106 protein-coding genes, 2 tRNA genes, 1 other RNA gene and 1 pseudogene (2 of these 110 cut by a window edge) are annotated in these 111635 nt (G+C 64.3%); 63 read left to right on the forward strand and 47 right to left on the reverse strand.

All coding sequences use genetic code 11. The features are described 5' to 3' along the window. The 4 genes from P9220_RS07580 to P9220_RS07595 all read left to right on the forward strand — a co-directional run. Nucleotides 1–393 carry the 3' portion of an NAD(+) synthase gene (locus P9220_RS07580; RefSeq protein WP_404980356.1) on the forward strand. 1695 nt of this gene lie to the left of the window's left edge, so the window shows 393 of its 2088 coding nt (coding positions 1696–2088); the start codon falls outside the window, past its left edge; the stop codon is at nucleotides 391–393. A 125-nt stretch (nucleotides 394–518) separates the two neighbouring features. Then, nucleotides 519–857, forward strand: a complete 339-nt coding sequence (glnK, locus tag P9220_RS07585) for a P-II family nitrogen regulator (RefSeq protein WP_008342452.1) — start codon at nucleotides 519–521, stop codon at nucleotides 855–857. Between the two features lie 183 nt (nucleotides 858–1040). Further along, complete coding sequence (locus tag P9220_RS07590) at nucleotides 1041–2798, forward strand: cation:proton antiporter (protein WP_309764289.1); 1758 nt, start codon at nucleotides 1041–1043, stop codon at nucleotides 2796–2798. 116 nt (nucleotides 2799–2914) lie between these two features. Further along, entirely contained in the window at nucleotides 2915–4360 is a 1446-nt protein-coding gene (locus tag P9220_RS07595; RefSeq protein ID WP_309764290.1) for a type 1 glutamine amidotransferase, read from the forward strand. A gap of 83 nt (nucleotides 4361–4443) precedes the next feature. On the opposite strand, the gene P9220_RS07600 is transcribed toward P9220_RS07595, so the two are convergent. Both P9220_RS07600 and P9220_RS07605 read right to left on the reverse strand, forming a co-directional pair. Beyond that, nucleotides 4444–5136 (reverse strand): DUF2968 domain-containing protein, encoded by a 693-nt coding sequence (locus P9220_RS07600; RefSeq protein ID WP_309764291.1) that lies wholly within the window; start codon nucleotides 5134–5136, stop codon nucleotides 4444–4446. Between the two features lie 51 nt (nucleotides 5137–5187). Next, nucleotides 5188–6309 carry a hypothetical protein gene (locus P9220_RS07605; protein ID WP_309764292.1) on the reverse strand — a complete coding sequence of 374 codons (1122 nt, stop codon included), beginning with the start codon at nucleotides 6307–6309 and terminating at the stop codon, nucleotides 5188–5190. A 521-nt stretch (nucleotides 6310–6830) separates the two neighbouring features. Here P9220_RS07605 and P9220_RS07610 point away from each other — a divergent pair. Further along, complete coding sequence (locus tag P9220_RS07610; protein WP_309764293.1) at nucleotides 6831–8126, forward strand: MFS transporter; 1296 nt, start codon at nucleotides 6831–6833, stop codon at nucleotides 8124–8126. Nucleotides 8127–8198: 72 nt separating this feature from the next. Here P9220_RS07610 and P9220_RS07615 read toward each other — a convergent pair whose 3' ends face one another. Next, a complete protein-coding gene (locus P9220_RS07615) occupies nucleotides 8199–10049 on the reverse strand; it encodes a tetratricopeptide repeat protein (protein WP_309764294.1) in 1851 nt (616 codons plus the stop codon). A gap of 126 nt (nucleotides 10050–10175) precedes the next feature. On the opposite strand from P9220_RS07615, the gene P9220_RS07620 reads away from it, so the two are divergent. The 3 genes from P9220_RS07620 to P9220_RS07630 all read left to right on the forward strand — a co-directional run bounded on the left by P9220_RS07620 (nucleotide 10176) and on the right by P9220_RS07630 (nucleotide 13429). Further along, the gene (locus P9220_RS07620; RefSeq protein ID WP_309764295.1) at nucleotides 10176–10520 is read left to right on the forward strand and encodes a metalloregulator ArsR/SmtB family transcription factor; all 345 of its coding nucleotides are present in this window, start codon (nucleotides 10176–10178) and stop codon (nucleotides 10518–10520) included. Nucleotides 10521–10535: 15 nt separating this feature from the next. Continuing rightward, complete coding sequence (locus P9220_RS07625) at nucleotides 10536–11525, forward strand: cation diffusion facilitator family transporter (protein ID WP_309764296.1); 990 nt, start codon at nucleotides 10536–10538, stop codon at nucleotides 11523–11525. 170 nt (nucleotides 11526–11695) lie between these two features. Next, nucleotides 11696–13429, forward strand: coding sequence for an FAD-dependent monooxygenase (locus P9220_RS07630; RefSeq protein WP_309764297.1), 1734 nt, complete (start codon nucleotides 11696–11698; stop codon nucleotides 13427–13429). 28 nt (nucleotides 13430–13457) lie between these two features. Here the strand turns inward: P9220_RS07630 and P9220_RS07635 are convergent, their stop codons facing one another. From P9220_RS07635 to P9220_RS07650, 4 genes are read right to left on the reverse strand one after another with little or no spacing between them, the layout of a single operon-like run. Next, nucleotides 13458–13703, reverse strand: a complete 246-nt coding sequence (locus P9220_RS07635; RefSeq protein WP_309764298.1) for a formate dehydrogenase subunit delta — start codon at nucleotides 13701–13703, stop codon at nucleotides 13458–13460. A 3-nt stretch (nucleotides 13704–13706) separates the two neighbouring features. Continuing rightward, nucleotides 13707–16634 (reverse strand): formate dehydrogenase subunit alpha, encoded by a 2928-nt coding sequence (gene fdhF, locus P9220_RS07640; RefSeq protein WP_309764299.1) that lies wholly within the window; start codon nucleotides 16632–16634, stop codon nucleotides 13707–13709. 10 nt (nucleotides 16635–16644) lie between these two features. Then, nucleotides 16645–18201 (reverse strand): NADH-ubiquinone oxidoreductase-F iron-sulfur binding region domain-containing protein, encoded by a 1557-nt coding sequence (locus tag P9220_RS07645; RefSeq protein ID WP_309764300.1) that lies wholly within the window; start codon nucleotides 18199–18201, stop codon nucleotides 16645–16647. Then, a complete protein-coding gene (locus P9220_RS07650) occupies nucleotides 18198–18680 on the reverse strand; it encodes an NAD(P)H-dependent oxidoreductase subunit E (RefSeq protein WP_309764301.1) in 483 nt (160 codons plus the stop codon). Before P9220_RS07650 ends, P9220_RS07645 begins: the two co-directional genes overlap by 4 nt. A 126-nt stretch (nucleotides 18681–18806) precedes the next feature. On the opposite strand from P9220_RS07650, the gene P9220_RS07655 reads away from it, so the two are divergent. From P9220_RS07655 to P9220_RS07665, 3 genes are all read left to right on the forward strand, one after another. Beyond that, nucleotides 18807–19877, forward strand: a complete 1071-nt coding sequence (locus tag P9220_RS07655; protein ID WP_309765419.1) for a substrate-binding domain-containing protein — start codon at nucleotides 18807–18809, stop codon at nucleotides 19875–19877. A gap of 126 nt (nucleotides 19878–20003) precedes the next feature. Beyond that, the gene (locus tag P9220_RS07660; RefSeq protein WP_309764302.1) at nucleotides 20004–20273 is read left to right on the forward strand and encodes a hypothetical protein; all 270 of its coding nucleotides are present in this window, start codon (nucleotides 20004–20006) and stop codon (nucleotides 20271–20273) included. Between the two features lie 410 nt (nucleotides 20274–20683). Next, on the forward strand, nucleotides 20684–21760 hold the full coding sequence (locus P9220_RS07665) for a glycosyltransferase family 4 protein (protein ID WP_309764303.1): 1077 nt from the start codon (nucleotides 20684–20686) through the stop codon (nucleotides 21758–21760). A 52-nt stretch (nucleotides 21761–21812) separates the two neighbouring features. Here the strand turns inward: P9220_RS07665 and P9220_RS07670 are convergent, their stop codons facing one another. The 5 genes from P9220_RS07670 to ompA all read right to left on the reverse strand — a co-directional run bounded on the left by P9220_RS07670 (nucleotide 21813) and on the right by ompA (nucleotide 27451). Beyond that, a complete protein-coding gene (locus P9220_RS07670) occupies nucleotides 21813–24218 on the reverse strand; it encodes an FG-GAP-like repeat-containing protein (protein WP_309764304.1) in 2406 nt (801 codons plus the stop codon). Nucleotides 24219–24699: 481 nt separating this feature from the next. Then, nucleotides 24700–25057, reverse strand: a transfer-messenger RNA (tmRNA) gene (ssrA, locus tag P9220_RS07675). 77 nt (nucleotides 25058–25134) lie between these two features. Further along, a complete protein-coding gene (gene gph / locus P9220_RS07680; protein ID WP_309764305.1) occupies nucleotides 25135–25899 on the reverse strand; it encodes a phosphoglycolate phosphatase in 765 nt (254 codons plus the stop codon). Between the two features lie 4 nt (nucleotides 25900–25903). After that, the gene (gene ubiG / locus P9220_RS07685; RefSeq protein ID WP_309764306.1) at nucleotides 25904–26602 is read right to left on the reverse strand and encodes a bifunctional 2-polyprenyl-6-hydroxyphenol methylase/3-demethylubiquinol 3-O-methyltransferase UbiG; all 699 of its coding nucleotides are present in this window, start codon (nucleotides 26600–26602) and stop codon (nucleotides 25904–25906) included. A 183-nt stretch (nucleotides 26603–26785) separates the two neighbouring features. Then, on the reverse strand, nucleotides 26786–27451 hold the full coding sequence (ompA, locus tag P9220_RS07690; protein WP_309764307.1) for an outer membrane protein OmpA: 666 nt from the start codon (nucleotides 27449–27451) through the stop codon (nucleotides 26786–26788). 654 nt (nucleotides 27452–28105) lie between these two features. Between ompA and gyrA the strand changes: the two genes are divergently transcribed. The 16 genes and pseudogenes from gyrA (at nucleotide 28106) to cysM (ending at nucleotide 46108) form a co-directional block, all read left to right on the forward strand. Further along, on the forward strand, nucleotides 28106–30763 hold the full coding sequence (gene gyrA, locus P9220_RS07695; protein WP_309764308.1) for a DNA gyrase subunit A: 2658 nt from the start codon (nucleotides 28106–28108) through the stop codon (nucleotides 30761–30763). Nucleotides 30764–30944: 181 nt separating this feature from the next. Beyond that, the gene (locus P9220_RS07700; protein ID WP_309765420.1) at nucleotides 30945–31556 is read left to right on the forward strand and encodes a DUF2059 domain-containing protein; all 612 of its coding nucleotides are present in this window, start codon (nucleotides 30945–30947) and stop codon (nucleotides 31554–31556) included. Nucleotides 31557–31764: 208 nt separating this feature from the next. Next, nucleotides 31765–32847 carry a 3-phosphoserine/phosphohydroxythreonine transaminase gene (gene serC / locus P9220_RS07705; protein ID WP_309764309.1) on the forward strand — a complete coding sequence of 361 codons (1083 nt, stop codon included), beginning with the start codon at nucleotides 31765–31767 and terminating at the stop codon, nucleotides 32845–32847. Nucleotides 32848–32873: 26 nt separating this feature from the next. Continuing rightward, the gene (pheA, locus tag P9220_RS07710; RefSeq protein WP_309764310.1) at nucleotides 32874–33956 is read left to right on the forward strand and encodes a prephenate dehydratase; all 1083 of its coding nucleotides are present in this window, start codon (nucleotides 32874–32876) and stop codon (nucleotides 33954–33956) included. A 62-nt stretch (nucleotides 33957–34018) separates the two neighbouring features. Continuing rightward, nucleotides 34019–34945, forward strand: a complete 927-nt coding sequence (locus P9220_RS07715; protein ID WP_309764311.1) for a prephenate dehydrogenase/arogenate dehydrogenase family protein — start codon at nucleotides 34019–34021, stop codon at nucleotides 34943–34945. Between the two features lie 9 nt (nucleotides 34946–34954). Then, nucleotides 34955–36259: a 3-phosphoshikimate 1-carboxyvinyltransferase gene (gene aroA, locus P9220_RS07720; protein ID WP_309764312.1), complete on the forward strand. Its 1305-nt coding sequence runs from the start codon at nucleotides 34955–34957 to the stop codon at nucleotides 36257–36259. A 55-nt stretch (nucleotides 36260–36314) separates the two neighbouring features. After that, nucleotides 36315–36998, forward strand: coding sequence for a (d)CMP kinase (gene cmk, locus P9220_RS07725; RefSeq protein WP_309764313.1), 684 nt, complete (start codon nucleotides 36315–36317; stop codon nucleotides 36996–36998). A 155-nt stretch (nucleotides 36999–37153) separates the two neighbouring features. After that, the gene (gene rpsA, locus P9220_RS07730; RefSeq protein ID WP_309764314.1) at nucleotides 37154–38887 is read left to right on the forward strand and encodes a 30S ribosomal protein S1; all 1734 of its coding nucleotides are present in this window, start codon (nucleotides 37154–37156) and stop codon (nucleotides 38885–38887) included. A gap of 22 nt (nucleotides 38888–38909) precedes the next feature. Next, nucleotides 38910–39239 (forward strand): integration host factor subunit beta, encoded by a 330-nt coding sequence (locus P9220_RS07735; protein WP_035959682.1) that lies wholly within the window; start codon nucleotides 38910–38912, stop codon nucleotides 39237–39239. A 317-nt stretch (nucleotides 39240–39556) separates the two neighbouring features. Then, on the forward strand, nucleotides 39557–39850 hold the full coding sequence (locus P9220_RS07740) for a LapA family protein (RefSeq protein ID WP_309764315.1): 294 nt from the start codon (nucleotides 39557–39559) through the stop codon (nucleotides 39848–39850). Between the two features lie 55 nt (nucleotides 39851–39905). After that, nucleotides 39906–41082, forward strand: a pseudogene (lapB, locus tag P9220_RS07745) (lipopolysaccharide assembly protein LapB). A 71-nt stretch (nucleotides 41083–41153) separates the two neighbouring features. Further along, a complete protein-coding gene (locus P9220_RS07750) occupies nucleotides 41154–42557 on the forward strand; it encodes a UDP-glucose/GDP-mannose dehydrogenase family protein (protein WP_309764316.1) in 1404 nt (467 codons plus the stop codon). Further along, nucleotides 42523–43500 (forward strand): D-glycero-beta-D-manno-heptose-7-phosphate kinase, encoded by a 978-nt coding sequence (gene rfaE1, locus P9220_RS07755; RefSeq protein WP_309764317.1) that lies wholly within the window; start codon nucleotides 42523–42525, stop codon nucleotides 43498–43500. Before P9220_RS07750 ends, rfaE1 begins: the two co-directional genes overlap by 35 nt. A gap of 20 nt (nucleotides 43501–43520) precedes the next feature. Then, nucleotides 43521–44513 carry an ADP-glyceromanno-heptose 6-epimerase gene (gene rfaD, locus P9220_RS07760; protein WP_309764318.1) on the forward strand — a complete coding sequence of 331 codons (993 nt, stop codon included), beginning with the start codon at nucleotides 43521–43523 and terminating at the stop codon, nucleotides 44511–44513. 73 nt (nucleotides 44514–44586) lie between these two features. Beyond that, nucleotides 44587–44955: a helix-hairpin-helix domain-containing protein gene (locus P9220_RS07765; RefSeq protein ID WP_309764319.1), complete on the forward strand. Its 369-nt coding sequence runs from the start codon at nucleotides 44587–44589 to the stop codon at nucleotides 44953–44955. Between the two features lie 250 nt (nucleotides 44956–45205). Further along, entirely contained in the window at nucleotides 45206–46108 is a 903-nt protein-coding gene (gene cysM / locus P9220_RS07770; RefSeq protein WP_309764320.1) for a cysteine synthase CysM, read from the forward strand. Nucleotides 46109–46146: 38 nt separating this feature from the next. On the opposite strand, the gene mltB is transcribed toward cysM, so the two are convergent. After that, on the reverse strand, nucleotides 46147–47301 hold the full coding sequence (mltB, locus tag P9220_RS07775) for a lytic murein transglycosylase B (RefSeq protein WP_309764321.1): 1155 nt from the start codon (nucleotides 47299–47301) through the stop codon (nucleotides 46147–46149). Nucleotides 47302–47607: 306 nt separating this feature from the next. Between mltB and P9220_RS07780 the strand changes: the two genes are divergently transcribed. Beyond that, nucleotides 47608–48531: a histone deacetylase family protein gene (locus tag P9220_RS07780; RefSeq protein ID WP_309764322.1), complete on the forward strand. Its 924-nt coding sequence runs from the start codon at nucleotides 47608–47610 to the stop codon at nucleotides 48529–48531. Here the strand turns inward: P9220_RS07780 and P9220_RS07785 are convergent. Next, the gene (locus P9220_RS07785; protein ID WP_309764323.1) at nucleotides 48528–49409 is read right to left on the reverse strand and encodes an alpha/beta hydrolase; all 882 of its coding nucleotides are present in this window, start codon (nucleotides 49407–49409) and stop codon (nucleotides 48528–48530) included. The two genes, P9220_RS07780 and P9220_RS07785, sit on opposite strands and share 4 nt — an antisense overlap. A 174-nt stretch (nucleotides 49410–49583) precedes the next feature. On the opposite strand from P9220_RS07785, the gene P9220_RS07790 reads away from it, so the two are divergent. The 6 genes from P9220_RS07790 to P9220_RS07815 all read left to right on the forward strand — a co-directional run bounded on the left by P9220_RS07790 (nucleotide 49584) and on the right by P9220_RS07815 (nucleotide 55855). After that, a complete protein-coding gene (locus tag P9220_RS07790) occupies nucleotides 49584–50618 on the forward strand; it encodes a methionine ABC transporter ATP-binding protein (RefSeq protein ID WP_309764324.1) in 1035 nt (344 codons plus the stop codon). Next, a complete protein-coding gene (locus tag P9220_RS07795) occupies nucleotides 50608–51261 on the forward strand; it encodes a methionine ABC transporter permease (protein ID WP_035959668.1) in 654 nt (217 codons plus the stop codon). The genes P9220_RS07790 and P9220_RS07795 overlap by 11 nt, the downstream gene beginning before the upstream one ends. Before the next feature lie 25 nt (nucleotides 51262–51286). Continuing rightward, nucleotides 51287–52081 carry a MetQ/NlpA family ABC transporter substrate-binding protein gene (locus P9220_RS07800; RefSeq protein ID WP_309764325.1) on the forward strand — a complete coding sequence of 265 codons (795 nt, stop codon included), beginning with the start codon at nucleotides 51287–51289 and terminating at the stop codon, nucleotides 52079–52081. 195 nt (nucleotides 52082–52276) lie between these two features. Then, the gene (locus tag P9220_RS07805; protein WP_309764326.1) at nucleotides 52277–53026 is read left to right on the forward strand and encodes an electron transfer flavoprotein subunit beta/FixA family protein; all 750 of its coding nucleotides are present in this window, start codon (nucleotides 52277–52279) and stop codon (nucleotides 53024–53026) included. Continuing rightward, nucleotides 53026–53961 carry an FAD-binding protein gene (locus P9220_RS07810; RefSeq protein ID WP_309764327.1) on the forward strand — a complete coding sequence of 312 codons (936 nt, stop codon included), beginning with the start codon at nucleotides 53026–53028 and terminating at the stop codon, nucleotides 53959–53961. Before P9220_RS07805 ends, P9220_RS07810 begins: the two co-directional genes overlap by 1 nt. Before the next feature lie 103 nt (nucleotides 53962–54064). Continuing rightward, on the forward strand, nucleotides 54065–55855 hold the full coding sequence (locus P9220_RS07815; protein ID WP_309764328.1) for an acyl-CoA dehydrogenase: 1791 nt from the start codon (nucleotides 54065–54067) through the stop codon (nucleotides 55853–55855). 42 nt (nucleotides 55856–55897) lie between these two features. Here the strand turns inward: P9220_RS07815 and P9220_RS07820 are convergent, their stop codons facing one another. Next, complete coding sequence (locus tag P9220_RS07820; protein ID WP_309764329.1) at nucleotides 55898–57190, reverse strand: D-amino acid dehydrogenase; 1293 nt, start codon at nucleotides 57188–57190, stop codon at nucleotides 55898–55900. A gap of 140 nt (nucleotides 57191–57330) precedes the next feature. Between P9220_RS07820 and P9220_RS07825 the strand changes: the two genes are divergently transcribed. Together P9220_RS07825 and P9220_RS07830 are read left to right on the forward strand one after the other, a co-directional pair. After that, nucleotides 57331–57819: an Lrp/AsnC ligand binding domain-containing protein gene (locus P9220_RS07825; protein ID WP_035959661.1), complete on the forward strand. Its 489-nt coding sequence runs from the start codon at nucleotides 57331–57333 to the stop codon at nucleotides 57817–57819. Nucleotides 57820–57891: 72 nt separating this feature from the next. Then, the gene (locus P9220_RS07830; RefSeq protein WP_309764330.1) at nucleotides 57892–59016 is read left to right on the forward strand and encodes a PA0069 family radical SAM protein; all 1125 of its coding nucleotides are present in this window, start codon (nucleotides 57892–57894) and stop codon (nucleotides 59014–59016) included. Nucleotides 59017–59033: 17 nt separating this feature from the next. On the opposite strand, the gene P9220_RS07835 is transcribed toward P9220_RS07830, so the two are convergent. Further along, nucleotides 59034–59525 (reverse strand): NINE protein, encoded by a 492-nt coding sequence (locus P9220_RS07835; RefSeq protein ID WP_309764331.1) that lies wholly within the window; start codon nucleotides 59523–59525, stop codon nucleotides 59034–59036. A gap of 245 nt (nucleotides 59526–59770) precedes the next feature. Here P9220_RS07835 and rpsP point away from each other — a divergent pair, with 245 nt between their 5' ends. From rpsP to P9220_RS07865, 6 genes are all read left to right on the forward strand, one after another. Then, on the forward strand, nucleotides 59771–60025 hold the full coding sequence (gene rpsP / locus P9220_RS07840) for a 30S ribosomal protein S16 (protein ID WP_035959657.1): 255 nt from the start codon (nucleotides 59771–59773) through the stop codon (nucleotides 60023–60025). Nucleotides 60026–60129: 104 nt separating this feature from the next. After that, nucleotides 60130–60861, forward strand: a complete 732-nt coding sequence (gene rimM / locus P9220_RS07845) for a ribosome maturation factor RimM (RefSeq protein ID WP_309764332.1) — start codon at nucleotides 60130–60132, stop codon at nucleotides 60859–60861. Nucleotides 60862–60903: 42 nt separating this feature from the next. Continuing rightward, the gene (trmD, locus tag P9220_RS07850) at nucleotides 60904–61674 is read left to right on the forward strand and encodes a tRNA (guanosine(37)-N1)-methyltransferase TrmD (protein WP_309764333.1); all 771 of its coding nucleotides are present in this window, start codon (nucleotides 60904–60906) and stop codon (nucleotides 61672–61674) included. A 130-nt stretch (nucleotides 61675–61804) separates the two neighbouring features. Then, a complete protein-coding gene (gene rplS / locus P9220_RS07855; protein ID WP_035959654.1) occupies nucleotides 61805–62194 on the forward strand; it encodes a 50S ribosomal protein L19 in 390 nt (129 codons plus the stop codon). 155 nt (nucleotides 62195–62349) lie between these two features. Beyond that, on the forward strand, nucleotides 62350–63003 hold the full coding sequence (locus P9220_RS07860) for a CoA pyrophosphatase (RefSeq protein ID WP_309765421.1): 654 nt from the start codon (nucleotides 62350–62352) through the stop codon (nucleotides 63001–63003). Between the two features lie 126 nt (nucleotides 63004–63129). Further along, nucleotides 63130–64068, forward strand: a complete 939-nt coding sequence (locus tag P9220_RS07865) for a CobD/CbiB family protein (protein WP_309764334.1) — start codon at nucleotides 63130–63132, stop codon at nucleotides 64066–64068. 5 nt (nucleotides 64069–64073) lie between these two features. Here the strand turns inward: P9220_RS07865 and P9220_RS07870 are convergent, their stop codons facing one another. From P9220_RS07870 to P9220_RS07880, 3 genes are read right to left on the reverse strand one after another with little or no spacing between them, the layout of a single operon-like run. Next, complete coding sequence (locus tag P9220_RS07870; RefSeq protein ID WP_309764335.1) at nucleotides 64074–64397, reverse strand: DUF2007 domain-containing protein; 324 nt, start codon at nucleotides 64395–64397, stop codon at nucleotides 64074–64076. Next, a complete protein-coding gene (gene rsgA, locus P9220_RS07875) occupies nucleotides 64394–65329 on the reverse strand; it encodes a ribosome small subunit-dependent GTPase A (RefSeq protein ID WP_309764336.1) in 936 nt (311 codons plus the stop codon). Before rsgA ends, P9220_RS07870 begins: the two co-directional genes overlap by 4 nt. Beyond that, complete coding sequence (locus P9220_RS07880; protein WP_309764337.1) at nucleotides 65326–66594, reverse strand: M48 family metallopeptidase; 1269 nt, start codon at nucleotides 66592–66594, stop codon at nucleotides 65326–65328. The genes rsgA and P9220_RS07880 overlap by 4 nt, the downstream gene beginning before the upstream one ends. Before the next feature lie 129 nt (nucleotides 66595–66723). Here P9220_RS07880 and orn point away from each other — a divergent pair, with 129 nt between their 5' ends. Further along, nucleotides 66724–67329, forward strand: a complete 606-nt coding sequence (gene orn / locus P9220_RS07885) for an oligoribonuclease (RefSeq protein ID WP_309764338.1) — start codon at nucleotides 66724–66726, stop codon at nucleotides 67327–67329. On the opposite strand, the gene mog is transcribed toward orn, so the two are convergent. Both mog and yjgA read right to left on the reverse strand, forming a co-directional pair. Next, nucleotides 67326–67946: a molybdopterin adenylyltransferase gene (gene mog / locus P9220_RS07890; RefSeq protein WP_309764339.1), complete on the reverse strand. Its 621-nt coding sequence runs from the start codon at nucleotides 67944–67946 to the stop codon at nucleotides 67326–67328. The two genes, orn and mog, sit on opposite strands and share 4 nt — an antisense overlap. Continuing rightward, complete coding sequence (gene yjgA, locus P9220_RS07895; protein ID WP_309764340.1) at nucleotides 67930–68535, reverse strand: ribosome biogenesis factor YjgA; 606 nt, start codon at nucleotides 68533–68535, stop codon at nucleotides 67930–67932. The genes mog and yjgA overlap by 17 nt, the downstream gene beginning before the upstream one ends. Before the next feature lie 204 nt (nucleotides 68536–68739). Here yjgA and pmbA point away from each other — a divergent pair, with 204 nt between their 5' ends. Further along, the gene (pmbA, locus tag P9220_RS07900) at nucleotides 68740–70110 is read left to right on the forward strand and encodes a metalloprotease PmbA (protein ID WP_309764341.1); all 1371 of its coding nucleotides are present in this window, start codon (nucleotides 68740–68742) and stop codon (nucleotides 70108–70110) included. Nucleotides 70111–70165: 55 nt separating this feature from the next. Here pmbA and P9220_RS07905 read toward each other — a convergent pair whose 3' ends face one another. Continuing rightward, the gene (locus P9220_RS07905; protein ID WP_309764342.1) at nucleotides 70166–70663 is read right to left on the reverse strand and encodes a dihydrofolate reductase; all 498 of its coding nucleotides are present in this window, start codon (nucleotides 70661–70663) and stop codon (nucleotides 70166–70168) included. A gap of 315 nt (nucleotides 70664–70978) precedes the next feature. Continuing rightward, the gene (locus tag P9220_RS07910) at nucleotides 70979–71278 is read right to left on the reverse strand and encodes a hypothetical protein (protein ID WP_309764344.1); all 300 of its coding nucleotides are present in this window, start codon (nucleotides 71276–71278) and stop codon (nucleotides 70979–70981) included. A gap of 312 nt (nucleotides 71279–71590) precedes the next feature. Here P9220_RS07910 and P9220_RS07915 point away from each other — a divergent pair, with 312 nt between their 5' ends. Both P9220_RS07915 and P9220_RS07920 read left to right on the forward strand, forming a co-directional pair. Then, entirely contained in the window at nucleotides 71591–72970 is a 1380-nt protein-coding gene (locus P9220_RS07915; RefSeq protein WP_309764345.1) for a sigma-54 dependent transcriptional regulator, read from the forward strand. A 135-nt stretch (nucleotides 72971–73105) separates the two neighbouring features. Further along, nucleotides 73106–74077: a thymidylate synthase gene (locus P9220_RS07920; RefSeq protein ID WP_309764346.1), complete on the forward strand. Its 972-nt coding sequence runs from the start codon at nucleotides 73106–73108 to the stop codon at nucleotides 74075–74077. 26 nt (nucleotides 74078–74103) lie between these two features. Here the strand turns inward: P9220_RS07920 and P9220_RS07925 are convergent, their stop codons facing one another. Then, nucleotides 74104–74832 (reverse strand): helix-turn-helix transcriptional regulator, encoded by a 729-nt coding sequence (locus P9220_RS07925; protein ID WP_309764347.1) that lies wholly within the window; start codon nucleotides 74830–74832, stop codon nucleotides 74104–74106. Nucleotides 74833–74969: 137 nt separating this feature from the next. Here P9220_RS07925 and P9220_RS07930 point away from each other — a divergent pair, with 137 nt between their 5' ends. Then, nucleotides 74970–75116, forward strand: a complete 147-nt coding sequence (locus tag P9220_RS07930; protein ID WP_309764348.1) for a hypothetical protein — start codon at nucleotides 74970–74972, stop codon at nucleotides 75114–75116. Nucleotides 75117–75160: 44 nt separating this feature from the next. Continuing rightward, nucleotides 75161–75694 carry an acyl-CoA thioesterase gene (locus P9220_RS07935; protein ID WP_309764349.1) on the forward strand — a complete coding sequence of 178 codons (534 nt, stop codon included), beginning with the start codon at nucleotides 75161–75163 and terminating at the stop codon, nucleotides 75692–75694. Between the two features lie 26 nt (nucleotides 75695–75720). Here P9220_RS07935 and fumC read toward each other — a convergent pair whose 3' ends face one another. From fumC to P9220_RS07965, 6 genes are all read right to left on the reverse strand, one after another. After that, nucleotides 75721–77127: a class II fumarate hydratase gene (gene fumC / locus P9220_RS07940; protein WP_309764350.1), complete on the reverse strand. Its 1407-nt coding sequence runs from the start codon at nucleotides 77125–77127 to the stop codon at nucleotides 75721–75723. Between the two features lie 25 nt (nucleotides 77128–77152). Beyond that, complete coding sequence (locus tag P9220_RS07945; protein ID WP_309765422.1) at nucleotides 77153–78727, reverse strand: phospholipase D family protein; 1575 nt, start codon at nucleotides 78725–78727, stop codon at nucleotides 77153–77155. Between the two features lie 360 nt (nucleotides 78728–79087). After that, nucleotides 79088–79417 (reverse strand): hypothetical protein, encoded by a 330-nt coding sequence (locus P9220_RS07950; RefSeq protein WP_309764351.1) that lies wholly within the window; start codon nucleotides 79415–79417, stop codon nucleotides 79088–79090. 116 nt (nucleotides 79418–79533) lie between these two features. Further along, complete coding sequence (locus P9220_RS07955) at nucleotides 79534–79716, reverse strand: hypothetical protein (protein WP_309764352.1); 183 nt, start codon at nucleotides 79714–79716, stop codon at nucleotides 79534–79536. A gap of 257 nt (nucleotides 79717–79973) precedes the next feature. Beyond that, entirely contained in the window at nucleotides 79974–81413 is a 1440-nt protein-coding gene (locus P9220_RS07960; protein WP_309764353.1) for an MATE family efflux transporter, read from the reverse strand. A 188-nt stretch (nucleotides 81414–81601) separates the two neighbouring features. Beyond that, nucleotides 81602–81823: an RNA-binding S4 domain-containing protein gene (locus P9220_RS07965; RefSeq protein ID WP_309764354.1), complete on the reverse strand. Its 222-nt coding sequence runs from the start codon at nucleotides 81821–81823 to the stop codon at nucleotides 81602–81604. Between the two features lie 302 nt (nucleotides 81824–82125). On the opposite strand from P9220_RS07965, the gene P9220_RS07970 reads away from it, so the two are divergent. The 3 genes from P9220_RS07970 (at nucleotide 82126) to P9220_RS07980 (ending at nucleotide 85138) form a co-directional block, all read left to right on the forward strand. Continuing rightward, nucleotides 82126–82536, forward strand: a complete 411-nt coding sequence (locus P9220_RS07970; RefSeq protein ID WP_309764355.1) for a hypothetical protein — start codon at nucleotides 82126–82128, stop codon at nucleotides 82534–82536. Between the two features lie 70 nt (nucleotides 82537–82606). Beyond that, nucleotides 82607–82864 (forward strand): hypothetical protein, encoded by a 258-nt coding sequence (locus P9220_RS07975; protein WP_309764356.1) that lies wholly within the window; start codon nucleotides 82607–82609, stop codon nucleotides 82862–82864. 147 nt (nucleotides 82865–83011) lie between these two features. Beyond that, nucleotides 83012–85138 (forward strand): ATP-dependent helicase, encoded by a 2127-nt coding sequence (locus P9220_RS07980; protein WP_309765423.1) that lies wholly within the window; start codon nucleotides 83012–83014, stop codon nucleotides 85136–85138. 12 nt (nucleotides 85139–85150) lie between these two features. Here the strand turns inward: P9220_RS07980 and P9220_RS07985 are convergent, their stop codons facing one another. From P9220_RS07985 to P9220_RS08010, 6 genes are all read right to left on the reverse strand, one after another. Next, on the reverse strand, nucleotides 85151–85915 hold the full coding sequence (locus P9220_RS07985; RefSeq protein WP_309764357.1) for a DUF4088 family protein: 765 nt from the start codon (nucleotides 85913–85915) through the stop codon (nucleotides 85151–85153). Between the two features lie 162 nt (nucleotides 85916–86077). Beyond that, nucleotides 86078–86401 carry an AzlD domain-containing protein gene (locus P9220_RS07990; RefSeq protein ID WP_309764358.1) on the reverse strand — a complete coding sequence of 108 codons (324 nt, stop codon included), beginning with the start codon at nucleotides 86399–86401 and terminating at the stop codon, nucleotides 86078–86080. Continuing rightward, nucleotides 86398–87069, reverse strand: coding sequence for an AzlC family ABC transporter permease (locus P9220_RS07995; RefSeq protein ID WP_309765424.1), 672 nt, complete (start codon nucleotides 87067–87069; stop codon nucleotides 86398–86400). Before P9220_RS07995 ends, P9220_RS07990 begins: the two co-directional genes overlap by 4 nt. A 183-nt stretch (nucleotides 87070–87252) precedes the next feature. Beyond that, complete coding sequence (locus P9220_RS08000) at nucleotides 87253–87561, reverse strand: hypothetical protein (protein WP_309764360.1); 309 nt, start codon at nucleotides 87559–87561, stop codon at nucleotides 87253–87255. Between the two features lie 72 nt (nucleotides 87562–87633). Then, a complete protein-coding gene (locus tag P9220_RS08005; protein WP_309764361.1) occupies nucleotides 87634–88113 on the reverse strand; it encodes a CreA family protein in 480 nt (159 codons plus the stop codon). 278 nt (nucleotides 88114–88391) lie between these two features. Beyond that, the gene (locus P9220_RS08010) at nucleotides 88392–89162 is read right to left on the reverse strand and encodes an FCD domain-containing protein (RefSeq protein ID WP_309764362.1); all 771 of its coding nucleotides are present in this window, start codon (nucleotides 89160–89162) and stop codon (nucleotides 88392–88394) included. Nucleotides 89163–89285: 123 nt separating this feature from the next. Between P9220_RS08010 and P9220_RS08015 the strand changes: the two genes are divergently transcribed. The 3 genes from P9220_RS08015 to P9220_RS08025 are packed head-to-tail and all read left to right on the forward strand — an operon-like array spanning nucleotide 89286 to nucleotide 91995. Further along, nucleotides 89286–90029, forward strand: a complete 744-nt coding sequence (locus tag P9220_RS08015; RefSeq protein WP_309764363.1) for a (Fe-S)-binding protein — start codon at nucleotides 89286–89288, stop codon at nucleotides 90027–90029. Beyond that, nucleotides 90026–91417: a lactate utilization protein B gene (locus P9220_RS08020; RefSeq protein WP_309764364.1), complete on the forward strand. Its 1392-nt coding sequence runs from the start codon at nucleotides 90026–90028 to the stop codon at nucleotides 91415–91417. Before P9220_RS08015 ends, P9220_RS08020 begins: the two co-directional genes overlap by 4 nt. After that, a complete protein-coding gene (locus P9220_RS08025; protein ID WP_309764365.1) occupies nucleotides 91414–91995 on the forward strand; it encodes an LUD domain-containing protein in 582 nt (193 codons plus the stop codon). Before P9220_RS08020 ends, P9220_RS08025 begins: the two co-directional genes overlap by 4 nt. 248 nt (nucleotides 91996–92243) lie before the next feature. Here P9220_RS08025 and P9220_RS08030 read toward each other — a convergent pair. The 3 genes from P9220_RS08030 to fdxA form a co-directional block, all read right to left on the reverse strand. Then, nucleotides 92244–92319: transfer RNA gene (locus tag P9220_RS08030), tRNA-Asn, on the reverse strand. Nucleotides 92320–92392: 73 nt separating this feature from the next. Continuing rightward, nucleotides 92393–92468 (reverse strand) — tRNA-Asn (locus P9220_RS08035). A 137-nt stretch (nucleotides 92469–92605) separates the two neighbouring features. After that, the gene (fdxA, locus tag P9220_RS08040; protein ID WP_035959621.1) at nucleotides 92606–92929 is read right to left on the reverse strand and encodes a ferredoxin FdxA; all 324 of its coding nucleotides are present in this window, start codon (nucleotides 92927–92929) and stop codon (nucleotides 92606–92608) included. Between the two features lie 253 nt (nucleotides 92930–93182). Between fdxA and pncB the strand changes: the two genes are divergently transcribed. The 5 genes from pncB (at nucleotide 93183) to P9220_RS08065 (ending at nucleotide 99026) form a co-directional block, all read left to right on the forward strand. Next, nucleotides 93183–94373 (forward strand): nicotinate phosphoribosyltransferase, encoded by a 1191-nt coding sequence (gene pncB / locus P9220_RS08045; RefSeq protein WP_309764366.1) that lies wholly within the window; start codon nucleotides 93183–93185, stop codon nucleotides 94371–94373. Between the two features lie 122 nt (nucleotides 94374–94495). Continuing rightward, on the forward strand, nucleotides 94496–95167 hold the full coding sequence (locus tag P9220_RS08050) for a lactate utilization protein C (protein ID WP_309764367.1): 672 nt from the start codon (nucleotides 94496–94498) through the stop codon (nucleotides 95165–95167). Nucleotides 95168–95172: 5 nt separating this feature from the next. Then, complete coding sequence (locus tag P9220_RS08055; protein WP_309764368.1) at nucleotides 95173–96582, forward strand: sodium:proton antiporter; 1410 nt, start codon at nucleotides 95173–95175, stop codon at nucleotides 96580–96582. A gap of 9 nt (nucleotides 96583–96591) precedes the next feature. Next, nucleotides 96592–97572 (forward strand): D-glycerate dehydrogenase, encoded by a 981-nt coding sequence (locus tag P9220_RS08060; protein ID WP_309764369.1) that lies wholly within the window; start codon nucleotides 96592–96594, stop codon nucleotides 97570–97572. Then, a complete protein-coding gene (locus tag P9220_RS08065; RefSeq protein ID WP_309764370.1) occupies nucleotides 97569–99026 on the forward strand; it encodes a DNA recombination protein RmuC in 1458 nt (485 codons plus the stop codon). The genes P9220_RS08060 and P9220_RS08065 overlap by 4 nt, the downstream gene beginning before the upstream one ends. Before the next feature lie 7 nt (nucleotides 99027–99033). On the opposite strand, the gene P9220_RS08070 is transcribed toward P9220_RS08065, so the two are convergent. The 6 genes from P9220_RS08070 to P9220_RS08095 form a co-directional block, all read right to left on the reverse strand. Then, nucleotides 99034–99522, reverse strand: a complete 489-nt coding sequence (locus P9220_RS08070) for a GNAT family N-acetyltransferase (RefSeq protein ID WP_309764371.1) — start codon at nucleotides 99520–99522, stop codon at nucleotides 99034–99036. Beyond that, the gene (locus P9220_RS08075; protein WP_035959615.1) at nucleotides 99519–99794 is read right to left on the reverse strand and encodes a hypothetical protein; all 276 of its coding nucleotides are present in this window, start codon (nucleotides 99792–99794) and stop codon (nucleotides 99519–99521) included. The genes P9220_RS08070 and P9220_RS08075 overlap by 4 nt, the downstream gene beginning before the upstream one ends. A gap of 68 nt (nucleotides 99795–99862) precedes the next feature. Continuing rightward, the gene (gene glp / locus P9220_RS08080; protein ID WP_309764373.1) at nucleotides 99863–101167 is read right to left on the reverse strand and encodes a gephyrin-like molybdotransferase Glp; all 1305 of its coding nucleotides are present in this window, start codon (nucleotides 101165–101167) and stop codon (nucleotides 99863–99865) included. A 92-nt stretch (nucleotides 101168–101259) separates the two neighbouring features. Next, nucleotides 101260–101814: a molybdenum cofactor guanylyltransferase MobA gene (gene mobA, locus P9220_RS08085; RefSeq protein WP_309765425.1), complete on the reverse strand. Its 555-nt coding sequence runs from the start codon at nucleotides 101812–101814 to the stop codon at nucleotides 101260–101262. A gap of 81 nt (nucleotides 101815–101895) precedes the next feature. Beyond that, a complete protein-coding gene (gene moaA / locus P9220_RS08090; protein ID WP_309764374.1) occupies nucleotides 101896–103002 on the reverse strand; it encodes a GTP 3',8-cyclase MoaA in 1107 nt (368 codons plus the stop codon). Nucleotides 103003–103197: 195 nt separating this feature from the next. Then, nucleotides 103198–106620, reverse strand: a complete 3423-nt coding sequence (locus P9220_RS08095) for an Rne/Rng family ribonuclease (protein ID WP_309764375.1) — start codon at nucleotides 106618–106620, stop codon at nucleotides 103198–103200. 895 nt (nucleotides 106621–107515) lie between these two features. Between P9220_RS08095 and P9220_RS08100 the strand changes: the two genes are divergently transcribed. From P9220_RS08100 to P9220_RS08115, 4 genes are read left to right on the forward strand one after another with little or no spacing between them, the layout of a single operon-like run. Beyond that, on the forward strand, nucleotides 107516–108511 hold the full coding sequence (locus P9220_RS08100; RefSeq protein WP_309764376.1) for an RluA family pseudouridine synthase: 996 nt from the start codon (nucleotides 107516–107518) through the stop codon (nucleotides 108509–108511). Beyond that, entirely contained in the window at nucleotides 108512–109171 is a 660-nt protein-coding gene (locus P9220_RS08105) for an HAD-IA family hydrolase (RefSeq protein ID WP_309764377.1), read from the forward strand. Then, nucleotides 109168–109563, forward strand: coding sequence for a Rieske 2Fe-2S domain-containing protein (locus P9220_RS08110; protein ID WP_309764378.1), 396 nt, complete (start codon nucleotides 109168–109170; stop codon nucleotides 109561–109563). Before P9220_RS08105 ends, P9220_RS08110 begins: the two co-directional genes overlap by 4 nt. Before the next feature lie 54 nt (nucleotides 109564–109617). Further along, complete coding sequence (locus tag P9220_RS08115) at nucleotides 109618–110586, forward strand: S49 family peptidase (RefSeq protein ID WP_309764379.1); 969 nt, start codon at nucleotides 109618–109620, stop codon at nucleotides 110584–110586. A 3-nt stretch (nucleotides 110587–110589) separates the two neighbouring features. Here the strand turns inward: P9220_RS08115 and P9220_RS08120 are convergent, their stop codons facing one another. Both P9220_RS08120 and P9220_RS08125 read right to left on the reverse strand, forming a co-directional pair. Beyond that, nucleotides 110590–111309 (reverse strand): SAM-dependent methyltransferase, encoded by a 720-nt coding sequence (locus P9220_RS08120; RefSeq protein WP_309764380.1) that lies wholly within the window; start codon nucleotides 111307–111309, stop codon nucleotides 110590–110592. Next, nucleotides 111306–111635: the 3' portion of a Maf-like protein gene (locus P9220_RS08125; protein WP_309764381.1), read on the reverse strand. Its footprint extends 306 nt past the window's final position; 330 of the gene's 636 nt are visible here — the last part of the coding sequence; the start codon falls outside the window, past its right edge; it ends in the stop codon at nucleotides 111306–111308. The genes P9220_RS08120 and P9220_RS08125 overlap by 4 nt, the downstream gene beginning before the upstream one ends.

Raw genomic sequence — 111635 nt, forward strand, 5'->3', positions numbered from 1 at the left:
GCAAGCGGGGCGCTGGAGCAGAAGACGGAAAGCGTCATCGGGCCGTACGAGCTGCAGGACTTCAATCTCTACTACACGATCCGCTTCGGCTTCGCGCCATCGAAGGTCGCGTTCCTCGCGCACGCCGCCTGGCGCGACCGCGAGGCGGGCGACTGGCCCGAAGACCCGAACGTCGTGCGCAATCAATACGGGCTTGCCGACATCCGCAAGAACCTGCGCATCTTCCTCGACCGGTTCTTTCGCACGAGCCAGTTCAAGCGTTCGTGCATCCCGAATGCACCGAAAGTGGGATCGGGCGGTTCGCTGTCGCCGCGCGGCGACTGGCGCGCGCCGAGCGATTCGCAGGCCACCGTCTGGCTCAGGGACCTGGAGCGGATTCCCGAGACCGACTGACGTTCATCCTCATCTTCGTGTTCGAGGAATCGCAGGGCCTTGCAAAACCCGACTAGAATCGAAAGCATCCGTCACGCGAGTGACGACCACTTCTCTGAACTCTTGACTCCGAAGCGAGGCACGCCATGAAACGCATCACCGCCATCATCAAACCGTTCAAGCTCGACGAAGTTCGCGAAGCGCTCGCCGAAGTCGGTCTGACGGGGCTCACGGTCACGGAAGTGAAGGGCTTCGGCCGCCAGAAAGGGCATACCGAGCTCTATCGTGGTGCGGAGTACGTGGTCGACTTCCTGCCGAAGGTGAAGATCGAAGTGGTCGTGGCGAACGATCAGACCGACCAGGTCATCGATGCGATCATCGGCGCCGCGCGCACCGGCAAGATCGGCGACGGCAAGATTTTCGTCGCGGATGTCGAGCGCGTCATCCGCATCCGCACCGGCGAGGAAAACGAAGCGGCAGTCTGAGCGCCGCGCGTTTCTCTCCGCCGCATTCGAAGACAAGCCCGCTCGCCCGAGCGGGCTTGTTTCTTTCTGCGCCCGCATCGCGTGCACCCGCTCGATGCGCGGCGCTTCTCCGATTCCTCGAAGCCGCGATCATCGCCGTGCGGTAACATCGGCTCAAATAATACTTTTGTAAGGAATCACTCGATGCACCACGCGATCGGCTTCATTCAGGATCTCGCTGTCATCATGGCCATCGCGGGCGTCGTGACGGTGCTGTTTCATCGCTTGCGGCAACCGGTCGTGCTGGGCTATATCGTGGCGGGCGTCATCATCGGCCCCTATACGCCGCCGTTTCAACTCATCAACGACGAAGCGACCATCCAGACGCTCGGTGAAATCGGCGTCGTCTTTCTGATGTTCTCGCTCGGGCTCGAATTCAGTCTGCGCAAGCTGTTTCGCGTCGGCGCGACGGCGTTCGTCGCGGCGCTCTCGGAAATCGTGCTGATGATCTGGATCGGCTTCGAGATCGGCCGATGGTTCGGCTGGAACGCGATGGACTCGCTCTTTCTCGGCGCGATGCTCGCCATCTCGTCGACCACGATCATCGTGAAGGCGCTCTCCGAACTCGGCATGAAGCGCGAGAGCTTCGCGCAACTCGTGTTCGGCATCCTGATCGTCGAAGACATCCTCGCCATCGCGATGCTCGTGCTGCTGTCGGGCATCGCGCAGACGGGTTCGGTGAGCGCAGGCGTCGCGGTCGTGACGCTCGGCAAGCTGCTGCTTTTCATGACGGTATCGCTCGTCGTCGGCATTCTGACGGTGCCGCGCGCGCTCAATTACGTGGCGGGCGCGAAGAGCGACGAAATGCTGCTCGTCACCGTGCTCGGCTTCTGCTTCGGGTTCTGCCTGCTCGTCGTGAAGCTCGATTATTCGATCGCGCTCGGTGCGTTTCTGATCGGCGCGATCATGGCGGAATCGAAGCATCTCGCGCGCATCGAACACTTGATCGCGCCGGTGCGCGACATGTTCTCCGCGATCTTCTTCGTGACCATCGGCCTGCTGCTGAATCCGACGGTGCTCGTCGATTACGCATGGCCGATCGCCGTCATCACGATCGCGGTGGTGCTCGGCAAGATCGTGTCGTGCGGGCTCGGCACGTTTCTCGCGGGCAAGGACGGACGCACGTCGATGCGCGTCGGCATGAGCGTCGCGCAGATCGGCGAGTTCTCGTTCATCATCGCGTCGCTCGGGCTGTCGCTGAAGGTGACGAGCAGTTTTCTGTATCCGATTGCGGTCGCCGTGTCCGCGCTGACCACGCTGTTCACGCCGTATCTGATCCGCGCCGCCGATCCGCTGACGCTGCGCCTCGCCCGCGCGATGCCCGCGCCGCTCGCGCATACGTTCGGGCTCTATTCGCAATGGCTCTCGAGCCTGACGCCGGCAACCGGCGGCGCGACGCTCTTCTCGATGACGCGGCGCATCGTGCTGCAGATCGCGGTCAATCTCGCGCTCGTCGCCGCGATCTTTCTCGGGGCGTCGTATTCGGCGCCGTTCGCATCGCAATACTTGTCCCGCTGGCTGGATACCGACAATGCGCAGCGCGTCGTGCTGTGGGGCGCCGCGCTCGTCGTCGCGCTGCCGTTTCTGGTGGCGGTGTATCGCAAGCTGGAGTCGCTCGCGCTGCTGCTCGCCGAAGTCAGCGTGCAGCCGGCGAAAGCGGGGCGCTTCACGAGCGCCATCCGCACGGCGATTTCCGGCCTGATTCCGATCGTAGCCATGTTCGGCGTCTTCCTGCTCGTCGCGGCGCTGTCGGGCGGCATTCTCCCGCCGTTCGGCCTGATGATCGGCGTGCTGCTGTGCGCGGCGCTGCTGCTGACGGTGCTGTGGCGCTGGTGCGTGAAAATCCACGCGACGATGCAGATCGCATTGTGCGAGACGCTCGAGGAGACGCGGGATCACTGAGCGGCGGGGTTCGTCGCAGATGTGAGCAAATGTGTGCTGGTTTGCGTCGTCACGTTCGATGGGCGGATAATCGACTTCTCTTTTCTATCGTGGCGCCGCGCGCGCCTGAAATCGGGATGAGCGAAAACAAAACGTCCAACGACTCAGGCAACACCGCAAACAACCCAGGCAGCGCGACCGGTGCGACGCATGTTGCACAGGACGCCGCCAGCCGCGCGGCCGAAGCCCGGCGCGGCGGCGCGGATGCATCCGCGGCCGGCGGCTCGCGCGAAAGCGCATCGCCTGCGGCTTCGGCTTCGGCTTCGGCCAGCGCGACGCAGCGGGCATCGACGGATTCGCCTGTCAGCGCATCGACCGTCGAACCCGTCGAACCCGTCGATAGCGCCGCCGCGCGCCGCGAGGACGCGCGGCAATCGGCCCGCGAAGCCCGCGCCAATGCGGCAAGCGCGACGGCCGCGCAAGAGGCCGCCGTGCGCGCCAGGAACCCGGCGCGCGTCGAACCGGTCGACGCAAAAGCAAGCCTCGCGCACAACCTCGAAGCCGCCACGGAGGCCGAAGCCTCGGCGGCGGCGGAAGTGGAAACGCCAGTCAACGCCCAGGTTCTGCCGCCCGACTTCGGCGGCGCGCCGGATTTCAGCAAGCTCAATGCGCCGCAGCACGTGGCCGACGCGCCAACCGCGCCCCCCGCCTATCTCAAGACTTCCGATTCGGCGTGGTCCGTGTTCGGGCGCATCATCGCGGCGCGTGCGCGGCAAATCTTCGACCGGGCGGGGCAGCGCATCACGCAGCGCACGCTGCGCATCGGCGTGTCGGCGCGCATCTTTCATCCGGAGCCTGGCGCGCGCGGATTGCGCGGCAAGACGCTGCAGTATCTGGAAGAGTCGATCGCGCACTGGGTCATGTCGCGCGATGTGCTCGTGTTCATGATCCCGACGGTCGGTCATCAGGGGATGCTGCATCCGAGCAACATCCGTCTGCGCGATTACGCGAAGCATCTCGACGGCCTGCTGCTGCAGGGCGGCGCGGACGTGTCGCCGCAGTCCTACGAGGAGGCGACGACGCGCCCCGAATGGCCCGGCGACCGCGTGCGCGACATGTACGAGCTGGAACTGCTGCACGAGTTCGTCGAGTCGGGCAAGCCGGTGCTCGGCGTGTGCCGGGGCTGTCAGCTCATCAACGTGGCGTTCGGCGGCACGCTCTATGGCGATATCGCCACCGATGTGCCGACGGCGGCCCTGCACGTCAGCGAGCGTTACGACCAGCATCGCCATTCGATCCGCTTCCCCGACGGCTCCTCGCTCGTCAACATGTTCCCGCATCAGCGCGAGGCGGTCGTCAATTCGATTCACCATCAGGCGGTGAAGACGCTCGGGCGCGATCTGAACATCGAGGCGGTGTCGTCGTCGGACGGGATCATCGAGGCGGTGCGGTATCGCAAGGCGCCGTTCGTGGTCGGCGTGCAATGGCACCCGGAGTTTCATCGCGCGGGCGGCGAGGAATTGCTCGATTGCACGCCCTTGCTCGATACGTTCCTGCGCGTCGCGCGGGAGACGCGGTTCTAGCCGCGCTCAACCGATCACGTGCAAACGACAAGGCCCGCTTCTCAGCGGGCCTTGTGTTTTCTGCGGTCTACATCACGTGACGCTCAGCGCGATGGCACCACTGTCACCGACGTCAGTCCGGCTTCCGTTGCACGCTGAAGCTGATCGACCTGCTGCTGCAGCGCGCGCAGCTTGCGTTCCGCTTCGAGCTTGTCGCCTTGCAGCGAGGCGGACTCCGCCTGCAGCTTCTGTTGACGTTCCGAGACCTGGCTGTCCTGCTGCTGCGCGAGCGCGAGGTCGGCGGACAGACGGCTCGCCCGGTTCGACAACACCGCGATCACCCGCTCCAGCAGCGCGGTTTGCGCCTGCAGCCGCGTGCGGCGGATTTCACCGTCCGCGAGTTCGAAGGTCTTGCGGGCGAACTGCGAGTAGACCGATTCGGCGCGCGCTTCGTCCTGTGTCTTGACGACACGCCACAAGCGCGTCTCCTGCTGCAGCGCGACGTAGTAGAGCATCTCCTGCGGCAGGAAATAGAGCTTCGCGCCGTAGCTGGCGTTGCGAGTCGCGCGCAGTTCGGTCACGCGCCCGCCCTGGATCATGTCCTGCAGTTCCGCGAGATTGCCGGAGACGTTCCCGGCGCCATCGGCCTGCAGATTGGACAAGTCTTCCGGGGATGGCGCCACCGGTGCGGCCTGCTCGGTCTTCGCGGCGGGGGCGGCCAGAACATGCGTGAATGCAGTGACGAACGACAGCGCGACGGCGAGCGTCGCGATACGGAAAAGACGTGAGTGCTTCATGTTGGCGTCGTGCCGATAAGGTTCAGCGGGCGTCGAAGGTAAGCCACGGCGTTAGTTCGCGCGGGCATCCGCGTTTTGCCTGGAAGACGGAGCGTTGCTGTCGAGCGCCGGGTTGTGCTGGAGGATCGCGTACAGCGCTTCGACGTTCAGCGCGGCGGCTGGCTGCGCGACTCGTTGCGAATGAGCGCGCCGTCCCGACGCATGTTTGGAGGCCGCGTTGGCGATGACGGCGTAGTTCCCGCCGGCGGTGTTTCTGCGCGCGCCCCGGGCGACGGCTGCATGCGCGCGCTTACCCGGCTTGGATGCGGCGCCGCGTGCTTGCGCCTGCGCGGAAGGCATCGACGACGCTGCGCGAGCATCGCGAGAAGCGCTACCGCTGATGCGCGAGCTGGTGCTGGCGTGGATCGTCGTTGCGCGAAGGGGATGGTCGCGTGACTCACGCTGGCTCACGGTTTCGTCGGCCGTGCTTTCCGATAGCTGTACGACGCTTCCGGTGGTTGCACTGCCCTCGACCTGCGTGTGCACGATGGCGACGGCCCGGCTCGCTTCGCCCTGCGATGCCTGTGTGCGCGGGCTAGCGGCGGCGCTCGCCGACACGACCCATTGCGATACCGCCATCGGCTGCGGGGCACCGGCCCCATTGACTGCATCGGCTGTCGCGACGGTGGCGGGTTCATCGCCCGCTGAGTACTGCTCGAGACCGAACAACAGGCATACGATGAGCGCCGCGCAGGCAAGCGCAATAGCGCCCCTGACCGGCTTTCCGAGGGACGCGTAGCGGCGGGCCGCGGCTTCGGCGGCTGCGGCGGCTGCGCTGGTGGCTGCGCTGGCGGCGAGCGGAACCGGCGCCGGCTGCGGCGACTCGTGCGCGGCGGGCGTCGCGGCGGTCCCGGCCGCCTGCTTCAGCGGCGCCACCTTTTGCTGAATACGGCCCTCGGTGAGCACGCCCCAGGTGTTGGCAGCCCGATACGGCGCGTTGTTGTCGCGGAGGCTGGGGGCGTCGACGTAATCCGTATGAAGCAGGGCTGCCGCGATAGCGAATTCGCAATTCGAGTGAAGCGGGCGCGAGCGCCAGGGCGACCATTCGCGACCGAACATCCGTGCCGGACCCGCGAGTGCGCGAAGCGCCGGCAGACGCAGCTTGCCTTCGATATCGATCAGGGGTTCGGTCATGAGGATTCCAGATGCATGGGTCGAGGCGCGAGACCGGAGCCGCGCCCAAAGCCCCGTTGCGGATCGCAGCCCGCGGCTTACGCAAAATGCCCGGCGTGCCGGGGCGTCGCGCGCTAAGCCAAAGTTGAGCCGCGATGATACGGAACGCCCGAACGCACTGCGACCGGATTTTTTCTGAAAGAAAGATTTTTATAGGATCACTGATTGACGAAACGCGAACGCTGTGGTGATCGCGGTATCTACGCCCCGCGCGGCACGCTTTCGGCCCGGCATATCCGATGCAATTAACATAGAAAGCCCTCGTACGCTAAACGACAGGCGGAAGTAGGCGAATCTTAATGTCGGTTGATCGAATTTAGCTGACGTTGCGTGCAAGGAGACGCCCCTAGGCGGTAAGATTTCTTAAGCGCGCGATAAAACGCGATGTAAAGGGGTAAACCCCCATAAAGCGGCGCCGGTTCCGTGCGTCCTTTTGGCTCGCACCGCAGCCGGCGCTATCAGCCCAGCTTCGAGAAAGTCCCATGTCCACGACCCACATAGCACCCGCCAACGAATCCAAGGCCAAGACGGTATTTCGCGTCGTCAGCGGAAATTTTCTTGAGATGTACGACTTCATGGTCTATGGCTATTACGCTTCGGCGATCGCCAAGACCTATTTCCCGAGCGGCAACGAGTTCGCCTCGCTGATGCTCGCGCTGTCCGTGTTCGGCGCGGGCTTTCTGATGCGGCCCGTCGGCGCAATCGTGCTCGGCGCATACATCGACCATCATGGCCGGCGCAAGGGCCTCATTCTCACGCTCGGGCTGATGGCGGTCGGCACTGCGCTCGTCGCGCTCGTGCCGGGGTACGCGAGCATCGGTGCGCTCGCGCCGATCATCGTGCTGTCGGGACGGCTGCTGCAAGGCTTCTCGGCCGGCGTGGAACTGGGCGGCGTGTCGGTGTACCTGTCGGAGATCGCGACGCGCGGCAACAAGGGCTTCTATTGCTCGTGGCAGTCGGGCAGCCAGCAGGTGGCCGTCGTGTTCGCGGCGCTCATCGGCGTGATGATGAATCGCCTGCTGCCGCCCGAGCAGATGACCGCCTGGGGCTGGCGCGTGCCGTTCCTGATCGGCTGCCTGATCGTGCCGTTCCTGTTCGTCGTCCGCCGCTCGCTGCGCGAAACGGACGAGTTCCTGGCAAGGAAGCATCGCCCGGCGATGGGGGAGATCGCGCGCTCGATCGCGCAAAACTGGGGCGTCGTGCTTGCCGGCATGGGCATGGTCATCATGACGACGGTCTCGTTCTACATGATCACCGCCTACACGCCGACCTTCGGCAAGGAAGTGCTGAAGCTGAGCGCAATCGACGCGCTCGTCGTCACCGTCTGCGTCGGCATCTCCAATCTGGTCTGGCTGCCGCTGATGGGCGCCGTGTCGGACCGCGTCGGGCGCCGTCCGGTGCTCCTGTTCTTCACGATCCTGACCATTCTCACGTCGTATCCGGCGGTGCAGTGGCTCGTGGCGGAGCCGTCGTTCGGGCGTCTGCTGATGGTCGAGCTCTGGCTCTCGTTCCTGTACGGCAGCTATAACGGCGCGATGGTCGTGGCGCTGACGGAAGTCATGCCGGTCGACGTCCGCACGACCGGTTTCTCGATGGCCTATAGCCTTGCGACGACCATCGGCGGCTTCACGCCCGCCATCTCCACCTTTCTGATTCACGAGACCGGCAACAAGGCTGCGCCGGGCCTGTGGATGGGACTCGCCGCGATCTGCGGATTGATTGCGACACTGGTGCTGTATCGTTCGCCGGAAGCGCGGAATCAGTACAAGACCGCCTGATCCGGATGCGGCTGCTGATATGCAAAGCCCCTCGCGCCGAATCCGCGCGAGGGGCTTTTTCGTATTCGGCGTTCAGTCGCGCAAGCCTGCAGCGACTTCGGCGACGACGCTGTCCCAGTCGCCCGGCGCGCGCTGCCGCACGAGTCGCGCGCTCGGATACCAGGCGGTTCTGTCGCCGTCGATGCCCCAGCGCCAGTCCGCCGCGAAGGGCAGCATCACCCAGACCCGTTTGTTGAGCGCACCGGCGAGATGCGCGACGGACGTATCGACGGATACGACCGCATCGAGCCGATCGACGATCGCGCCGGTATCCGCGAAGTTCTCGAGCCGCCCTTCGAGCCGATGAATGGCGTGCGCGCGCGGATGCGCGAGCAGCGCCGCGCGTTCCTCCTCGGTAACGAAGGGCTGCAGCACGATCCAGTCGATGCCCTCGATCACGAATAGCGGCGCGAGCGCGTGGAGCGGCGCGGAGCGCGTCTCGCCCGGCTGCAGCCGTCCTGACCATGTGATGCCGATCTTGCGCTTCTGCTGACCGCCGAGCGATCCGCGCCACTTCCGGCGATAGTCGGCCGGCACGACGATATACGGCGCGCGCGCGGGGATCGCCTCCAGCGATGTCATGCCGAGCGCAAGCGGCAGGCTCAACAGCGGGCAGAAGGCATCGGCGCTGGTCGCCGGTTCATCGGTACGGCTCAACAGTTCGATGCGAGCCGCGCGCGCCGCCGGCGCGAGCAGCGGCACGAGCGCCGGCTGCACTTCCAGCACGAGCTTGCCGACGCGCTTCGCCGCATAAGCCGCGAAGCGCATGAATTGCAGCGTATCGCCGAAACCTTGCTCCGCGCGCACGCGCAGCGTGCGGCCGGGCAGCGGCTCGCCCGTCCAGCGCGGCAGCGGCGGCGCGGGTTCGCTGCCGGGCGTCTGCAGACGCCACTCGTAGGCGGGCAGGCCGCGCTCGTAATCGCCCGTGGCGAGCAGCGCGAGACCGCGGTTCAGGTGCGCGGCCGGCATCCGCGGATCGAGGCGCAGGGCTTCATCGAATGCGCGGATGGCGGCGGCGGGGGCGGAGAGCGCGAGGTGCGAATTGCCGAGACACAGCCACGCGATGCCGTACTTCGGATCGAGCCCGACCGCCCGTTCGTACGACAGCACCGCCTCTTCATGGCGATTCAGCCTCGCAAGCGCGTGACCGAGACCGAAGTGTCCCGGCGCGAAACGCGGCTGCAGGCTGATTACCTTCTGGAAGCGGGGCAGTGCTTCGTCGGAATGTGCGCGGGCATCGAGCAGATTGCCCAGATTGAAGTGCGCGGCGACGTAGTCCGGCTCGGCGTCGATGGCGGCGCGGAAATGCGCGATCGCGCCCACCGGATCGCCGAGCGCGTTGAGCGCCATGCCGAGATTGTTGTGCGCGCCCGCGTGACGCGGCCGCAGCGCGAGCGCGCGGCGAAAGGCGCGGGCGGCCTCATCGAAGCGGGAAAGCGCCGAGAGCGCGTTGCCGAAGTTGTTCCACGCGGCGGCATCGTTCGGCTGTGCGCGCAGGGCTTTTTCGAAGGCGTCGGCGGCGTCCTCGTGACGGCCTATGGCCGTGTAGGCGTTGCCGAGGTTGTACTGGGCGAGCGCGAAGCCGGGCGCGAGCGTGAGCGCGTTGCGAAAACGTTCGATTGCGTCGTCGATACGGCCGAGCGCCTTCAGCGCGTTGCCGAGGTTCAGTTGGAGGGCCGCGTCGGTGGGACGCAAGTCGACGGCGCGACCGACGAGCGCGGCCGCTTCCTCGTGCTGTCCCTGCTGATGGCGCAGCACGCCGAGATAATGCAGCGCTTCGACGTGGAAGGGTTCGGCGGCGAGCGCGGCCTGATAGTCGCGTTCCGCATCGGTCAGGCGGCCGTCACGATGGGCCGCGAAGCCGCGGGCAAATACGGTGTCCATGACGGAGGAGTGTCGCAAACCACGCATTTTCCCATATCGGGAAGCATCTCTTCCGAATCACGGGTTGACACGTTGTCCCGATGATACTTAACATGTGAACACCTATTCATATGTTGATGATATCCAGTGGCGTCCCTTCTTTCCGATTCCGCGACTTCCGATGATCGCGTGGTGCCGCTCGCGGACCTCTTCCGTTTGCTTGGCGACCCGACGCGGCTGCGCATCGTGCTGGCCTGTGTCGAGCGTCGGCGCGCGGTGGGGGCGATTGCGGAATCACTGGGTTTGTCGGCGTCGCTCGTGAGCCATCACTTGCGCCTGTTGCGCGCGGCGCGGATCGTACGGGCGGAGCGGCAGGGCAAGCAGGTCTTCTACGTCGCGGCGGACCGCCATATCAGTTCGATGCTGGGCGAGTTGCTGGAGCATGTAGCCGAGCCGCAGCCCGACTCCGCCGATATCGACTCTAACGACTGAAACAAGAGCAGGCAGATGAGCACGCATTCGCATCACGATCATTCCCACGCGCACGATCATGCCGATCACGCCGATCACGCCGGGCACGCCCATGACCATGGCGCCGGTGGGCATCACCATCATCATCATGCGCCGCAGGCGGGGCAGGGGCGCACGTTCGCGATTGCAGTCGGACTCAATGTACTGATCGTGATCGTGCAGGCCGTTTATGGCGTGATCGCGCATTCGACTGCCTTGCTCGCGGATGCAGGCCACAATCTTTCCGATGTCCTCGGTCTTCTGCTTGCGTGGGGCGCGGTGTGGCTCGGCGCGCGGCGGCCGAGTGCGCGTTATACGTTCGGGCTCGGGAGTTCGTCGATACTCGCGTCGCTTGCGAATGCTGCGCTGCTGCTTTTTGCGTGCGGTGCGATCGTGCTTGAAGCGGTGCAGCGTCTTTTGAATCCGGCGCCGGTTGCGGGGCTGGATGTGTTCATCGTTGCGATGCTGGGTCTCCTCGGCAATGGATTTTCGGCGTGGCTTTTCATGCGGGGAAGCAAGGAGGATCTCAACGTACGCGGTGCATTCCTTCACATGGCCGCCGATGCGGCGATTTCCGCGGCCGTCGCGGTGAGTGGGCTTGTCATTCTGTACACGGGATGGAACTGGATCGATCCGGCGATGAGCATCGTCGTGGTAGCCGTCATTCTTTACGGCACCTGGGGGCTGGGGCGCGATGCCATGCGGCTCGCGATGGCGGCCGTGCCGCCGGGGGTTGATACTGAGCGTATTCAGCGCTATTTAACTGCGTTGCCTGGAGTGCGCGGTGTGCATGATCTTCATGTCTGGGCGCTTTCTACTACTGAGAATGCTCTCACCGTGCATCTGGTTATGCCGCAAGGGCATCCGGGGGATGCGTTCCTGCAAAACGTCGTTGCCACGCTTCGGCGGGAATATGCTATGCATCATGCTACTTTGCAGGTGGATTTTGGGGATGCCTTCACTGGGTGTGTTTTGGATCGGAGGTGATTTTTTGCTTCGCTATTCGGTGAACTTGTATTCGCGTCGGTTTATTAGTGCACCCCGGGGAGGGGCACACTAATAGACCGACACGACAAGAAAACACCAAACAACCAAAGCCGCACTCATAAAAGCCAGCGTACACTAACCCCAACCGCAGGGTCGCGGAGGAACCCAGCATGTACGCCTACAAGCTGAACCCCAACGACAAACTCGACGTCGCCCCGGTGTTGATCGTGGGCGCCGGCCCGACAGGCCTGTCGGCAGCAATGAGCCTGACCCGCTCCCACATCCCCGTTCGCATCATCGACAAGGCGCGCCAGCCTTCGCCATACTCCCGCGCCATCGGCATCCAGGCCCGCACGCTCGAACTCTTCGAACAGCATCGCATCGTCGACCGGTTTCTCGAACTCGGGCACCGCGCCCGCGTCGCAAACCTGTACTCCAACGGCCAACGCCTCGCACGGCTCGACTTCGATCCGCTGCAAACACGCTATCCCTATCTGCTCTTCCTGCCGCAATCGGAGACCGAACGCCTGCTCGCCGAGCATCTGCACGAGGCAAGCGTGAACATCGAACGCGGCATCGAACTCGTCGACTTCACGCAAGGCTCCGCCGGCATACAGGCAACGCTGCGCCACCCCAACGGCCGCGAGGAGACGCTGCGGCCCTCGTACATGATCGCCGCCGACGGCGCACACAGCGCCGTGCGGCACAGGCTCGACATCGGCTTCGATGGCAAGACCTTCGACCAGACGTTCCTGCTCGCCGACCTGCAAGCCGATTCCGACTGGCCCGACGACGAATTCCACATCTTTGCATCCGGCGAAGGGCTCACCGCGCTCTTTCCGATGGGCAATGGCCGCGCCCGCCTCATCGCGGACCTGCCCGCCGCCGGCGTCGCAACCCGAGCCGATGAACTGAAGCCCGGCCCGTCACTCGACGAATGCCGGGCCCTCGTCGAGCGGCGTGTGCATCATCGGGTGATGCTGTCGGATCTCACGTGGTCATCGACGTTTCACGTCAACAGCCGCATGGTCGACCGCCTGCGCGTCGAACGCATCTTTCTCGCGGGCGATGCCGCGCATGTTCACAGCCCCGCCGGCGCGCAAGGCATGAACACCGGCATCCAGGAAGCGCTCAACCTGGGCTGGAAAATCGCACGCACGCTCGGCGGCGGCGCGTCGGAGCGTCTGCTCGATACCTATCACGCGGAGCGGCATCCGATCGAACGCGACGTTCTGCGCCAGACCAGCATCCTAACGCAGATGGCCGAAGCCGGACACGGCCCGATGAAGCTGATGCGCGATCACGTGATGCCCGCGCTCGCGGCCATCGGCCCGTTGCGCGACGCGATGCGGCGCACCGTCAGCGAGCTGTCGATCAACTATCGCAAGAGCCCGCTCACGCTGGAACGTCTGCTCGATGGCGGCCCGCGCGCCGGCGAACGCGCGCCGGATGCGCGCGTGCATGTCGTCGACGGACCGCTCGGCCGGCTGCCCGGCGTCGGCTGCCTCTACGACCTGCACGATCCCGGCTGCTTCTCGCTGTTCCTGCTCGTGAATCCGACCGGTGAAGACGACATCGCGCTCGCGCCTGCCACCATCACCGTGGCCCACGCCGTGCGCGATCCCGATCTCGACGGCCTGGTGCAGTCGATCGAAGCCATCCTGCCGAACGCAGTACGCATCTGGCGCATCACCGATACGAGCGGCGACGACGCACATTCGCTCACCGACAACTACGGCCGCACGCGTCCCGCGTTCTATCTCGTGCGTCCGGACGGCTATGTCGCCGCACGCGGGCGCGCGCCATCGGATGTGCAGGCGCTGCTGCGTCACTGCGAAACATGGTTCGGCCAGGAGCGCCCGAGCCCTCCGCAACGCAGCGTGGGCGAGTACCCCGAAGACTGAAGCGACTGAGGCGACTGAGGCGTCTCGCTCAGGCCGTGGCTACCTTCGGTTGCAGATCGGCTCTATGCAGGGTCAGCGCCTCGCGCAGGATCGGCTCCATCGTTGCGCTTGCGCGTTCGTCATCGAGCGCCGCCAGAATGGCGAGCCGCATGCGCGGCTCCCAGAAGCGGCGGATGTGATCGGCGACGCTATCGACGGCTTCCGGGCGATCCGGCATCGAATCGAAAAACTGTCCGATGCGGTTCGCCATCTCGATCAGGTTATCGACGTCCATAGGTCACTTCCCCGAAGTAGTCGCGACGTCGCGCATGTTGAGCAGTTCGAGCTGCTGCGTGTTGAAGCGCGAGTAGTCCTTCTGCCATTGCGACGGCTGTTCCACCGGCATGACCTGCACCGCCGTGACCTTGTACTCGGGGCAATTGGTGGCCCAGTCCGACGAGTCCGTCGTGATGACGTTCGCCCCCGACTCCGGGAAATGGAACGTCGTATAAACGACGCCCGGCTGCATGCGCTCGGTGATCTTCGCGCGCAACACGGTCTGCCCCGCACGCGATTCGATGCCGACCCAGTCGCCCGTCCGGATGCCGCGCTCTTCCGCGTCGTGCGGATGAATCTCCAGCCGGTCCTCTTCGTGCCAGCGCGAGTTCTCCGTGCGGCGAGTCTGCGCGCCGACGTTGTATTGCGACAGGATGCGCCCCGTCGTCAGCAGGAGCGGATACTTGCGCGTGACCTTTTCCGGCGTCGCGACGAACTTCGTGATGACGAAGCGTCCCTTGCCGCGCACGAATTCGTCGATGTGCATCGTCGGCGTGCCGTCGGGCGCTTTCTCGTTGCACGGCCACTGGATGCTGCCGAGCTCGTCGAGCTTCTCGAACGAGACGCCGTGGAAAGTCGGCGTGAGACGCGCGATCTCGTCCATGATCTCCGACGGATGCGCGTAGTTCATCTCGTAGCCGAGCGCGCGCGAGAGCCTGATCGTCACTTCCCAATCGGCGTAGCCCGCAAGCGGCGGCATGACCTTGCGCACGCGCGAGATGCGGCGCTCGGCGTTCGTGAACGTGCCGTCCTTCTCGAGGAACGTCGAACCGGGCAACAGAACGTGCGCGTACTTCGCCGTCTCGTTGAGGAAGATGTCCTGCACGACGATGCATTCCATCGCCGACAGCGCGCCCGCCACATGCTGCGTGTTCGGGTCCGACTGAACGATGTCCTCGCCCTGGCAATAAAGGCCCATGAAGGTGCCGTGCGTGGCGGCATCGAACATGTTGGGGATGCGCAGGCCCGGCTCCGGCTGCAGCTTCACGTCCCATGCTTCTTCGAAGAGGGCGCGCGTCGCGGCATCGCCGATATGACGATACCCCGGCAACTCATGCGGGAACGAGCCCATGTCGCACGAGCCCTGCACGTTGTTCTGGCCGCGCAGCGGATTCACGCCGACGCCTTCGCGGCCGACGTTGGCCGTCGCCATCGCGAGGTTCGCGATGCCCATCACCATCGTCGAGCCTTGCGCGTGTTCGGTGACGCCGAGGCCGTAATAGATCGCGGAGTTGCCGCCCTTCGCATAGATGCGCGCGGCCTCGCGGACCTTTTGCGCGGGCACGCCGGTGACCGCTTCCATCGCTTCGGGCGAGTTGTCCGCTTGCGAGACGAAATCGCGCCATTGCTGGAACGCGCGCGGCTCGCACCGGTCGGCGACGAACTGCTCGTCGACGAGTCCCTCGGTCACGATCACATGCGCGAGCGCATTGACCATCGCGACGTTCGTTCCCGGCCGCAGCGCGAGATGATGCGATGCCTTCACGTGCGGGGTATCGACGATATCGATGCGGCGCGGATCGATCACGATCAGCGTCGCGCCTTCGCGCACGCGGCGCTTCAGGCGCGATGCGAAGACCGGATGGCCGTCGGTCGGATTCGCGCCGATCACGACGATGACATCCGCCTTCTCGACCGACGCGAACGTCTGCGTGCCCGCCGATTCGCCGAGCGTGGCCTTGAGGCCGTAGCCGGTCGGCGAATGGCAGACGCGCGCGCACGTGTCCACGTTGTTGTTGCCGAACGCGGCGCGCACGAGCTTCTGCACGAGATACGTTTCCTCGTTCGTGCAGCGCGACGAGGTGATGCCGCCGATCGAATCGCGTCCGTACTTGTCCTGGATGCGGCGGAATTCGCTCGCCGCATAGTCGATGGCTTCATCCCATGACACTTCGCGCCACGGATCGGTGATCTTCGCGCGGATCATCGGCTTCGTGATGCGGTCCTTGTGCGTCGCATAACCCCACGCGAAGCGGCCCTTCACGCAGGCGTGTCCTTCGTTCGCCTGACCGTTCTTGTTCGGCACCATGCGCACGACGGTGTTGCCCTTCATCTCCGCTTTCAGCGAGCAGCCAACGCCGCAGTACGCGCACGTCGTCACGACCGAATGCTCCGGCTGGCCGAGCATGATGACGCTCTTTTCCTGCAGCGTCGCGGTCGGGCAGGCGGCCACGCACGCGCCGCACGATACGCATTCCGATTCCATGAACGGCACGCTTTCGCTCGCGGCCACACGCGACTCGAAGCCGCGCCCGGTGATGGTCAGCGCGAACGTGCCCTGCGTTTCCTCGCACGCGCGCACGCAGCGATTGCAGACGATGCACTTCGACGGGTCGTAAGTGAAGTACGGATTCGACTCGTCCTTCTTGTCCTTGAGATGGTTCGCGCCTTCATAACCGTAACGCACTTCACGCAGGCCGACGACGCCCGCCATGTCCTGCAGTTCGCAGTCGCCGTTGGCGGGGCAGGTGAGGCAGTCGAGCGGGTGATCGGAGATATAAAGCTCCATCACGTTGCGGCGTAGCGATTGCAGCTTGTCGGTTTGCGTGCGGACCTTCATGCCCGCCTCGACGGGCGCCGTGCACGATGCCGGATAGCCGCGCTTGCCCTCGATCTCGACGAGGCACAGACGGCACGAGCCCCACGGCTCGAGCGAATCGGTGGCGCAGAGTTTCGGCACGTTGACGCCGGCCTCGATCGCCGCGCGCATCACGGAGGTGCCCGCCGGCACCGTCACGCTCTGGCCGTCGATTTCGACCGTCACGTCGATATCCGCGTGACGCAGGGGCGTACCGTAGTCGGTATCGTCGAAGGGATCGCGGCGCTGCACGGAAGCCGCGCTCTTGCACGCGCAATTGCCGGAGCCGCAGCCGTTGATGGTGTTGGACATAGCGTTATCCTCAGGCAGCTTTTTGCGCCGGCGTACGCGGCAGGCCAAAGTCTTCGGGGAAATGATCGAGCGCGGAGAGCACCGGGAACGGCGTCATGCCGCCCATCGCGCAGAGGGAGCCTGCGACCATCGTGTCGCACAGTTCGCGCAGCAGCGTGATCTGCTTCACCGACGTATCGCCCTCGCGAATCTTCGCGATGACTTCTTCGCCGCGCGTGGAACCGATGCGGCAGGGCGTGCACTTGCCGCACGATTCGATCGCGCAGAAGTGCATCGCGTATTGCGCGAGATCGGCGAGATTCGACGTGTCGTCGTGAATTACGAGACCGCCGTGGCCGACCACCGCGCCGACCTTCGCATAGGCTTCGTAGTCGAGCGGAATGTCCCACTGGCTTTCGGGCAGATATGTGCCGAGCGGCCCGCCGACCTGCACCGCGCGCGCGGGACGGCCGCTCGCCGTGCCGCCGCCGTAGTCATGGATGAGTTCGCGCAAGCTGACGCCGAACGCGAGCTCGACGAGCCCGCCTTGCTTCACGTTGCCCGCGAGCTGGAAAGGCAGCGTGCCGCGCGAGCGGCCCATGCCGTAATCGCGATAGAAGGCCGCGCCCTTCGCGAAGATGACCGGCACCGTTGCGAGCGTGATGACGTTGTTGATGACCGTCGGCTTTCCATACAGGCCGACGAGCGCGGGCACCGGCGGCTTCGCGCGCACGATGCCGCGCTTGCCCTCGAGCGATTCGAGCAGCGCCGTTTCCTCGCCGCATACGTACGAGCCCGCGCCCTTCGCCACGTACAGATCGAACGCGTGCGACGTGCCGAGCACGCTCGCGCCGAGCCATCCGGCATCGCGCGCGCGGTCGATCGCGCGATTGAGCGTCGCGATCGAATGCGGATACTCGCTGCGCACGTAGATATAGCCCTTGGTCGCGCCGGTCGCCACGCCCGCGATGATCATGCCTTCGATGAGCATGTACGGATCGCTTTCCATCACGAGGCGGTCGGAGAACGTGCCGGAGTCGCCTTCGTCCGCGTTGCAGACGATGTACTTCTGATCGGCCAGCGCCGCGCGCACGGTCTTCCACTTGATGCCCGCCGGAAACGCCGCGCCGCCGCGCCCGCGCAAGCCGGAGTCCATGAGCGCTCCGCAGACGGCGTCGCCGTTCATGTCGAGCACGTTGCGCAGGCCTTGCAGACCGCCGAGCGCGGTGTAGTCGTCGATCGAAAGCGGGTCCGTGATGCCGATGCGCGCGAACGTCAGGCGCTGCTGGTTCTTCAGATACGGAATCTCGTCGACGATGCCGACGTTCTTCGCGTGCGCCTTGCCTTCGTGAAAGCCGGCATCGAAGAGGGCGGCGATTTCGTCTTCCTCGACGTTCGCGTAACCGATGCGTCCCTGCTCCGTTTCCACTTCGACGAGCGGTTCGAGATAGAGCAGCCCGCGCGATCCGTTGCGCACCAGTTGCACGTCGATGCCGCGCGTTTGCGCTTCTCCTGCGATGGCCTGCGCGATGCGATCGGCGCCGAGCGCGAGCGCGGACGAATCGCAGGGGACATAGATGCGCGTCATGCCGTCACCTCGCTTTTCTCTTTGGCCGCGGCGAACAGGCGGTCGAACTTCTGCGGCGTCACCTTGGCGTGAATCTCGCCATTGATGGTCATCGATGGCGACAGCGCGCACTGGCCGAGGCAATAGACCGATTCGAGTTCGGTGTCTTCGGCGTGGCCGCTATCGAAGCGGCACCCCGTATGGCCTTCGATGTGATCCTTCAGCGCCTCGGTGCCCATGCTGCGGCATGCCTCCGCGCGGCACAGCTGCACGGTGACGCGTGCAGGCGGTTCGGAGCGAAAGTGATGATAGTAGGTGATCGTGCCGTGCACTTCCGCGCGCGACAGCGACAAGGCCCGCGCGAGCGGCTCGACGGTTTCGGGCGGCACGAAGCCCGTTTCGTCCTGGATGGCGTGCAGGATGATCATCAGGGTCGCGCCTTGCACGGCATGGCGACGCACGAGTTCCTCTGCGGCGACGGCGGATAGCGGTTGTCTCATGGGGCTCCTCCACGCTCGGCATATGTTTTATCGATGCATATTTCAATCATATAATCAGGGGTGCCGAGCCTGTGAAAGAACAATAGGCGTCGTGATATATCTTGGCAATAGGAAGGGGCAGTGCATATGGTCGACATCGAATGCCGCGCCGAACTCATCCTGCGGGACGTCGATGGCCGGGAAACCAGTCTCAGCGCGGTTGTGCCGCTTTTGCAGCTCGTCGCGCAGACGGGCAGCATCGCCAACGCGGCGAGCGCTAGGGGTTTGTCCTATCGTCATGCGTGGGGTCTTTTGCGCGAAATCGAGGCGCGTCTGGGCGGCGCGCTCATTACGAAGTCGCGCGGACGCGGGTCGGTGCTGTCGGAACTGGGCGAATCGGTCCTGCGCGCGCAGCGCATGTGCGGCGACCGGCTCGAAGCGCCGTTGCAGGCCGTCGCCAACGATGTCGCCAACGAACTGAACCGGCGGCTCGCGGGCGAAGTATCGGAAGTGCGGATTCATGCGTCGCATGGTTATGCGGTCGCGACGCTGGTGCGCGCGCTCGGCGAGCGGCGCGTGCCGGTGGACATCAAGTACCGCGAAAGCGCGGAAGCGGTCCGGGCGCTCGCGCGCAGCGAGTGCGAGCTGGCCGGCTTTCATCTGCCGATCGGCGAATTCCGCTCGATCTGCGCCGATATTTACCGGCCGTATCTGGACAGCAAGAAGCATCAATTGATTCGGCTCACGCGGCGCACGCAGGGCCTCTTTCTCGCGAAGGGCAATCCGAAGGGCGTGGCCGGCCTGCGCGATCTCGCGCGCGACGACGTGCGCTTCGTGAACCGCCAGCCGGGCTCCGGCACGCGCATGCTGCTCGATCTGGCGCTGCGTGGAGTCGGCGTCGATCCGGACCAGATCAACGGTTACGCATCGACGGAGCTCACGCATTCGGCGATCGCCGCATTCGTCGCGAGCGGCATGGCGGATCTCGGCTTCGGCGTGCAGCCGGCGGCGCAGCACTTCGGGCTCGATTTCATCCCGATCATCGACGAGGATTACTTCTTCGCGTGCGAGCGCGCGCGGCTCGATGAGGCGCGGCTCTCGACCGTGCTCGGCGTGCTGCGCAGCGAGGCGTTCAACCGCAGCGTCGCGCATCTCGAAGGCTACGATCCCGAGCGATGCGGCACGCTCGTCGATATCGACGAGGGCTTGCGCGGCTGAGGCCGAAACGAACCGTAAGAGGAACACGGACGGCGAAGCGGGCCTGCGGCGGCGAATTGGGTTAACCTAACGGTTTGCTGTCGGGTTCCACCTTGTTCAGACGCGCGTTGCCGCGCGAATACCGCCATGAAATTCTCGTTGCTCGCTTCACTGTCGGCGTCGCTCGTCGCCGGCGCAATCTATCTCGCGCCTGTCGCTTTTGCGCAGAATTCGCCGGGTCTTCCCGGCGGCGTGCTGCAAGACCAGTTCCGCATCAACGAGCATCCGCAGATGCCGTTCGCCGCGTCCGCGCCGTCGGACAAATATCAGCAGGGCACGTCCGCGATGCGCCGCCGCGCCGATAACGGCGACCCCAACGGCTGCAATCTGAAGTGCCCGAAAGACGGCACCAACTGAAGCCCGAACCAGAGCCTGAATGAATCGCGGCGCGTGCAATGCGCGCCGTCGCCGGCTTAGATTTCTTCCTCACGCTTTCTTCCGCTCTCTCCCTTTCCGTATGGCCGTCCGCACGCAGCGTGTGCGCGTCGCCTCATTGCGCGCGCAATGGTTCAGTCGCGGACCGAAAAGCACTACGTGATGGCGGGTGCGGGGCACGGCCCGGGAAGTACCTTAAACCGGGCGTGTCACCGAGGCTTTTTCCGGTGCGCGCGGTCGTTCATTTCAAAGTCGAAAAATCACAAAGACACGAGTGCGCTGGCTGCCCGAAAGACGCGGATATCGCGCGCGGGCGAGGCACGGGGACGCGATGCCTTGGGCAGGCCGCGCGGCTTCGAGCGCACTTCGGACCATCCGAGGGACTGCACACCATGCGAATTCTGCAGGTCATACTGGCGCCCCGCCTGTCGGGGGCGGAGGTTCTTGCAAAGGGCGTCGCGATCGGGCATCAGCGCGACGGACACGATGTCTCCATCGCCTCGCTGATGCCGGAGCACGACGACTTCGCGCACATCAGCGCGGAGCTTCGCGCGCACGGCGTGTCGTGCATCTTCCCGGACAAGACGCCGGGGAAGCTCGGCCGCCTGCTGTTTCTTCATCGCGCGATCCGCACGTTTCGACCCGACATCATCTTCGCGCACGCGACGATTCCCGCGCTTTACGTGCGCGCCTTGCCGACGCGCGTGCCGATCGTCTGGGTCATGCACTCCGGCGCGAACGACTTTGCCAACGCCGCGCTGATGCGTGCGGAACGGCTGCTGTCGAATCGCGCGAAGGCGGTGATCGGCGTGTCGCAGAAGAATATCGACGAATACGTGAAGGAGATCGGGCTGCATCCGTCGATGATCGTCGTGCCCAACGGCGTCGACGTATCCCGCTTCGCCGACGATGCCGGCCCGCGCGTGCCCGTCGCGTACAAGCAGATCGTGCAGGTGGGCCGGTACATTCCCGAGAAGAACCAGTTGCAGACGGTCGAAGCGTTTGCCCGCGTCGCGCGCGCCGATCCGGATGCGCGGCTTTTGCTGTGCGGCGTGATCGAAAACCTCGAGTATCACGCGGCCGTCGTTGAACGGGTCGCGCAACTGGGGCTGAAGGACCGCGTGAGCATCGACGGGCCGCAGACGAACGTCGCGCAGATCCTGCGTGCATCGGCTGTGTTCGCGATGCCTTCGAGCTTCGAGGCGCACAGCATCGGCTTTCTCGAAGCGCTCGCGTCGGGGATTCCGGTGGTGGGCAACGAAATCGCGTCGTTCGCGTTCGCGGGCGGCTTCCCCGGCGTGCAATTGCTCGATACGGGCGATGCGGATTCATACGGCCGCGCGCTGCTTCATGCGCTGACGCAGCCACGCGCCAAGCGCCCGCTGCATGGACTGACGTTGCAGAGCACGGCCGATCGCTATCTCGCGATTGCGCGCGATGTGCTGAACATGCGGGTCGGACTGAGCTGAGCAGCGCAAGACGAAGTACCGAAACGCCGCCCTGACCGGGCGGCGTTTTCTTTTAGCGGCGCCAGTAAGCGAGCGTCTTCGTCCAGAGCGATTCCGAGAACAAGCCCGGCAGATCGCCCCAGATTTGCACCGGCCCGAGATGAAAGGACGTGTCGATGTCGTAGCCCGACAGGCTCGGCGCGCCGCCCGTGTAATAGAACTCCTTGAGCAGCGCGTTCGCGCGCCGGAACAGCATCAGCGTGGCGTGATTGTCGTGCTCGTTGCGGCGGATCAGCGCGGGCATCGAATCGGCGTAGGAGGTGTCGCGCAGCGTCGCCGTCTTTTGCGCTGGCCCGAACGAGCGGCCGCCCTTGATCGTGAAGACGCGCGTGCCGGACGCATCGCCGCGCGGTTCGAGCACGGCGAGATCGTCGATGCCGTCGCCGTCGATATCGCCCGCCGCGACCTTCACCGATGCCGCCCGGAACTGCGGATACACGTTCGTGCGATAGCTCGCGGCGAACGCGCTTCCGGTGCTCGCAAGCTGCGAGAGCGCGAGCGCGCCGTTGACGTTCTCCATCGCGATGAGGCCCGCTTTCGGCGAGCCGGCCACGCGCGCCGGGAGGAAGCGCGCGCCAGCGTTCAGCTCGCGCGCTTCGAGCCACAGCGCCGGGTCGTTGCCCGGACGACCGGCTGCATCGAGCATCCACAAATCGAGGCCCGTGTCCTTGCGCTTCTGCGCGATGACGACATCGGCGCGGCCGTCGCCGTTGAAATCGCCCGCGATGTATTGCTGCGCGGTATCCGGCGTCCATGCGGCGCTCGTCTGCCGCCACAGGCGCGGCGTTTCGAAATGAGTGCCCGCGCTTCGCAGCAGCCAGAACGCGGTGCCGCCGTTGCGGGGCGTGACGGCCATCAGATCGGCGCGGCCGTCGCCGTCGAAATCGGCGAGCAGGAAGCGGGCGCTGTCGAAGCACAGGGTATCGGCCTGACAGGTGGGCGCGGTCGCTTTGGGATCGAACGGCACCGCGTTCAAGTACCAGGGCGCGGCCTGATCGATGCGCGACATCTCCGCCACCCAGACGTTGAAGCCGGGGCCGTCCTTGCGGCGCTGGATGTAGACCGTGCTATCGCGGCCCGCGCCCCGCACGTCGCCATAGAGCGCGCCTTCGAGACGCGTATCCGTCCACACGGTCTGCGGCGAGGGCGACCAGCGATATTCGGCGGTCAGCAATGAGCATCGGCCTGCGGTGACGGCGCCGTTCTTTTCGCCGAGGCAATGGTTGAGCGGCGTGTAGACAAAGCCGAAGTCCCACGGCGTCCATCGTTGCGATGCGTTTCTTGTGTCGCACGCTTCTTCGACGAGGCCCGAATCGCGCTCCGCGATGCACGCCCGCGTCGATGCGTTGACGAGCAGCGCATCGTTCTTTTCGCCGGGCGTCGCGGGCAACTGCTTCCAGAACCAGTTCTGCGATGCATCGCCCGAACATGCGCCGAGGCGCGGTGCATTGCCCGAGCCGCCGGACGCGAGGCATCGGCTGGAGTATTCGTTGACGAGCTGGAACGGGCGCAACTGGAAGTCGGGGCCTGCGTCGTTGGTGCGGGCGGCGCTCCAGTAGCGGCGCGCGACCCAGTTGCCGTCCCACATGTATTCGCCGAAGACGTGGCCGGCGTCGTCGCCGTCGACGGCGAAGTAGCTGCCGACGACATCGCGCTTGCGCAGCGTCTCGGCGGCGTCGAGGTTCTTCGGCAAGCCGCCGGTCGGGTAGGTCACGTGGTAGCCGATCGGCAGGCTGCGCCTGAGGCCCTGGGCCGCCACCCGCGTCATGCGCGCGGCGTAGATGTGATCCGGATGCTCCATGAACGCGACGGTGTCGGGATTCAGCGTGTAGATCTCGGTGGCGTCGGCGAGGATCGCGCGCAGGGTCGCGGTCAGCGAAGCGCGGTCGTAGGTCGTCGGCGCGCTGCCGTCCGCGTTCATCGGATAGGTGGTGAGCGTCTGGCCGCGATCCCACAACAGGCCGAGCGGAACCTTGCCGCCGCGCACGCCGCCGCCGGGCAGACGCAATTCGAGCAGCCGGACGCGTGGTTGCTGCGCCAGCACCAGTTCATGCACGGGCTTGCCGGCGAACGTGACCGTCGACTCCCGCCATTCGTCGGGGACGCCGGCCATGCGTGCATAGGCTAGCTTGGTGCCTTTTTCGCGGAGGAGCACGTAGTCGAACTTTGCACCGTTCGCGCCGCCCACGATGTGGACCGTCGTGATGCACCAGCCGGCGTCGAGCTTGTCGCTGATGCCTGGGTTGACGAAGAGGAGGTCGTCGTCGAGATGCGCGACCACGGTGATGAGCGTGCCGGCGTGGCAGTCCGGCGATGCGTTTGCGGCGTAGACCGGCTTCGGCGCGAAGAGCGTGATGAAGGCGCAAATCAACGACAGGCACGCCATTTCCTGCCAGGTGGTCCTTCTGCCTCTGCGCATGCTTTCCCCGTGTTTGCGCGACCGCGCGATCTTGTTCGAACGATAAAGCAGAAGATTGCCGCGCGCGGGTCGATCGGGTCGGTGCCCGAGCGAACATGGTTGACGGATGCGCAGGCGGCGTGATCCGTCGGCCGTGCAGCAGATGAGAAATGCGCGCGCAACGTCGGAGCGCGGGGGATTCTCAATGCGTTGGAAAGCAGTGATGAAGCGATTGCGGTAGCTTTGACCGGTATCGAACGTCGGAATCCTGAGTCCCAGCGTTATTAGGAGCGGTCCGATTCGATTGGTGCGGCGACGCCTCTATTCTCTCGGCCGTAGTTCACGTCGTCTCTGCCGTGACTATGTCTCTCAAGGATGTTTGCCCCGCCTCGTGCGGGGCTTTTTTTCGTCCCGCCGCAAAGCGAAGGATCGCGTTGCAGTTCAGCGCGGCCCCAAGAAAAAACCCGCGACGCTTGCGCGATCGCGGGTTCTCGAAAGGGGGTGGTGGAGGCGGCGGGAATCGAACCCGCGTCCAGAAGCGCTCTACGACCAGTTCTACATACTTAGTTCTGTCTTTTGATTTAACCGCAACGACGCGGACGAACACGCTGCGTTACGGCGATTCACTAGATTTTCGACCTTGGCGTCGTGACGCCACCAAGGCTTAACTGACGTATATGACCTCTCGCGGTATTGCTACCCTAGCCCGTCAGTGAACTAGTGAGAGGACGGCGGCCCTTAGGCTGCCAGTGCGAACGTATCGTCGTTTGCAGTTACGATTTTCCCATTGATTAACGAGGTGACGGGTCCTCGGTATGCCCTGACCGCTTCACAACCCCTGTCGAAACCAGGTCGCCCCCAAAGCGGAACTTGCATTATCCCACGAAAAGCCATATGAGGCGAACGTGCTCGCTTTCAAGTGGCCGCAGCGCCTTCTTTACGCGATGTCGCGCAACAGGTGCTGCAACTCCTCCGGCGTATCGACGACATAGTTCGCGTGCCACCGACGCGGCGGGATATCGTCGCCGCAATAGCCGTAGGCGGCCGCTACCGTGATCATTCCTGCCGCGAAACCTGCCTGGACATCGCGCAAGTCATCGCCCACATAGACGATGCGCTCCGGCGCGACATCGAGCAACTCGGCCGCGTGCAGCAGCGGCGCAGGATGCGGCTTCGAATGCGGCGTCGTGTCGCCGCATACGAGGCAGGCCGCGCGCGTATCGAGACCGAGCAGCGCGACGAGCGGCGCAGCGAGCCGCGTCACCTTGTTCGTGACAATGCCCCAGCGCACCCCGCGCGCATCGAGCTGATCCAGCAGCGCGGCGATGCCCGGAAACAGCGTCGTTTCGATGCATAGGTCGGCTTCGTAGTTCGCGAGAAACTCTTCGCGCATCGACGGAAACTCGTGATGCTCGGGACCGATCTCGAACGCGCCGCCGAGCAGCCCGCGCGCGCCCGCAGATGCGTACGGCCGCAGCATCTCGAGCGGCCGCATTTCGAGCCCCCGGTCGTGGCGCATTTTATTGACCGCCGCGACAAGGTCGGGCGCGGTGTCGGCGATCGTACCGTCGAGGTCGAACAGCACCGCCTGGCAAAGCCCGAGCGAATCGCCATCGGCGGCGCGCTGGGGCAGGGGAGTCGGATCGTCGGGGAGGGGCTTCGTCTGCACGATGCCGGTGTCGTCCTGGTCTTCTTGATTCATCGCGTCACGCTTCCCGGCGGCAAGCCATCATGTAGTTGATGCTCGTGTCGTTGGACAGGCCAAAGTGCCTGGAAATGGGCCGGTAGGTGATGCCCTTGATGTCGACGGGCAAAAGCGAAGCCGCGCGCGCGTACGACGCCAGTTCCGATGGCTTGATGAACCGCGCGTAGTCGTGCGTGCCGCGCGGCAGCATCCGCGCGATGTATTCGGCGCCGACCACCGCGAACAGATACGCCTTCGCGTTGCGATTCAGCGTGGAAAAAAACACCCAGCCGCCCGGCTTCACCAGCGCCGCGCACGCCGCGACGGTGCCCGCGGGATTCGGTACGTGCTCCAGCATTTCCATGCAGGTCACGACGTCATACGACGCCGGCTCACGCGCCGCGAGCGCTTCTGCGGAGATTTCCTCGTAGGCCACTTCGACGCCGCTTTCGAGACTATGCAGATCGGCGACGCCCAATGCATTCGACGACAGATCGATGCCCTTTACCGTCGCGCCGCGCGTGGCCATCGATTCGGACAGGATGCCGCCTCCGCAACCGATGTCCAGGACACGCTTGCCCATGAGGTGCGCGTGATCGTCGATCCACGCGAGCCGCACCGGGTTGAGTTCGTGCAGCGGTTTGAACTCGGCGTTCGGGTCCCACCAGCGATGCGCCAGCTCGCTGAATTTTTGTAGTTCGTGGGGATCGACATTGGTCATGAGAGAAGGCCCTTGCTAGGTCGTGAATCAGTTAGACCGAGTATATAGGCGGTCATTGAGGCGGGCAAAAGGCGCAACGGGCAATGCGTCCGGCATTCGGCAAGAAAATGCGCGATTTCCCGCGATCCGGGCATAAAAAAACCCCCGCCGAGGCGGGGGTTCGATCTGCGGCAATCCGACAGCTTACTGCTGCGGCTGACGCGTCGTGCCGACAACTTCGACTTCCACGCGACGATCCGGTGCGAGGCAGGCGATGAGTTGCTTGCGATTCTTCTGGTTGCACGAACCCTTCGTGACCGGGTCGCGCTTGCCCTTGCCTTCCGTGTAGATACGGTTGGCTTCGATGCCCTTGCTGACGAGGTAAGCCTTCACAGCTTGCGCACGGCGCAGCGACAGACGATCGTTGTACTTGTCCGAACCGATGCGGTCAGTGTAGCCGGTAGCGACCACGACTTCCAGGTTCAGCGCGCCGATCTTCGATGCGAGATCGTCCAGCGCGGTCTTGCCAGCCGGCTTCAGAACTGCCTTGTCGAAGTCGAACAGGGCGTCAGCTTGGTAGGTGACCTTCTGGGTCGTGATTTGCGGAGCCGGAGCCGGCGTCGGAGCGACTGCCGGAGCCGGTGCTTGCGCGACCAGTGCGCCGTCGCACTTGGCGTTAGCCGTTGCCGGCGTCCAGAACGCATCGCGCCAGCACAGTTCGTTCGTGCCGTTCATCCACACATACTCGCCCGTGCCGTTCACCCAGTTGTCATTCACGGCTTGTCGCGAGGCCGGCACCGACTGTGCCGAGGCCGATGCAGCCATAACTGCGGTAGCTGCAATGAACGCGAGCTTTGAAAGTTTATTCATATTTCTCCTCTCGAAATTGAGATTACCGCAGGTTTACTGCGAGCCTGTAGACGAAGACAAGTCATACATTGCTCGAAGTATAACATTCCCCGCGGAGCCAAACGCTGTGTGTAGACTTCGAGCAGTGTCTAACTTTGTGCGTTGGCATTTTGCCATATCGTTCCCTTGCAACGATAAAAATATCCCCGCACCCAGCCCGCTCGCAACCTTATGTGGTGCCTCCGCAACAAGAAAGGGACAGGAGGCGCCAGCCGTCGGACAAGGCGCTCCACGCGCGCATTTGTCATGCCCGAACCGCACCTTTCCGCACCCATTGCCGCGGCTGATTCTGCAGGCAGAAACAGTTGAGGCGGCATGATAGCCCGGCAGCGTGACGAAATGACGGAAAACGTTCCCCGGTTTTTGTAAGTAATTGGTACGAAGAGGGCGAGGCCCGCACCGCGAATGCGGGCGCGCGGGGCAACTGTATGTATACGCGACGCGGCAGGCGCAAATATGCCGCATGGTAGAATCTCCTGATGCGCTGCGTTCGCGGCGCCGCAGCGTACGTCGGCTGCGCGCCTGCCCGGCGTGCGCCGCGCGGCCGGCGGATGGATGTCGCGAGTTCGACGAACGCGCTGCCGTGTCGCTGCTGCACAGTTGAAGACACGGATAATGGATCAATTCGCCAAAGAGACTCTGCCAATCTCCCTCGAGGAGGAAATGCGCCGTTCGTATCTCGATTACGCGATGAGCGTAATCGTCGGGCGCGCGCTTCCCGATGTCCGCGATGGCCTGAAGCCGGTGCATCGCCGGGCGCTGTACTCGATGCACGAACTGAACAACGACTGGAATCGCCCGTACAAGAAGTCGGCGCGTATCGTCGGGGACGTGATCGGTAAGTACCATCCGCACGGAGACGCGTCGGTCTACGAGACGATCGTTCGCATGGCGCAGCCGTTCTCGCTGCGCTACATGCTGGTGGACGGCCAGGGCAACTTCGGTTCGGTCGACGGCGACAACGCCGCGGCCATGCGTTACACCGAAATCCGCATGGCGAAGATCGGCCACGAACTGCTGGCTGACATCGACAAGGAAACGGTCGACTTCGGCCCCAACTACGACGGCAGCGAGAACGAGCCGCTCGTTCTCCCGGCGCGCATTCCCAATCTGCTGATCAACGGCTCGGCCGGTATCGCGGTCGGCATGGCGACCAACATTCCGCCGCACAACCTGCGCGAAATCGTCGATGCCTGCCTGCACTTGCTGAACACGCCGGACGCGACGGTCGACGAACTGATCGAGATCGTCCCGGCGCCGGACTTCCCGACGGCGGGCATCATCTACGGCGTCGCGGGCGTGCGCGACGGCTATCGCACGGGGCGCGGGCGCGTCGTCATGCGGGCGGCCACGCATTTCGAAGAGATCGATCGCGGGCAGCGCATGGCGATCATCGTCGACGAGATTCCGTATCAGGTGAACAAGCGCACGCTGCTCGAGCGCATCGCCGAACTCGTCAACGAGAAGAAGATCGAGGGCATCTCCGACATTCGCGACGAGTCCGACAAGAGCGGCATGCGCGTCGTGATCGAGCTGAAGCGCGGGGAAGTGCCCGAAGTCGTGCTGAACAACCTGTACAAGCAGACGCAGCTTCAAGACACATTCGGCATGAACCTGGTCGCGCTCGTCGACGGCCAGCCGAAGCTGCTGAATCTAAAGGAAATGCTGGAGTGCTTCCTGTCGCACCGGCGGGAAGTGCTGACGCGGCGCACGGTGTTCGAACTGCGCAAGGCGCGCGACCGCGGGCACGTGCTCGAAGGTCTGGCCGTCGCGCTTGCGAACATCGACGAATTCATCGCGATCATCAAGGCGGCGCCGACGCCGCCTATCGCGAAGCAGGAACTGATGAACCGTCCGTGGGACTCGTCGCTCGTGCGCGAGATGCTCACGCGCGCGGAAACCGAGGCTTCGGGCGGGCGTATCGCGTATCGGCCGGAAGGGCTCAATCCTGCGTACGGTCTGCAGGAGGATGGCCTCTACAAACTGTCCGACGTTCAGGCGCAGGAAATCCTGCAGATGCGTCTGCAACGCCTGACCGGGCTCGAACAGGACAAGATCGTCGGCGAATATCGCGACGTGATGGCGCAGATCGCCGACCTGCTCGACATCCTCGCGCGGCCCGAGCGCATCCGTCAGATGATCGTCGACGAACTCGGCCAGGTGCGCACGGAATTCGGCGACGAGCGCCGCTCGCGTATCGAAATGAACGCGACCGAGCTCAACACCGAAGACCTGATCACGCCGCAGGAAATGGTCGTGACCATGTCGCACGCGGGCTATGTGAAGTCGCAGCCGCTTTCCGAGTACCGCGCGCAGAAGCGCGGCGGCCGCGGCAAGCAGGCCACGCAGATGAAGGAAGACGACCTGATCGACACGCTGTTCATCGCGAACACGCACGATCACATGCTGTGCTTCTCCAACCGTGGCCGCGTCTACTGGATCAAGGTCTACGAAGTGCCGCAGGGCTCGCGCAACTCGCGCGGCCGGCCGATCGTCAACATGTTCCCGCTGCAGGACGGCGAGAAGATCAACGTCGTGCTGCCGATCAAGGAATTCTCGGCGGACAAGTACGTGTTCATGGCGACCTCCCTCGGCACCGTCAAGAAGACGCCGCTCGAAGCGTTCAGCCGTCCGCTGAAGAAGGGCATCATCGCGGTCGACCTGGACGAAGGCGATTACCTCGTCGGCGCAGCGATCACCGACGGCGCGCATGACGTCATGCTGTTCTCGGATGCCGGCAAGGCCGTGCGTTTCGACGAAAACGATGTGCGCGCAATGGGCCGCGGCGCGCGCGGCGTGCGCGGCATGCAACTGGAAGACGGGCAGCAGGTCATCGCGCTGCTGGTCGCGGGCGGTGAAACGCAGTCGGTGCTGACCGCGACGGAAAACGGCTTCGGCAAGCGCACGCCGATCCATGAGTACACGCGTCACGGCCGCGGCACGAAGGGCATGATCGCCATCCAGACTTCCGAGCGTAACGGCAAGGTCGTCGCGGCGACGCTCGTCGAACCGGAAAGCGAGATCATGCTGATCACCACGGCGGGCGTGCTCATCCGCACGCGCGTTTCCGAGATACGCGAAATGGGCCGCGCAACCCAAGGTGTTACACTCATCAGCCTTGACGAAGGGACGAAGTTGTCGGGACTGCAGCATATCGCCGAGGCCGAGGCTGAAGCCGAACTCGACGAAGCCGATGCAGCCGCGAACGGCTCCGCGCCCACGCCGGGCGACGCGGAAAACGGAGAAGGCGGCGAAAGTGGTGAGAGCGCCTGATATTTTTTGTGTCGCCGGTTTCTCGCTATCGCTTTTGAAAGCCTGGATTAGTTAAGCTGCGCGACGTGAGCTTCATGCCGGCGCTGCGCTTCGTTTCTTTCAGAAGCCAGCGTTGAGCGCACACCGGGTGTGCAAAGCTCGTCGCCGGTGCTGAACTGGATATTTTTAACAGGGAGTAATGATGCAAGGACGTTTCAAGCAGTGGATGTTGCTGGCCGCTTTCGTGCCGACTTTCGCGATGGCTCAGTCGCTTCAGAACCAGGCGCCGAACCAGGCGGCGGCGCCGGCTGCCGCAGCAGCACCGGTTGATCCGGCCAAGCAAGCCGCGATCAAGGAACTGCTCGACGCAATCGACGCGCAGAAGCTCGTCGGCGCGATCGGCAACAGCGCGCAAATGCAAGCCAAGCAACTGGTTCCGGCAATCCTGTCGGACGCACTGTCGGAGAACAAGTCGCTGAACGACAAGCAGAAGCAAGCTGCCGTTCCGACGCTGCAGAAGAATGCTGTGCCGAAGCTGGTTGACTCGGCAGGTCAGGTTTTCGCAACGGACAGCTTCCGTCAGGACGCCATGAAAGCTCAGTACGACGCGTACGCGAAGTACTACTCGACCGAAGAGATCAAGGACCTGACGAACTTCTACAAGAGCACGACTGGCCGCAAGTTCATCCAGGTCCAGGACCAGGTTGGCCGCGACGTGGTCAACGGTCTGATGCAGAAGTACATGCCGCAAGCGATCAAGGCGACGCGTACGCAAGCCGATTCCGAAGTGGCGAGCGTCAAGGCCGCCAAGTAAGCATGGGCGCGCAGTTCGGGTAGATTCGCCGGCGGGGCACACCGCCCCGCGCGTTGGCGGGTTTTCAGGACAATGCGATAATGGCTGTTTGCGCGAAAGCGCAAGCAGCCATTTCTTTTTAGGCGCGACGAAAGAGGCCACGTCCCAACGGACACTGTCTCTTCGCCGGTCCGTATTCTCGGCAGCGCCTGCCATTCGGGACCCTCAGATGCGCGTGTTCAATTTCTCCGCCGGCCCGGCCGCGATGCCAGAAGAAGTGCTGAAGCAAGCCGCCGACGAAATGCTCGACTGGCAAGGCAGCGGCATGAGCGTGATGGAAATGAGTCACCGTGGCGCCGAATTCATGTCGATTCACGAGGCGGCGCTGACGGATCTGCGTGAATTGCTGAACGTACCGGCATCGCATCGCATTCTGTTCTTGCAAGGCGGCGGCATTGGAGAAAACGCCATCGTGCCGATGAACATGCTCGGCACGAAGAAGACTGCGGACTTCGTCGTGACCGGTTCGTGGTCGACGAAATCGCTCAAGGAAGCGCACAAATACTGCACGCCGCACGTGGCCGCCACCGGCAAGACGGAGCAAGGATTCACACGCGTGCCGCGCATCGACGAATGGAAGCTGTCGGACGATCCCGCCTACGTTCATCTCTGCACGAACGAAACCATCGATGGCGTGGAAGCGTTCGACATTCCCGATCTCGGCGATATTCCGCTCGTCGCGGATGCGTCGTCGCATATTCTCTCGCGCCCGATGGATGTCGCGAAATACGGCGTGCTGTTCGGCGGCGCGCAGAAGAACATCGGCATGGCAGGTGTCACGGTGGTGATCGTGCGTGAAGACCTGCTGGACCGCGCACTCGCCATTTGCCCGTCGGCTTTCGAATGGAAGACGGTCGCCGAGAACAACTCGATGTACAACACGCCGCCCACGTACGCCATCTACATTGCGGGGCTCGTCTTCAAGTGGCTGAAAAAGCAGGGCGGCCTGCAGGCGATCGAAGCGCGCAACGTCGAGAAGGCGAAGCTCCTTTACGACACCATCGATTCCAGCGATTTCTACATCAACAAGGTGGAGCGGCAGAACCGTTCGCGCATGAACGTGCCGTTCTTCCTCGCCGATGAATCGCGCAACACCGATTTCCTGGCCGGCGCAAAAGCGCGCGGCCTTCTGCAACTGAAGGGCCACAAGTCCGTCGGCGGCATGCGGGCATCGATCTACAACGCGGTGCCGGTCGAGGGCGTACGGGCTCTCGTCGAATACATGAAGGAATTCGAGCGCGAATGCGCTTAACCCGCATCCGGACATCAAAGCACCGCATGGACGACGACCTCAATACGAAACTCAAGCCACTGCGCGAGCGCATCGACGCGCTCGATGCGCAACTCATCGCCTTGCTGAACCAGCGCGCTTCCGTGGCGCTCGAAGTCGGCGAGGTGAAGAAGCATTTCAACGCGCCCGTCTTTCGTCCGGAGCGCGAGATGCAGGTCATTGCGCGCCTTCAGGAGATGAGCGACGGGCCGCTCGCCGCCGCGCACATCAGCGCGATCTGGCGCGAGATCATGGCCGCGAGCCGCGCGCTCGAACAGACGATTCGCGCCGCGTTCCTCGGGCCGGTCGGCACCTATAGCGAACAGGCGATGTTCGAATACTTCGGCCATTCGATCGAGGGGCTCGCGTGTCCGTCGATCGACGAAGTGTTCCGTTCCGTCGAAGCAGGCGCGGCCCAGTATGGCGTGGTGCCGGTCGAAAATTCGGCGGAAGGCGCGGTGTCGCGCACGCTCGACCTGCTGCTGCAAACGCAATTGCTGATCGGCGGCGAACTCGCGCTGCCGATCCATCACAACCTGCTGACGGCGTCCGGCACGCTCGACGGCGTAACGCGCGTCTGCGCGCATCCGCAGGCGATCGCGCAGTGCCAGCGCTGGCTGTCGACGAACGCGCCGCGTCTCGAGCGGCAAGCCGTGTCGAGCAATGCCGAAGCAGCGCGCATCGCGGTCAGCGATCCGACTGTCGCGGCCATCGCGGGCGATCGTGCCGCCACGCATTACGGGCTCAGCGTCGTCTCGCCGATGATTCAGGACGATCCGCACAATCGCACGCGCTTCGTGATCATCGGCAAGCAGCCGACCGATTCGAGCGGGCACGATCAGACTTCACTCATCGTCTCGGTGGCGAACGAGCCCGGCGCGGTGTTCAAGCTGCTCGAGCCGCTCGCGAAGCACGGCGTTTCCATGACGCGCTTCGAGTCGCGGCCCGCGCGCATCGGCACGTGGGAGTATTACTTCTATATCGATGTCGAAGGCCATCGCGACGATACCGCTGTGGCCGCCGCGCTCGATGAACTCGGACGCAAGGCTGCGTTCCTGAAGATTCTCGGGTCCTATCCGCGCGCCCGGTAGAATCCGCGCTTTCAGCCGTCCGATTGTCCCGCGTCCTCGCGACGCGTTTTCTCCGGTGCTCCGTGACCGCGTTCACTTTCAACAAACTGGTTATCTTCGGTGTCGGCCTGATCGGCGGGTCGCTGGCGCGCGCCCTGCGCGAACGCGCGGGGCTTCGCGGGCGCGTCGTCGGCGTCGGGCGTTCGGCGCAGTCGGTGGCGCGCGCGCTCGAACTCGGCGTGATCGATGAAGCCGCCGCGTGCGACGATGACGCCGCGCTCGCCCGCGCCCTCGAAGGCGCGGACGTCGTTCTGCTGGCCGCGCCGGTCGCGCAGACGGAGCCGCTGCTCGCACGCATTGCGCCGTTTCTCGACGGGCGGACCGTCGTGACCGACGCCGGCAGCACTAAGAGCGATGTCGTCGCCGCGGCGCGCTCGGCGCTCGGCGCGCGCATCGCGCAATTCGTGCCGGGACATCCGATCGCCGGGCGCGAATCGAGCGGCGTCGACGCCGCGCTGTCCGAGCTTTACGTCGATCGCAACGTGGTGCTGTGTCCGCTCGAAGAGAACGCGCCGGAAGCCGTCGAACGGATCGTGGCGATGTGGCGGGCAACCGGGGCCGCCGTGCATCGGATGAGCGAGGCGCAGCACGATCGCGTGTTTGCGTCGGTGAGCCATCTGCCGCACGTGCTGTCATTTGCGCTCGTCGAGCAGATTCTCGAAGCGCCCGACGCGCAGTTGAAATTCTCGTTCGCGGCGGGCGGTTTCCGCGACTTCACGCGCATCGCAGCGTCCAGCCCGGAAATGTGGCGCGACGTCTGCATCGCGAACCGGACCGCGCTGCTCGCCGAACTTGACGCCTACACCGATGTGCTCGCGCGGTTTCGGGCGGCCATCGACGCATCGGACGGCGCTGCGCTCGAAGCGGCGTTTGCGCGCTCGCGCGTCGCGCGCCAGGAATGGCAGGAACGCGGCGGCATCAGGATTCCCGGCGATAACGCCGCGAAATAAGGACACACCATGGAACATCTCGATCTCGGACCTTTCGCTCGCGCGTCCGGCACGGTGCGGCTGCCCGGCTCGAAGAGCATCTCGAACCGCGTGCTGCTGCTCGCGGCGCTGTCGGCGGGCGAAACCGCCATCACCAATCTGCTCGATTCCGACGATACGCGCGTGATGCTTGCCGCGCTGGAAGCGCTCGGCGTCGGGCTGAAGCGCGATGGCGAACGCGTCATCGTGACCGGGACCGGCGGCGCGTTTCCGACGAAATCGGCAGAACTGTTTCTCGGCAACGCTGGCACGGCGGTGCGCCCGCTCACGGCGGCGCTGGCGGTCAACGGCGGGGAATATCGCGTGCATGGCGTGCCGCGCATGCACGAGCGGCCGATCGGCGATCTCGTCGACGGCTTGCGTCAGATCGGGGCGTCGATCGACTACGAGCAGAACGACGGCTTCCCGCCCCTCCGGATTCACGCATCGAAGATCGCCGTCGACAAGCCGATCCGCGTGCGCGGGGACGTGTCGAGCCAGTTTCTCACCGCACTCCTGATGAGCCTGCCCGTGATCGAAGGCGGCAGCGGCCCGGTCACCATCGAAGTGGAAGGCGAGCTGATCTCGAAGCCGTACATCGACATCACGATCCGGCTGATGGAACGCTTCGGCGTGGCGGTCGAACGCGACGGCTGGGCGCGCTTCACCGTCCCGGCGGGCGCGGCTTACCGGTCGCCGGGCGCGATCATGGTCGAAGGCGATGCGTCGTCGGCGTCGTATTTTCTCGCGGCGGGCGCGATCGGCCACGGGCCGGTGCGCGTCGAAGGCGTCGGACGGTCGAGCATCCAGGGCGACGTGGGCTTCGCGGATGCGCTCAATCGCATGGGCGCGAACGTGATGATGGGCGACGACTGGATCGAAGTGCGCGGCGTCGAATCGGAAGACGGCAAGCTCGCCCCCATCGACATGGACTTCAATCTGATTCCCGACGCCGCGATGACCATCGCGGTGGCTGCGCTGTTCGCGAGCGGCACCACGACGCTGCGCAACATCGCGAGCTGGCGCGTGAAGGAAACGGACCGCATCGCCGCGATGGCGACGGAACTGCGCAAGGTCGGTGCGACGGTGGAAGAGGGCGCGGATTACCTCGTCGTCACGCCGCCCGCGCGGCTCAACGGCAACGCGGCGATCGACACTTACGACGATCACCGCATGGCGATGTGCTTCTCGCTGGTCAGCCTGGGCGGCGTGCCGGTGCGCATCAACGATCCGAAGTGCGTCAACAAGACGTTCCCCGACTATTTCGACCGTTTCGCGACGCTCACCCGGACGTGAGCCGCGCAATGCCTTCGATTCACACCGTAACGACCGGCCGTAACGGCCACACGCAATGAAACCGACTCGCCCATTCGACCCCATTCCAGTTATCACCATCGACGGGCCGACGGCGTCGGGCAAAGGGACCGTCGCGGCGCTCGTCGCGGCCACGCTCGGCTTCCACCTGCTCGACAGCGGCGCGCTCTACCGGCTCGCGGCGCTGGCGAGCATCCGCTATGACATCGATCAGGGCGACGCCGGCGCGCTTGCGACACTTGTCGACGACCTGCATATCACGTTCCGGGAGGGCTTGGCGCAGCTCGACGGCGTCGACGTTTCGACTGAAATCCGGGCGGAAGAGGTCGGCAATCGAGCTTCTTCGATTGCGGTTCACCCGGCGGTGCGGCAGGCGCTCGTCGCGCGCCAGCGGGCGTTTCGGAAGCGCCCGGGCCTCGTCGCCGACGGCCGCGACATGGGCACCGTCATCTTCCCCGACGGCACGCTTAAGGTCTTTCTTACCGCGAGCGTCGAGGCGCGCGCGGCGAGGCGCTATAAGCAATTGATGCAAAAAGGCTTTTCTGCTAATATGGATGACTTGCTGCGCGATTTGCGCGAACGCGACGCCCGGGACACCAACCGTGCGGCCGCGCCGCTCAAGCCCGCAGCGGACGCGAAGACGCTGGACACGTCGAGTCTTTCCATCGACCAGGCGGTCGAGCAGATCATCGGCTGGTACGGCGAAATTCGCGTTCAGTAAGGAAAGTCGTGAAAGCAGTAATCCGGCGTCGCCGGAAGTTTGGTGCTCCGTCAGAAGCGGAGCGTGTGTTAAACCCCTTAACCCCGTGCGGCTTCGCGCACTTACCGGTCCAGCGTCCGGCTTTCCCGGGCCATTGAGGCCACCGCGCCAAGGCTGTGCAAACATCGATTTTTATGTCCGACCTGCAAACCTCCACCCCGAATACCGAATCTTTCGCGGCTCTGTTCGAAGAGTCGCTGACCAAGCAGGACATGCGCGCCGGCGAAGTGATCTCCGCCGAAGTCGTGCGTGTCGACCACAACTTCGTGGTCGTGAATGCTGGTCTCAAGTCCGAAGCCTATATTCCGCTCGAAGAATTCCTGAACGACGCGGGTGAAGTGGAAGTGCAGGCGGGCGACTTCGTTTCCGTCGCGATCGACGCGCTGGAAAACGGCTATGGCGACACCATCCTGTCGCGCGACAAGGCGAAGCGCCTCGCTTCGTGGCTGTCGCTGGAAAAGGCGCTGGACAACAACGAACTCGTCACCGGCACCATCACCGGCAAGGTGAAGGGCGGCATGACCGTGATGGTCAACGGCATCCGCGCGTTCCTGCCGGGTTCGCTCGTCGACACGCGTCCCGTCAAGGACACGACGCCGTACGAAGGCAAGACGCTCGAATTCCGCGTGATCAAGCTGGACCGCAAGCGTAACAACGTCGTGCTGTCGCGCCGCGCTGTCATCGAGGCAACGCAAGGCGAAGAGCGCGCCAAGCTGCTCGAGACGCTGAAGGAAGGCGCGATCGTCGAAGGCGTGGTCAAGAACATCACCGACTACGGCGCGTTCGTGGACCTCGGCGGCATCGACGGCCTGCTGCACATCACCGACATCGCATGGCGTCGCGTGCGTCACCCGTCGGAAGTGCTGTCGGTCGGCCAGGAAGTCACGGCCAAGATCCTCAAGTTCGACCAAGAGAAGAACCGCGTTTCGCTCGGCATCAAGCAACTGGGCGACGATCCGTGGGAAGGCATCTCGCGCCGTTACCCGTCGGGCACGCGCCTGTTCGGCAAGGTTACGAACATCACCGACTACGGCGCATTCGTCGAAGTGGAATCGGGCATCGAAGGCCTCGTCCACGTGTCGGAAATGGACTGGACCAACAAGAACGTTGCGCCGTCGAAGGTCGTGCAACTCGGTGACGAAGTCGAAGTCATGGTTCTCGAAATCGACGAAGACCGCCGCCGTATCTCCCTCGGCATGAAGCAGTGCAAGCCGAATCCGTGGGATGACTTCAGCCGCAACTTCAAGAAGGGCGACAAGATCAGCGGCGCCATCAAGTCGATCACCGACTTCGGCGTGTTCATCGGTCTGCCTGGCGGTATCGACGGTCTGGTTCACCTGTCGGACCTGTCGTGGTCGGAAACCGGCGAAGAAGCCGTCCGCAAGTACAAGAAGGGCGACGAAGTCGAAGCCGTGGTTCTGGGCATCGACGTCGAGAAGGAGCGCATTTCGCTCGGCATCAAGCAGCTCGAAGGCGATCCGTTCAGCAACTTCGTCGCGATCAACGACAAGGGCGCGATTGTCGACGGCGTCGTGAAGTCGGTCGATCCGAAGGGTGCGGTCGTTACGCTGTCCGGCGAAATCGAAGGCTATCTCCGCGCTTCGGAAATCGCACAGGACCGCGTGGAAGATGCGCGCAACGTGCTGAAGGAAGGCGACAAGGTCAACGCGATGATCATCAACATCGATCGCAAGTCGCGCGGCATCAACCTGTCGATCAAGGCGAAGGATTCGGCGGAGCAGCAGGAAGCCATGCGCGGTCTGCAAGCTTCGGATTCGAACGCCGCCGCGACCGGCACGACCAACCTCGGCGCGCTGCTCAAGGCCAAGCTCGACGGCCAGAACAGCTAAGCCTTAAAGGCATTGCTGCAGTATGACCAAAAGTGAATTGGTCGCCCAGTTGGCGCTGCGATTTCCGCAACTTGTCCTCAAGGACGCGGATTTCGCAGTGAAGACGATGCTCGATGCGATGTCGGAGGCGCTTGCCAACGGTCACCGCATCGAGATTCGCGGCTTCGGCAGCTTCGGGCTCAACCGCCGTCCGTCGCGCGTCGGGCGCAATCCGAAGTCGGGTGAAAAAGTGCTGGTGCCGGAGAAATTCGTGCCGCACTTCAAGCCGGGCAAGGAGTTGCGCGAACGCGTCGATGGCCGCGCCGGTGAGCCGCTGAAGGCGTCGAATGACGACGATGCGGACGATCTCTGATCGGCGCGCATCGGTGCCGACGGCTCCCGCGCATGCGGACAGGCCGATCGTCGTGACGTCCGGCCATGAGGCAATCGACCAGAAAGCACCCCTCGGGGTGCTTTTTTTACGTCTGCAAACCGCCGTGGAGGTCTGCAGCGCCGTCCGGACGTTCGCTAGCGCACACAGACTCTTACATTCCTACTAAAGCCTTACCCGTGCTTCGGTGTCCCCGGCCAGATGCATCCATTACAATACCGGTCACTTTGACTCGGGTAATCACGTAGGCCGACCGGACGGGAAGGCTGCGGGATGCAACCGCTCTTGCGAGACCCCACATGAAATTCATCGTCTGGCTGATCCGCGTTCTGGTCTTCGTGCTGCTGCTCGTGCTGGCGCTCGCCAATACCCAGACGGCGACGCTGAATTTCCTTGCGGGCTACGCCTGGGATGCGCCGCTGATCCTCATCGGTCTCGCGTTCTTCATCGTAGGCTTGCTGGCAGGGCTCGTTTCGGCCGTCCCGGCGATGCTGCGCGTGCGCATGGAAAACGGGCGTCTGAAGCGCGAGTTGCGCGTCGCGCGCGAAACGCCGGTCGTCAAGGAGCAACCGCCGATGCCGCCCCTCATATGAGCGCATTCCCGCCACGCAAACAGCAGACACCTAACCGACTCAACCACACATTCGCATGGATCTAGACTTCTGGTGGCTGCTCGTCATTCCCGTGGCCTTCGCGCTCGGATGGATGGCGTCGCGCTACGACCTGAAAACGCTGCTGTCGGAGAATGCGAATCTGCCGCGCTCCTATTTCCGCGGCCTGAACTTCCTGCTCAACGAGCAGCACGACAAGGCGATCGACGCGTTTGTGGAAGTCGCGAAGCTGGACCCCGAAACCATCGAATTGCACTTCGCGCTCGGCAATCTGTTTCGCCGGCGCGGGGAAACGGACCGCGCAATCCGCGTGCATCAGAATCTGTTGAGCCGCGCCGATCTTCCCGTCGCCGAGCGCGACCACGCGCTGTATGAACTGGGTCAAGATTTTTCTGAAAGCGGGTCTGCTCGATCGCGCCGAGGAAACGTTCCGCTCGCTGGATGCGGGCGAATACTCGCTCGGCGCACAGCGCGCGCTGCTGACCATTTACGAGATCGAGAAAGACTGGCCGAAGTCGATCGCGACGGCGGAACGCATCGAGAAGATGGGCGCGCCGTCGCTGCATATGGAGATCGCGCATTTTCACTGCGAGCTCGCGCAGGAAGCGTTGCAGCGCAAGAATCTCGACGATGCCCGCGCCGAGCTGAAACTCGCGCTGGCATCGAATCCGGACAACGTGCGCGCGACCATCCTCGCGGGCGATGTCGAAGCCGCCGCCGGCAATATCGAAGCCGCGATTGCCGGATGGAAGCGCGTCGAAGCGCAGAACGAGGCGTATCTGCCGCTCGTCGCCGAAAAGCTGATGAAGGCGTACGCCGCGCTCGGGCGCAAGGACGAAGGCGTCGAGCTGCTGACCGATTACGCGAGCCGCTATCCGTCGAACGATCTGCTCGATGTCGCCTATAAGCATGTCCAGGAACTGCGCGGCCTGGAAGCGGCACACGCACTCGCACGCAGGCAGATGCAAAGCGCGCCGAATCTTGCCGGCATGACGCGGCTGCTCGAAGCGCAGGAAGCGACCGCCGAGGAGCCGCGCCGCGGCGAACTGGAACTCATGCGCACGCTCGTCAAACAGCGCACCAAGAATCTGCCGCGGTACACGTGTCAAACATGTGGATTCCGCGCCCGTCTTTTTTATTGGCAATGCCCCGGATGCAGCGGCTGGGAAACTTACGCGCCGCGACGCGTCGAACCCATCACGAGCTCGGCCTGAGTTGCAGCATGGCGGGCGTGTTCATCTGGAACGCCCGTGACGGCCGGCACCATTGAAACCAACGGAGAGCTATGAAAGTTACCATCGTGGGTACGGGTTATGTCGGTCTGGTGACCGGCGCATGTCTCGCTGAAATTGGCAATGACGTATTTTGCGTCGATGTCGATCCGCGCAAGATCGATATCCTGAACAGTGGCGGCGTGCCGATTCACGAGCCCGGCCTGCAGGAAATGCTCAAGCGCTGCCGCGCGGCAGGGCGCATCCAGTTCTCCACCGATGTGAAGGCAAGCGTCGAGCACGGCGACATCCAGTTCATCGCGGTCGGCACGCCGCCCGACGAAGACGGCTCGGCGGACCTGCAGTACGTGCTGGCGGCGGCGCGCAACATCGGTCGCTACTCGAACGGCTTCAAGGTGATCGTCGATAAATCGACGGTGCCGGTCGGCACGGCGCTGCAAGTCAAGCGCGTCATCGACGAAGAGCTGAAGTCGCGCGGGCTCGAAGGCGCGGACAAGCACGGCTTCTCGGTCGTGTCGAACCCGGAGTTCCTGAAAGAAGGTGCGGCGGTGGACGATTTCATGCGTCCGGACCGCATCGTGATCGGCATCGACGACGACCAGGCGGGAAACCGCGCGCGCGAAATGATGAAGCGCCTCTACGCGCCGTTCAACCGCAATCACGAACGCACGCTTTATATGGACGTGCGCTCCGCCGAGTTCACGAAATACGCAGCCAACGCGATGCTCGCGACGCGCATTTCGTTCATGAACGACCTCTCGAATCTCGCGGATGCCGTCGACGCCGATATCGAATCGGTGCGGCGCGGCATTGGCTCGGACCCGCGCATCGGTTATCACTTCCTGTATGCGGGCTGCGGTTATGGCGGCTCGTGCTTCCCGAAGGACGTGCAGGCGCTCGTGCAGACCGCGCGGGAAAACGGGCATCGGCTGCAGATTCTCGAAGCGGTGGAGGCAGTCAACGACGCGCAGAAGGAAGTGCTCGTCAACAAGATCGTCCGGCGCATGGGCGAAGATCTGCGCGGCCGCACGTTCGCCGTGTGGGGACTCGCGTTCAAGCCGAATACCGACGACATGCGCGAGGCGTCGAGCCGTCGCCTGATTGCGTCGCTGCTCGAACGCGGCGCGACCGTGCGCGCGTATGATCCGGTAGCGATGCAGGAAGCGCAGCGCGTGTTCGCACTCGATCTCGCCGATCGCAAGAGCGACATGGACCGGCTGCACTTCGTGAATACGCAGCAGGAAGCGTTGACGGGCGCGGACGCGCTCGTCATCGTGACGGAATGGAAGGAATTCAAGAGCCCCGACTTCGGGCACTTGAAGAGCGAGCTGAAGATGCCGGTGATCTTCGATGGCCGCAATCTGTATGAACCGGAAACGATGGCTGAATTAGGCATCGATTATTTTGCAATAGGACGTCCCCATGTCGAACTCGACGGCAATGGAAGCCGGCAGTAATCCGGCGAATATCCCTGTAGTGCCGCGCGCCCGCATTTCTGCGGCGCGCGTGCTGGTGGTCGGCGATGTCATGCTCGACCGGTACTGGTTCGGCGATGTGAACCGCATCTCGCCGGAAGCGCCCGTGCCGGTCGTGCATGTGCAGAAGAAGGAAGACCGCCTGGGCGGCGCGGCGAACGTCGCGCGCAACGCGGCGGCGCTCGGCGCGCAGGCGGGCCTGCTTTGCGTCGTCGGGCATGACGAACCGGGCGAGCGCATCGTCGAATTGCTCGGTGAAAGCCGGGTGACGGGGCATCTCGCCCGCGATGCCGAACTGCTCACGACCATCAAGCTACGCGTGTTGTCGCGCCAGCAGCAACTGCTGCGCGTCGATTTCGAGAACACGCCGAATCACGAAGTGCTGCGTGCATGCCTGGAACGCTTCACGGAACTGCTGCCGCAGCACGACGTCATTCTGATGTCCGATTACGCCAAGGGCGGCCTCACACACGTCACGCAGATGATCAGCGACGCGCGGGCCGCCGGCAAACCCGTGCTCGTCGATCCTAAGGGCGACGACTGGGAACGCTATCGCGGCGCGACGCTCATTACGCCGAATCGCGCGGAGTTGCGCGAGGTGATCGGCCAGTGGAAGTCGGAAGACGACCTGCACGAGCGGGTGACGAAGCTGCGCGCCGATCTGGACCTGAGTGCGCTGTTGCTCACGCGTTCGGAAGAGGGCATGACGCTCTTCACCGCGAACGAAACGTTGCACAATTCGGCCGAAGCGCGCGAAGTGTATGATGTATCGGGCGCGGGCGACACCGTCATTGCAACCGTTGCAACGATGCTCGGCGCGGGCGTGCCCCTCGTCGATTCCATCGTCTATGCGAATCGCGCCGCGGGCATCGTCGTGGGCAAGCTCGGCACGGCGACCGTCGAATACAACGAACTCTTCGCCTGACCCAACCTGACTACTTCGCCATGACCTTCATCGTTACCGGGGCGGCCGGCTTCATCGGCAGCAATATCGTCAAGGCGCTCAACGAGCGCGGCGAGAACCGCGTGATCGCGGTGGACAATCTCACGCGCGCGGATAAATTCAAGAATCTGGTCGACTGCGAAATCGACGATTACCTCGATAAAACCGAGTTCGTCGAGCGCTTTCGCCGTGGCGATTTCGGCCGGGTGCGTGCGGTGTTTCATGAAGGCGCCTGTTCGGACACGATGGAAACCGACGGCCGCTACATGATGGACAACAACTTCCGCTATAGCCGGGACGTGATGGACATCTGTCTCGAGCAGGGCGCGCAGTTTCTGTATGCGTCGTCGGCGGCGACGTATGGCGGTTCGAGCCGCTTCGTCGAAGATCGCGAAGTCGAGAAGCCGCTCAACGTCTACGGCTATTCGAAGTTCCTGTTCGATCAGATCGTGCGCCAGGTCTTGCCAAAGGCGGGCAGTCAGATCGTCGGCTTCCGGTACTTCAACGTGTACGGCCCGCGTGAGACGCACAAAGGCCGCATGGCGTCGGTCGCGTTCCACAACTTCAATCAGTTCCGCTCCGAAGGCAAGGTGAAACTCTTCGGCGAGTACAACGGCTATGCGGCGGGCGAGCAGACCCGCGATTTCGTGTCCGTCGAAGACGTGGTGAAGGTCAATCTGCACTTCCTCGATCATCCGGAGAAGTCGGGCATTTTTAATCTCGGCACAGGGCGCGCGCAGCCGTTCAACGACATCGCATCGACGGTCGTGAATTCGCTGCGAGCGATGAACGGCGAAGCGCCGCTGTCGCTCGCCGAACTCGTGCAGCGCGGGCTTATCGAGTACATCCCGTTCCCCGACGCGCTGCGCGGCAAGTACCAATGCTTCACGCAAGCCGACCAGACGCGCCTGCGCGAAGCCGGCTACGACGCGCCGTTCCTGACCGTTCAGGAAGGCGTCGATCGCTACGTGCGTTGGCTATTCGGCCAGCTATAAACGCGTTCGCAGTCTCTCTACACTGGGTCTCGCGGTCGGCACTGTTCGCCGGCCGGTTCTTCTGGAGACCAGTATGTTCAAGCAAGCACTTTCTACCATCGTCGCGTTCGCGCTGACGCTTTCCATCGGTTCGGCGTTCGCGGCGGTCGATGTCAACACCGCCAACACCGATGCGCTGCGCGGCATCAAGGGCATCGGCCCGGCGAAGGCGAAAGCGATTCTCGATGAACGGCAGGCGCACGGCCCGTTCAAGGACGCGGCCGACCTCAGCGCGCGCGTGAAGGGCATGGGCGGCAAGACGGTGCAGCGTCTGGAGGCGGAGGGCCTGAGCATCGGCAACGCGCCGAAGACCGCTGCCGCAAGCGCGGGCGGCGCCAATCACGTCAGCGCGACGCCGGTGGCGTCGTCGGCGGGTTCGAAGCCTGTCGTCGTGAAGAAGTAAGCAGCGCGGCGTCCCGGCGGAGCCTCGCCGCCGGTGCGCTCCATTGATCACGCTCCTTCAGCCTTCGGATGTTTTGGGCTCCCCGCGGTCTGCCTCGCCGCGGGTTTTTGCCTGTGCGCGAGGAAGCCATTGGCCTATGAGGGGCGCGACGCATCTGAAAGAGCGGTGGGCTACAATCGATTCATTCCCACATCACAATCCCCGGACGCGGTCCCTGCGTTCGCCGCGGGATTCGACATCCGGTCCGTTTATGGCTTACATGACTATCGAAGACACGATCGGCAACACGCCGCTCGTGCAACTCGTCCGCGTCGTGGACGATGAAATCCGCAGCCGCAACAACGTCGTGCTGGGCAAGCTCGAGGGCAACAACCCGGCGGGGTCGGTGAAAGACCGGCCAGCCTTGTCGATGATCAGGAAAGCTGAAGAGCGCGGCCGCATCAGGCCGGGCGATACGCTGATCGAAGCGACGAGCGGCAACACGGGCATCGCGCTCGCGATGGCCGCCGCCTTGCGCGGCTACAAGATGGTGCTGATCATGCCGGAAGATCTGTCGATCGAACGCCGTCAAAGCATGGGCGCGTACGGCGCGCAGATCATTCTGACGCCGGTGACGGGCGGCATGGAATACGCCCGCGATCTCGCCGACCAGATGCAGCGCGACGGCAAGGGCATCATTCTCGACCAGTTCGCGAATCCCGATAATCCGCTCGCGCACTACGAGACCACCGGTCCCGAACTCTGGCAGCAGACCGAAGGCCGCATCACGCATTTCGTCTCGTCGATGGGCACGACGGGCACGATCATGGGCGTGTCGAAGTATCTGAAAGAGAAGAACGAGAAAATCGAGATTGTCGGGGCGCAGCCGGAGGAAGGATCGCGCATTCCGGGCATCCGCAAGTGGCCGGAAGCGTACATGCCGAAGATCTTCGATCGCGCGCGCGTGGACCGCACCGAAAGCGTGAGCCAGGCCGCGTCGGAAGCGATGGCACGCCGGCTCGCATCGGTCGAAGGCATCTTCGCCGGCATCTCGTCGGGCGGCGCGTGCGAAGTAGCGCTGCGCGTGGCGCGTCAGGTCGAGAACTCGACCATCGTGTTCGTCGTGTGCGACCGTGGTGATCGTTATTTGTCGACGGGCGTTTTCCCGGCCTGACCGATGACGCGCGGACGAACCGCGCGTCGCATCTGCGCTTACTGGCCGGCGCTCGTCGCCGCCATGCGCGCCTTGACCGCCTCGCCGAGCTGATACACCGCGAGCGCATAGAAGAAGCTGCGGTTATAGCGCGTGAGCACATAAAAGTTCTTGAGGCCGAGCGTGTACTCGGTTGCGCGGCCGGGCGTCGGCAGATCGACGACCGTCAGCGGCGTCGCCGCTTCTGCCGCGACATTCAACCCCGGCTCGGCCATCAGCATGCCGGCCTTGGTCAACTGCGCGAGCGACCAGTGAGGCTCCGCCTGCCCGTCGGCGGCGGCCTGCGCGATGCCCTGACTGCCTTCGTCGCCCGCAATGCGCCAGACCACCGGGCGGCCCGGTTCCCAGCCGTTCTGCTTCAGATAATTCGCGACACTGCCGATCGCATCGGCCTGGCTCGTGCGCAGATCGATGCGGCTGTTGCCGTCGAAATCGACCGCGTATTGCACGATGCTGCTCGGCAGAAACTGCGGAATGCCGATTGCGCCGGTGTACGAGCCGAGCACGGTGGTCGGATCGATCTGCGAATCGCGGGTCCACACGAGCAGGTCTTCGAGATTCTTGCGGAACGTCGCCTGACGCTCGAGCCGGTTCGGCGTGTTCGGATAATCGAATGTGAGCGTGGTGAGGGCATCGAGCGCGCGGAAGTTGCCCATGTATCGCCCATAGATGGTTTCCACGCCGATGATCCCGACGATCACCTCGGGCGGCACGCCGAACTGCGCGGACGCGCGCTGCAGCGTCGCCTGATTCGCGCGCCAGAATTTCACGCCCGCGTCGATGCGAATGGGCTCGATGAAGCGCGACTGGTACACGCGCCAGTTCTTCGTCGAGGGCGTGGGCGACGGCAGCACGAGCTTCACGGCCGTCGCGGAATAGCTGACGTGATTGAACAGGTCGTGCAGCTTCGCGGCATCGAAGTCGTAACGCGCGACCATGTCGTTGATGAAGGCATCGACATTCGCGTTGTTCGCATAACGCTGCGGCACGATCTCTTCTTCGAACACTTGCCCTTGCGCGGCGCTTTGCGGCTGCTGCGACTGCGCGACGGCACTGTTGCCGGACATCACGCCGATCGCGCAAAAGAGGGATGCGATGAACGTGCGCGTCAGCGGCCTGAAGGTGGAGTCGAGCGGGGCAAACTGAAAAGTCATAGTGTGCGTGATGAGGCGATATGGGGCGATGCCGGATGTTCGAGCGCGCTTTATGCGACGCGTCGCCGTTCTTAATAGAAGGATTCTCAACCGAACGCAACGTCCTGCGACGAACCATCGACGATGCTTGCCAGTCGAGGCGTCGGGGCAGTATAACCGACGCCCCACGCGCGCAAGGCCGATGCCCGCCCCGGAGGCGGCCGTTCGGAACGGTGTGGTAACTTAACGCCAAATACGCGGCGCGGGAATCGCGTATGACGAAAAAACACGAGACGAGAGCCGACGACAACGGCACTGCGAGACATCATGGCCACCGGCTTCTATACCCATCCCGACTGCCTGCAGCATGACAACGGCCAGTGGCATCCCGAGTGCCCGGCGCGGCTGCAGGCGATCGAAGACCAGCTCATCGCGAGCCGGATCGATTCCCTGATCGAGCGCGAGGAAGCGCCGCTCGCCGAGGAAACCGACCTCGCGCGCGTGCATACGCAGGCGCACATCGATTACATCAAGAGCCGCACGCCCGAGCAGGGACGAAGCGAACTGGATCCGGATACGTCGATGTGTCCGGCGTCCTATCGCGCGGCGTTGCGTGCCGCGGGCGCGGCCATCGCGGCAACCGACGCCGTCATCGAAGGGCGTTACGACAACGCGTTCTGCAGCGTGCGTCCTCCCGGGCATCACGCGGAGCCCGCGCGGGCGATGGGCTTCTGCCTTTTCAACAACGTCGCCATCGCCGCGCGTCATGCGCTCGAAGTGCATGGCCTGCAGCGCGTCGCGGTCATCGATTTCGACGTGCATCACGGCAACGGCACGGAGGCCGCCTTCACCGGCGATTCGCGCGTGCTGATGTGCAGCTTCTTCCAGCATCCGTTCTATCCGTTCAGCGGCGCGGACAATCACGCATCGAACATGGTGAACGTGCCGTTGCCCGCGCGTACGAAGGGCATGGCCGTGCGCGAAGTCGTCGATCTGGTGTGGTTGCCGCGGCTGAACGAATTCAAGCCGCAGATGCTGTTCGTCTCCGCCGGCTTCGACGCCCATCGCGAGGACGATCTCGGCAACATGGGCCTCGTCGAAGACGACTACGCGTGGATCACCGAGCAGATTCGCGCCGTGGCGAAGCGGCACGCGCAAGGGCGCATCGTGAGTTGTCTCGAAGGCGGCTACAACCTGTCGGCGCTCGGGCGCAGCGTCGTCGCGCACTTGCGGGCGCTCGCCGAGATTTAAGCGGAGCGGCTGCGCGCATAGTCGGCGCGCACCAGCGTCCAGTCGATCAGCGCGCGGATCACGCGGTCGCGTTCAAGATCGTTGAGCGTCTCGTGATAGCTGCCTTCGTAGATCGCGAGGGTGGCGTCGGTCGAACCGGCGCTGGCTTCGAACTCGCGGCTGCCTGAGGGATCGCAGATGGCGTCGGCGGCGCCGTGAAAGATCAGATAGGGCAATCCGATGTCCGCGCGTTTCGCCGCGATGCGTTCCATCGCAGCAAGAATCTGCGCGGCGGTGCGCGCGGCGATGGGTCCGTGATGCACGAGCGGATCGCGCCGATACGCCTCCACGACGCCCGGCGCACGCGATAACAACGCCGGGTCGATTTCGAACGCGCGCCGGCGCGGCAACACCGTGCCGATGATCCGTCCCAGCTTCGCTTTCCAGCGCGGCATTTCCTTGCCCGGCCGCAGCGCGGGGCTCGACAGGATCATGCCCGCGAGCTTCCCATCCTGTGCGCGTTCTGCTGCGTATAAAGCCGCGATGGCGCCGCCCATGCTGTGGCCCATCAGGAAGAGCGGCGTATCGGCGGGCGGCGTGGCGGCGCATGCTTCCAGCAGCACGGCGGCATCGCTCAGATAGTCGTTGAAGACGCGGACGAACGCGCGCTCACCCGACGACTTGCCATGACCGCGCAAGTCGAGCGCGATCACTTCGATGCCCGCCGCATTCAACGTCTGCGCGAGCGCGTCATAACGCCCCGCATGTTCGCCCAACCCGTGCAGCAACGCGATGCGCGCCTGCGGCTCCTTCGGCGGCGCCGGTTGCCAGCGGTGCAAAAACAGATCGACGCCTTGCCGCGTCGTAATGGTGCTCGTCGAATAGACGTTTCTTGCCATGAGCGGTCAAATATCCAGCAGTAATTAGTCGATCGGAATTCATTATTAAACAGAATGATGCCCGTCCTGTAAAATCGCTTCTCTCATAAAACAGCAGAAAACCAGCGGCGGCCGGCTGCGCGGGTGCGTTCACCCGGCGAAGCCCTCCGCCGTTTGCCTTTTCATGACCGGCGCATGATCGAAATACGTAACCTCTCGCAGCGCTTTGCGGGACCCCGGGGCTGGGTCGAAGCGCTGCATAACGTCAATCTGACGATACCCGCCAGCGAAATCTTCGGCATCATCGGGCGCAGCGGGGCGGGCAAGAGCACGCTGGTGCGCACCATCAACCTGCTGACCCGGCCAAGCGAAGGCAGCGTCGTGGTCGACGGGCGCGATCTCACCACGCTCGGCAAGGACGACCTGCGCGCCGCGCGCCGCGACATCGGCATGATCTTTCAGCACTTCAATTTGCTGTCGTCGCGCACGGTGTTCGGCAACGTCGCGCTGCCGCTCGAACTCGCCGGCATGAAGCGCGCGGAAATCGAAGAGACGGTTCTGCCGCTGCTCGAACTCGTCGGCCTCACGCAGCACAAGGACAAATATCCCGCGCAGATCAGCGGCGGCCAGAAGCAGCGCGTGGGCATTGCGCGGGCGCTCGCGAGCAAGCCGAGCGTGCTGCTCTCCGACGAAGCCACGTCGGCGCTCGATCCGGAAACGACGCGCGCGATTCTCGACCTGCTGCGCAAGATCAATCGCGAGCTGGGCCTGACCATCGTGCTGATCACGCACCAGATGGAAGTCATCAAGCAGGTCTGCGATCGCGTGGCCGTGCTCGATGCGGGGCGCGTCGTCGAAGAAGGCAAGGTGGTCGATGTCTTCATGCAGCCGCGTCATGAGGTCACGCGCGCGCTGATCGGCGATGTCATCGCGCACGAGTTGCCGCCGGCCCTGAAGGCGCGCGTTGCCGAGCGTCTTTCGACCGGCAGCGGGCATTTGCTGAGACTCGCTTTCACGGGTTCCGGCGTCGATCAGCCGATTCTCTCGGAGACGATTCGCCGCTACGAACTCGATTTCAACATCCTGCATGGCCAGATCGACGAGATTCAAGGCCAGGCGTTCGGCTCGCTCGCGGTGCTCGCGGGCGGACAGCCGGTGAAGGTCGCGGAAGCGATCGCCTTTTTGCGCGCACAAGGCGTCGTGGTGGAGGAGCTTTCCCATGTTGAGTGAAATGTTCGACATGTTCGTGCAGTCGTTCTGGGAGACGCTGGTCATGGTCGGCATCTCGGGACTCATCGGCGCGGCGCTCGGCCTGCCGCTCGGCGTGCTGCTCTACCTGACCGACCGCGACGGCGTGCTGCAGAACATCGGCGTGAATCGCGTACTCGGCGGCGTCGTGAATGCGGTGCGCTCCACGCCGTTCATCATCCTGCTCGTCGCGGTGATTCCGTTCACGCGGCTCGTTGTCGGTTCGTCGATCGGCACGGCGGCGGCGGTCGTGCCGCTTACCATCGCTTCGGCGCCGTTCATCGCGCGCCTCGTCGAAACGGCGCTGCGCGAAGTGGATCGCGGCCTGATCGAAGCCGCCCAGGCGATGGGCGCGACCACGAGCCAGATCGTGTTCAAGGTGCTGCTGCCGGAATCGCTGCCGGGCGTCGTCGCGGGGCTGACGATCACGTTCGTGTCGCTCGTCGGCTATTCGGCGATGGCGGGCGCGATTGGCGGCGGCGGTCTCGGCGATCTCGGCATCCGCTACGGCTATCAACGCTTCCTGCCTGAAGTGATGCTCACGGTCGTCGTGATCCTCATCGTGTTCGTGCAGCTCGTGCAGTCGTTCGGCGACTGGCTCGTGCGCCGTCTGAGCCATAAATAACTCCATCGAAAAGAAAGGTCAGCAGATGCAACGTCGATTCATTCTGAAGTTCGTAGCCGCCCTGGGTGCGGCGTCGCTGTTCGGCGCAGCGCATGCCGATGACAACGCGATCAAGGTCGGCGTGACGGGCGGCCCGCACGCGCAGGTGATGGAAGTGGTGAAGCAGGTCGCCGCGAAGAACGGGCTGAAGATCACGGTTATCGAGTTCTCCGACTACGTGCAGCCGAACGCCGCGCTCGCCGCCGGCGATCTCGACGCGAACAGCTATCAGCATCAGCCGTATCTGGATGCGCAGGTGCGCGATCGAGGCTACAAGCTCATCAAGGTGGCCGATACGGTCACGTTCCCGATGGGCATTTATTCGAAGAAGCTCAAGTCGCTCGGCCAGTTGCCGAACGGCGCGCGCATCGCGGTGCCGAACGATCCGACCAACGGCGGCCGCGCGTTGCTGCTGCTGCAGAAGCAGGGGCTGCTCAAGCTGCGCGCCGACGCGGGGCTGAAGGCGACGCCGCTGGATATCGTCGACAACCCGAAGAAGCTGAAGATCGTCGAACTGGACGCCGCGCAGATTCCGCGCTCGCTCGCCGACGTCGATGCCGCCGCGATCAACACCAACTTCGCAATGGAAGCGGGCCTGAAGCCGAAGTCCGATGCAATCGCCATCGAAGATCCGCACGGTCCGTACGCGAACATCATCGCAATTCGCGCGGCCGACAAGGACAGGCCGTGGGTCGGCAAGCTCGTCGCGGCGTATCACTCGCCCGAAGTGAAACAGTTCATCGAAGGCAAGTATGCAGGCGCGGTGATCGCTGCCTGGTAAGTCTTCGCGACGGTCGTTCGGGTTTTCTGGGATGTTAATCGAACGACCGTTCTATAAAATCGGGCACAAAGCTCGGAAACCTACATCCAATCTGATGCACGCTGACCCGGCCCGCCCGACTGGAGGGGGAAATCGCGATCGTGTCGCTCGTATAATGAGCTTGGGTTGACGTAATCGTAACTTTGGAGCGTGTGCATGAAAATTCTGGTGCCAGTCAAGCGCGTGGTCGACTACAACGTCAAGGTGCGCGTGAGGTCGGACAACACGGGCGTCGAAATCGCCAACGTGAAGATGTCGATGAATCCGTTCGATGAAATCGCCGTGGAAGAGGCGGTCCGTCTGAAGGAAGCAGGCGTGGCGACGGAAGTGATCGCCGTGTCGTGCGGCGTGACGCAGTCGCAGGAAACGCTGCGCACGGCGCTTGCCATCGGCGCGGATCGCGCCATTCTCGTCGAATCCACCGAAGACCTGCAGCCGCTCGCGGTGGCGAAGATTCTGAAGGCATTGGTCGATCAGGAAAAGCCTGAACTCGTCATTCTGGGCAAGCAGGCCATCGACGACGATTCGAATCAGACCGGCCAGATGCTCGCTGCACTCGCGGGCCTGCCGCAAGCGACGTTCGCATCGAAGGTGACGATCGCCGACGGCAAGGCCACGGTTGCGCGTGAAGTCGATGGCGGCGCGGAAACGCTGTCGCTGAAGCTGCCGGCCGTCGTCACGACGGACCTGCGTCTGAACGAGCCGCGTTATGTGACGCTGCCGAACATCATGAAGGCGAAGAAGAAGCCGCTGACGACGGTGAAGCCCGCCGATCTGGGCGTGGATGTCACGCCGCGTCTCAAGACGCTGAAGGTCGTGGAGCCGCCGAAGCGCAGCGCGGGCGTCATGGTGCCCGACGTCAATACGCTGGTTCAGAAGCTGAAGAATGAAGCGAAGGTGATCTGATGACGACTCTCGTAATTGCGGAACACGACAACACGTCGATCAAATCGGCGACGTTGAACACGGTCGCGGCAGCGGCCAAGATTGGCGGCGACGTGCATGTGCTCGTCGCGGGTTCGAACGCGCAAGGCGCGGCGGACGCAGCGGCGAAGATCGCGGGCGTGTCGAAGGTGCTGCTCGCCGATGCGCCTCAACTGGCAGAGGGCCTGGCCGAGAACGTCGAAGGCACGGTGCTCAACATCGCGAAGGATTACTCGCACATCGTCGCCCCGGCTACGGCCTACGGCAAGAACATCGCTCCGCGCATCGCAGCGCATCTGGATGTCGCACAGATCAGCGACATCACCGCTGTCGTCAGCGCCGATACCTTCGAGCGCCCGATCTACGCGGGCAACGCAATCGCGACGGTGCAGTCGACCGATCCTATCAAGGTCATCACCGTACGCGGCACGGGCTTCGACGCGGTCGCGGCGGAAGGCGGCAATGCGTCGGTCGAAAAGATCGAAGCCGCGGCCGATGCGGGCGTCTCGCAGTTCGTGAGCCGCGAAATCACGAAGCTGGATCGCCCGGAGCTGACGAGCGCGCAGACCATCGTGTCGGGCGGCCGGGGTCTCGGCAGCGGCGAGAACTACACGCACGTGCTCGAGCCGCTCGCGGACAAGCTCGGCGCGGCGCTGGGCGCATCGCGTGCAGCTGTCGATGCGGGCTATGTGCCGAACGATTATCAAGTGGGTCAGACGGGCAAGATCGTCGCGCCGCAGTTGTACGTGGCGGTCGGCATTTCGGGCGCGATCCAGCACCTGGCCGGCATGAAAGATTCGAAGGTGATCGTCGCGATCAACAAGGACGCCGAAGCGCCCATCTTTAGCGTGGCCGATTACGGTCTCGTCGGAGATCTGTTCTCGGTCGTGCCGGAGCTGGTCAAGGAACTCGGCTAAAGCGCGGCGGCCATCGCTGCCGATGAGCGAAAGGGCGCGACGACCGTTGCGCCCTTTTTTGTATCCGCTGGACGAGAGAAGCATCACAGGAGGAGACACGACAATGAGCTATCGCGCCCCCGTCAAGGACATGCTGTTCGTGATGAAGGAGTTGGCGGACCTGGACAGCATCGCCGCGTTGCCCGGCTTCGAAGACGGCAACTTCGACACCGCGCAGGCCGTTCTCGAAGAAGCCGCGCGATTCTGCGGCGAAGTGATCGCCCCGCTGAACGTCGCGGGCGACCGCGACCCGAGCGCATGGTCGAACGGCGAAGTGCGGACGACGCCGGGCTTCAGGGACGCGTTTCGCCAGTTCGGGGAAGGCGGCTGGCAAGGCGTCGTGCATCCGTCGGAGTTCGGCGGACAGAATCTGCCGAAGCTGATCGCAACGGCGTGCATGGAAATGCTGAACTCGGCGAATCTCTCGTTCGCGCTATGCCCGTTGCTGACCGATGGCGCCATCGAAGCGCTGCTGACGGCCGGCACCGACGAACAGAAGGCGCGCTATCTGCCGAAGTTCATTGCAGGCGTCTGGACCGGCACGATGAATCTTACCGAGCCGCAGGCGGGCTCGGATCTCGCCCTGGTGCGTACGCGCGCCGAACCGCAGGGCGACGGCACGTACAAGCTCTTCGGCACGAAGATATTCATCACCTACGGCGAGCACGACATGGCGGAGAACATCGTGCATCTCGTGCTCGCGCGCACGCCGGATGCGCCCGAAGGCGTGAAGGGCATCTCCCTTTTCATCGTGCCCAAATTCATGGTGAATGACGACGAAACGCTCGGCGCGCGCAACGACGTTCATTGCGTGTCGATCGAGCACAAGCTCGGCATCAAGGCGAGCCCGACGGCGGTCTTGCAGTTCGGCGATCACGGCGGCGCGACCGGTTATCTGATCGGCGAGGAGAATCGCGGGCTCGAGTACATGTTCATCATGATGAACGCGGCGCGCTTCGCAGTCGGGATGCAGGGCGTCGGCGTATCGGAGCGGGCGTACCAGCAGGCGGTCGCGTACGCGAAAGAACGCGTGCAGAGCCGTCCCGTCGATGGCAGCGCGAAGGAAGCGGTGACGATCATCCATCACCCCGACGTGCGCCGCATGCTCGCGACGATGCGCGCCTACACCGAGGGCACGCGCGCGCTCGCGTATGTCGCCGCCGCGCACAGCGATGTCGCGCACGCGCATCCGGACGAAGCGCAGCGCAAGAAGCACCAGGCGGTGTACGAATTTCTCGTGCCGATCGTCAAAGGCTTTAGCACCGAGGTTTCCGTCGATGTCGCGAGCATCGGCGTGCAGGTTCACGGCGGCATGGGCTTTATCGAGGAGACAGGCGCGGCGCAGTACTACCGCGATGCGCGCATCCTGCCGATCTACGAAGGCACGACCGCGATCCAAGCGAACGATCTGATCGGCCGCAAGACCGTGCGCGATGGCGGCGCGGCGGCGCAACTGCTGCTTGCGCACATCGACCAGACCATCGCCGCGCTCGCGGAAGTGGAGGGCCAGCCGTTCAGGTCGATGCATCGGCATCTGAGCGCGGGCGCATTGTCACTCGGGCGGTCGGTCGAATTCATCGTCGCGAAGTTCAAGAGCGACCCGAACGCGGTGTTTCTCGGCAGCGTGCCGTATCTGCGGCTGGCGGGGATTGTCTTGTGCGGCTGGCAGATGGCGCGCGCGATGCTGGTTTCTCACGCGAGGCGCGCAGACGACGAGTCGTTCCACACGGCGAAGATCGCGACGGCGCAGTTCTACGCGGAGCACGTTCTGTCGCTTGCACCGGGGCTCGAAGCCGCCATCATCAGCGCGAACGGTAGCGAAGGCGTGCTCGCGCTGAACGAAGATCAGTTCTGAAACGACAACGGCGCCTTTCTTTCGAGAGGCGCCGTTGAGTGGTCAGACTTTGGCGTAAGCCGGACGCGTATTCACGCCGACATCGCCCAGGTAACGATGCACCGACAGGTCGTCCGAGCGGATCGCCGGCTGCTTGCCGGACATCAGATCGGCGAGCAGCTGGCCGGAGCCGCACGACATCGTCCAGCCGAGCGTGCCGTGCCCGGTGTTCAGGAACAGGTTCGGCACCGGCGTGCGTCCGACGATCGGCGTGCCGTCCGGCGTCATCGGGCGCAGGCCGGTCCAGAACGTGGCGCTCGTGGTATCGCCGCCGCCGGGAAACAGGTCGTTCACGCACATTTCCAGCGTCTCGCGGCGCGCCATCTTCAGCGTCTTGTCGTAGCCGACGATTTCCGCCATGCCGCCCACGCGGATGCGGTCGTTGAAGCGCGTGATCGCGATCTTGTACGTCTCGTCCAGCACCGTCGATACCGGCGCGCGGTTCGCATCGACGATCGGCGCGGTGATCGAATAGCCCTTCAGCGGATAGACCGGAATCTTGACCAGATCGCCCAGCAGCTTCGGTGAGTACGAGCCGAGCGCGACGACGAAGGAATCGCCCGTTACGAGTTCATCGCCGCATTTCACGCCCGCGATGCGGCCGTTGCTGACGGCGAGCCCGTCGATCGGCGTGTTGTAGCGGAACTTGACGCCGAGCGATTCGGCCATCGCGGCGAGGCGCGTGGTGAACATCTGGCAGTCGCCGGTTTCGTCGTTCGGCAGCCGCAGGCCGCCCGTCAGCTTGTGCGATACCGCGGCCAGCGCCGGTTCCGCCTTCGCCAGTTCAGCCGAGGACAACAGTTCGAACGGCACGTTGGCATCTTTCAGCACGCCGATGTCCTTCGCTGCGCCGTCCAGTTGTTGTTGCGTGCGGAACAGCTGCAGCGTGCCGCCCGTGCGGCCTTCGTACTGGATGCCGGTGTCGGCGCGCAGCGCCTGCAAGCAATCGCGGCTGTATTCGGCGAGGCGCACCATGCGGCCCTTGTTTACCGTGTAGCGATCCTGCGTGCAGTTGCGCAGCATCTGCCACATCCACTGCAGCTGGTTCATCGTGCCGTCGAGGCGGATCGCGAGCGGCGCGTGCTTTTCGAACATCCATTTCACCGCCTTGAGCGGCACGCCCGGCGCGGCCCAGGGCGATGCGTATCCCGGTGAAATCTGCCCCGCGTTGGCGAAACTGGTTTCGAGAGCAGGGCCGGATTCGCGGTCGATGACCGTGACTTCGTGCCCGGCGCGAGCCAGATAGTAAGCACTGGTCACACCGACTACGCCGCTTCCGAGAATAACGATACGCATGAGATCTCCGCTTTTTCGATCCGTCCGGACAGCGTAGCGCGCATGTTCTGCGGCGGGTTGTCCGTCTAGTGTATCGCCTATACTAAGAAGATCGAGCCAGTTTTAGTTATTGTATTTGGTGGATTTTCAGGAAATAAGCAATGAGAACGCAGCGAAATCCGGTCCGGGCGCTCGACAAGCTGGACCACAAGATCTTGAACATCCTCCAGCAGGACGGGCGCATCGCGATGAAGGATCTCGCGGAGCGCGTCGGGCTTTCGGTCACGCCGTGTATCGAACGGGTGAAGCGCATGGAGCGCGACGGCGTCATCACCGGCTACTACGCGCGCGTGAACCCGACGCAGCTCGGCGCAGCGCTGCTCGTTTTCGTCGAAATCACGCTCGATCACAAGAGCGGCAACATGTTCGAGCAGTTTCGCCGCGAGGTGCAGCGCATTCCCGAGGTGCTCGAATGTCATCTGGTTTCAGGCGATTTCGACTATCTGATCAAGGCGCGCATCGGCGAGATGGCCGATTACCGGAAGCTGCTCGGCGACATCCTTCTGCAACTGCCGGGGGCGGTGCAATCGAAGAGCTATGTCGTGATGGAAGAGATCAAGGAAACGCTGACGATTCCCGTCGATGTGTGAAATTTCCGCTTGCGGCGATGCGTTGATACTGTATATTTATACAGGTATTATCGACGACGAGCCATCACCGCAATGCCAGCGCCGGACCGCGAATTTCCCGTTGCACCACCTTCGCCGCTCAAGGGGCGAGGCGCGGTCACGAACATTCAGGGGCGGTATGAGCGGGACGAACGCGAGTCCGTCGATGACGGCTGGGTGCATGAATCGGCGGAAGAGGAAGGCGCGCCCGTGTTGCGCACGCAAGTCTTCGAGGAGCGCGCGAAGAGCATCCTCACGCGCAACAACTCGCCGGACATTCCTTTCACGGTCTCGCTGAATCCGTACCGCGGTTGCGAGCACGGCTGTATCTATTGCTTCGCGCGGCCGACGCACAGCTATCTCGGCATGTCGCCGGGGCTCGATTTCGAAAGCCGCATCTATGCGAAGGTCAATGCGGGCGAGTTGCTGGAACGCGAGCTCGCAAAGCCGAACTATCAGCCCGATCCCATCGCGCTGGGCGTCAATACCGACGCGTATCAGCCGGTCGAGCGCGAACTCCGGCTGACGCGGCGCGTGACCGAATTGCTGCACGACTGCGGGCACCCTTTCGCGGCGATCACGAAGTCATCGCTGATCGAGCGGGACATCGACTTGCTCGCGCCGATGGCCGGGCGCGGACAGTTCATGGCCGCGATCACCGTCACCACGCTCGATGCCGACATCGCCCGCACGCTGGAACCGCGCGCGGCCACGCCGTCGCGCCGGCTGCGCACCATCCGCACGCTTGCGGACGCCGGGATTCCCGTGGGTGTGAGCATTGCGCCGGTCATTCCGTTCGTCACCGAGCCGGATCTCGAGCGCGTGCTCGAAGCCTGCGCGGAGGCGGGCGCGACGACGGCGAGCTACATCGTGCTGCGCTTGCCGTGGGAGGTCGCACCGCTTTTCAAGGATTGGCTGACGGCGCACTTTCCGGCGCGCGCGGACCGCGTGATGAGCCGCGTGCGCGACATGCGCGGCGGGAAAGACTACGACTCGGACTTCGCCACGCGCATGAAGGGCGAAGGCTTATGGGCGGACATGCTCAAGCAGCGCTTTCATCGGGCGACGAAGCGGCTCGGGCTGAATCAGCGCAATCGCGGCATTCTGGATATGTCGGATTTCAAGCGGCCTGCGTTGACCAGTACGCCGCCGCGCACGGGCCAGCTCGATCTGTTCTGAACGCCGCGATGACTGCTTTACTGCGACAGCGCCTTGGCGGCTTCGACCTGACCTTCGAAGTAGGTCTGGAACGTGAGCGCGAGTCCCGTCATCAGCAGAAAGGCGCCGATCAGTAACGAAAAGATCACGACGAAGATCACGGTCCAGCCGGAATCGCTCTGGCGGTTCGTGTGCGCGTTGAACTGGGCGTCCCATTTGGCGTCGGGCCGCAGTCCGTACACGATCGCCGAAAGAAACGCCGCCAGCAACGAAACCGCGCCGGGCAACGCCAGCGCCCAGCCGAGCACGGAGGTGCGTTCGCTCGCCGCAAGCATCAGGTAGCCGAACGCGCCCATCACAATTCCGACGATATGGGCCCAGCCGTACCTGTCGCGCATTCCATACAGATAGAAGCGGTGCAAACCAATGCTGCCGAACAGAAACGCGAGCGCCGCGGTGAGCGTCTTCGAGCGAAAGTAGGATGGGACTGGCTTCGGAGCGGAATGCGTGGCGACGGACGGAGAAGTCATCAGCGAAAGCAGTGTTAAGGTGTTGGCGCGCTGTGCGACCGCAGCGCAATCCGGTATTTTACGACGCGGGCGCCAGCGGCAGCACAGCGCTCTCGCCGCGCTTCCAAGCTATCGCGCAGCGGTGGGAATGCATCCTGAGCACGCGCTGCTCGCGAAAAATGCGTTAAGTGTTTGTTCGTGCTTTGGATTCCCGCTATAATCGCGTGTTCTGGTAGTTCCGAACCCCGGTTTTCAAGGATTTCAGCATGGTCATCATCCGTCTGGCTCGTGGCGGCTCGAAGAAGCGCCCGTTCTACAACATCGTCGCAACCGATTCGCGTAGCCGCCGTGACGGCCGCTTCATCGAGCGCGTGGGTTTCTACAACCCGGTCGCCACGAAGGGCGAATCGCTGCGTATCTCGCAAGACCGCCTGACCTACTGGCAAGGCGTTGGCGCGCAACTGTCGCCGACCGTCGAGCGTCTGGTCAAGCAATCGCAACAAGCTCAGCCGGCTGCTTAAGTCGTCTGATCGATTGAATCGATTGAATCGGTCGAAGCGATTGCGCACGCCGCGAGGCGCGGCTCAGTCGCCGAATCGTTCGAAATTTGCCCAAAGGTCAGCTGATGCCCGCACGTGATCCCCGAAACGGCCACGAGTCCGGCGCCATCAGTCAACCGAAGCCGGGGCAGGAAGAAAGCGCCGCCACGTTCGGTGCGTTTGTCCGCAAGCCGGGCGCGCGCCGCGGGGCGGCCGGCGCTTCTGCTGCAGTCAAGCCGGAAGAGCACGCGGGCAGCATCGAGCCCGTCGAGCAGTTGCCGGACGACGCGGTGGAAGTCGGTTTCATCGCGGATGCCTACGGCCTGAAGGGTTGGGTCAAGGTTACGCCGCATGCGTCGGCCAGTTCTGGCGGCGATGCACTGCTTACCGCGAAGCGCTGGTGGCTCGTCAAGAACCGGGATCGCAAGTCTGCGCGCTGTATCCAGTCGAAGGTGCACAGCGATTCCATCGTCGCGCGCCTCTCAGGCTGCGACGACCGCGACGCCGCGCTTGCGCTGAAAGGTCACACGATCCATATCGCCCGCAGCGACTTTCCGAAGCTCGACAACGAAGACGAGTTTTACTGGGTCGACCTGATCGGCATGGCGGTCGAGAACGAGGCGGGCGTCACGCTTGGCCACGTCGCCGACATGATCGACAACGGCGCGCATTCCATCCTGCGGATCGAGTATCCGAGCGAAACAAAGGATGGCAAGCCTGTCACGGGCGAGCGGCTCATTCCGTTCGTCGGCGTGTATGTGAAGACGGTGGATCGGGCGGCGAAGCGCATCATCGTCGACTGGGACGCCGACTATTAATTTGGTGCTCGTTTCGGACACCGGCAGAATACGGAGAGGGCGATGCAGTTCGATGTCGTGACGCTCTTTCCCGAGATGTTTCGCGCACTCACCGACTGGGGTATCACCAGCCGGGCGGTGAAGCAGGCGCGCTTCGGCCTGCGCACGTGGAATCCGCGCGATTTCACCACGGACAACTATCGCACCGTGGACGATCGTCCTTACGGCGGTGGTCCCGGCATGGTCATGCTGGCGCGTCCGCTCGAAGACGCGATCGCGGCGGCGAAAGCGGCGCAGCGTGAGCAGGGCGTCGAAGGCACGCGCGTCGTGATGATGTCCCCGCAAGGCGCGAAGCTGGACCACGACCGCGTCATGCGTTACGCGCAGGAACCCGGCCTCGTGCTGTTGTGCGGCCGGTATGAAGCGATCGACCAGCGTTTGATCGAACGCGTGGTGGATGAAGAAGTCAGTCTCGGCGACTTCGTGCTGTCGGGCGGTGAATTGCCCGCAATGGCGCTGATGGACGCCGTGGTGCGCCATCTTCCCGGCGTGCTGAACGACGCGCAATCGGCGGTGCAGGACAGTTTCGTCGATGTATTGCTCGATTGTCCGCACTACACGCGGCCCGAGGAATACGAAGGCATGCGCGTGCCGGATGTGCTGCTCGGCGGGCATCACAAGGAAATCGACGCCTGGCGCAGGCGCGAAGCACTACGCAATACCTTATTCAAGCGGCCCGATCTGATCGAGCGGGCGCGCAAGCAGAAGATGTTGAGCCGTGCCGATGAAGCGTGGCTCGCAGAACTCGCAAAGGGCGCGTCGAAGTCTGAATAGGCCGACGTGAACGAGCGGGACAAGGGGGCGTCGTGAGAACGGCGCCTGAAGCAAACCCATCCTCTACCGGGGCCTCATCGACAGAAGTGCGAGGCACACAACTCCGGCAAGATGGCACAAGGAGTCAGTAATGAATCTGATTGAACAACTCGAGAAGGAAGAGATCGCACGCGTGCTGGGCGAGAAGACCATCCCCGACTTCGGTCCGGGCGACACGGTCATCGTCAACGTGAACGTCGTCGAAGGTACGCGTAAGCGCGTTCAGGCTTACGAAGGCGTCGTGATCGCAAAGCGCAATCGTGGCCTGAACTCGAATTTCATCGTCCGCAAGATTTCGTCGGGCGAAGGCGTCGAGCGTACGTTCCAGACCTACTCGCCGCTGCTCGCGAGCATCGTCGTGAAGCGCCGCGGTGACGTTCGTCGCGCGAAGCTCTACTACCTGCGCGAGCGTTCGGGCAAGTCGGCTCGAATCAAGGAAAAGCTGGTCTCGAAGGACCGCGCTGCTTCCGCCGCCGAGTAAGTGGCTCAGTAGTTCGCTGGAATTGCTGCACCGGAAAAAGCACCCCTCGCGGGTGCTTTTTTCTTTGATGTGTTCAAATCGTATCTTCGACATTCAGGCTTGAGACCGTGTCCACAGGCAAGACATCGACTCCGCGCATTCTCGAACCCGAACTGATGCCGGTACTTTCCACCGGCGAAAGCATGCCGCCCATTCCGCCTGAGCGCCTGACGCCCGAGGGATTGCGCGCACGCTTTGCAAAGGAACTCGACTGGACGCAAGAGCCGCCCGAGCAGCGCATCAAGGCGATCGGCGGCGACCCGCGCGTGGCCTCCGTGCTCGTGGCGCTCGTGCTGCGCGAAGGCGGGCTGACCGTACTGCTGACTCAGCGCGCGGATCATCTGTCGGACCACGCCGGGCAGATCAGCTTTCCCGGCGGGCGGCGCGAGCCGGAAGACGCGGACGCCGCGGCGACCGCGCTGCGTGAAGCGCGCGAGGAAGTGGGCCTGAGCGGGGAGCATTGTGAAGTGATCGGCGCGATGCCCGACTATTTGACGGGCACCGGCTTTCGCGTGACGCCGGTTGTCGCGCTCGTGTATCCGCCGTTTTCGCTGCAGGCGGATACCCGCGAAGTCGCCGATATCTTCGAAGTGCCGCTTGCGTGGCTCATGAATCCGGCTAATCACGAAGTCCGGGTGTTTCGATGGGAAGGCGGCGAGCGCCGTTTCTTCGCGATGCCCTACACGCCGGCCGAAGGTAAGGCGCCTTACTTCATCTGGGGCGCAACGGCCGGCATGTTGCGCAATTTCTATCGCTTCCTCGCCGCGTGAGCGCGACGGCGCCGGCGGTCACGCGTGATGCGCGCGCGCCACGCGCCCGGTCGTCGTGATAAAGGCGGGAGGCGCTGTGCTATCGTTACGCGAAACTCGAATTAACCGACTGTTTCGACGCCTCGCATGACTTTTTTCTCCGTATTGCTGGCTCTCATCATCGAGCAAGTGCGCGCGCTCACGCCGCACAATCCCGTTTCGGCGCTGCTTCACTATCACGCGGAGTCCACCGCGCATGGCTTCGATGCCGGCAAGCAGAAGCACGGCATCGTCGCGTGGCTCGTCGTCGTGTTGCCGTGGACGCTGGCAGTCGGCCTAGTCTATTACGTGCTGTATCGCATCAACTTCGTTCTGGCCTTTTTGTGGAACGTGGTGGTCGTCTACTTCACGCTCGGCTTTCGCCAGTTCAGCCACTATTTCACCGATATCCACCTCGCCCTGAATAACGACGACGTGCCGCGTGCGCGCGAAGTGCTCGCCGAGTGGACCGGGCTCGACACGATCGACATGCCCGTCAGTGAAATCGTGCGTCATACGCTGGTTCACGCGGTGGTCGCGTCGCACCGGCACGTGTTCGGCGTGTTCTTCTGGTTTCTGATTCCGATCGGCCCGGCAGGCGCGGTGTTCTATCGCATCGCCGAGTATCTGGCGCGCGCGTGGGCGGTGCCGAGCCCCGAGCGCACCGCCGAGTTCTCGTCGTTCGCGCAGCGCGCGTTCTTCTTCATCGACTGGATACCGACGCGTCTGACCGCGATGGGCTTCGCGATCGTCGGCAACTTCGAGGACGCGATCTACGCGTGGCGCAATCATGCGCGCCAGTGGCCCGATGCGAATCAGGGCGTGTTGCTTGCGGCGGGCAGCGGCGCGCTCGGCGCACGCCTCGCGGGACCGCTCGCCGAGCCGTTGAGCGTCGAAGCACTGGCTGTCGGCGATGCAAGCCCGCTGCCCGTCGGCGACGACTGCACGCCACGCACGCTGCAGTCGGCGGTCGGCCTGGTGTGGCGTGCGGTCATCCTGTGGATGTTGCTGCTGCTGATGCTGACCATCGCCGTCTGGCTGGCCTGAGCGAATCAATCGTCGAGCGGATCGCGTTCCGTCTGACACTTCCAGCATACGGTGAATTGCGGTTCGAGCCATTCGCCGCAATGCTTGCACTTCCAGGGCCGGGCGTTCACGTCCGGCCCTTTTTGCGCGCGGTCGAGAAGGCGCTGCGCGAGCGTCTCGTCGCGGTCATCGACGATCCATATTTCCGGCGCGCATTGTTCCGCCGGAATTTCGCCCATCGCGCCGTTGAGATAGCGATTGTGCAACTCGCACGGCACGCCCGCCGTCTTCAGCACGTTCATCCAGTGATGCGCGGTGATGAGATTGGGCGCGCGCGTGAGCCGTTTCATCGCACGATCTGGCTGGCTTCGTGAACCAGTTGCGCATAAAGCGCGTGCCGCTCGGGCCTGATTTTTCCCGCTTCGACCGCTTCGAGCACGGCGCAGCCCGGCTCGTGCAGGTGATGGCAGTTATAAAAGCGGCAGTGGCCAAGATACGGTCGAAAATCCGCGAACGCGCGCTCGAGTTGGCCTTCGGACAAATGGTGCAGGCCGAATTCCTGGAAGCCCGGGGAATCGATCAGCGATCCACCGCCCGGCAGCGCATAAAGGCGGGTGAACGTCGTCGTGTGCCGGCCGCTGTTGAGCGCGGATGAGATTTCGCGCGTGGCCGCGTCGGCATCCGGGACGAGCAGGTTGACGAGCGTCGATTTGCCCATGCCCGACTGACCGAGCAGGATCGTCGCCCGGTCTTTCAGATGAGCGTCGAGTTGCGGATGCACCTCGCCCGGCTGCGTTTTCGCGGATAACTCGATCACCGTGTAGCCGAGTTCGCGATACGGAGCGAGCCGCTCGCGCGCCAGCGGCAACGCGCTTTCGACGTCGATCTTGTTGAGCACGATCAGCGACTCGAGGCCGTGCGCTTCCGCCGCGATCAGCGCGCGCCCGAGCAGGTCCTCGCTGAAATGCGGCTCGGTGGCGAGCACGACCAGCAGTTGGTCGAGATTTGCGGCGAAGAGCTTCGACTTGAACTGATCCGATCGATACAGCAGGTTGCGCCGCTCTCCGATCTCGACGATCACGCCCTGATCCACCGACGACTGCTCGTACAGCACGCTATCGCCGACCGCGACTTCGCTGCGTTTGCCGCGCGGGAAGCACTGGAGCATCGGACCGCCGTCGCCAGGCGTGACGAGATAATGCCGCCCGTGCGCGGCGATGACGGTGCCCGCGAGCCGTCCGTTAGCCGCCGCGCCGCCCTTGCGCGATGCACGCGCGGTCATGCGGCGTGCTGCATCAGACGATCGATGCGTTGCGATGCCGGCGGGTGCGAGTAGTAAAACGCGGTGTAGAGCGGATCGGGCGTGAGCGTCGACGCGTTGTCTTCATAGAGCTTGACGAGCGCGTTGACGAGGTCCTTCGGATCGGTCTGGCTTGCCGCGAACGCATCCGCTTCGAATTCGTTCTTGCGCGATGTCAGGCTGCCGAGCGGCGTGATGAAGAACATGAACACCGGCAGCACGAGCATGAAGAGCACGAGCGCGAGCCCGTTGTTGCTGCCGACGAGCGACGGTCGCACGCCGAGCCCTTCGTAGAACCACACGGTCTGCGCGAGCCATCCCAGCAGCGCCAGCATGACGAGGCTGATGCCGAACGTCACGAGCATCAGCTTCAACACGTGACGGCGCTTGAAGTGACCGAGTTCATGGGCGAGCACTGCTTCGATCTCGCTGCCCGAGAGGCGCGCGAGGAGCGTATCAAAGAAAACGATGCGCTTGGTCGCGCCGAAACCCGTGAAATATGCATTGCCGTGGGCCGAGCGGCGGCTGCCGTCCATGACGAAGAGTCCCTTCGCCGCGAAGCCCGTGCGCGACATCAGGTTCTCGATGCGCTTCACGAGCGCTTCGTCCTTCAGCGGCTCGAACTTGTTGAAAAGCGGGGCGATGAAAGTAGGGTAGATGACCATCGCGAGCAGTTGAAACGCGACCCACACCATCCAGGTCCAGAGCCACCAGTACGCGCCTGCGCGATCCATCAGCCAGAGTGTCAGCAGCAGAAGCGGCGCGCCGACGATCACGCCGATCAGCGTGCCCTTCAGGAGGTCCGCGAAGAACAGCTTCTTCGACATGCGATTGAAGCCGAACTTCTCCTCGATCACGAACTGGCGGAAGTAATCAAAGGGCAAGTCGATGACGCTCGTGATCGCCACCACCGACGCCACCAGCGCGATCTGACCGAGATAGCCGCGCCCGAGCCAGTCGGTGATGGCGTTGTCGAGCGCCTGCACGCCTCCGAGCAGCGTCAGCGCGACGAGCACGACGGCACTCGTCACGACTTCGATCATCGTGAGCCGCGTGCGCTCGACCGTGTAATCCGCCGCGCGCTGATGCGCGGTCAGCGGGATCGTGCCCGTGAACTGCGGCGGCACGCCGTTGCGGTGCGCGGCCACGTGCCGGATCTGGCGGGACGCGAGCCACAGTTTGGTCGAAACCATTGCGACGAGCGCGACGACGAAGATCGTCGAGAAAGCGAGAGTGAGGTTGGTCATCCGGGAATTCCGATTGAACTATGCGAGAATTATAGGTTGTTGGCTGTGCCGCCGTTGTCACATCATGCCATTGCATGCCGTTGCCATCGGGCGCGCCGCGGCCTCACCTCCTTCCCTCAGGCATCGCCCATGACCGACTCTTCCAGCCTTCCCGACGTCGAACCCGTGCTCGCGCGCAGCGAAATGAATCTCGTATGGCTCGACATGGAGATGACCGGGCTCGATCCCGACAATGACCGCATCATCGAGATTGCGGTGGTCGTGACAAACTCGACGCTCGACAAAATGGTGGAAGGTCCGGTGTTCGCCATCCATCAAACGGAGGAGGCGCTCGGACGCATGGACGAGTGGAACCGCAACACGCACGGGCGCTCCGGGCTGATTGAACGCGTGAAGGCGTCGACGGTGGATGAAGCCGAAGCCACGCGGCAGATTCGCAAGTTTCTCGGTCAGTACGTGCCGCCCGGCAAGTCGCCGATGTGCGGCAATTCGATTTGCCAGGACCGCCGTTTCATGGCGCGCTGGATGCCGGAACTGGAAACGTTCTTCCACTACCGCAACCTCGACGTGAGCACGCTGAAGGAACTGTGCCGCCGCTGGCAGCCTGCCATCTACAAGGGCTTCCAGAAGCGCGCGATGCACACGGCGCTCGCCGATATCCACGAATCCATCGACGAGCTCAAGTACTACCGCGAGCACTTCCTCATTCCGTCGTCGGCGGCTGACGCGTCTTAATCCTTCGGCGGGCGAATCGCGCTTTTCGGACGGAACGCGGCGACCACTTCCGCCCGCGTTTCAATGTACGGCCCGCCGATCAGATCGATGCAGTACGGCACCGCCGCGAAGATGCCCGGCACCGCGGTCTTGCCTTCGGCGTCTTTCACGCCTTCGAGCGTCTCGCGGATCGACTTCGGCTGTCCCGGCAAATTGATGACGAGCGCGGCGTGGCCGTCCGTTTCGCGGATGACCGCGACTTGCCGCGACAGGATCGCGGTCGGCACGAAGTTGAGGCTGATCTGGCGCATCTGCTCTCCGAAGCCCGGCATCTCCTTCGTGGCGATGGCGAGCGTCGCTTCCGGCGTCACGTCGCGGCGCGCGGGGCCGGTGCCGCCCGTGGTCAGCACGAGATCGCAGCCGAGCGTATCGACGAGTTCGACGAGCGTTGTGGAGATGGTCGTCGCGTCGTCCTGGATCAGGCGCGTTTCGGCGCGCCACGGCGATGCCAGCGCCTCGCCGAGCCACGCTTGCAGCGCCGGCAAGCCCTTGTCTTCATAGACGCCTTGCGATGCGCGATCGCTGATCGAGACGAGCCCGACGACGAGTTCGTCGGGATGATTACGCTTCGGAATCATCGTCTTCCTCGATATCGGCCGAATCGGCGTCATCTTCGACGCCCGCCGCGTTCTTGATCCACTGAAACAACTCGCGATAGTAGCGCGGCGGCTTCTGCTGCTCGCGTTCCTTGCGAGCGTTGCGAATCAGCGTCCGGCCTTCCTGCGCATCGACACCGGGGTGCTGGCGGATGAATTCGGTGAGCGCGGCGTCGTCGGCAAGCAGCTTTTCGCGCGTGCGCTCGATCCAGTGCAGGCGCGCGGTTTCCGCCTTGTTCACGCCTCGATGCGTGTCGAGCGCGGTGCGCAGCGCGGCGACCTGTTCCTCGTCCAGCGAACGCATGACGCGCCCGACGTACTGCAACTGGCGGCGCTTGCCTTCGTGATCGGTGATGCGGCGCGCTTCGCGCACGGCGTCGTCGAGGTCTTCGGGCATCGGCATGCGCTTGAGCGCGTCTTTCGGCAGCGCGATCAGCGCCTCGCCCAGTTCCTGCAGCGCGTGCATTTCGCGCTTGAGCTGAGATTTGCTGGGGCGATCGTAGCCGTGATCGTCGGCGTCGGCGTCGTTGCGGTCGGCTTCGATCGGTTGAATGCGGGTTTTACGGTTCATGCCGTCATTGTAGCTTGCGCCCGCGCGGGACCGGGCGCGCCGCGCACTCGATGGCGGGTGAATGCGCGCGGTCCTTGCTATGATCGCGTGACGGGCCGATGCGGCAGGCGAACGTTTCGCGCATGGGCCGGCATCGACACTGAATGACCAGAAGGCGCGCATCGCGCCCGGCTTTTGCAGTCAACGAAACCAAGGCAACGACAAATGGCAGCAGACATCGACGTCAAGCAACGCTTTTTCCCGCATACGCAAGACGAACTGAAGGAGATCGCCTCCGACATCCTGCGCTACGCGAAGGAGTTGGGCGCGAGCGATGCCGCCACCGAAATCTCCGAAGGCGATGGCCTTTCGGTGAGCGTGCGGCGCGGCGAAGTGGAAACCATCGAGCATAACCGCGACAAGATGGTCGGCGTGACGGTGTTCATCGGCAAGAAGCGCGGTAACGCGAGCACCGCCGACTTCACGCGCGAGGCGCTGCGCGACACGGTCGCGGCGGCGTACAACATCGCCCGCTTCACGGCGGAAGACAGCGCAGCCGGGCTTGCCGAGGAAGAACTGCTCGAGAAGTCGCCGCAGGATCTCGATCTCTATCACCCGTGGGAACTCGACGCGGACGAAGCCGCCGACATCGCGCGGCGCGCCGAGGACGCGGCCTTCGCCGTCGACAAGCGCATCACCAATTCGGAAGGCGCGAGCGTTTCCGCGCAGCATTCGCAGTTCGTGCTCGCGACGTCGCGCGGCTTCATGGCCGGTTATCCGTATTCGCGGCATTACATCGCGTGCGCGCCCATTGCGCAAAGCGGCCGCGACATGCAGCGCGACGACTGGTACACGTCGCGGCGCGCCGCATCGGAGCTGGCGGATCCCGAAGCCGTCGGCCGCTACGCCGCTCAGCGCGCGCTTGCGCGCCTGAACGCGCGCAGCCTCGATACCCGCAAGTGCCGCGTGCTGTTCGAAGCACCGCTCGCGGCGGGCATTCTCGGCGCGTTCGTGCAGTCGGTGAGCGGCGGCGCGCTGTATCGCAAGACCACGTTTCTGGTCGACAGCCTCGGCAAGCCGGTGTTCGCGCCGCACATCCAGATCGTCGAAGATCCGCACGTGCGGGGCGGCATGGGCAGCGCGCCGTTCGACGAGGAAGGCGTGCGCACGCAAAGGCGCAACGTGGTTGAGGACGGCGTCGTGCAGGGCTATTTCCTGTCGACCTATTCGGCGCGCAAGCTCGGGATGCAGACGACCGGCAACGCGGGCGGATCGCACAATCTGTCGATGACGAGCACGCACACGAAGCCCGAAGACGATTTCGAAGCGATGCTGAAGAAGCTCGGCACCGGCCTGCTGCTCACGGAGCTGATGGGGCAGGGCGTGAACTATGTGACGGGCGACTATTCGCGCGGCGCGTCGGGTTTCTGGGTCGAGAACGGCGAGATTCAGTACGCAGTCGAGGAAATCACCGTCGCGAGCACGCTTCAGGAGATGTTCCGGCATATCGAGGCAATCGGCGCCGATACGGTCGTGCGCGGCACGAAGGCAATCGGCTCGGTGCTGATCGAGCGGATGACGGTCGCCGGCCAATAAGCCTGCCGACGGAAAAAAGGCCCCGGACGTGCGAACCGTCCGGGGCCTTTGTCGTTCATGCGCGCCGTTCGTACGTCACGAACGCGAAGCCGAAGTCGTTCGGCGGCGCAGCGCGATGCGGCTCGCGGGACACTTCGCGCCACTGCGACGCATCCGGCGCGTCCAAGCGCGTGTTGCCGTCGAAATCGGCGTCGATCTCGGTGACGATCATCTTCCCTGCGCGGTGAATCGCATCGCCATAAAGCTGCGCGCCGCCGATGACGAACGCTTCCGGAACGCCATCGGCGGTGGCGAGCGCGAGCGCGGCGTCGATGCTCGTCACGGTATCGCAACCTTCGTAGCGTAGCGTCGCATCACGCGTCACGACGATATTACGCCGCCCCGGCAACGGCCGGCCGATCGATTCATGCGTCTTGCGTCCCATGATGATGGGCGCGCCCATCGTCGTGCGCTTGAAGAAGGCGAGGTCTTCGGGCAGGCGCCACGGCAGTTGGTTATCCCGCCCGATCACGCCATTGCGCGCGCGAGCGACGATCAGAGTCAGCGTCGTCATGTGGAAGTGGAAGTCAGGCCGCGGAAGGCGGGGGCACGATTCTACCCCGCGCGCGGGCGGGCGAGCGATCCTGACGGCGTTCGTCAGGCGTCGGGGAAATCGTCGGCGGGGACGTTGCTCATTGTACGGACGCGGGGCGCGACTTCGTCCCATAGCGTGACGCTGGGCTTCGCGCCTCGTGAACGTTCGCGAGCGTTCCGATGAAACGCGTCGGCGCTTTCAGCGTCGTTTGCATCGGGCAATTGCGCATCGAGCACCGATTGGCGCGGTAAAAAATTATCGAGAGCCATCTGTCGAACAGGAAATGCCAGCAATTTATTCCGGACTTGCGGCGGGGAATAACGGTATTGAATGTCCGGTATGAAAGACATCAGCGGAAGAAGATTCCGGCTTTTTAGCCGCGACGCGCGTATAAGCCACGGCAACGGATAAAGCTGTAGAAGCCAAATGCGTGCCATTTGCTTTCACGCCTTGTGCCGCGTGGCATTGCAGCGAGGACGGCAGGCGAGTTGACGTTTCAACGCTCGAAAACGTTTCACCGATGTAACAAGGCATCAGAAAGGCATGAAACGCTGCGCGATTCGGTATAAGCTTGGGTCCGATATAAACGGTCATGCCACGATTTTCCAAATGCATGCAAGCCCTTGCCGACGCACAGCCAGCAAGGCCCCGTGGCTAATTCAACGGCTAGTCGCCATATCTGTTTTCGCTGTTTCTGGGTTATAGTAGTCTCTCGACTGCGGCGCAGAATCATACAAAAAGGGTTTCGCGGAAGGGGCGCAGGTGTGACACGCGCCATGTTCCCGGGGGCAACGTATTGAAATTGCAAGTCCGTTCGCAGCACGTGCGAGGACAACGAAGTCTGCATGTAGCGCGAGCCTGAACTACGCGACCTTTTCAACGAACGTTGAACCAAGGATCTGAATAATGGACGTCGCTCGGCGGCAACTCATCTATGTAACTCGCGATCCCAGCGAGACGCTATGCGCGCGGTTCGAGGAACGCGGCTGGAAAATCGAAATCGTGGCGAGCGCGCGTGATACGCGCAAGGCATTGCGCAGCGACCTCGCAATGGGCGGGCTGCTGGATCTGTCGAGTCACTTCGAATCTCACGAACTGGCGGCGTTCGAATCGTCGCTGACCATGACCAACGTCGGCTGGGTCGCCGCGACCGTCTCCGGGCAACTGGAAGACGCCGCCGTGCGCCGGCTGATCCGCGACTACTGTTTCGACTATGTGACGCTGCCGACGTCGAACGACCGCATCGTCGATTCCGTCGGCCACGCGTACGGCATGGTCTCGCTGCACGACGCAGCCTCGAACGATCCGCGCATCGAAGGCCGGGCGGAAGGCGAAATGGTCGGCTCGTGCGACGCCATGCTCGCGCTCTTCCGCTCCATTCGCAAAGTCGCGATGACGGACGCTCCCGTGTTCATCTCCGGCGAATCGGGCACTGGCAAGGAACTGACGGCCGTCGCCATTCACGAGCGTTCGGCGCGTCGCGATCAACCTTTCGTCGCGATCAACTGCGGCGCGATCCCCGCGCACCTGCTGCAATCGGAGCTTTTCGGCTACGAACGCGGCGCGTTCACGGGCGCGAATCAGCGCAAGATCGGGCGCGTCGAAGCGGCCAACGGCGGCACCTTGTTCCTCGATGAAATCGGCGACCTGCCGCTCGAAAGTCAGGCGAGCCTGCTGCGCTTCCTGCAGGAACGCAAGGTCGAGCGCCTCGGCGGACACGGTTCGACGCCGGTGGACGTGCGCATCATTTCGGCCACGCACGTCGACATGCAGACCGCGATGATCGAAGGGCGCTTCCGCGCGGACCTGTATCACCGCCTGTGCGTGCTGCAGATCGACGAACCGCCGCTGCGCGCGCGCGGCAAGGACATCGAACTGCTCGCGAAGCACATGCTCGACCGTTTCAAGAAAGACGCGAGCCGTCGCCTGCGCGGTTTCTCGCCGTGCGCAATCGCCGCAATCCACAACTATGGCTGGCCGGGCAACGTGCGCGAGCTCATCAATCGCGTGCGGCGCGCCATCGTGATGTCCGAGGGGCGGCAGATCACCGCGCGGGACCTGGAGCTCGGCGAGTACGTCGAGGTCGCGCCGGTGTCGCTTGCGCAGGCGCGCGAAGCGGCGGAGCGGCAGGCCATCGAACTCGCGCTCTTGCGTCATCGCGGGCGCCTCGGGGATGCCGCGCAAGAACTGGGCATTTCGCGGGTCACGCTGTATCGGCTGCTGAGCGCGCACGGCATGCGTCACATCGAGGTCGACGCGCCGCCGGAGCACGCCACGCGCGGCTGACGCACGCTTCATCGCTGCACGGAACGGGCGCCCGAAGGCGCCCGTTTTCCTTTGCCCGACGCAAAAGCAGCGCATGGGCCTGCTTGGTAAAATCGTTGTCTTCACGCGGCTCGTGCCGGCATCCAAGGAACATCAATGAAACAGTATCTCGAGCTCGTCCAGACGATCCTCGATACCGGCGCCTGGCAGGAAAACCGCACGGGCATCCGCACCATCAGCATGCCGGGCGCAATGTTGCGCTTCGACTTGCAGCAAGGTTTCCCCGCCGTGACGACGAAGAAGCTCGCGTTCAAATCCGCGATTGGGGAAATGGTGGGCTTTCTGCGCGCCTCGCGCAGCGCGGCGGACTTTCGCGCGCTCGGCTGCAAGGTCTGGGACGCGAACGCGAACGAAAATCCGCAATGGCTCGAGAACCCGTATCGCCAGGGAACGGACGATCTCGGCGATGTCTACGGCGTGCAGTGGCGCCAATGGCCGGCATACAAGCTGATCGATGCAAGCGCGGGCGATCAGATCGCCGATGCGACCAACCGCGGCTATGAACTGGTGACGAGCTTCGTCGAGAGCGGGCACGAGAAGGTGCTGCTGTACAAGGCGATCGACCAGTTGCGCCAGTGTCTGGATACGATCATCGAGCGCCCGACCGACCGGCGCATTCTGTTTCATGCGTGGAACCCCGCCAAGCTCGATGAAATCGCGCTGCCCGCGTGTCACTTGCTGTATCAGTTCCTGCCCAACGTGACGAAGCGCGAAATCTCGCTGTGCCTGTATATTCGCAGCAACGACGTAGGCCTCGGCACGCCGTTCAATCTCACCGAAGGCGCGGCGCTGCTGCATCTGGTCGGGCGGCTGACGGGGTACACACCCCGCTGGTTCACTTACTTCATCGGCGATGCGCACATCTACGAGAATCAACTCGACATGCTGAACGAGCAGCTGAAGCGCGAGCCGTATCCCGCGCCGCAACTCATCATCTCGGACCGCGTGCCGGATTACGCTGTCACGAAGCGCTACGAACCGGAGTGGCTGGAGAAAGTCGAGCCGGCGGATTTCGCGCTCGAAGGTTATCGGCATCACGATCCCATCAGCGCGCCGATGGCCGTCTGATCCGGCGTTGCAACGCGCATCGCGCGCTACGCACGCCGTTGCGATAAAAACTCATCGAAATGCCGCTGCCCGGCGGGCGTCACGCGCAGCACGCGACGCTTCGCCGTGCGCTCGATCCATCCGCGTTCTTCACACGCACGAAGCAGCGCCGCGCCCAACGCGCCGCCGAGATGCGGACGCCGCTCGCTCCAGTCGATGCACGTGCACGCAAAGCGCCGGCGCCGCGCGCGCTGCGCCTCCATGTCGATGCCCAGTTCCGCGAACGCTTGCGCGCCGTCGGGCGTGGCGTCGAGCGTGTCCGGTCCGTGCGTCGCCGCTGCCAGCCAGTTGCGCGCGATCATGCCGTCGAAAAGCCGCACGGACAGTTCGCCCGCGAGATGGTCGTAGCAGGTGCGGGCGTAGCGCATGTCGAGCGGCACGGCGCTCGGGCGATGCTCCGGCGCGCGTTGCGGCGCGCTCGCGCGGGCGAGGTTCGCGAGCGCTTCGATGGCCGCCGCGATATCCGCCGTCGCAATCCTGTAATAGCGATGCCTTCCGCTGACTTCCAGCGCCAGCAGTCCGCCTTCGGTCAGACGCGCGAGATGCCCGCTCGCGGCCGACGGCGAGACGCCCGCGATCATCGTCAGTTCGCCGGCGGGGCGCGCCGCGCCGTCCATCAGTGACCAGAGCATGGCCGCGCGGCCCGGATCGGCGAGCAACGCGCCGATGCGCGAAAGCCCGGGGAAGTGCCGGGCGCGGGAGTCGTCGTCGTTCATGTCGATGCAGCCACGAAGCGGAAGATGCCTCAATCGTAGCGCGCGCCCGCAACCGACGTTTCACGCCCGCATGAAATGTCGATGCCGCCGCCCCGGCGCTAGAATGGCCGGGTCGTCTCAAGAGCAGGGAGTCCAGCATGTCCAGATTCATCGCCGCCGCCGCGCTCGGCGTTCTCGTTCTGTGCGCAGGATGTGCGGGCGGCGCGTCGTCATCGTCGGCGGGTTCGGGCGGCAGCATCACGATGTACGGCACGATCGATCAGGGCGTCGTGGTCCACAACTAGCGGACCTATAATCGGCGCTTCGCCAATTCGCCTCGCTTCTCGCCATGAACTCGCCGATCCCGTCTTCCGCTTCCTCATCGCCATCCGCCCTGCGCGACGGCCGCGCCGAAACCACCTTCCGTTTTCTTGCCGAACCGACGTCGGTCAACTTCGGCGGCAAGGTGCACGGCGGCGCGCTGATGAAATGGATCGACGAAACGGCCTACGCGTGCGCCGCGATGTGGTCGGGGCGCTATGCGGTCACGGTGAGCGTCGGCAACATTCGCTTCCGGCGGCCGATTCTCGTCGGCAATCTGGTGGAGTTGCGCGCGCGCGTGGTCGCGACGGGCCGCACGAGCATGCACATCCATATTTCGGTGCATGCAGGCGATCCGAAAGTCGGCGAGCTTGCGCAGACCACGGATTGCCTGATGGTCTTCGTCGCCGTCGATGAAACCGGCCAGCCGACGCCCGTGCCCGCGTTCGTGCCGGAGTCGGACGAGGAAAAGCGCCTCGCCCGGTACGCGATGGACGTGAAAGACGCGCTAGACGCGATCGTCGAACTGAAGCCGGAAGAAGTCGCGGCGGGCAAGGTCTGACCGCCGCGCTTCGTACGGGAAGTTGCTTACTTGTTGCCGACCATGTCCTGCGGCTTCACCCACTCGTCGAACTGCTGCTCGGTCACATGCCCGAGCGCGAGCGCGGCGGCCTTCAGCGTCGTGCCTTCCTTGTGCGCTTTCTTCGCGATCTGCGCGGCCTTGTCGTAGCCGATGTGCGGGTTGAGCGCCGTCACCAGCATCAGCGATTCGTTGAGCAGGCTGTCGATGCGCTGCTCGTTCGCCTCGATGCCGACCGCGCAGTTGTCGTTGAAGCTCTGCGCGCCGTCCGCGAGCAGGCGGACCGACTGCAGCACGTTATGCGCGATCATCGGCCGGAACACGTTGAGCTCGAAGTTGCCGCTCGCGCCGCCGATATTCACCGCGACGTCGTTGCCGAACACCTGACAGCAGAGCATCGTCACCGCTTCGGACTGCGTCGGGTTGACCTTGCCCGGCATGATCGAACTGCCCGGCTCGTTTTCCGGAATCGACAGTTCGCCCAGCCCGCAGCGCGGCCCGCTCGCCAGCCAGCGGATGTCGTTGGCGATTTTCATCATGCTCGCGGCCACCGTCTTGAGCGCGCCGTGCGCGGCGACGAGCGCATCGGCGGCGGCCATCACCTCGAACTTGTTGGGCGCGGTCTCGAAGGGCAGGCCGGTCAGCTTGCCGATCGCCGACGCGACCTTCGCCGCGAATTCCGGATGCGCGTTCAGGCCCGTGCCGACCGCCGTGCCGCCCTGCGCGAGCTGATACAGATGCGGCAGCGTCGCTTCCACGTGGCGAATGCCCTGATCGAGTTGCGCGACGTAGCCGGAGAATTCCTGCCCGAGCGTGAGCGGCGTCGCGTCCTGCAAATGCGTGCGGCCGATTTTCACGATATCCACGAACTGCTTCGACTTGCTGTCGAGCGTTTCGCGCAGCGTCTTCAGCGACGGAACCAGATGCCGGACGATCGCGTATGCGGCGGCGACGTGCATGGCGGTCGGAAACACATCGTTCGATGACTGCCCGCGGTTCACGTCGTCGTTGGGATGGACGAGGCGCTCTTCGCCGCGCGGCCCGCCGAGTATCTCGCTCGCGCGATTGGCGATCACCTCGTTCAGATTCATGTTGGTCTGCGTGCCGGAGCCCGTCTGCCAGACGGCGAGCGGGAATTCGTCCGGATGCTTGCCGTCGATGATCTCGTCGGCGGCCTGCATGATCGCCTGCGCCTTTTTGGCGTCGAGCACCTTCAGGTCCGCGTTCACTTCGGCGGCGGCGCGCTTGACGATTGCAAGCGCGGTGATGAGTTCGGGCGACTGCTTCTCCGACGAGATCTTGAAGTTCTGCAAAGAACGCTGCGTCTGCGCGCCCCAAAGCTTCGCGTTCGGCACGGCGATCTCGCCGAACGTGTCCTTCTCCATGCGTACGTCGCCTTGCGCGTTCTGGGTCATGGTCCGAAGTTCCTCGTGAGATTGATCAAAGCTGCTTGTCGACGGGCAGCATCTTGAAGATGCCCGTCATCAGGTTCCGATAAAAGCCGGCTTCGGGATCGAAGTTGTAGGTGACGGTCCCTTTGTCTTCCTGCGTCGTCCAGACGAGTCCCGATTGCGGCGAGCCGGTGCGGCGCAAGTCCGCGATCACCGCCGCACTCGCCAGTTCGACGCGATAACTCGCTTGCGGCGTGATCCCGCGATCGAACAGCCCGGCAGCTTCTTCGGCGACCGGTTTGCTGTGGATCACGAGCGCGAGTTCGGTGTTAAGCTGAGCCGAGCGCGGATCGAGATTCATCGAGCCGATCACGAGGATACTCCGATCGATTACATAGGCCTTGGCGTGCAAACTCGCCCGCGATTGCGAGCCGAAGAGACCCGCGCGCGGCCGGCCTTCGCCTTCGGCCTGCATCGGCTTGAATTCGTACAGTTCGACGCCGTTCTGCAGCAGCGGAATGCGATAGGGCGCATAACCTGCCTGGACGGCGACGGCATCCGTGGCGGCGAGCGAGTTCGTCAGCACGGCGACGCGCACCTGCCGCCGCGTGAGGTCGGCGAGCGCTTTCACGCCGGCGTCGTGCGGCACGAAGTAGGGCGAAAGAATCAAGAACTCCTGCTGCGCGTGCTTGAGCAGGTCGACGAGGCGCGTCATCGGCGGGCTCTTGTAGTCGTCGCTCGGATGCTCGATTTTCGACGGCGAGTCCACCTTGAATTCGGTCGGCGCCCAGGTGAGGCCCATTTCCTGACGCGCGATCTGCTGGGCGAGCGGCGTGGCGTTGAGCGGCTTCGCGTTGAGCGGATCGGCGTTCTTGCGCCAGTGCGCGCGCAGGTCGTCGCGCGTCTTGTCCAGTTCCGAAGGGTCGAACTTCTGCTTGTTCAGCGCGCGCAACGGGTAGGAGAGCGTGCTGTTCCAGTAATCGTCGAAGCTCGCGGATATCTGTTGCGTGACCGGGCCGGCGGCGAACGCGTCGAGGTCGCGAAACTGCAGCGTCGGGCTGGCGCTGAAATATTCATCGCCCAGGTTGCGTCCGCCGACGATGGCGATCTGGTTGTCCGCGATCATCGCCTTGTTGTGCATGCGGCGCGTGAAGTGATCCAGATTCGTGAAGACGTTGCGCGCACGTTCCGAGAAACTGCGCTGTGCGCTGCCATATGGATTGAAGACGCGAATCTCGATGTTGTCGTGAGAGTTCAGCGCCGCCATGATGCGGTCGATGTCCTTGAAGTTGAGGTCGTCGACCAGCATGCGGACGCGCACGCCGCGATCCGCGGCATGGAGCGCGGCGCCCAGCAACAGCTTGCCCGTGTTGTCTTCCTCGGCGATGTAGTACTGCATGTCGAGCGTTTTCGTCGCCGCGCGGGCGAGCGCGATGCGCGCCTGCAGCGCGTCCGTGCCGGTCGGCAACAGGCGCACCGCCGATTCGTTCGGATGCTGCTTCTCGAGTGTTGCGAGCGCGGTGGCGAGCGGCGTCTCATCAGTCGGCGCGAGCGCGTGGCTCGGCGGACGATAAAACTCTGTCGCGGGCGGACGCGTGGCGCAGGCGGTGAGGCCGAGGGTCATCGCGACGAACGTGCCGACGAGGCGCACTCTGAGCCTCGGCGCGGCGCTCCTCGCCGATGTTCCCTGCTTTGCGACCTTTGCGGCCTTTGCGACGTGATGTGAAGCTGTTGGCAATCCCCGGCTTTCCGACACTTTTCTTCCTCTTCTTTTGATTGTCTTGGCCCGGCTCATGTCGACGCGAGCGCGGTATGTGCCTTCGCGACGAGCAAATATCGTGCTCGGCGATCAGACGTTCGTCAGAAGATTCTAAAGCGACGGGCGGTTCGACGCGCCGACGGACCGGGGCCATCGACGGGAAAGAAGGCGGCAACGACCGCCGCATCGGCGGGCGGTCGTGTGCCAGACAAGCGGGGATCGCGGCTACTTCGCTGCCGGCGACTTCACGCTGGGCGTCGCGAGCGTGTTGTTGCTCGTCGCGGGCGCGGCGGGCGCGATCTCGCTATTGGTGCTGCTCGGCAGGCCGGTGCCCTTGGTGGACATGCCGCTGTCCGAACGGGTCGTGCCCGGCGTGCCATAGCCGCCGGTTGCGCCGTTCACCTGATTCGCCGGGCTGGCCGTGCTGCCTGCGGCGCCCCCGCCGTTCGCGCCGCCGCCTCCGCCTCCGCCCGCTCCGCCGGCTTGGGCATACGCGCCGCCGGCCAACGTGAGCGCGGAGACGGCCGCGATCAACGTGCTGATTGCCTTGTTCATGGTTCGGCCTCCTTTATCGGATTCGGTATAGGGATGCAGACGTTCGCCGCCTGCCCGAGATCAGGGCGCAACGATCGTGCCGCGCGACGGCGCGTCCGCATCGGCTGATTCGCCGGTTACCTCGGGCCGTGCCGCTGTTTCGCGCCGCCTCCGGCGCCGTGGTCCTTGCCGGCCTTGGTGTGGTTCGCAGCGTGCTGCCCGCTGGCCGGTTTGTCGCTGGACGTCGTCGCCGGCTTGCCGGAATTGGCTTCGGCCTTGGCGTCCTGTTCAGTCTGACTGCTCGGCGGTGCTGTCTTCATGTGTCCATCCTCCCTCGTTGCATGACGTCGAAAACGGATCGGCCGGCCAGCGAATCGCCAGTTGCAGCCATCCGGACAACGTTTTTGCAAGCGTTGTTCCAGCCAGGCCGGCGCACATCGACAGGACGAAAAAAAGCCCGCTCGGCAGAGCGGGCTATAACCCCTGTTACTGGAGTCTCAAGGAGGAGACGGGTTGATCGTACCAACGCGGCGCACGCGGACCAACCAAGCATTCCTGCTTTGCATATGCGTCCGCGCTACGCCGTTCGGCGCGACGCCGGCTCGACCGGCACCGCCGCCTGCCCCCCGCCCGAGTCGACGAGCCGTCTGCTGATGCGATGAAAGCGCAGCGTCATCAGCACCGCGACACTCGCCAGGCCTGCCGCGAGCCCCCACCACAATCCCTTCGCGCCGAGGCCGAAGTGAAACGCGAGCACGTAGCCCGTCGGGAAACCGACGCCCCAGTAGCCGAACGCCGCCGCGAGCATCGGTATGCGCGTGTCCTTCAGGCCGCGCAGGCAGCCGGAACCGACCGTCTGCATCCCGTCGACGATCTGGAACACCGCCGCCACGCCGAGCAGCGACGCCGCCAGCGACACGGTATGCGCGTTGGCGGGATCGTCGAGATGAAGATACAGCCCGACGATCGCGTGCGGCGCGACGATGAGCACGAGTCCCGAGCACATCATGAAGCCGACGCCGAGCGCAAGCGCGACGAACCCCGCATGACGCGCGGCCACCGGCACGCCCGCGCCGACCCAGTAGCCGACGCGCACGTTCGCCGCCTGCCCAATGGCAAGCGGCACCATGAACGCCACCGACGCCACGTTGAGCGCGATCTGATGCGCCGCGAGCGGTGCTTCGCCGAGCAGGCCGACCATCATGCCGGTGGCGAGAAAGAGCGTCGATTCGACGCCATAGGTGATCGCGACCGGCCAGCCGATGCCGAACAGCTCGCCCATCAACGGCAGATGCGGACGCGCCGCCACCACGAAGTGCCGGTAACGCGGCCGCAAGTGCAGCAACGCGACGAGCGCGAACGCCGTCAGCCAGACGGTGATGGTCGTCGCCGCAGCCGAGCCCAGGAAGCCTTCGCGCGGCAGTCCGTATGCACCGTGAATCAGCCCGTAGTTGAGAAAGCCGTTGATGAACACGCCGCCGATGGACACCCACAAGAGCCGCTTCGCCGCGCCGATCGCCGGAAGAAAGGCGCGCATCATGCCGATGCCGATCAGGCTGCCCGGCGTCCCCCAGCGCAGCACGGCGCAGTATTCGCCGACGTTGCGCGCGAGCGTCGCCGGTTCGTGGAACGCGAGCAGGATCGGCTCGGCGTAGCTCAACAGGACGAACGCGGGGACGGCGAGCAGCACGGAAAGCAGCAGGCCCGTCCAGTAGATGCGCGGCACGCGTTCCTCCGCGTTCGCGCCGCGCGCATGCGCCACCGATACGCTCACCGAAGTGAGCACGCCCTGCAGCAGCGTGACAACGACGAAGAAGAGGTTCGCGCCGAGCCCGCCCGCGGCGAGCGCGTCGGGGCCGAGCGAGCCGAGCAGGATGGTGTCGGTGACGCCCATCGCCATTTGCGAAAGCTGCGCGATGGCGAGCGGCGCCGCGAGCCGCGCCGTATCGACGGCGTGACGGGATAGCGTCGGCGGTCCCTGATGCGCGGGTTGAGCGCGCGTGGTGTGCGATTGCATGATCGAAGAAGAGAGCGACTGGTCGCGGCGATCGTGCGTCGCAGAGGCGATGAACGGCTCGAACGCCGGCGCTGAAACCGGAACGAAAGACGACTAGCTTATTGCGTCGCGCGCGGCATGTCGATGTCGCGGCGGGTTATGGCGGGCTTTACGCAATCGCGCGGCGCGCACGCGCAATGCCGATGCCTTCAGGCGGGCGCGCGCACGCGGATCTTCTGGCCGTCGATCATCACGACCTGACCTGCGCGGATCTTGCACGTCTTGCGCAGTTCCACCTTGCCGTCGACGGTGACATCGCCCATTGCGACGCGCGCCTTCGCCGAGCCACCGCTGTCGGCGAGACCCATCAGCTTGAGCAGGTTGTGAAGTTCGACGTAATCGCCCGTGAGGGTGAATTGAAGCTGCGGCATGGCGGGCGGAAACAAACGTGTTGAAGACGGCCATGATAATGCATCGGGTACGCGTCGTGCTCCTGCTTTCCCCGACCGCAACGATCGGCCGTATTTGATGATGCATCCGAACGTCGGCGAAAAAGCGCTAAATGTAGCCAAGTGCAACCATGCGTAACAGTGACTGCACAGGCGAAACTCGGCGATCGACCGCCCGGTCTGTAGATTTGATCGATGCAGCTTCGGTCATCTTCCAAACGACACGCGCCGCGCGCAACCTTGCGAGACCACGCGCCGGCGCTACCAAAAGAGAGGACTAGCTCATGACTAAGGCTCGAATTCTGATGATCGGCACCGCCTTCGCCGCCCTGGCCGCCACCGGCGCGCAAGCCCAGACCGCGCAGCCGATGCAGGCCGCCCCCGGCGCCGATGCGCAAATCTCGACGCAGGCCCAGCAGCCGATGACGCCCCCGCAGCAGAACATCGTCGCGCCCGCGCCGACCGATCCGCTGGTGCAGAAGCGCAATGCCGACGCGCAGGCAAACGCCGAATACAAGGCGTCGAAGAAGGCGTCGAAGGCCGAGATGAAGGCCGCGAAGAAGGAAGCGAACGCGCAATACAAGGAAGAAGTGCGCAACGCGAAGATCAACAAGAAGGCCGACAAGGCCGCCGCAAAGGACGAGCTGAACGCCGCTGCCGACCGCACGCCGAAGGACGAGGGCGAGCAGCACTAAGCGGGCGACTGCGAGCGATGGCCGCGAGGTTCCTGACGGAGCTTCGCGGTTCCACACAGGGGAGGACACCATGACACGACGTAAGAATGCACTGCTGGCGGCGCTCGTCGTCGGCGCGCTGACCAGCGTGAGCGCGGTATCGGTCGCGCAGGCGGACGACACGACGCCGACGCACGCCGACAAGAAGGCCGCGAAGAAGCAGGCCGAAGCCGACAAGGACGCGGCCGTCGCACAGGCGAAGGCCGACAAGAAGAAGACGGAATCGCAATCGGAAGCGAACGAAGCCGCCGCGGATGCGAAGCTGAAGGACGCCAAAAAGGCGGACTGAGCGGCGCATTTCTGTACGAAGGCGGCCCGGGCTATTCACCCGGGCCGTCGTCTTTTTGGGGCCAAAAGCCGAGCCCTGACAAAGACTTGCACGGGCGGGTTGTATGGATATACAGTGTCGCGTCACTGCTTACCGTCATCCAATCTCGTGCTCACGCTTCCCGACATCGCCGCCGATTCTCCCGAGACCGAAGAACAGGCCGCAGCAGCCTATCTCGCGAAGCTGAACGATGCGCAACGTCGGGCCGTCGAATTCGGGGTCGATGGACCGGGCCGCTGCGGCGGGCCGCTGCTCGTCATTGCGGGCGCGGGGTCGGGGAAGACGAACACGCTTGCGCATCGCGTGGCGCATCTGCTGGTCAAGGGCGCGGACCCGCATCGCATTCTGCTGCTCACGTTCTCGCGCCGCGCGGCGCTCGAAATGACGCGGCGGGTGTCGCGTGTCGCGAGAAATGCGCTCGGCAACAAAAGCGCCCTCGCGCAAGGGCTGACGTGGTCGGGCACCTTCCACGGCGTCGGCGCACGGCTGTTGCGCGATTACGCCGAGATCGTCGGGCTCGCGCCCTCGTTCACGATCAACGACCGTGAAGATTCCGCCGATCTGATGAACCTCGTGCGCCACGAACTCGGACTGTCGTCGAAGGAAAAGCGCTTCCCGGCGAAGTCCACGTGCTTCGCCATTTATTCGCGCGTGATCAACACGGGCGCGTCCTTGAGCCATGTGCTCGACAAGTCGTATCCGTGGTGCCGCGAGTGGGAAGCCGATCTCAAGCGCCTGTTCGCCGCCTATGTCAGCGCCAAGCAATCGCAAAGCGTCCTCGATTACGACGACCTGCTGCTCTACTGGTCGCATCTCGCGGCTGAGCCGGCCATCGCCGCCGATCTGTCGAGCCGTTTCGATCATGTGCTCGTCGACGAGTATCAGGACACCAATCGCCTGCAGGCGACCATCCTTCTCGCGATGAAACCCGACGGGCGCGGCCTCACCGTCGTCGGCGACGATGCGCAGTCCATCTATTCGTTTCGCGGCGCGACCGTGCGCAACATCCTGGATTTTCCGCAGCACTTCGATCCGCCCGCCGCGACCGTGACGCTCGATCGGAACTACCGCTCGACGCAGCCGATTCTCGAAGCGTCGAACGCGGTCATCGGCCTCGCCGCCGAGCGCTACACGAAGGACTTATGGACCGACAAGGCATCGGCGCAGAAGCCGCGTGTCGTCTCCGTCGCCGATGAGGCCGATCAGGCGCGCTATGTCGTCGAGAAAGTGCTGGAGGCGCGCGAGGGCGGCATGAAGCTCAAATCGCAGGCCGTGCTGTTTCGCGCGGCCCATCACAGCGCGGCGCTCGAGATCGAGCTGACGCGAAAGAACATTCCGTTCGTGAAGTTCGGCGGACTGAAGTTCCTCGATTCGGTCCATGTGAAAGACGTGCTCGCCGTGCTGCGCTGGGCGGAGAATCCACGCGACCGCGTCGCGGGGTTCCGGGTCGCGCAACTGCTACCGGGCGTCGGGCCGGCTATCGCCGGACGCCTGCTCGATGGCGTCGTGCAGAACGAGCGCCCCGCCGATGCGATCGCGGCGTTCAGCGCGCCGGCACGCGCGAGCGAAGACTGGCCGCGCTTCGTCGGGCTGATGGCGAAGCTGTGCGGGCGCGAATCCGGCTGGCCCGCCGAGTTCGAAATGATCCGCCGATGGTACGAGCCGCATCTCGAGCGCAATCACGAGGACGCGGCCATCCGCATCGGCGACGTCATGCAGATGGAGAGCATCGCGTCGACGTATCCGACGCGCGAGCGCTTTCTCACCGAACTGACGCTCGATCCGCCGGACGCGACGAGCGATGAATCGGGCGTGCCGCTCATCGACGAAGACTACCTGATCCTCTCGACCATCCATTCCGCGAAGGGGCAGGAGTGGCGCAACGTGTTCGTGCTGAACGGCGTGGACGGCTGCATTCCGTCCGATCTCGGCACCGGCAGCGAAGAAGAAGTCGACGAAGAGCGCCGCCTGCTGTATGTCGCGATGACGCGGGCGAAGGAAGACCTGCACGTCATCACGCCGCAGCGCTTCTACGTCCACAATCAGACGAATCTCGGCGACCGGCACGTGTGGGCGCAGCGCACGCGCTTCATTCCGCCGCATCTGCTGCCGCATTTCGAGGCCGCCGCGTGGCCGCCGGTTCCCGTGGCCGCCGCCCCGACGGCAGCGGGACTCGCCGCCGCCGCGAAGGCGAAGATCGATATCGCCGCGCGGCTCAAGGGAATGTGGGAGTAGCGGCCGGATGCGTTAGCGGGAGGCCCGCGTCGCGCCTGCCGCTCGCGGCGCGTGTCCGAAGATGCTGCGCAGCCACGCGGCAAACCGCGTGAAGCCGTCGTAGGGCTCTTCGACGAACAGTTCCGGCCGCAGCGAGCGCAGATATTCGAGCAACTGCTGCGCTTCCTGTTTCTGCACCGAACCGTAGAAGATGTTGAGCCGCAGCAGCGCGCGCAGTTCGCCGAGCTTCTCGCGCGCCGTCGAGCCGACGTTCGTTTCCACCGCGACCTTCGCGTCGTACACACGCTGACGCAGCGAATCGGCGAGCCGCCAGGCGGGTGTCTGCATCTTTTCCTCGACCTCGCGGATATCGACTGCCGCCGACTTGATCTGCGAGGCGAGCACGTCTACCTGCGACGCATCGCCGTTCGCCTCGGTGACGATCGCGGCGGCCCATTCGCGCGAAGCCTTCAACAGATCCTCGGCGCTCCAGTCGGAACGGATCGCGAATGCGAAGCCGTGTTCCGCCGCCTGACGAATGAGGATTTCGACGACATCGGGGAACTCCTTGTCGAGCGCGCGCTTGGCCCATGCGTACTGGCCGTGCGTGAGCATGCGCTGCACGGCCTGCTCGGTGAGCGGCGTGGGATTGTCGAGCAGCTTCGCACGCAGGAAGTCCTCGAACGACGGCGTGATGAACTGAGGGTCGAGCTTGAGCGAGAGACGCAGGAACGCCTCGAAATCGCGTTGCAGCGAAGCGATCGTTTCGTCGCGCAACGAAAGGGTGATTTGGCGCATGTCGGTTTCCGGTTCCGCGCGTGGGGCGGCCGGTGGCCCCCCTGGCAGGAGATGCTGTCGGCCTGCCGCCAGGCAGAGCGGAGGCCATTCGAACCTGATATCGGCGCGGGAGCCGGAAACTTGAGGGCGTTTGTAAGGCGCGTCGTACCCGATGCAAATGGCCTAGCGCAGCACGACCAATTGCCAGAAGAAAAACACCGCGAGCGATACGGCGATCGTCAGCAGCGCGCGCCTCGTCAACGCGCACACGACGACCGCGACCGCCGCGGCCACGAGCTGCGGATTGCGCCACGAGAGTTCCGCGCCGTTGCCGTGCGGCGAGACGGTCATCGGCACGATGATCGCGGTCAGCACCGTCACCGGGACGAAGCCGAGCGCGGTCCGCACGACGGGCGGGAAGGCGAGCCGCTCGCCGAGCACGAACACGGCCGCACGGATCAGATAGGTGACGAGCGCCATGCCGAGAATGAGCAAAACGTAGTTCATCGCGCGCGCTCCTTTTTCAGACGCGGTTTCGCATCGATCATCGTGAGCACCATGCCGACGGCGACGCCCACGAGCACGGCCGCGAGCAGCCCGAGCTTGTAGGGCCAGTCCTGCCACGCGAACGACAGCACCCCGGACGCCAGCGCCGCCGTGACGAAGCGCGCCGCGACGAGTTGCGGCACGATGATCGCGATGAACGTCGCGACCATCGCGAAGTCGAGGCCGAGTGACTTGAGGCCCGGAAACGCCGCGCCGAAAAAGAGGCCGATGAGCGTCCACGCCTGCCAGTTCAGGTACATCGCGACGCCGGAGCCGAGGAAGTAGTGCGGCCCGATTTCGCCCGCCGCGCGCTTCTGATAATGGGCATAGGCGACGGCGAACACTTCGTCGGTCATGAGGCCGGCGAGCGCCCAGCGCCAGCGCGCGGGCAGATGGGCGACGTACGGCGCGAGCGTCGCCGAATACAGGATGTGCCGCAGATTGACGACGAAAGTGGTGGCCCAGATGACGGCGAAGCTGGCGTTCCCCGCGATCATCCCGACTGCGATGAACTGCGCCGATCCCGCGAACACCGCGAGCGACATGAGCTGGCCGTGCCACAGCGCGAGCGGACTCGCCGTGACGAGGGTGCCGAAGATGACGCCGAACGGCGCGGCGCCGATCATCATCGGAATGGTGTCGCGCGCGCCGGCGGCGAATTCGGTGAGCGCGCTGGGGGATGATGCGGTCAAGATGGTCCTCCTACGGCGTGTGACGTGTTGCCAGGTTGCGGAGGATATCCGGTCGTGACGCGGCGGGATAGTCTGTCCGTGCGGCGCGTGATGCGGTGCGCCTGCTTCACGGGCCGTCCGCTAGCTCGCAGCGTTTGGCGGCTCGGGCCGCTGCTCCCAGTCGATCGGCTCGTTCAAAGTCAGATGCAAGCGCGTTCGCAGTTCCGGGTGGACGTGAGCCTGAACAAGAAGCGCCATTCCGCCAATCTGTCGGGCGTGTTCGTCGGTCACAGGCGCCGAACGGTTGTCCGGCGCATCCGTGGGGACATCAAAGACGAAACCCGCTCGCTCGATCGCCGACTGGACGTCGTCCCGCCGCACGTTGCACAGCTGAAGTTGTTGCGTGTCCTCGTCGTAGAAAACGATGGTGGCACGTAGACGTTTGGACATAGTCAGTTCATTGCACGGACGAGTCATAGCCGATCCAGTCAGCCTACAGCTTCGCCGGCTCGCGTGCCGTACTCACTTCACCGGAATCGCCGTTCCCTGCGGCACCGGCACGGCGGTCACGCTGTTCTTCGCGCTGCCGCTCGCGATGCGGTCGCTGTAGGTCAGATAGACGAGCGTATTGCGCTTCGCATCGACGATCCGCACCACGTGCAGCGTCTTGAAGATGAAGGACATGCGATCCGTGAACACATCGCTCTTCTGTTTGAGCGGCTCCTTGAACGCGACCGGCCCGACCTGACGGCACGCGATCGACGCCTCAGTCGGGTCTTCCGCGATGCCGAGCGTGCCCTTCACGCCGCCCGTGCGCGCACGCGACACATAGCAGGTGACGCCGCCGACGAGCGGATCGTCGTAGGCCTCGACGCTCACGCGGTCCGAGCCGGTGATGCGGAAGTTCGTGTTGACGCTCGCGATTTCCTCCGCGTGCGCGGCAGTCGCGCCAAGCAGGAATACGAGCGATGCGGTCGATATCAGACGGGCGGCGCGGTTCATCACAATCCTTCGGAAAAAAAGAAAAGGGCGCCGTATTGTAGCGACGCCCTTCGTTGCTTCTGCTGCAGTCTGTTGCGGCCGGTTCAATGGAAGATCAGATACAGAATCACGAGCACGATAACCGGCACGCCGAGCAGCCATCCGAGCAGGTAAGGCATGTTGTCCTCCTTGCGCATGTTGTTGACGACGATTTCAGTATCGCGGGTTCGCGTAGCGCGCGTTAGCCGTGTGCGTCCGAAATGCGTGTAGGCGAAGTCCTATCGAATCTTACGAGCGCGTTACGAATTGGTCATGTCATCGTGGGAAAGGCGGCTGCGCGCCTTCTTCGCCGGGCGGTCGCGATAGAGCGCACGCACGTAGTCCAGATGCGCGCCCGCGCAGTCCCGTGCGCGCGCCGGATCGCGGGCGACGATCGCGTCGAGCATCGCGCGATGCTGGGCGAGCAGGTTGGCTTCGACTTCGTCGTCGTAATCGACGAGACGGTGCGACGTGAGCATCGATTCGCGCATGAGTTCGTTGAGCCCGTGCATCACATGCGCGAGCGCGACGTTGTGCGTCGCGTCCGCGATCGCCAGGTGAAACGCCGCGTCCTTTTCCGCGATGCGCGCGCTTTTCCGGGCGACGGCGGCCTCGAGTGCATCGAACGCCGCGCGGATTCGCGCGAGATCGGCTTCGGTCGCGCGTTCGGCAGCGTAAGCCGTGGCGAGCGTTTCGAGGCCGTGGCGCAATTCCAGTACGTCGGCGCTGGCGTCCGGCTGCTGTTGCAGCAATGCGGCGAGCGGCAGCGAAACGAGCGGCGCCGTCACGTCCGACACGACGAAGCCGCCGCGCGCCACCGCGCGAATGAAGCCATCGGATTCGAGGCGAATCAGCGCTTCCCTCAGCGACGGCCGCGACACGTTCAACTGCTCGGCGAGATCGCGCTCGGCGGGCAGACGCTGGCCGGGCAGCAGCGTGCCGTTCGAGATCAGCTCGCGAATCTGGCCGGACACGACGTCGGACAGGCGCACGCGGGCGTAGGAGTGCGAGTGGACGGGCTGGAAGGTCATCGGTCGAAGGGAATGCACAGGCAAAGACGCTGGATTAACCTAGTTTGACACGAAAGCGTCGCATCCTTAAAGTCTTGGTCAGACCAAGCTGACCAGAAACGCGGTTTCCTCCCTCGATACCCCATGAAAGTTGCCCTGTTCGTCCCCTGTTTCATCGATGCGTTCTATCCGCAGGTCGGCATCGCCACGCTCGAATTGCTGGAGCGGCTGGGCGTCGATGTTGACTATCCGCAAGATCAGACGTGCTGCGGCCAGCCGATGGCCAACAGCGGCGCGCGCAAGGAAGCCGCCGGCGCGGAGCGCGTGTTCGCGCGCAACTTCGCGGATTACGACTACGTGGTCGGGCCGTCGGCGAGTTGCACGCATCACGTGCGCGAGCATTTCACGGCCATCGAGCAAACGAACGATGTGCAGAAGGTGCGGCGCACTACCTTCGAACTGGTCGAGTTCCTGCATGACGTGCTGAAGGTCCGCGAGTTTCCGTGGGCCGAGTTTCCGCATCGTGTCGGGCTGCACAACAGCTGCAGCGCGGTGCGGCATCTGCGCGAGACATCGAATTCGGAAGTCGCCGGCACGCGGTACTCGAAGCCGCGCGCGCTGCTCGAAGGCGTGAAAGGCATCGAATTCGTCTCGCCCGCGCGGCCCGACGAATGCTGCGGCTTCGGCGGCACGTTCTCGGTGACGGAGGAAGCCGTCTCCGTGCGGATGGGACAGGACAAGGTGCGCGATCACATCGGCGCGGGCGCGGAGTACATCGTCTCCGGCGACATGTCCTGTCTCATGCATCAGCAGGGCTGCGCGGAACGCATGAAGCTCGACGCGCGGTTCATTCACATCGCGCAGGTTCTGAACGGAGCGCGCGCATGAGCAAGACCGTACGAATCGATCACGCGAAGGCGGCGGGCGCGTTCCTGCAGAAGACGGATCACGTCGCGTTCCACGACAAGCGTCTCTGGGATCTGCGCAGCAAGCGCGACGCGCAGGCGCACGGCATCCCCGAATGGGAAGCGATGCGCGAGCTGGCCTCGGGCATCAAGGAGCACACGCTGTCGAATCTCGCGGATTACATCGCGCAGTTCGTGGATCGTGCGGAGAAGAACGGCGTCGTTGTCCACTTCGCGGCCAACGCGGAAGAACACAACGCGCTCGTCCACAAGCTGATGAGCGAGCGGGGCATGACGACGCTCGTAAAAAGCAAGTCGATGCTCACCGACGAGTGCTACATGCGCGACTATCTGGAGCCGCGGGGCATCACGGTGATGGAAACCGATCTCGGCGAACGCATCCAGCAGCTCGATCATCAGGACCCGAGCCATATGGTCGTGCCGGCGGTCCACAAGCTGCGCGCGGACGTGGCGGAACTGTTCGGGAAGACCATCGGCACCGATCCGAACAACAGCGACATCCACTATCTCGCCGAAAGCCAGCGCATGAACACGCGGCCGTACTTCGTGCGCGAGAACACGGCGGGCATGACGGGCTGCAACTTCGCGGTGGCGGAAACGGGGACGGTCGTCGTCTGCACGAACGAGGGCAACGCAGACTTGTCCGCGAATGTGCCGCCGCTGCATATCGCATCCATCGGCATCGAGAAGATCATTCCGACGATCGCCGATCTCGGCGTGTTCGTGCGCATGCTGTCGAGAAGCGCGCTCGGCTCGCCGATCACGCAGTACACATCGCACTTTCGCGCGCCGCGGCCGGGGACGGAGATGCACTACATCCTCGTCGACAACGGACGCTCCGAGCGGCTCGCGCTCGACGACTTCTGGTATTCGCTGAAGTGCATCCGCTGCGGCGCGTGCATGAACACGTGCCCGGTGTATCGGCGAAGCGGGGGGCTGTCGTATGGCGGCACGTATTCGGGGCCGATCGGCGCGATCATCAACCCGACGCACGACCTGAAACGCTATAGCAGCCTGCCGTTCGCGTCGACGATGAACGGCAGTTGCACCAACGTCTGTCCGACGAAAGTGAACATTCACGAGCAGATCTACAAGTGGCGCGAGGTGATCGCGGAGCGTCACGAAGTGCCGTTCGTGAAGAAGGAAGTGCTGAAGATGGCGGGGCGTCTGCTGGCGAGTCCGACGCTTTATCGCGCGACGGTCGCGTCGCTTGGCGGCGCGCTGAAGCGGCTGCCCAACTTCGTGCTGTATAACCCGCTCAACATCTGGGGACGCCAGCGCGACTTGCCCGAAGCGCCCGCCGAGACTTTCCACGAGTGGTACAAGAAGAACCGGAAGCAAGCCAAATGACGACTCGCGAAGCCTTTCTCTCGAAGATTCGCGCGGCGCAGCCCGCATCGCGCCCGCGTCCCGATCTGCCGGTGTTCCCGTCGCCGGAAGGCGATCTGATGACGCGCTTCATCACCGCGCTTACCACGATGGGCGGAACATGCGCCCACGCACACAGCCTCGCCGATGTCGACGCGATGATCGCCGCGCGCTTCGGCGAGGGCGCGGTGGTGGCGTCGGCGGTGGAGGGCATCAGGGCTACGCGCAGGCTGTCGCCGGATACCGCGCCGGCGTCGCTGCAGGATGTCGATGTGGGCGTCGTGCGTGGACGGTTCGGCGTCGCGGAAACGGGCTCCGTGTGGTTCAGCGAGGAAGAATACGTCGTCAATTCGATCGGCTATCTCGTGCAGCATCTCGTCGTGCTGCTCGATCCCGCACAACTCGTCGATGGCTTGCAGCAGGTTTATCGTCGGCCCGATTTTCAGTCGGCGCGCTATGCGGTGCTCGTGACGGGGCCGTCCGCGACGGCGGATATCGAAGGCGTGCTGATTCGCGGCGCGCAGGGCGTGCGCTCGCTGACGGTCGTGTGGATGGAGTAGCGCCATAAGACCGCCATCGCAAAGCAGGCACTTCGAGATGTAACCAGCGGGCTGGTTGAAAACCTCGAGACAATTGCCGGGAGCCAGATCGAATGCAGATAGCCGAACGCGCGTCCGAGTTGCAGACGAATCCGTCAGTCAATGCAACTGATTGAATGAGCGGAAACGCTGGAAGACGGGCAGTGGAGAAACACTGGCGGAAAAACAAAAAGCCCAGTCATTCGACTGGGCTTTTTGTTTGATGCTTTTGGCTCCCCGACCTGGGCTCGAACCAGGGACCTACGGATTAACAGTCCGGCGCTCTACCGACTGAGCTATCGGGGAACATCTACTACTTGAAACCGATTGAAAAGCCCTGTATTCCACTGGGCTGATGAAAACTGCTTGCTGAAGCTTTTGGCTCCCCGACCTGGGCTCGAACCAGGGACCTACGGATTAACAGTCCGGCGCTCTACCGACTGAGCTATCGGGGAACATCTACAGCAGAGAAGCGGAATTATAGGGAGCGTCTGCTACCCTGTCAACGCCGAATCTTCACTCAATACGACTTGTTTCACTGCGTCGAACTTCTCTTAAGGCCGCGCGCGCCTTGCCGACGCGCGACAAGACCTCAACGCTCGAGCAGATTCAACTTGTCCTTCACGTCCTTGAACTCCTCGGCTTCGGGCAACGGCGCCTTCGTCTTGGTGATGCTCGGCCAGTTGCGTGCGAGTTCGGCGTTCAGTTCGGTGAAGTGCTGCTGGTCGCCCGGCACGTCTTCCTCGGCGTAGATGGCATTCACCGGGCATTCGGCCACGCACACGGCGCAGTCGATGCACTCGTCCGGATCGATCGCGAGAAAGTTGGGACCTTCACGGAAGCAATCCACCGGGCACACGTCCACACAGTCGGTGTAGCGGCACTTGATGCAGCTTTCGGTCACAACGTGAGTCATTCAGGCTCCTGCATGCGGAAATCGTGGGGGTGGCGCCCGGCGCGCTGCATGGGCACGGCGGGTCGCTCGCCAAAACGCATATTGTAGCGTAACGGTAAAAACCGGCGCGAGGGCCACGGGGCATGGCTTATATCGATTCGCAATGTATGTATGCCCCCTCCCTAAAAAGGGCGCGCATTCGGGTAACATGGATCAAAGGCCTGCGGCGCGTCGCCGTGCGGTCGCCTCGCTCCGATGTGTCCCAGTCAGAACCATGATCATCAATTCGCTGCTCGATACCGATCTCTACAAGTTCACGATGATGCAGGTCGTGCTGCATCACTTCCCGGCCGCACATGTGGAATATCGCTTTCGCTGCCGCACGCCGGATGCCGACCTCGTGCCATACATCGACGAGATCCGCGACGAAGTGCGCCAGCTCTGCAGCCTGCGTTTCAGGGAAGAAGAGCTCGACTACCTGCGGCGCATGCGCTTCATGAAGAGCGATTTCATCGACTTCCTCGCGCTCTTTCATCTCAACGAGAAGTCCATCCGCATTTCGCCGTCGCCGAAAAACAATGGCGAGATCGACATCATGATCGAAGGGCCGTGGCTGCATACGATCCTCTTCGAGATTCCGGTGCTCGCGATCGTCAACGAAGTCTATTTCCGCAACACGCAGCGAAAGCCCGAGTACGAAACCGGGCGCGAGCGCCTGCGCGACAAGATCAAGCTGCTCGCCACGCCGCCCGAATACTCCGATTGCAAGATCGCCGATTACGGCACGCGCCGCCGCTTCTCGAAGCAGTGGCACGAGGAAGTCGTGCTGACGCTGAAGGAACGGCTCGGCGAGCAGTTCGCCGGCACGAGCAATGTCTTCTACGCGATGAAACACGGCCTGCGTCCGCTCGGCACGATGGCGCATGAATATCTGCAGGCGTGTCAGGCGCTCGGCCCGCGCCTGCGCGATTCGCAAATCTTCGGCTTCGAGATGTGGGCGAAGGAATATCGCGGGGATCTGGGCATCGCGCTGTCGGACGTGTACGGCATGAAGGCGTTTCTGCGCGACTTCGACATGTACTTCTGCAAGCTTTTCGACGGCGCGCGCCACGATTCCGGCGATCCCTTCGACTGGGGCGAGCGCCTTATCCGGCATTACGAGGAAAATCGCTGCGACCCGCGCACGAAGGTGCTCGTGTTCTCGGACGCGCTCGATATCCCCAAGGTGCTGCAACTCTACGAACGCTTTCGAGGACGCTGCCAGCTCGCGTTCGGCGTCGGCACCAACCTCACGAACGATCTCGGCTATCAGCCGCTGCAGATCGTCATCAAGATGGTTCGCTGCAACGGGCAGCCGGTCGCCAAGCTCTCCGATTCGCCGGGCAAGAACATGTGCGACGACAAGGCGTATCTCGCCTATCTGCGCCAGGTGTTCGGCATCGAGCAGCCCGTCGGGGAAGGCTGAATTCCACGCGGCCTATGCCGTTCGGCCGAGGTCCGTGCGCGCGGACCGGTCGATATAATCGGCTCCTCAACGCGGATTCATCGCCGCGAACGTTTCCCCGCAAGCAACATGAGGACGGCACCATGGATACATCGGCCGCGCGCCGCAACATTCTCGCGCGCATTCGCAGCGCGCAGGGCAGACGAGGCGCGCCGACAGACGCCGAACGCGCCGCCGCCGCCGAATACCTGATGCGGCATCCCGCTGGTCCGCGCCCGCCGCTTCCTGCCACGCGCGATGAACTCATCGCGCGTTTTCGTCTGGAGGCCGAACGGCTTGCGACGACCGTCGCCGAAGTCGGCACGCTCGACGAAGCGCCGGCCGAAGCCGCGCGCTATCTCCACGCGCTCGATCTTTCATGCGATGTCGTCGCGTGGCCCGCGCTCGGCAGTCTGCCGTGGGCGCAAGCGGGCATCGGCGCATCGCTTCGCAAGCCTGCGGATGCGGATCTCGTCGGCATCACCGGATGCTTCTGCGCGACCGCCGAGACCGGCTCGCTCGTGCTGCTGTCGGGCGCGGACACGCCCGCGTCCGGCGCATTGCTGCCGCAAACGCATATCGCCATCGTGCCGGCGTCGCGCATCGTTGCATCGCACGAAGATGCATTCGCGCTGATCCGCGCGGAGCGGGGCGAATTGCCGCGCGCCGTGAACTTCGTGTCGGGACCGTCGCGCACGGGCGATATCGAGCAGACCATCGTGCTCGGCGCGCATGGGCCGTATCGCGTGCATGTGATCGTCGTGCGGGGAGCGTGAGCAGCATGCGGCGTTTCGTTTTGGGCTTTTTGCCGGCGTTTTTCGCAGCGTCCGGCGCATCGGCGGCCACGCTCGATGGCGTTTCGCTTTCTGCGGCGTGGGGCATTCCGTTCATCGGCATCCTGCTTTCCATCGCGGTGTTTCCGCTCGTCGCGCACCGGTTCTGGCATCACCATTTCGGCAAGATCGCGGCGGCGTGGGCGCTGCTGCTGCTCGTGCCGTTCGCCTTCGCATTCGGCGCCGGCATTGCGTTCGGCGTGCTCGTCCACGCGATGCTCGAAGAATACGTGCCGTTCATCGTTCTGCTCGCGTCGCTTTATACGGTGGCGGGCGGCATCTGCGTGCGCGGCAACCTGCACGGCTCGCCGCGCGTCAACACGGCGCTGCTCGCGCTCGGCACCGCGCTCGCAAGCGTGATGGGAACGACCGGCGCGGCCATGCTGCTCATTCGTCCGTTGCTGCGCGCGAACGACAACCGCAAGCATGTGGTGCATGTCGTCGTGTTCTTCATCTTTCTGGTGGCGAACGCAGGCGGCTCGTTGTCGCCGCTCGGCGATCCGCCGCTCTTCCTCGGCTTCCTGAACGGCGTCGGCTTCTTCTGGACCACGCTGCATCTCGCGCTGCCGATGCTCTTTATCTGCGGCATCCTGCTCGCGCTCTTCTATGCGCTCGATACCTACTACTGGCGCAAGAAAGAGGAAACGCGCTCGGGCTTCCTGGATCCGACGCCGGACACGCGCAACCTGGGCATCGACGGCAAGATCAACTTCGCGCTGCTCGCGGCGATCGTCGTGCTCGTGTTGATGAGCGGCGTGTGGAAGCCCGGCGTTTCGTTCGACGTGTTCGGCGCGCACGTCGCGCTGCAAAACATCGTGCGGGATGCGGCGCTGGTCGTGGTCCTGATTGCGTCCCTCGCCCTGACGCCAAAAAGCGCGCGCGCAGGCAACGCGTTCGACTGGGCGCCGATCCAGGAAGTCGCGAAGCTCTTCGCCGCCATCTTCGTGACGATCGCGCCGGTCATCACGATCCTGCGCGCGGGCGAGGCGGGCGCATTCGCGGGCATCGTGCACGCGGTATCGGATGCGAACGGCAAGCCCATCGATCTCGCATACTTCTGGGCGACGGGCCTCTTGTCCTCGTTTCTCGACAACGCGCCGACCTATCTCGTGTTCTTCAATCTCGCGGGCGGCGATGCAGAGATGCTGATGACTTCCGGCGCCACGACGCTCGCCGCCATCTCGGCGGGCGCGGTGTTCATGGGCGCGAACACGTATATCGGCAACGCGCCGAATTTCATGGTGAAGGCGATCGCGGAATCGCGCGGCATCCGTATGCCCGGTTTCTTCGGCTATATGGGCTGGTCGTGTGTCGTCCTGTTGCCGCTCTTCGCTGTTTCCGGCTGGCTATTTTTCTAGGAGCAATCGATGAAGAAGGTACTTGTCGCACGTCCCACTTTTCCCGATGTGATCGAGCGCCTGAAGCAGTATTTCGAAGTCGATCTCAATCCGGGCGACGTGCTTGCGCAAGACGAGTTCGCCCGGCGTCTTGCAGACAAGGACGGCGCGTTCACGGCCGGCGAGATGGTCGGCGAGAAGGAACTGGCGGGCGCGCCTCACCTTAAGGTGGTCGCCAACATGGCGGTCGGCTACAACAACTTCGACATGCAGGCGTTCAACGCGCACAACGTGCTCGGCACGAACACGCCTAACGTGCTCAACGAATCCACCGCCGATTTCGGCTGGGCGCTGATGATGGCAGCGGCGCGCCGCGTCACCGAGTCGGAGCACTTCCTGCGCGCGGGCAAGTGGCAGAAGTGGTCATTCGACTCCTTCCTCGGCGCGGATGTCTACGGCTCGACGCTCGGCGTGATCGGCATGGGACGCATCGGCCAGGCGCTCGCGCGGCGGGCCAGCGGCTTCAACATGCGCGTGGTCTATCACAACCGCTCGCGTGTCGCGCCGGAGATCGAGGCCGAACTGAATGCCGAATACGCGTCGAAGGAAGACTTGCTCAGGCGCGCGGATCACGTCGTGCTCGTCGTGCCGTATTCGAAGGAAAGCCATCACACGATCGGCGCGGCCGAACTCGCGCTGATGAAGCCGACGGCGACGCTGACGAACATCGCGCGTGGCGGAATCGTCGATGACGCCGCATTGATCGACGCGCTGCGCGAGAAGCGCATCGCGGCGGCGGGCCTCGATGTGTTCGAAGGCGAGCCGGATCTGAACCCGGGTTTTCTCGCGCTCGACAATGTCGTGCTGACGCCGCATATCGCGAGCGCGACCGAAGCGACGCGCCGCGCGATGGCCAATCTCGCCGCGGACAACCTGATCGCCGCATTGGGCGAAGGGCCGCGCGCCGGCAATCCGCCGAATCCGATCAACCCCGGCGTGCTCGCGAAATGATCGAAGTGCTGTACGGCGCGGTCGCGGTGCTGGCGGTTGCGCTCGTCATCGTGCTGCTCGCGCTGCTTTCGATGATGCGGCGCGGATCGAACGTCGATATCGAAGAGGAGTTCGCCGCGCTGACCGATCGCGTGAACGACATGGGGGAAGCGCATGCGCGCGCGCAGGAGCGGCTCGAACGCGGCTTGCGCGGCGACATCGCCGAGAGCGCGCGCGTGTCGCGGATGGAATCGCAAGGCGGCTTCGCGCAGTTCCATCAGACGCTCTCGACCCAACTGGCGAGCACGTCGAGCGTACAGAATGCGCAGTTCGACGCGCTCGCGCAGCAACTCGCGCAGCAAAGCCAGCAGGCTCGCGAGGATCAGGGCAACGCACTCAAGCGCTTCGCCGATTCGATGACGCTGCATCTCGCGCAACTGTCGGAGACGAACGATCGCCGGCTCGCCGAAGTGCGCGCGACGCTCGAAGCGCGTCTCAAGGACATCGAAGCGAACAACGCCGCGAAGCTCGAAGAAATGCGCCGCACCGTCGATGAAAAGCTGCACGCCACGCTGGAGCAGCGGCTCGGCGAATCGTTCAGGCTGGTGTCGGAGCGGCTCGAGCAGGTGCATCGCGGACTGGGCGAGATGCAATCGCTGGCGGCGGGCGTCGGCGATCTCAAGAAGGTGCTTACCAACGTCAAGACGCGCGGAATCTGGGGCGAAGTGCAGCTCGAATCGCTGCTGGAACAGTTGCTGACGCCCGATCAGTACGCGAAGAACGTCGCGACGATTCCGAAGAGCACCGAGCGCGTCGAGTTCGCAATCAGGTTGCCGGGCCGGCACGATGCGCCCGGCATAGCCGGTTCGTCGGGCGATGTCGCCACGCCGGTGTGGCTGCCCATCGACGCCAAGTTTCCGCGCGAGGACTACGAGCGTCTGATCGATGCTCAGGAGCGCGCCGACCCGTTGGCGGTGGAGGAGGCATCGCGTGCGCTGGAAGGACGCCTGCGCGCCGAGGCGAAAGTCATCGCGCAGAAGTATGTCGCGCCGCCTCATACGACCGACTTCGCGTTGCTCTTCTTGCCGACCGAGGGCTTGTACGCGGAAGTGCTGCGTCGTCCGGGCCTGAGCGACTTTCTTCAGCGCGAGTATCGCGTGACCATCGCCGGCCCGACGACCCTGACCGCATTGCTCAACAGCCTGCAGATGGGCTTCCGGACACTTGCTATCGAGAAGCGGTCGAGCGAAGTGTGGCAGGTGCTGGGCGCGGTGAAGACCGAGTTCGGAAAGTTCGGCGACGTGCTCGCGAAGACGAAGGCGCAACTGGAAACCGTCACGCGCTCGATCGAGGCGGCGCAGACACGCACGCGTCAGATGGGCAAGCGCCTGCGCGACGTGGAGGCGTTGCCGCATGAACAGGCGGCCGGCTTGCTCGGGGATGCGTCGTCGCCCGAAAGCGACGAAGAACTTTGAGCGGCGTTCAGTCCGCCGCGCTGGCGAGGCGGTTCAGCGAATCGCCCGTCACGCGCACGACGCGCCAGTCGGGCAGCACGGTCGCGCCCATCTTCTCGTAGAAGTCGATCGCGTTCTGGTTCCAATCGAGCACCGACCACTCGAATCGTCCACACTCGCGTTGGACCGCAATCGCGGCGAGCTTTTTCAGCATCATCGTGCCGAGGCCGCTGCCGCGCAGCGCGGGCCGCACGTACAGGTCTTCCAGATACAGACCGCGCCTGGCGAGAAAGGTCGAGAAGTTGTGGAAGAAGAGGGCGTATCCCACGACTTCGCTCGCCTGCTCCGCGACGAGCGCTTCCGCTGCGGGCCGCGCGCCGAAGAGCGCATCGTGCAGGCTGTTCTCCGTTGCGACGAACAGATGCGTGAGCTTCTCGAACTCGGCGAGTTCGTACATCAGCGCAAAGACCGCGCCGACGTCGGCGGGCGTGGCGGCGCGGATCGACGCGGCGCTCATGCTTCCTCCGGCGCGTCGGACAACACGATCTCGATGCCGCCGAAGCGCGACGCCACCCAGTTGTACGCGTGGCACGCGATCCACAGCAGAATGAAGCCGAGGATCGCGTTCAGCAGCAGGGCGCTCGTGACCGTGCTGAATTCGACGGAGCCGTATCGCACGAACGCGACCACCACGCCCAGCAGCACGATCGGCACGCTGAACGTCAAATACACGAGGATCAGCGCCTTCGCGGTCTGCCCCGGCGCGATGAAGGAAATCTGCTTTTTCATGGGAGGAAAACCCCGTCTGTCGATGATTGGAGTGAGTGCGCGGCGGCGCGTGCCAGTCTTGCCCGCCGTCAGATGAGGCCGTCGAAGGGAGCGATGTTCACCTCGTCGCCGGCTTCGACGTCGGCGCGTTCGTGTTCGAGCACGATGAAGCAGTTCGCTTCGCTCATCGAACTGAGCACGCCGGAGCCTTGCGGGCCGGTGGTGACGACGCGCCAGAGGCCGGCTTCGTCGCGCGTCGCGATGCCGCGCTGAAATTCCGTGCGGCCGGCGCGCTTCTTGACCCGCTCGCCTGCGCGCGCGCGGATGGTCGTCAGCGGCGAGCGCGTGGCGCCGGACATCGCGAGCAGCGCCTCGCGCACGATGAAATAGAACGTCGCCATGACCGCGACCGGATTGCCCGGCAGTCCGAAGAACAGCGCCGGCTTGCCCGCACCTGCGCGCTCGCCCGACCACAGGCGGCCGAATGCGAGCGGCCGTCCGGGGCGCATCGCAATCTTCCAGAACGCGACGTCGCCGAGCGAGTTCATCAGTTCGCGCGTGAAGTCGGCATCGCCGACGGAGACGCCGCCCGAACTCATGACGACATCCGCTGCTTCCGTCGCACGGCGCAGCGCGCTTTCGAGCGATGCGCGATCGTCCCGGACGATGCCGAGATCGACGGTCTCGACGCCGAGACGGCGCAGCATCGCGAAAAGGGTGTAGCGGTTGCTGTCGTAGAGGCTGCCCGGCGTCAGCGGTTCGCCGACGGAGCGCAGTTCATCGCCCGTCGAAAAGAAGGCGACCACGACGCGCTTTCGCACCCCGACCTCCGCGATGCCGAGCGATGCGAGCAAGCCGAGATCCGACGCGCGCACGATGCGGCCCGCGCGCAACGCCGGTTTGCCGCGCGCGAGATCCTCACCCGACAGCCGCCGATTCTGGCCCGCGCGCACGGCGGTGGCGGCAAAACGGACCGCATCGCCTTCCCGCGTGACGAGTTCCTGCGGGATGACCGTGTCGCAGCCGGGCGGCATCAGCGCGCCCGTCATGATGCGCACGCATTGACCTTCGCCCGGTTCCGCGCCGAACGGCTGTCCGGCGAACGCGGCCCCCGCGACCTTCAGCTCGACAGTTTCTCGCGACGAAGCCAGCGCCGCGCCGGCGAACGCGTAGCCGTCCATTGCGGAGTTGTCGAAAGCGGGGACATCGATGGGGGAAATAACGTCTTCCGCGAGCACGCGATCCAGCGCATCGAAGAGACCGACGCGCTCCACGCGCCCCTCCTGGCCCAGCGGCAGCGCCCATTGACGCACGATGTCCTGCGCTGCTTCGACGGGCAACGCGTTCGGATCGTAGTGGGCGACGCAACCGGTGAGTGGCTTCAACGTGATCATGAATCGGAGTGAGGCGCGACGAACGCGGGCGAGGGACTAGCGGCGAGGGTGCGAAAACAAGCGGGTGACGAGCGCGCAGCGATCCGTTCGGATTACCGACGCTCCAGCTCCGCTAGCTGGCGCAAATCATTGATATTGTAAAACGCACGGTCATCGTCAAATGGCACTTGCACCGCCTTGTGGCGTGCGTACCACGCACGCACTTTGCGCTCGCCGGATGCGAGCCAGGCGTCGAGATCGTCGGCGAGCGAGGCGCGCACGAGCGCGAAAACCGGATGCGCGACACGCTCGCCCGAAGGCTCCGTCGTCGCGGCATAGGCGATGTCGGCCTGCGCCCGATCGAGTGCGTCCGCGAGCAGGAGCCCGAGCCGTTCAACGACGAAAGGGGCATCGCACGGGGCCGTCAGCACGAATTCCGTCTGCGCGACACGCAGGCCCGCCGCGATTCCGGCGAGGGGGCCGGGATAATCGCCGAGCGTATCGGCGACGACGCGGGCATCGAACGGTGCGGCTAGCCGCTGATACGCCTCGATGCTGCGGTTCGCGCTGACGAGCATGGCGCCGGCTTGCGGCGCGATCCTGCGCAGCACGTGGAGCGCAAGCGGCTCACCGCGATACGACTGCATGCCCTTGTCGACGCCGCCCATGCGCGAGCCGCGTCCGCCCGCGAGAACGAGGCCGGTGATATCGGAGCGGGAAGCGCGGGCAGTCACGAGCGACGCATTCCTTCAGCCGCCGATGTACGACATTTCGACGCGCGGCCCGTCCTCCCGCATTGGCGCGGACGCGCTGCCGCGCAACTGCGAGTAGCGGTCGCCGCGCGCGTCCCAGATTCGCGCGATGGCGGTCGCGACCACTTCATCGCTCGCACCGCCGCGGATGAGTCCGCGCAAGTCGTGGCCGGTCGTCGCGAAGAGGCAAAGGTACAGCTTGCCTTCGGTCGACAGCCGCGCGCGCGTGCACGACCCGCAGAACGCGCGCGTCACGCTCGAAATAACGCCGATTTCGCCGCTGCCGTCGCGATAGCCCCAGCGCTGCGCCGTTTCGGCGGCCGTGTGCGCTTCGAGCGGCACGAGCGGAAAGTGCTCGGCGATGCGCTCGACGACTTCCGCCGATGGCAGCACTTCGTTCATGTTCCAGCCGTTGGACGCGCCGACATCCATGTATTCGATGAACCGCAGAATCGCGCCGCTTCCCTTGAAGTGCCGCGCCATCGGGACGATTTCCTGGTCGTTCGTGCCGCGCTTCACCACCATGTTGACCTTGACCGGCGCAAGCCCCACGGCCTGCGCGGCCGCGATGCCGTCGAGCACGTCGGCGACGGCGAAATCGGCGTCGTTCATGCGGCGAAAGAGGGCATCGTCGAGCGCGTCGAGACTGACCGTGACGCGCGACAAGCCCGCATCCTTCAGCGATTGCGCCTTGCGCGCAAGCAGCGAACCGTTGGTAGTCAGCGTGACGTCGAGCGGGCCGCCTTCCGGCGTGCGCAGCATCGCGAGGCGTTCGACCAGGAATTCGAGGTTCTTGCGAAGCAGCGGTTCGCCGCCCGTCAGCCTGATTTTCTCGACGCCGTGCGCGACGAACACGCGCGCGAGCCGTTCGATTTCCTCGAACGACAGCAGCGCGGAATGCGGAAGAAACGGGTAGTCCTTGTCGAACACTTCGCGGGGCATGCAATAGACGCAGCGGAAGTTGCACCGGTCCGTCACCGATATGCGCAAGTCGCGCAACGGGCGCGCGAGCGTGTCCGTCAGCACTCCGGAAGGCGACGACGCATCGCCGGTGTAGTCCGGAATCGCGCTGACATCGGCGAGGGGGATGATGCGTCGGGACATAAGGCGTGGTGACTCGGTTGGATCGATGCGGGAATCGCCTCATTTTAGCGGAAGCGCGCAAGCCGGGTCGGCGCCGCCCGCGATGCCGCGGCTCGGGCTTTCCATTAGCGATGCGCAAAAAAACGCCATCGACCGGAATCGATGGCGTTTCCACTACTGGTCGCGCAGCCGGCATTGCCGGCCACGCGCTTGCACTCACTGCGCGCTCTTGCCGGTTTCCACTTGCTGCATCGGCGCGGTGTCGAGCGGCGGAAGCGGCTTGCGCTGACGGGGCGCGCGCGCCGGCTGCGGCTCGCGCTCGGCTGCGGCGCTCGCTTCACGCAGTTTGTCCGCGTCCGTATTCACCCACACGAGGCCGGCGGTTTCGAGCATCGGCTTCAGCGCGTCGGTTCCGGTCGACGTTGTGGGCGTCGCGGGCGTCGCCGGCGTCGCCGGCGTTTCAGCCGTTGCTGCGGATACCGCCGTTGCCGCCGGCGTCGGTGCGACCGCTTCGGTTTTCACCGGTTCCGCTTCCATCGCGACGGGCTCGGCGCTCGGCGTCGCCGCCGCTGCCGGTTCGGCCTTGACCGGCTCGACAGCGGTTGCATCCGGCGTGCTGGCGATGGCCGCCGGCTTCAGCGGCTGCGACAGCTCGGCCGCTTCCGGCTCGGCTTCGGCGGCCGCCTGAGCGGGGACGGGCGCTTTCGCTTCGGTTTCCACCGGAGCGGGCGCGAACGGATCGGCGGGCTTCGTCTCCGAAACCGTCGGCGTCGGGCCGAACGGATTCTGGACTGCCGTTGCGGGCGCGGGCTTCGCGAAAATGTCCACTTCGGGAGCGGCGGCTTGCGGTGCTGCTGCTGCTTCGGGCTTGGCTTCAGGCTTGGCTTCGGCGTTCACTCCGGACGACTCGGCCTGCGCGGGCGGCACTTCTGCCGCGACCGGCGCGGGTTGCACCGGCTTCTCGTCGCGGGTTTCCGTGACCGGCTTGTCGACGGCGACCGGACGCGTTTCGCGACGAGCGGACGCTTCCTGCGCGGCTTCCGCGTCGAACACGCCGGCTTGCGCCGACATGCTGTCGACAGCGCCTTCCGCTTCGGCGACATCGGCGGCGTGGTTCACCGTCGTGCCTTCCTCGTCGCGATCGCGGCGGCCACCGCGACGGCCACGGCGACGACGGCGGCGTTCTTCGCCATCGCGCGCGGCGGCCTGATCGGCGGAAGCGGCGTCGATGCCTTGCTGCTCGGCATCGGCGTTGAACGGCGCTGCATCGACGATATCCGATTCGACCGGTTCCGACGGCGTCAGCGCCTCGACGGCTGCTTCGGGTTGCGGCTTGCGGCGCTCGCCGCGTTCCGGACGCTCGGCGCGCGGAGGACGTTCCGCACCTTCTGCACGTTCCGCGCGTTCGACGCGCTCACCGCGCTCCGCACGTTCGGGACGCTCCGCACGCTCGCGGCGTTCCGGACGCTCGGCGGCTTCCGGACGCGCTGCGCGCTCGGCATTGCGATCCTGTCCGCGTTCGCGGCTTTCACGCGGCTCGCGCGCTTCACGCGGCTCGCGGGTTTCGCGCGGCTCTCGGGCTTCGCGCGGTTCGCGCGCTTCACGGGGCTCTCGTGCTTCACGCGGCTCACGTGCTTCGCGCAGCTCGCGGCCTTCGCGCCCGCTGCGGACTTCGCGGTCTTCACGACGCGCACCCTGACGGCCCGCGCCATTGCCACCGGTCGCGGCGCCGGCGGTAGTCGCCGCTGCGCCCTCACGTCCCGCGCCGCCACGACGATTGCGATTGCGATCGCCACCGCCCGCGCGCTCGCCACGCTCGGCGCGTTCCGTGCGCTCACGTTGCGGACGCGCCGCCGGTTGCGCTTCGACCGGCGCCGGAACCGGCTTCGCTTCCGGCTGAATGCCGAACAGATTCTTGATCCAGCCGATGAACCCGCCGCTCGCCGAAACCGGCGCGGGCGCAGGGGCGGGAGCCACGGCTTCGACAGGCGCGGGCTTCACCGGCGCGCTCGGCGCCGGCTTCTCGGGCGTGATGCCCTTGACCGCCGCTTCCTGCTTCGGCTTCACTTCTTCGGTGCGCTTGCTGTAGCCGGTCTCGGATTCGAGCTCGCTCGCTGCTTCGACGGCCATCTTCCACGACGCGCGCGGCTCGTCGAGGCGGGCGTCGTCGTGACGCAGACGCTCCAGCTTGTAATGCGGCGTCTCGAGGTGCTTGTTCGGAATCAGCACGACGGCGACCTTGAAGCGCGACTCGATCTTGTTGATTTCCGAGCGCTTCTCGTTGAGCAGGAAGGCGGTCACTTCGACCGGCACCTGGCAGTGGATCGCCGCGGTGTTTTCCTTCATCGCTTCTTCCTGAATGATCCGCAGCACTTGCAGCGCGGACGATTCCGTATCGCGGATATGGCCCGTTCCGTTGCAGCGCGGGCAGGTCACGTGGCTGCCTTCCGACAACGCCGGACGCAGGCGCTGACGCGACAGTTCCATCAGGCCGAAGCGCGAAATCTTGCCCATCTGCACGCGTGCGCGGTCGTGCTTGAGCGCGTCTTTCAGGCGCTGCTCGACTTCGCGCTGGCTCTTCGCCGACTCCATGTCGATGAAGTCGATCACGATGAGACCGCCCAGATCGCGCAGGCGCAACTGGCGCGCGACTTCGTCGGCGGCTTCGAGATTGGTGCGGGTGGCGGTCTCTTCGATATCCGCGCCCTTGGTCGCGCGAGCCGAGTTCACGTCGATGGCGACGAGCGCCTCGGTGTGATCGATCACGATTGCGCCGCCCGACGGCAGCGGCACCGTGCGCGAGTACGCCGTTTCGATCTGATGCTCGATCTGGAAGCGCGAGAAGAGCGGCACGTCGTCGTGATAGCGCTTCACCTTCGAGAGGTTGTCGGGCATCACGATGTCCATGAAGGCGCGCGCCTGGTCATGGATCTCGGTCGTGTCGATGAGAATTTCGCCGATGTCCGGCTGGAAGTAATCGCGAATCGCGCGGATGACGAGGCTCGATTCGAGATAGATCAGCATCGGCTGGCCGGCGATGCCGCTCTGCGACGCGGCTTCGATCGCGCGCCACAGTTGCATCAGGTAGTTCAGGTCCCACTGGAGCTCTTCCGCCGAGCGGCCGATACCCGCCGTCCGCGCGATGATGCTCATGCCTTCCGGCAGGTCGAGCTGCGCCATGGTTTCGCGCAGTTCCTGCCGCTCGTCGCCCTCGATCCGGCGGGACACGCCGCCGCCGCGCGGGTTGTTCGGCATGAGGACGAGATAACGGCCGGCCAGCGAAATGAACGTGGTCAGCGCCGCGCCCTTGTTGCCGCGCTCTTCCTTCTCGACCTGAACGATGAGTTCCTGGCCTTCGCGCAGCGCGTCCTGAATGCGCGCGGAGCGCATGTCGACGCCATCGCGGAAATACTGGCGGGCGACTTCCTTGAACGGCAGGAAGCCGTGGCGATCTTCGCCGTAATTGACGAAGCACGCTTCGAGCGACGGCTCGATGCGGGTGACGACTCCCTTGTAGATGTTGCCCTTGCGCTGTTCGCGCCCGGCGGTTTCGATGTCGATATCGATGAGCTTCTGCCCATCGACGATGGCGACGCGGAGTTCTTCCTGCTGCGTCGCATTGAACAGCATGCGTTTCATTGAACGGCTCCAGTGCAGCTCTGCCGTCCCTCGTCTTGCGAATCGCCGCCGGTGAGTCGACATCGGGCGCGCGAAGCGGGAGGGCGTGCATGCCACGCTTATTGTGTGTTGTCACAAAGCACGCTGGAGCGGAACCTCTGGCGGGAGAATTGCCGAAAGCTGGCTGCGGCGCCGGAAAAGGGCGGCGCAGCCATGGGGCACATGCGACAACAGAGGCGCACAGGGCGATGCGGCCCGCGCGAGGATGACGGCGGCGCTGGGGGCTCCGCGTCTCAAAATGGACGCGCCGAACCCGCTGCGCTCTTGATACAGAGCCTTTTTTCCTCCCGACGGCAACCGCGACGCGAAGAGCGGCCGAGGCAGTCCCGCGCGAACCGGCGCGATGCTTCGTTGCCCATCTTCACCATCGCGGTCATGCCGCGCCGGCCGCCGCAGGCCAGGTGCTCCCGGCGGCTTGCCGTGTCTCGCCTCATGCGACGCTTATTTCGCCTCTCGCGCTTCGCCGGAATCAGCGCAGCAGCGGGTTGCGTCGTCAGTTGTTCGCAAACCGGCGAGCCGCGATGCGCCGTTTTCGCCCCATGCGCGATGGCAGGGCTGAATCGGGCGGGCGTCCGGTTATACGTCCGGACGCCAATCGCTTCTCGCCGATGAAATTCTTTTTGACCAGAAATCCGTTACCGTCGGCGATCGACCCGACCGAACGCGCCTGTGGGCTCCGTCCCTGCCGGTGATCTCGCCGTGCGTGCAACTCGTCGCTCTATTTTCCGGGCGAGCAACCGACCCTGGGCGCAAGTAAAATGATGATTTATTGCTTGCACCTGAACAGTCTGATCAATCGCGGTCACGGTATTCGTCTACCGCAACCTTTTCAGGCTGCTCGCAAATTATATTCAGAATGAATGAGTTAGGCAAAACATCCCATAAAAAGGTCGCAAGCGAGCAAGTGTCGATGATCGAAATCGACGAAACGGCCGCCGGTCAGCGCATCGACAACTTCCTTTTACGCGTCTGCAAAGGCGTCCCGAAGAGTCACATTTATCGCATTCTGCGCAGCGGGGAAGTGCGCGTGAACAAGGGCCGCATCGACGCCGCGTATCGCCTGGAACTGGGCGATCTCGTGCGCGTGCCGCCCATCCGCGTCGCGCAAGCCGATGAAACGCCGGTATCGTCGAATGCGCCCGCCGCCGAATTTCCGATTCTTTTCGAAGACGAGCATCTGATCGTCATCGACAAGCCGTCGGGCGTCGCGGTGCACGGCGGCAGCGGCGTCGCGTTCGGCGTCATCGAACAACTGCGCAACGCGCGGCCGCACGCGAAGTTCCTCGAACTCGTGCATCGGCTGGATCGCGAAACGTCGGGCGTGCTGATGCTCGCGAAAAAGCGCCCCGCGCTCGTTAATCTCCATGAGCAGATCCGCGAAAATCGCGTGGACAAGCGGTATTACGCGGCCGGACACGGCGACTGGCCGAGCGACTGGGGACGGCGGCGCATCGTGAAGGCGCCGCTGCACAAGTATGTCGCGGCGGACGGCGAGCGGCGCGTGCGAATCCAGGAAAACGGCCTGCCGTCGCACACGGTCTTCAACCTGATCGAGCGATGGGACGACTACGCCTGGGTCGAGGCCGAGCTCAAGACCGGGCGCACGCACCAGATTCGCGTGCACATGGCGAGCATCGGGCTGCCGATCGCGGGCGACGCCAAATACGGCGACTTCGCGCTGAACAAGGAACTTGCGCGGCCGAGCGCGAATCCGTCGCTCAAGCGCATGTTCCTGCACGCGTATCGCCTGAAAATCACGCATCCGGCGACGGGCGCACCGCTTCAATTCGAGGCGCCGCTTCCGGCGGAATGCCGGCGCTTCATCGAACAACTCAAAAACCGAGAGACATAAATGGCGCGGCAGCAATTCGATTTGATCGTATTCGACTGGGACGGCACACTCATGGATTCGACCGTCCATATCACGCGCAGCATTCAGGCGGCCTGCCGCGACCTGGGACTGCCCGTTCCCGCCGATGAATCCGCGAGCTATGTCATCGGCCTCGGCCTCAAGGACGCGCTGCAAATCTGCGCGCCGACGCTCGATCCGAAGGACTATCCGCGCCTTGCCGAGCGTTATCGCTTCCACTTCCTGACGACCGGCCAGCAGACCGAGCTTTTCACGGGCGTGCGCGAACTGCTGCAGGAGTTGCGCGACGAGGGGTATTTTCTCGCCGTCGCCACGGGCAAGAGCCGCGTCGGGCTCAACCGCGCGCTGGATCAGTCGCGGCTGACGAGCCTTTTCGACGGCACGCGCTGCGCGGACGAAACCTTCTCGAAGCCGCATCCGGCGATGCTGCACGAACTCACGCGCGAACTCGGGCAGGACCTGACGCGCACGGTGATGATCGGCGACACGACGCACGATCTGCAAATGGCGATCAACGCGGGCGCGGCGGGCGTGGGCGTCGCGTATGGGGCGCATCCGGCAGATTCGCTGACGGCGCTGCAGCCGCGCTTCTGCGCGGATAGCGTCGCGTCGCTGGCGGGCTGGCTGCGGGAGCACGCATGAGCGAATCTTTGCAGCCTGATCGCGAGGCGGTGCGCGTGTGCGCATCGGACGAACTGGTCGATGGCGGCGCGGGCGTGCGCGTCGGGGCGAAGGAGGCGAGCGGCGAAGCCGTGGTCTTCTTCGTGCGCTACGACGGCAAGCCGTACGGCTATCTGAACCGTTGCGCGCACGTGCCGATGGAACTGGACTGGAACGAGGGCCAGTTCTTCGAAAGCTCGGGCCTATACTTGATGTGCGCGACGCACGGCGCCATCTACGAGCCCGACAGCGGCAAGTGTGTCGGCGGACCGTGTCGCGGCGCGCGTCTTCGGCCCGTGAACGTCGAAGAGCGCGAGACGCCGGAAGGCCGCGCGGTCTTCTGGCTGCCGGACGACACGCTCCGCCCCGCCTGACTTTCTTCTTTCCATATTGACCATTGACGCGGCTGCACGCCCGGAAGACCACGCATGTCCGATAACCTTTCCCCCAACCCGCGCGGTGACGACCGCTGGGAACGCGACGCGCTCGAGCGAATCGCGCTCGCCGCCATTCGCGAACAACGCGCGGCGCGGCGCTGGCGCATCTTCTTTCGCTTCGTGTTTCTCGCGGTGATTCTTTTCATCGCGTGGGGCGTGTTCGATTTCACCGGCGATCACGTTTCGAAGACCGCGAAGCACACGGCGCTGATCGACCTGCAAGGCGAGATCTCCGCCAACAGCGACGCGAGCGCCGACAATATCGGGGCGGCGCTCGAAAGCGCCTTCGAGGACGAAGGCACCGCCGGCGTGATCCTGCGCATCAACAGCCCGGGCGGCAGTCCGGTGCAGGCAGGCATCGTCAATCGCGAGATCGGGCGCCTGCGCGCGAAGTATCCGAAGACGCCGCTTTACGTCGTCGTCGACGACATGTGCGCGTCGGGCGGTTATTACATTGCAGCGGCCGCGGATCGCATCTACGTCGATCGCGCGAGCATCGTCGGGTCGATCGGCGTGCTGATGGACGGCTTCGGCTTCACCGGCCTGATGAACAAGCTGGGCGTCGAGCGCCGCATGCATACATCGGGCGCGAACAAGGGCGCATTCGATCCGTTCTCGCCCGAGACGCCGCAGATGACCGCGCACGCGCAGGACATGCTGAACGCGATCCACGCGCAGTTCATCGACGCCGTGAAGCAGGGCCGCGGCAAGCGTCTGAAGGACGATCCGGACCTCTTCTCCGGCATGTTCTGGACGGGCGAGAAGAGCGTCGAACTCGGTCTCGCCGATGGCTTCGGCGACGCCAACTACGTCGCGCGGGAAGTCATCAAGCAGCCGGATATCGTCGATTACACGCAGAAGGAAAGCATCGGCGAACGCGTGGTGCGGCGCTTCGGGGCGTCCGTCGGCGATGCCGCCGTGCGCGCGCTGACGCTCGGCGGCAGATTGCAACTGCGCTGAGACTTACGACGCGAGCAGCAGGAAGATCGCCGGGCGCTTGTGCAGATCGGGCGCGGCGGCATTCTTCCAGTCCGCCGCCGTGCGCGTGACGATGGTTTCGCCCGGCAGCGTCAGATCGACCGCCACGGAAATGAGCGTCGACGGCGCGCAAGCGGCGATCAGCGTATCGAGCATCGCGCGATTGCGGTAAGGCGTCTCGATGAAGATTTGCGTCTGGTTCGCCTTGCGTGACAGCTGCTCCAGCTCACGCAGGCGCTTGCCGCGCTCGCCGGGATCGACCGGCAAATAGCCGTTGAACGCGAAGCTCTGGCCGTTCATGCCCGACGCCATCAGCGCGAGCAAAATGGAACTGGGACCGACGAACGGCACCACTTTCACGCCGCGTTGATGCGCGCGCCGCACGAGCAATGCGCCCGGATCGGCGACGGCGGGGCAGCCCGCTTCCGAAACCAGGCCGGCGTCCGCGCCCGCGAGGATCGGCGCGAGCAGCCTGTCGATCTCGGCAGGCGGCGTATTGACGTTCAGCTCGCGAATTTCGATTTCCTGAATCGGCCGCTCGGTGCCGACCTTCTTCAGAAACGCGCGCGTGGTCTTCGCGTTCTCGCCGATGTAATAACCGAGCGCGGCGGCGCGCGCGCGCACCGGCTCAGGCAAGACCTGCGCGAGCGCGTCGGCGTCGCCTTCGCCGAGCGTGTTCGGGATCAGATAGAGGACGCCGCTCATGCCGCCTCCAGCATCGGGAAACCGGCGGCGCGCAGCATTTTCGTCAGCGCGATGAGCGGCAGGCCGATGAGCGCGGTGGGGTCGTCGGACTCGATCGCATCGAGCAGCGCGATGCCGAGCCCCTCCGATTTCGCGCTCCCCGCGCAGTCGTACGGCGTTTCGGCGCGCAGGTAGGTTTCGATCTCGTCGTCGGTGTAGTCGCGAAAGCGCACCCGCGTAACGATGTCGGCGGATTGCACGCCGCCGGTGCGGGCGTCGAACACGCAAAGCGCGCTGTGAAAATCGACGGCGCGGGCGCGCATCGACCGAAGCTGCGCGACGGCGTT

The organism is Caballeronia sp. LZ016, assembly GCF_031450805.1.
GTDB lineage: Bacteria > Pseudomonadota > Gammaproteobacteria > Burkholderiales > Burkholderiaceae > Caballeronia.

What these genes read in the sequence shown, in the direction of transcription:
- P9220_RS07825 (WP_035959661.1), top strand. Translation starts at nt 57,331, where the DNA reads ATGAGAACGCAGCGAAATCCGGTCCGGGCGCTCGACAAGCTGGACCAC.
- P9220_RS08060 (WP_309764369.1), top strand. Translation starts at nt 96,592, where the DNA reads ATGAAGAAGGTACTTGTCGCACGTCCCACTTTTCCCGATGTGATCGAG.
- glp (WP_309764373.1), bottom strand. Translation starts at nt 101,167, where the DNA reads ATGATCACGTTGAAGCCACTCACCGGTTGCGTCGCCCACTACGATCCG.
- gph (WP_309764305.1), bottom strand. Translation starts at nt 25,899, where the DNA reads ATGAATCAAGAAGACCAGGACGACACCGGCATCGTGCAGACGAAGCCC.
- P9220_RS07905 (WP_309764342.1), bottom strand. Translation starts at nt 70,663, where the DNA reads ATGACGACGCTGACTCTGATCGTCGCTCGCGCGCGCAATGGCGTGATC.
- rsgA (WP_309764336.1), bottom strand. Translation starts at nt 65,329, where the DNA reads ATGACCGCGCGTGCATCGCGCAAGGGCGGCGCGGCGGCTAACGGACGG.
- P9220_RS07930 (WP_309764348.1), top strand. Translation starts at nt 74,970, where the DNA reads ATGTCCAGATTCATCGCCGCCGCCGCGCTCGGCGTTCTCGTTCTGTGC.
- P9220_RS07800 (WP_309764325.1), top strand. Translation starts at nt 51,287, where the DNA reads ATGCAACGTCGATTCATTCTGAAGTTCGTAGCCGCCCTGGGTGCGGCG.
- P9220_RS07765 (WP_309764319.1), top strand. Translation starts at nt 44,587, where the DNA reads ATGTTCAAGCAAGCACTTTCTACCATCGTCGCGTTCGCGCTGACGCTT.
- P9220_RS07660 (WP_309764302.1), top strand. Translation starts at nt 20,004, where the DNA reads ATGAAATTCTCGTTGCTCGCTTCACTGTCGGCGTCGCTCGTCGCCGGC.
- P9220_RS07935 (WP_309764349.1), top strand. Translation starts at nt 75,161, where the DNA reads ATGAACTCGCCGATCCCGTCTTCCGCTTCCTCATCGCCATCCGCCCTG.
- P9220_RS07630 (WP_309764297.1), top strand. Translation starts at nt 11,696, where the DNA reads ATGTACGCCTACAAGCTGAACCCCAACGACAAACTCGACGTCGCCCCG.
- P9220_RS08000 (WP_309764360.1), bottom strand. Translation starts at nt 87,561, where the DNA reads ATGTCCAAACGTCTACGTGCCACCATCGTTTTCTACGACGAGGACACG.
- P9220_RS07805 (WP_309764326.1), top strand. Translation starts at nt 52,277, where the DNA reads ATGAAAATTCTGGTGCCAGTCAAGCGCGTGGTCGACTACAACGTCAAG.
- P9220_RS08110 (WP_309764378.1), top strand. Translation starts at nt 109,168, where the DNA reads ATGAGCGAATCTTTGCAGCCTGATCGCGAGGCGGTGCGCGTGTGCGCA.
- P9220_RS07915 (WP_309764345.1), top strand. Translation starts at nt 71,591, where the DNA reads ATGGACGTCGCTCGGCGGCAACTCATCTATGTAACTCGCGATCCCAGC.
- fumC (WP_309764350.1), bottom strand. Translation starts at nt 77,127, where the DNA reads ATGACCCAGAACGCGCAAGGCGACGTACGCATGGAGAAGGACACGTTC.
- P9220_RS07925 (WP_309764347.1), bottom strand. Translation starts at nt 74,832, where the DNA reads ATGAACGACGACGACTCCCGCGCCCGGCACTTCCCCGGGCTTTCGCGC.
- P9220_RS07605 (WP_309764292.1), bottom strand. Translation starts at nt 6,309, where the DNA reads ATGACCGAACCCCTGATCGATATCGAAGGCAAGCTGCGTCTGCCGGCG.
- rplS (WP_035959654.1), top strand. Translation starts at nt 61,805, where the DNA reads ATGAATCTGATTGAACAACTCGAGAAGGAAGAGATCGCACGCGTGCTG.
- orn (WP_309764338.1), top strand. Translation starts at nt 66,724, where the DNA reads ATGACCGACTCTTCCAGCCTTCCCGACGTCGAACCCGTGCTCGCGCGC.
- P9220_RS07740 (WP_309764315.1), top strand. Translation starts at nt 39,557, where the DNA reads ATGAAATTCATCGTCTGGCTGATCCGCGTTCTGGTCTTCGTGCTGCTG.
- P9220_RS07785 (WP_309764323.1), bottom strand. Translation starts at nt 49,409, where the DNA reads ATGGCAAGAAACGTCTATTCGACGAGCACCATTACGACGCGGCAAGGC.
- P9220_RS07990 (WP_309764358.1), bottom strand. Translation starts at nt 86,401, where the DNA reads ATGAACTACGTTTTGCTCATTCTCGGCATGGCGCTCGTCACCTATCTG.
- P9220_RS07995 (WP_309765424.1), bottom strand. Translation starts at nt 87,069, where the DNA reads ATGATGATCGGCGCCGCGCCGTTCGGCGTCATCTTCGGCACCCTCGTC.
- P9220_RS07790 (WP_309764324.1), top strand. Translation starts at nt 49,584, where the DNA reads ATGATCGAAATACGTAACCTCTCGCAGCGCTTTGCGGGACCCCGGGGC.
- P9220_RS07945 (WP_309765422.1), bottom strand. Translation starts at nt 78,727, where the DNA reads ATGACCCTCGGCCTCACCGCCTGCGCCACGCGTCCGCCCGCGACAGAG.
- P9220_RS07615 (WP_309764294.1), bottom strand. Translation starts at nt 10,049, where the DNA reads ATGGACACCGTATTTGCCCGCGGCTTCGCGGCCCATCGTGACGGCCGC.
- P9220_RS07830 (WP_309764330.1), top strand. Translation starts at nt 57,892, where the DNA reads ATGCCAGCGCCGGACCGCGAATTTCCCGTTGCACCACCTTCGCCGCTC.
- P9220_RS07795 (WP_035959668.1), top strand. Translation starts at nt 50,608, where the DNA reads ATGTTGAGTGAAATGTTCGACATGTTCGTGCAGTCGTTCTGGGAGACG.
- P9220_RS07670 (WP_309764304.1), bottom strand. Translation starts at nt 24,218, where the DNA reads ATGCGCAGAGGCAGAAGGACCACCTGGCAGGAAATGGCGTGCCTGTCG.
- P9220_RS08025 (WP_309764365.1), top strand. Translation starts at nt 91,414, where the DNA reads ATGACGACTCGCGAAGCCTTTCTCTCGAAGATTCGCGCGGCGCAGCCC.
- P9220_RS08055 (WP_309764368.1), top strand. Translation starts at nt 95,173, where the DNA reads ATGCGGCGTTTCGTTTTGGGCTTTTTGCCGGCGTTTTTCGCAGCGTCC.
- P9220_RS07635 (WP_309764298.1), bottom strand. Translation starts at nt 13,703, where the DNA reads ATGGACGTCGATAACCTGATCGAGATGGCGAACCGCATCGGACAGTTT.
- P9220_RS07595 (WP_309764290.1), top strand. Translation starts at nt 2,915, where the DNA reads ATGAGCGAAAACAAAACGTCCAACGACTCAGGCAACACCGCAAACAAC.
- P9220_RS08005 (WP_309764361.1), bottom strand. Translation starts at nt 88,113, where the DNA reads ATGAACCGCGCCGCCCGTCTGATATCGACCGCATCGCTCGTATTCCTG.
- P9220_RS07920 (WP_309764346.1), top strand. Translation starts at nt 73,106, where the DNA reads ATGAAACAGTATCTCGAGCTCGTCCAGACGATCCTCGATACCGGCGCC.
- P9220_RS07910 (WP_309764344.1), bottom strand. Translation starts at nt 71,278, where the DNA reads ATGACCGTTTATATCGGACCCAAGCTTATACCGAATCGCGCAGCGTTT.
- P9220_RS08070 (WP_309764371.1), bottom strand. Translation starts at nt 99,522, where the DNA reads ATGAGCGCCGCGTCGATCCGCGCCGCCACGCCCGCCGACGTCGGCGCG.
- mltB (WP_309764321.1), bottom strand. Translation starts at nt 47,301, where the DNA reads ATGACTTTTCAGTTTGCCCCGCTCGACTCCACCTTCAGGCCGCTGACG.
- P9220_RS07655 (WP_309765419.1), top strand. Translation starts at nt 18,807, where the DNA reads ATGGTCGACATCGAATGCCGCGCCGAACTCATCCTGCGGGACGTCGAT.
- P9220_RS07600 (WP_309764291.1), bottom strand. Translation starts at nt 5,136, where the DNA reads ATGAAGCACTCACGTCTTTTCCGTATCGCGACGCTCGCCGTCGCGCTG.
- P9220_RS08100 (WP_309764376.1), top strand. Translation starts at nt 107,516, where the DNA reads ATGAATGAGTTAGGCAAAACATCCCATAAAAAGGTCGCAAGCGAGCAA.
- P9220_RS07955 (WP_309764352.1), bottom strand. Translation starts at nt 79,716, where the DNA reads ATGAAGACAGCACCGCCGAGCAGTCAGACTGAACAGGACGCCAAGGCC.
- P9220_RS07665 (WP_309764303.1), top strand. Translation starts at nt 20,684, where the DNA reads ATGCGAATTCTGCAGGTCATACTGGCGCCCCGCCTGTCGGGGGCGGAG.
- moaA (WP_309764374.1), bottom strand. Translation starts at nt 103,002, where the DNA reads ATGTCCCGACGCATCATCCCCCTCGCCGATGTCAGCGCGATTCCGGAC.
- P9220_RS08065 (WP_309764370.1), top strand. Translation starts at nt 97,569, where the DNA reads ATGATCGAAGTGCTGTACGGCGCGGTCGCGGTGCTGGCGGTTGCGCTC.
- P9220_RS07985 (WP_309764357.1), bottom strand. Translation starts at nt 85,915, where the DNA reads ATGCGCCAAATCACCCTTTCGTTGCGCGACGAAACGATCGCTTCGCTG.
- pheA (WP_309764310.1), top strand. Translation starts at nt 32,874, where the DNA reads ATGGACGACGACCTCAATACGAAACTCAAGCCACTGCGCGAGCGCATC.
- gyrA (WP_309764308.1), top strand. Translation starts at nt 28,106, where the DNA reads ATGGATCAATTCGCCAAAGAGACTCTGCCAATCTCCCTCGAGGAGGAA.
- P9220_RS07610 (WP_309764293.1), top strand. Translation starts at nt 6,831, where the DNA reads ATGTCCACGACCCACATAGCACCCGCCAACGAATCCAAGGCCAAGACG.
- pncB (WP_309764366.1), top strand. Translation starts at nt 93,183, where the DNA reads ATGATCATCAATTCGCTGCTCGATACCGATCTCTACAAGTTCACGATG.
- P9220_RS07870 (WP_309764335.1), bottom strand. Translation starts at nt 64,397, where the DNA reads ATGAAACGGCTCACGCGCGCGCCCAATCTCATCACCGCGCATCACTGG.
- P9220_RS07590 (WP_309764289.1), top strand. Translation starts at nt 1,041, where the DNA reads ATGCACCACGCGATCGGCTTCATTCAGGATCTCGCTGTCATCATGGCC.
- P9220_RS07950 (WP_309764351.1), bottom strand. Translation starts at nt 79,417, where the DNA reads ATGAACAAGGCAATCAGCACGTTGATCGCGGCCGTCTCCGCGCTCACG.
- P9220_RS07865 (WP_309764334.1), top strand. Translation starts at nt 63,130, where the DNA reads ATGACTTTTTTCTCCGTATTGCTGGCTCTCATCATCGAGCAAGTGCGC.
- pmbA (WP_309764341.1), top strand. Translation starts at nt 68,740, where the DNA reads ATGGCAGCAGACATCGACGTCAAGCAACGCTTTTTCCCGCATACGCAA.
- P9220_RS07815 (WP_309764328.1), top strand. Translation starts at nt 54,065, where the DNA reads ATGAGCTATCGCGCCCCCGTCAAGGACATGCTGTTCGTGATGAAGGAG.
- P9220_RS07810 (WP_309764327.1), top strand. Translation starts at nt 53,026, where the DNA reads ATGACGACTCTCGTAATTGCGGAACACGACAACACGTCGATCAAATCG.
- P9220_RS08120 (WP_309764380.1), bottom strand. Translation starts at nt 111,309, where the DNA reads ATGAGCGGCGTCCTCTATCTGATCCCGAACACGCTCGGCGAAGGCGAC.
- P9220_RS07970 (WP_309764355.1), top strand. Translation starts at nt 82,126, where the DNA reads ATGACTAAGGCTCGAATTCTGATGATCGGCACCGCCTTCGCCGCCCTG.
- P9220_RS08020 (WP_309764364.1), top strand. Translation starts at nt 90,026, where the DNA reads ATGAGCAAGACCGTACGAATCGATCACGCGAAGGCGGCGGGCGCGTTC.
- P9220_RS07700 (WP_309765420.1), top strand. Translation starts at nt 30,945, where the DNA reads ATGCAAGGACGTTTCAAGCAGTGGATGTTGCTGGCCGCTTTCGTGCCG.
- rpsP (WP_035959657.1), top strand. Translation starts at nt 59,771, where the DNA reads ATGGTCATCATCCGTCTGGCTCGTGGCGGCTCGAAGAAGCGCCCGTTC.
- yjgA (WP_309764340.1), bottom strand. Translation starts at nt 68,535, where the DNA reads ATGAACCGTAAAACCCGCATTCAACCGATCGAAGCCGACCGCAACGAC.
- P9220_RS08095 (WP_309764375.1), bottom strand. Translation starts at nt 106,620, where the DNA reads ATGAAACGCATGCTGTTCAATGCGACGCAGCAGGAAGAACTCCGCGTC.
- rimM (WP_309764332.1), top strand. Translation starts at nt 60,130, where the DNA reads ATGCCCGCACGTGATCCCCGAAACGGCCACGAGTCCGGCGCCATCAGT.
- rfaD (WP_309764318.1), top strand. Translation starts at nt 43,521, where the DNA reads ATGACCTTCATCGTTACCGGGGCGGCCGGCTTCATCGGCAGCAATATC.
- P9220_RS07625 (WP_309764296.1), top strand. Translation starts at nt 10,536, where the DNA reads ATGAGCACGCATTCGCATCACGATCATTCCCACGCGCACGATCATGCC.
- mobA (WP_309765425.1), bottom strand. Translation starts at nt 101,814, where the DNA reads ATGGGCGGCGTCGACAAGGGCATGCAGTCGTATCGCGGTGAGCCGCTT.
- cysM (WP_309764320.1), top strand. Translation starts at nt 45,206, where the DNA reads ATGGCTTACATGACTATCGAAGACACGATCGGCAACACGCCGCTCGTG.
- fdxA (WP_035959621.1), bottom strand. Translation starts at nt 92,929, where the DNA reads ATGACTCACGTTGTGACCGAAAGCTGCATCAAGTGCCGCTACACCGAC.
- P9220_RS07750 (WP_309764316.1), top strand. Translation starts at nt 41,154, where the DNA reads ATGAAAGTTACCATCGTGGGTACGGGTTATGTCGGTCTGGTGACCGGC.
- P9220_RS07645 (WP_309764300.1), bottom strand. Translation starts at nt 18,201, where the DNA reads ATGACGCGCATCTATGTCCCCTGCGATTCGTCCGCGCTCGCGCTCGGC.
- glnK (WP_008342452.1), top strand. Translation starts at nt 519, where the DNA reads ATGAAACGCATCACCGCCATCATCAAACCGTTCAAGCTCGACGAAGTT.
- cmk (WP_309764313.1), top strand. Translation starts at nt 36,315, where the DNA reads ATGAAACCGACTCGCCCATTCGACCCCATTCCAGTTATCACCATCGAC.
- P9220_RS07880 (WP_309764337.1), bottom strand. Translation starts at nt 66,594, where the DNA reads ATGACCAACCTCACTCTCGCTTTCTCGACGATCTTCGTCGTCGCGCTC.
- P9220_RS07820 (WP_309764329.1), bottom strand. Translation starts at nt 57,190, where the DNA reads ATGCGTATCGTTATTCTCGGAAGCGGCGTAGTCGGTGTGACCAGTGCT.
- aroA (WP_309764312.1), top strand. Translation starts at nt 34,955, where the DNA reads ATGGAACATCTCGATCTCGGACCTTTCGCTCGCGCGTCCGGCACGGTG.
- P9220_RS08050 (WP_309764367.1), top strand. Translation starts at nt 94,496, where the DNA reads ATGGATACATCGGCCGCGCGCCGCAACATTCTCGCGCGCATTCGCAGC.
- rfaE1 (WP_309764317.1), top strand. Translation starts at nt 42,523, where the DNA reads ATGTCGAACTCGACGGCAATGGAAGCCGGCAGTAATCCGGCGAATATC.
- trmD (WP_309764333.1), top strand. Translation starts at nt 60,904, where the DNA reads ATGCAGTTCGATGTCGTGACGCTCTTTCCCGAGATGTTTCGCGCACTC.
- P9220_RS07835 (WP_309764331.1), bottom strand. Translation starts at nt 59,525, where the DNA reads ATGACTTCTCCGTCCGTCGCCACGCATTCCGCTCCGAAGCCAGTCCCA.
- P9220_RS08075 (WP_035959615.1), bottom strand. Translation starts at nt 99,794, where the DNA reads ATGAAAAAGCAGATTTCCTTCATCGCGCCGGGGCAGACCGCGAAGGCG.
- P9220_RS07965 (WP_309764354.1), bottom strand. Translation starts at nt 81,823, where the DNA reads ATGCCGCAGCTTCAATTCACCCTCACGGGCGATTACGTCGAACTTCAC.
- fdhF (WP_309764299.1), bottom strand. Translation starts at nt 16,634, where the DNA reads ATGTCCAACACCATCAACGGCTGCGGCTCCGGCAATTGCGCGTGCAAG.
- P9220_RS07860 (WP_309765421.1), top strand. Translation starts at nt 62,350, where the DNA reads ATGCCGGTACTTTCCACCGGCGAAAGCATGCCGCCCATTCCGCCTGAG.
- serC (WP_309764309.1), top strand. Translation starts at nt 31,765, where the DNA reads ATGCGCGTGTTCAATTTCTCCGCCGGCCCGGCCGCGATGCCAGAAGAA.
- P9220_RS07960 (WP_309764353.1), bottom strand. Translation starts at nt 81,413, where the DNA reads ATGCAATCGCACACCACGCGCGCTCAACCCGCGCATCAGGGACCGCCG.
- P9220_RS08105 (WP_309764377.1), top strand. Translation starts at nt 108,512, where the DNA reads ATGGCGCGGCAGCAATTCGATTTGATCGTATTCGACTGGGACGGCACA.
- P9220_RS08015 (WP_309764363.1), top strand. Translation starts at nt 89,286, where the DNA reads ATGAAAGTTGCCCTGTTCGTCCCCTGTTTCATCGATGCGTTCTATCCG.
- P9220_RS07975 (WP_309764356.1), top strand. Translation starts at nt 82,607, where the DNA reads ATGACACGACGTAAGAATGCACTGCTGGCGGCGCTCGTCGTCGGCGCG.
- P9220_RS08115 (WP_309764379.1), top strand. Translation starts at nt 109,618, where the DNA reads ATGTCCGATAACCTTTCCCCCAACCCGCGCGGTGACGACCGCTGGGAA.
- P9220_RS08010 (WP_309764362.1), bottom strand. Translation starts at nt 89,162, where the DNA reads ATGACCTTCCAGCCCGTCCACTCGCACTCCTACGCCCGCGTGCGCCTG.
- ubiG (WP_309764306.1), bottom strand. Translation starts at nt 26,602, where the DNA reads ATGACCAATGTCGATCCCCACGAACTACAAAAATTCAGCGAGCTGGCG.
- P9220_RS07650 (WP_309764301.1), bottom strand. Translation starts at nt 18,680, where the DNA reads ATGAGACAACCGCTATCCGCCGTCGCCGCAGAGGAACTCGTGCGTCGC.
- P9220_RS07780 (WP_309764322.1), top strand. Translation starts at nt 47,608, where the DNA reads ATGGCCACCGGCTTCTATACCCATCCCGACTGCCTGCAGCATGACAAC.
- ompA (WP_309764307.1), bottom strand. Translation starts at nt 27,451, where the DNA reads ATGAATAAACTTTCAAAGCTCGCGTTCATTGCAGCTACCGCAGTTATG.
- P9220_RS07735 (WP_035959682.1), top strand. Translation starts at nt 38,910, where the DNA reads ATGACCAAAAGTGAATTGGTCGCCCAGTTGGCGCTGCGATTTCCGCAA.
- mog (WP_309764339.1), bottom strand. Translation starts at nt 67,946, where the DNA reads ATGATTCCGAAGCGTAATCATCCCGACGAACTCGTCGTCGGGCTCGTC.